The 87,606-nt window shown below is 67.2% G+C and carries 85 protein-coding genes and 2 pseudogenes (1 of these 87 cut by a window edge); 49 read left to right on the top strand and 38 right to left on the bottom strand.

What is annotated here, in order from left to right; translation table 11 throughout:
• Window positions 1-129 carry the 3' portion of an ABC transporter ATP-binding protein gene (locus tag TY25_RS41840; RefSeq protein WP_236639141.1) on the top strand. It extends 1,365 nt beyond the left edge of the window, so 129 of the gene's 1,494 nt are visible here — the last part of the coding sequence; its start codon lies off the left edge, out of view; the stop codon is at window positions 127-129.
• An 872-nt stretch (window positions 130-1,001) separates the two neighbouring features.
• Here the strand turns inward: TY25_RS41840 and TY25_RS23800 are convergent.
• Window positions 1,002-1,610, bottom strand: a complete 609-nt coding sequence (locus TY25_RS23800) for an MspA family porin (protein ID WP_226887390.1) — start codon at window positions 1,608-1,610, stop codon at window positions 1,002-1,004.
• Between the two features lie 727 nt (window positions 1,611-2,337).
• Here TY25_RS23800 and TY25_RS23805 point away from each other — a divergent pair.
• From TY25_RS23805 to TY25_RS41850, 6 genes and pseudogenes are all read left to right on the top strand, one after another.
• On the top strand, window positions 2,338-3,009 hold the full coding sequence (locus TY25_RS23805) for an O-methyltransferase (protein ID WP_042259356.1): 672 nt from the start codon (window positions 2,338-2,340) through the stop codon (window positions 3,007-3,009).
• A 134-nt stretch (window positions 3,010-3,143) separates the two neighbouring features.
• Window positions 3,144-3,677: a GNAT family N-acetyltransferase gene (locus TY25_RS23810; RefSeq protein WP_106386988.1), complete on the top strand. Its 534-nt coding sequence runs from the start codon at window positions 3,144-3,146 to the stop codon at window positions 3,675-3,677.
• 26 nt (window positions 3,678-3,703) lie between these two features.
• On the top strand, window positions 3,704-3,937 hold the full coding sequence (locus tag TY25_RS23815; RefSeq protein WP_042259358.1) for a hypothetical protein: 234 nt from the start codon (window positions 3,704-3,706) through the stop codon (window positions 3,935-3,937).
• A 179-nt stretch (window positions 3,938-4,116) separates the two neighbouring features.
• The gene (locus TY25_RS23820; RefSeq protein WP_169744355.1) at window positions 4,117-5,022 is read left to right on the top strand and encodes an alpha/beta hydrolase; all 906 of its coding nucleotides are present in this window, start codon (window positions 4,117-4,119) and stop codon (window positions 5,020-5,022) included.
• Window positions 5,023-5,153: 131 nt separating this feature from the next.
• A pseudogene (locus TY25_RS44210) lies at window positions 5,154-5,381 on the top strand (NIPSNAP family protein); the annotation flags it as partial.
• Window positions 5,382-5,466: 85 nt separating this feature from the next.
• Window positions 5,467-5,871 (top strand): hypothetical protein, encoded by a 405-nt coding sequence (locus TY25_RS41850; RefSeq protein ID WP_042259482.1) that lies wholly within the window; start codon window positions 5,467-5,469, stop codon window positions 5,869-5,871.
• Between the two features lie 67 nt (window positions 5,872-5,938).
• On the opposite strand, the gene TY25_RS23830 is transcribed toward TY25_RS41850, so the two are convergent.
• Window positions 5,939-6,562 (bottom strand): TetR/AcrR family transcriptional regulator, encoded by a 624-nt coding sequence (locus TY25_RS23830; protein WP_042259362.1) that lies wholly within the window; start codon window positions 6,560-6,562, stop codon window positions 5,939-5,941.
• Between the two features lie 198 nt (window positions 6,563-6,760).
• Between TY25_RS23830 and TY25_RS23835 the strand changes: the two genes are divergently transcribed.
• A complete protein-coding gene (locus TY25_RS23835) occupies window positions 6,761-7,975 on the top strand; it encodes a cytochrome P450 (protein ID WP_088606889.1) in 1,215 nt (404 codons plus the stop codon).
• An 8-nt stretch (window positions 7,976-7,983) separates the two neighbouring features.
• Here the strand turns inward: TY25_RS23835 and TY25_RS23840 are convergent, their stop codons facing one another.
• From TY25_RS23840 to TY25_RS23850, 3 genes are read right to left on the bottom strand one after another with little or no spacing between them, the layout of a single operon-like run.
• Window positions 7,984-9,303, bottom strand: coding sequence for an FAD-dependent oxidoreductase (locus TY25_RS23840; protein WP_088606890.1), 1,320 nt, complete (start codon window positions 9,301-9,303; stop codon window positions 7,984-7,986).
• A 14-nt stretch (window positions 9,304-9,317) separates the two neighbouring features.
• Window positions 9,318-10,220, bottom strand: coding sequence for a spirocyclase AveC family protein (locus TY25_RS23845; RefSeq protein WP_162184222.1), 903 nt, complete (start codon window positions 10,218-10,220; stop codon window positions 9,318-9,320).
• 38 nt (window positions 10,221-10,258) lie between these two features.
• On the bottom strand, window positions 10,259-15,490 hold the full coding sequence (locus TY25_RS23850; RefSeq protein WP_162184223.1) for a type I polyketide synthase: 5,232 nt from the start codon (window positions 15,488-15,490) through the stop codon (window positions 10,259-10,261).
• A gap of 787 nt (window positions 15,491-16,277) precedes the next feature.
• Between TY25_RS23850 and TY25_RS23855 the strand changes: the two genes are divergently transcribed.
• The 3 genes from TY25_RS23855 to TY25_RS23865 all read left to right on the top strand — a co-directional run bounded on the left by TY25_RS23855 (window position 16,278) and on the right by TY25_RS23865 (window position 20,589).
• On the top strand, window positions 16,278-16,925 hold the full coding sequence (locus TY25_RS23855; protein WP_042259369.1) for a hypothetical protein: 648 nt from the start codon (window positions 16,278-16,280) through the stop codon (window positions 16,923-16,925).
• 309 nt (window positions 16,926-17,234) lie between these two features.
• Window positions 17,235-18,329 (top strand): matrixin family metalloprotease, encoded by a 1,095-nt coding sequence (locus tag TY25_RS23860; RefSeq protein ID WP_146154001.1) that lies wholly within the window; start codon window positions 17,235-17,237, stop codon window positions 18,327-18,329.
• A gap of 412 nt (window positions 18,330-18,741) precedes the next feature.
• Window positions 18,742-20,589, top strand: a complete 1,848-nt coding sequence (locus TY25_RS23865) for an FAD/NAD(P)-binding protein (RefSeq protein WP_042259485.1) — start codon at window positions 18,742-18,744, stop codon at window positions 20,587-20,589.
• Window positions 20,590-20,614: 25 nt separating this feature from the next.
• On the opposite strand, the gene TY25_RS23870 is transcribed toward TY25_RS23865, so the two are convergent.
• Together TY25_RS23870 and TY25_RS23875 are read right to left on the bottom strand one after the other, a co-directional pair.
• Window positions 20,615-22,954: a thiamine pyrophosphate-binding protein gene (locus TY25_RS23870; RefSeq protein ID WP_226887391.1), complete on the bottom strand. Its 2,340-nt coding sequence runs from the start codon at window positions 22,952-22,954 to the stop codon at window positions 20,615-20,617.
• Between the two features lie 207 nt (window positions 22,955-23,161).
• A complete protein-coding gene (locus tag TY25_RS23875; protein WP_042259372.1) occupies window positions 23,162-23,803 on the bottom strand; it encodes a nitroreductase family protein in 642 nt (213 codons plus the stop codon).
• Between the two features lie 69 nt (window positions 23,804-23,872).
• Here TY25_RS23875 and TY25_RS23880 point away from each other — a divergent pair, with 69 nt between their 5' ends.
• The gene (locus tag TY25_RS23880; RefSeq protein ID WP_042259374.1) at window positions 23,873-24,250 is read left to right on the top strand and encodes a winged helix-turn-helix transcriptional regulator; all 378 of its coding nucleotides are present in this window, start codon (window positions 23,873-23,875) and stop codon (window positions 24,248-24,250) included.
• Window positions 24,251-24,276: 26 nt separating this feature from the next.
• On the opposite strand, the gene TY25_RS23885 is transcribed toward TY25_RS23880, so the two are convergent.
• Window positions 24,277-24,618 (bottom strand): MerR family transcriptional regulator, encoded by a 342-nt coding sequence (locus TY25_RS23885; RefSeq protein WP_042259376.1) that lies wholly within the window; start codon window positions 24,616-24,618, stop codon window positions 24,277-24,279.
• Between the two features lie 165 nt (window positions 24,619-24,783).
• Between TY25_RS23885 and TY25_RS23890 the strand changes: the two genes are divergently transcribed.
• Window positions 24,784-25,539, top strand: coding sequence for an NADPH-dependent F420 reductase (locus TY25_RS23890; protein ID WP_063602751.1), 756 nt, complete (start codon window positions 24,784-24,786; stop codon window positions 25,537-25,539).
• Window positions 25,540-25,602: 63 nt separating this feature from the next.
• On the opposite strand, the gene TY25_RS23895 is transcribed toward TY25_RS23890, so the two are convergent.
• The 5 genes from TY25_RS23895 to TY25_RS23910 form a co-directional block, all read right to left on the bottom strand.
• Window positions 25,603-26,307: a methyltransferase family protein gene (locus tag TY25_RS23895; protein WP_226887491.1), complete on the bottom strand. Its 705-nt coding sequence runs from the start codon at window positions 26,305-26,307 to the stop codon at window positions 25,603-25,605.
• Between the two features lie 185 nt (window positions 26,308-26,492).
• Entirely contained in the window at window positions 26,493-26,840 is a 348-nt protein-coding gene (locus TY25_RS23900) for a hypothetical protein (RefSeq protein ID WP_042259379.1), read from the bottom strand.
• Window positions 26,841-27,019: 179 nt separating this feature from the next.
• A complete protein-coding gene (locus tag TY25_RS42840) occupies window positions 27,020-27,463 on the bottom strand; it encodes a hypothetical protein (protein ID WP_146154003.1) in 444 nt (147 codons plus the stop codon).
• 46 nt (window positions 27,464-27,509) lie between these two features.
• Window positions 27,510-28,262 carry an HD domain-containing protein gene (locus TY25_RS23905; RefSeq protein ID WP_042259381.1) on the bottom strand — a complete coding sequence of 251 codons (753 nt, stop codon included), beginning with the start codon at window positions 28,260-28,262 and terminating at the stop codon, window positions 27,510-27,512.
• A 45-nt stretch (window positions 28,263-28,307) separates the two neighbouring features.
• Entirely contained in the window at window positions 28,308-29,039 is a 732-nt protein-coding gene (locus tag TY25_RS23910) for an HD domain-containing protein (protein ID WP_081869060.1), read from the bottom strand.
• A 212-nt stretch (window positions 29,040-29,251) separates the two neighbouring features.
• Between TY25_RS23910 and TY25_RS23915 the strand changes: the two genes are divergently transcribed.
• Window positions 29,252-30,523, top strand: a complete 1,272-nt coding sequence (locus tag TY25_RS23915) for a lipase family protein (protein WP_162184224.1) — start codon at window positions 29,252-29,254, stop codon at window positions 30,521-30,523.
• A 125-nt stretch (window positions 30,524-30,648) separates the two neighbouring features.
• The gene (locus TY25_RS23920) at window positions 30,649-31,797 is read left to right on the top strand and encodes an MAB_1171c family putative transporter (RefSeq protein ID WP_146154004.1); all 1,149 of its coding nucleotides are present in this window, start codon (window positions 30,649-30,651) and stop codon (window positions 31,795-31,797) included.
• Between the two features lie 8 nt (window positions 31,798-31,805).
• Here the strand turns inward: TY25_RS23920 and TY25_RS23925 are convergent, their stop codons facing one another.
• Window positions 31,806-33,071 carry a serine hydrolase domain-containing protein gene (locus TY25_RS23925; protein ID WP_226887392.1) on the bottom strand — a complete coding sequence of 422 codons (1,266 nt, stop codon included), beginning with the start codon at window positions 33,069-33,071 and terminating at the stop codon, window positions 31,806-31,808.
• A gap of 203 nt (window positions 33,072-33,274) precedes the next feature.
• Here TY25_RS23925 and TY25_RS23930 point away from each other — a divergent pair, with 203 nt between their 5' ends.
• The gene (locus TY25_RS23930; protein ID WP_042259387.1) at window positions 33,275-34,159 is read left to right on the top strand and encodes a class I SAM-dependent methyltransferase; all 885 of its coding nucleotides are present in this window, start codon (window positions 33,275-33,277) and stop codon (window positions 34,157-34,159) included.
• 19 nt (window positions 34,160-34,178) lie between these two features.
• On the opposite strand, the gene TY25_RS23935 is transcribed toward TY25_RS23930, so the two are convergent.
• Entirely contained in the window at window positions 34,179-35,096 is a 918-nt protein-coding gene (locus tag TY25_RS23935; protein WP_042259496.1) for an NADP-dependent oxidoreductase, read from the bottom strand.
• Between the two features lie 155 nt (window positions 35,097-35,251).
• On the opposite strand from TY25_RS23935, the gene TY25_RS23940 reads away from it, so the two are divergent.
• Genes TY25_RS23940 through TY25_RS23950 form a run of 3 tightly spaced genes read left to right on the top strand, consistent with a single transcriptional unit; the run spans window position 35,252 to window position 36,536 of the window.
• Window positions 35,252-35,596: an ArsR/SmtB family transcription factor gene (locus TY25_RS23940; protein ID WP_042259389.1), complete on the top strand. Its 345-nt coding sequence runs from the start codon at window positions 35,252-35,254 to the stop codon at window positions 35,594-35,596.
• A complete protein-coding gene (locus TY25_RS23945) occupies window positions 35,596-36,096 on the top strand; it encodes an SRPBCC family protein (RefSeq protein ID WP_042259391.1) in 501 nt (166 codons plus the stop codon). Before TY25_RS23940 ends, TY25_RS23945 begins: the two co-directional genes overlap by 1 nt.
• On the top strand, window positions 36,096-36,536 hold the full coding sequence (locus TY25_RS23950; protein WP_042259394.1) for a dihydrofolate reductase family protein: 441 nt from the start codon (window positions 36,096-36,098) through the stop codon (window positions 36,534-36,536). Before TY25_RS23945 ends, TY25_RS23950 begins: the two co-directional genes overlap by 1 nt.
• Window positions 36,537-36,561: 25 nt before the next feature.
• Here the strand turns inward: TY25_RS23950 and TY25_RS23955 are convergent, their stop codons facing one another.
• A complete protein-coding gene (locus TY25_RS23955) occupies window positions 36,562-37,974 on the bottom strand; it encodes a cytochrome P450 (RefSeq protein ID WP_226887393.1) in 1,413 nt (470 codons plus the stop codon).
• Between the two features lie 173 nt (window positions 37,975-38,147).
• Here TY25_RS23955 and TY25_RS23960 point away from each other — a divergent pair, with 173 nt between their 5' ends.
• From TY25_RS23960 to TY25_RS24005, 10 genes and pseudogenes are all read left to right on the top strand, one after another.
• Entirely contained in the window at window positions 38,148-38,714 is a 567-nt protein-coding gene (locus tag TY25_RS23960; protein ID WP_042259396.1) for a DUF6790 family protein, read from the top strand.
• A gap of 224 nt (window positions 38,715-38,938) precedes the next feature.
• Window positions 38,939-39,544: a PadR family transcriptional regulator gene (locus TY25_RS40725; RefSeq protein ID WP_081869061.1), complete on the top strand. Its 606-nt coding sequence runs from the start codon at window positions 38,939-38,941 to the stop codon at window positions 39,542-39,544.
• The gene (locus tag TY25_RS23970) at window positions 39,544-41,316 is read left to right on the top strand and encodes a sulfatase family protein (RefSeq protein WP_042259398.1); all 1,773 of its coding nucleotides are present in this window, start codon (window positions 39,544-39,546) and stop codon (window positions 41,314-41,316) included. Before TY25_RS40725 ends, TY25_RS23970 begins: the two co-directional genes overlap by 1 nt.
• Before the next feature lie 33 nt (window positions 41,317-41,349).
• A complete protein-coding gene (locus TY25_RS41860) occupies window positions 41,350-42,669 on the top strand; it encodes an MFS transporter (protein WP_052383157.1) in 1,320 nt (439 codons plus the stop codon).
• Window positions 42,666-43,553, top strand: a pseudogene (locus TY25_RS23980) (formylglycine-generating enzyme family protein); the annotation flags it as partial. The gene TY25_RS41860 and the pseudogene TY25_RS23980, both read left to right, overlap by 4 nt.
• 71 nt (window positions 43,554-43,624) lie before the next feature.
• On the top strand, window positions 43,625-44,047 hold the full coding sequence (locus TY25_RS23985) for a MarR family winged helix-turn-helix transcriptional regulator (protein ID WP_042259400.1): 423 nt from the start codon (window positions 43,625-43,627) through the stop codon (window positions 44,045-44,047).
• Between the two features lie 204 nt (window positions 44,048-44,251).
• Window positions 44,252-44,899, top strand: a complete 648-nt coding sequence (locus TY25_RS41865) for a TMEM175 family protein (protein WP_042259402.1) — start codon at window positions 44,252-44,254, stop codon at window positions 44,897-44,899.
• A gap of 2 nt (window positions 44,900-44,901) precedes the next feature.
• A complete protein-coding gene (locus tag TY25_RS23995) occupies window positions 44,902-45,318 on the top strand; it encodes a MarR family winged helix-turn-helix transcriptional regulator (protein WP_042259506.1) in 417 nt (138 codons plus the stop codon).
• A 92-nt stretch (window positions 45,319-45,410) separates the two neighbouring features.
• Window positions 45,411-45,686, top strand: coding sequence for a GlsB/YeaQ/YmgE family stress response membrane protein (locus tag TY25_RS24000; RefSeq protein WP_042259404.1), 276 nt, complete (start codon window positions 45,411-45,413; stop codon window positions 45,684-45,686).
• A 112-nt stretch (window positions 45,687-45,798) separates the two neighbouring features.
• On the top strand, window positions 45,799-46,500 hold the full coding sequence (locus TY25_RS24005; protein WP_042259406.1) for a DUF899 domain-containing protein: 702 nt from the start codon (window positions 45,799-45,801) through the stop codon (window positions 46,498-46,500).
• Here TY25_RS24005 and TY25_RS24010 read toward each other — a convergent pair.
• The 4 genes from TY25_RS24010 to aztB form a co-directional block, all read right to left on the bottom strand.
• Window positions 46,429-47,475, bottom strand: a complete 1,047-nt coding sequence (locus TY25_RS24010; protein WP_042259408.1) for an erythromycin esterase family protein — start codon at window positions 47,473-47,475, stop codon at window positions 46,429-46,431. The genes TY25_RS24005 and TY25_RS24010 overlap by 72 nt on opposite strands.
• A gap of 116 nt (window positions 47,476-47,591) precedes the next feature.
• Window positions 47,592-48,758, bottom strand: coding sequence for a zinc metallochaperone AztD (aztD, locus tag TY25_RS24015; protein ID WP_042259411.1), 1,167 nt, complete (start codon window positions 48,756-48,758; stop codon window positions 47,592-47,594).
• Window positions 48,759-48,785: 27 nt separating this feature from the next.
• Entirely contained in the window at window positions 48,786-49,673 is an 888-nt protein-coding gene (gene aztC / locus TY25_RS24020; protein WP_226887395.1) for a zinc ABC transporter substrate-binding protein AztC, read from the bottom strand.
• Between the two features lie 32 nt (window positions 49,674-49,705).
• On the bottom strand, window positions 49,706-51,691 hold the full coding sequence (gene aztB / locus TY25_RS24025) for a zinc ABC transporter permease AztB (RefSeq protein WP_042259414.1): 1,986 nt from the start codon (window positions 51,689-51,691) through the stop codon (window positions 49,706-49,708).
• A gap of 47 nt (window positions 51,692-51,738) precedes the next feature.
• Between aztB and aztA the strand changes: the two genes are divergently transcribed.
• Window positions 51,739-52,404, top strand: a complete 666-nt coding sequence (gene aztA, locus TY25_RS24030) for a zinc ABC transporter ATP-binding protein AztA (RefSeq protein ID WP_042259416.1) — start codon at window positions 51,739-51,741, stop codon at window positions 52,402-52,404.
• 77 nt (window positions 52,405-52,481) lie between these two features.
• Here the strand turns inward: aztA and TY25_RS24035 are convergent, their stop codons facing one another.
• Window positions 52,482-52,763: a hypothetical protein gene (locus tag TY25_RS24035; protein WP_042259417.1), complete on the bottom strand. Its 282-nt coding sequence runs from the start codon at window positions 52,761-52,763 to the stop codon at window positions 52,482-52,484.
• A gap of 127 nt (window positions 52,764-52,890) precedes the next feature.
• On the opposite strand from TY25_RS24035, the gene TY25_RS24040 reads away from it, so the two are divergent.
• The 3 genes from TY25_RS24040 (at window position 52,891) to TY25_RS24050 (ending at window position 55,016) form a co-directional block, all read left to right on the top strand.
• Entirely contained in the window at window positions 52,891-53,403 is a 513-nt protein-coding gene (locus TY25_RS24040) for a CAP domain-containing protein (RefSeq protein ID WP_146154005.1), read from the top strand.
• A gap of 150 nt (window positions 53,404-53,553) precedes the next feature.
• Window positions 53,554-53,847, top strand: coding sequence for a hypothetical protein (locus TY25_RS24045; protein ID WP_042259419.1), 294 nt, complete (start codon window positions 53,554-53,556; stop codon window positions 53,845-53,847).
• Entirely contained in the window at window positions 53,844-55,016 is a 1,173-nt protein-coding gene (locus TY25_RS24050; RefSeq protein WP_042259421.1) for a JmjC domain-containing protein, read from the top strand. Before TY25_RS24045 ends, TY25_RS24050 begins: the two co-directional genes overlap by 4 nt.
• A gap of 54 nt (window positions 55,017-55,070) precedes the next feature.
• Here the strand turns inward: TY25_RS24050 and TY25_RS24055 are convergent, their stop codons facing one another.
• From TY25_RS24055 to TY25_RS24070, 4 genes are read right to left on the bottom strand one after another with little or no spacing between them, the layout of a single operon-like run.
• Entirely contained in the window at window positions 55,071-56,393 is a 1,323-nt protein-coding gene (locus TY25_RS24055) for a UDP-glucose dehydrogenase family protein (RefSeq protein WP_081869062.1), read from the bottom strand.
• 35 nt (window positions 56,394-56,428) lie between these two features.
• Window positions 56,429-57,610 carry a hypothetical protein gene (locus TY25_RS24060; RefSeq protein WP_042259427.1) on the bottom strand — a complete coding sequence of 394 codons (1,182 nt, stop codon included), beginning with the start codon at window positions 57,608-57,610 and terminating at the stop codon, window positions 56,429-56,431.
• A gap of 32 nt (window positions 57,611-57,642) precedes the next feature.
• On the bottom strand, window positions 57,643-58,662 hold the full coding sequence (locus TY25_RS24065) for a Gfo/Idh/MocA family oxidoreductase (RefSeq protein ID WP_042259428.1): 1,020 nt from the start codon (window positions 58,660-58,662) through the stop codon (window positions 57,643-57,645).
• A 1-nt stretch (window position 58,663) separates the two neighbouring features.
• Window positions 58,664-60,082, bottom strand: a complete 1,419-nt coding sequence (locus TY25_RS24070; RefSeq protein ID WP_081869063.1) for an FAD-dependent oxidoreductase — start codon at window positions 60,080-60,082, stop codon at window positions 58,664-58,666.
• A gap of 554 nt (window positions 60,083-60,636) precedes the next feature.
• Here TY25_RS24070 and TY25_RS24075 point away from each other — a divergent pair.
• Complete coding sequence (locus TY25_RS24075) at window positions 60,637-61,653, top strand: RICIN domain-containing protein (protein WP_226887396.1); 1,017 nt, start codon at window positions 60,637-60,639, stop codon at window positions 61,651-61,653.
• A gap of 186 nt (window positions 61,654-61,839) precedes the next feature.
• Here the strand turns inward: TY25_RS24075 and TY25_RS24085 are convergent, their stop codons facing one another.
• Together TY25_RS24085 and TY25_RS24090 are read right to left on the bottom strand one after the other, a co-directional pair.
• A complete protein-coding gene (locus TY25_RS24085; protein WP_052383159.1) occupies window positions 61,840-62,574 on the bottom strand; it encodes an HD domain-containing protein in 735 nt (244 codons plus the stop codon).
• 81 nt (window positions 62,575-62,655) lie between these two features.
• Window positions 62,656-63,597, bottom strand: coding sequence for a GlxA family transcriptional regulator (locus tag TY25_RS24090; RefSeq protein WP_042259518.1), 942 nt, complete (start codon window positions 63,595-63,597; stop codon window positions 62,656-62,658).
• Between the two features lie 103 nt (window positions 63,598-63,700).
• Between TY25_RS24090 and TY25_RS24095 the strand changes: the two genes are divergently transcribed.
• The 3 genes from TY25_RS24095 to TY25_RS24105 all read left to right on the top strand — a co-directional run bounded on the left by TY25_RS24095 (window position 63,701) and on the right by TY25_RS24105 (window position 67,264).
• A complete protein-coding gene (locus TY25_RS24095; protein WP_042259431.1) occupies window positions 63,701-64,849 on the top strand; it encodes a threonine synthase in 1,149 nt (382 codons plus the stop codon).
• Window positions 64,850-64,927: 78 nt separating this feature from the next.
• Complete coding sequence (locus tag TY25_RS24100; RefSeq protein WP_042259433.1) at window positions 64,928-65,701, top strand: cyclase family protein; 774 nt, start codon at window positions 64,928-64,930, stop codon at window positions 65,699-65,701.
• A gap of 81 nt (window positions 65,702-65,782) precedes the next feature.
• Window positions 65,783-67,264, top strand: a complete 1,482-nt coding sequence (locus TY25_RS24105) for a phospholipase D-like domain-containing protein (protein WP_042259436.1) — start codon at window positions 65,783-65,785, stop codon at window positions 67,262-67,264.
• A gap of 6 nt (window positions 67,265-67,270) precedes the next feature.
• Here TY25_RS24105 and TY25_RS24110 read toward each other — a convergent pair whose 3' ends face one another.
• Window positions 67,271-68,353, bottom strand: coding sequence for a sensor histidine kinase (locus TY25_RS24110; RefSeq protein ID WP_042259520.1), 1,083 nt, complete (start codon window positions 68,351-68,353; stop codon window positions 67,271-67,273).
• Window positions 68,354-68,363: 10 nt separating this feature from the next.
• Window positions 68,364-69,047, bottom strand: a complete 684-nt coding sequence (locus TY25_RS24115) for a response regulator transcription factor (RefSeq protein WP_042259437.1) — start codon at window positions 69,045-69,047, stop codon at window positions 68,364-68,366.
• An 89-nt stretch (window positions 69,048-69,136) separates the two neighbouring features.
• On the opposite strand from TY25_RS24115, the gene TY25_RS24120 reads away from it, so the two are divergent.
• A complete protein-coding gene (locus tag TY25_RS24120; protein ID WP_042259438.1) occupies window positions 69,137-69,736 on the top strand; it encodes a M15 family metallopeptidase in 600 nt (199 codons plus the stop codon).
• Between the two features lie 134 nt (window positions 69,737-69,870).
• On the opposite strand, the gene TY25_RS24125 is transcribed toward TY25_RS24120, so the two are convergent.
• A complete protein-coding gene (locus TY25_RS24125; protein WP_042259439.1) occupies window positions 69,871-70,605 on the bottom strand; it encodes a zinc-binding dehydrogenase in 735 nt (244 codons plus the stop codon).
• 132 nt (window positions 70,606-70,737) lie between these two features.
• Window positions 70,738-71,184 carry a MarR family winged helix-turn-helix transcriptional regulator gene (locus TY25_RS24130; protein ID WP_042259440.1) on the bottom strand — a complete coding sequence of 149 codons (447 nt, stop codon included), beginning with the start codon at window positions 71,182-71,184 and terminating at the stop codon, window positions 70,738-70,740.
• Between the two features lie 70 nt (window positions 71,185-71,254).
• Here TY25_RS24130 and TY25_RS24135 point away from each other — a divergent pair, with 70 nt between their 5' ends.
• From TY25_RS24135 to TY25_RS24145, 3 genes are all read left to right on the top strand, one after another.
• Window positions 71,255-71,629, top strand: coding sequence for a cupin domain-containing protein (locus tag TY25_RS24135; RefSeq protein WP_042259522.1), 375 nt, complete (start codon window positions 71,255-71,257; stop codon window positions 71,627-71,629).
• Between the two features lie 32 nt (window positions 71,630-71,661).
• Complete coding sequence (locus TY25_RS24140; protein ID WP_042259441.1) at window positions 71,662-72,036, top strand: cupin domain-containing protein; 375 nt, start codon at window positions 71,662-71,664, stop codon at window positions 72,034-72,036.
• A 303-nt stretch (window positions 72,037-72,339) separates the two neighbouring features.
• Window positions 72,340-73,092 (top strand): SDR family oxidoreductase, encoded by a 753-nt coding sequence (locus TY25_RS24145; protein WP_042259442.1) that lies wholly within the window; start codon window positions 72,340-72,342, stop codon window positions 73,090-73,092.
• Between the two features lie 46 nt (window positions 73,093-73,138).
• On the opposite strand, the gene TY25_RS24150 is transcribed toward TY25_RS24145, so the two are convergent.
• On the bottom strand, window positions 73,139-74,050 hold the full coding sequence (locus tag TY25_RS24150; protein ID WP_042259525.1) for a LysR family transcriptional regulator: 912 nt from the start codon (window positions 74,048-74,050) through the stop codon (window positions 73,139-73,141).
• 75 nt (window positions 74,051-74,125) lie between these two features.
• Here TY25_RS24150 and TY25_RS24155 point away from each other — a divergent pair, with 75 nt between their 5' ends.
• The 3 genes from TY25_RS24155 to TY25_RS24165 all read left to right on the top strand — a co-directional run bounded on the left by TY25_RS24155 (window position 74,126) and on the right by TY25_RS24165 (window position 76,707).
• Window positions 74,126-74,554 carry a DoxX family protein gene (locus TY25_RS24155; protein WP_042259443.1) on the top strand — a complete coding sequence of 143 codons (429 nt, stop codon included), beginning with the start codon at window positions 74,126-74,128 and terminating at the stop codon, window positions 74,552-74,554.
• Window positions 74,555-74,626: 72 nt separating this feature from the next.
• Window positions 74,627-75,202 carry a TetR/AcrR family transcriptional regulator gene (locus tag TY25_RS24160; RefSeq protein ID WP_042259444.1) on the top strand — a complete coding sequence of 192 codons (576 nt, stop codon included), beginning with the start codon at window positions 74,627-74,629 and terminating at the stop codon, window positions 75,200-75,202.
• A complete protein-coding gene (locus tag TY25_RS24165) occupies window positions 75,199-76,707 on the top strand; it encodes an FAD-dependent monooxygenase (RefSeq protein ID WP_088606894.1) in 1,509 nt (502 codons plus the stop codon). Before TY25_RS24160 ends, TY25_RS24165 begins: the two co-directional genes overlap by 4 nt.
• Before the next feature lie 13 nt (window positions 76,708-76,720).
• Here the strand turns inward: TY25_RS24165 and TY25_RS24170 are convergent, their stop codons facing one another.
• The 3 genes from TY25_RS24170 to TY25_RS24180 form a co-directional block, all read right to left on the bottom strand.
• Window positions 76,721-77,530: a SigB/SigF/SigG family RNA polymerase sigma factor gene (locus TY25_RS24170; protein ID WP_042259529.1), complete on the bottom strand. Its 810-nt coding sequence runs from the start codon at window positions 77,528-77,530 to the stop codon at window positions 76,721-76,723.
• A 179-nt stretch (window positions 77,531-77,709) separates the two neighbouring features.
• Entirely contained in the window at window positions 77,710-77,979 is a 270-nt protein-coding gene (locus tag TY25_RS24175) for a glutaredoxin family protein (RefSeq protein WP_042259531.1), read from the bottom strand.
• A gap of 18 nt (window positions 77,980-77,997) precedes the next feature.
• A complete protein-coding gene (locus TY25_RS24180; RefSeq protein WP_042259445.1) occupies window positions 77,998-78,621 on the bottom strand; it encodes a maleylpyruvate isomerase family mycothiol-dependent enzyme in 624 nt (207 codons plus the stop codon).
• 195 nt (window positions 78,622-78,816) lie between these two features.
• Here TY25_RS24180 and TY25_RS24185 point away from each other — a divergent pair, with 195 nt between their 5' ends.
• Window positions 78,817-79,536: a TetR/AcrR family transcriptional regulator gene (locus TY25_RS24185; RefSeq protein ID WP_042259446.1), complete on the top strand. Its 720-nt coding sequence runs from the start codon at window positions 78,817-78,819 to the stop codon at window positions 79,534-79,536.
• Between the two features lie 43 nt (window positions 79,537-79,579).
• Here TY25_RS24185 and TY25_RS24190 read toward each other — a convergent pair whose 3' ends face one another.
• Together TY25_RS24190 and TY25_RS24195 are read right to left on the bottom strand one after the other, a co-directional pair.
• Window positions 79,580-80,104 (bottom strand): hypothetical protein, encoded by a 525-nt coding sequence (locus TY25_RS24190; RefSeq protein ID WP_042259447.1) that lies wholly within the window; start codon window positions 80,102-80,104, stop codon window positions 79,580-79,582.
• Between the two features lie 126 nt (window positions 80,105-80,230).
• Entirely contained in the window at window positions 80,231-80,905 is a 675-nt protein-coding gene (locus tag TY25_RS24195) for a TetR/AcrR family transcriptional regulator (RefSeq protein ID WP_042259448.1), read from the bottom strand.
• Between the two features lie 157 nt (window positions 80,906-81,062).
• On the opposite strand from TY25_RS24195, the gene TY25_RS24200 reads away from it, so the two are divergent.
• Entirely contained in the window at window positions 81,063-82,208 is a 1,146-nt protein-coding gene (locus tag TY25_RS24200) for an acyl-CoA dehydrogenase family protein (protein WP_042259449.1), read from the top strand.
• Window positions 82,209-82,236: 28 nt separating this feature from the next.
• Here TY25_RS24200 and TY25_RS24205 read toward each other — a convergent pair whose 3' ends face one another.
• Complete coding sequence (locus tag TY25_RS24205; RefSeq protein WP_226887397.1) at window positions 82,237-83,901, bottom strand: hypothetical protein; 1,665 nt, start codon at window positions 83,899-83,901, stop codon at window positions 82,237-82,239.
• A gap of 563 nt (window positions 83,902-84,464) precedes the next feature.
• On the opposite strand from TY25_RS24205, the gene TY25_RS24210 reads away from it, so the two are divergent.
• The 3 genes from TY25_RS24210 to TY25_RS24220 form a co-directional block, all read left to right on the top strand.
• On the top strand, window positions 84,465-85,559 hold the full coding sequence (locus tag TY25_RS24210) for a glycosyltransferase (protein ID WP_042259451.1): 1,095 nt from the start codon (window positions 84,465-84,467) through the stop codon (window positions 85,557-85,559).
• A complete protein-coding gene (locus TY25_RS24215) occupies window positions 85,556-86,671 on the top strand; it encodes a glycosyltransferase (RefSeq protein WP_042259453.1) in 1,116 nt (371 codons plus the stop codon). The genes TY25_RS24210 and TY25_RS24215 overlap by 4 nt, the downstream gene beginning before the upstream one ends.
• Window positions 86,668-87,606, top strand: a 939-nt coding sequence (locus TY25_RS24220) for a glycosyltransferase (RefSeq protein ID WP_042259455.1), incomplete at its 3' end; no start/stop codon positions are given. The genes TY25_RS24215 and TY25_RS24220, both read left to right, overlap by 4 nt.

The following is an 87,606-nucleotide window of genomic DNA, read 5'->3' on the forward strand; positions in this document are numbered from 1 at the left end:
TGCCCGGGCGTAGTGCCGTCATGCCCGATGTTCCGCTGTTTCCGGGCAGGGTGTCGTCGAGTCCGCCCTGTACGATGGTCGCGATCTGGGCGCCGGAGAGGTCGGCTGTGCGGCGTATGCCGAAGGTGACGAAGTTGAGGCCGGGTTTTTGTCCAGGGGCGAGTTTCTGGTTCTCGGCGATGGTCTGCGGTGTTCCCGCTCGAAACCCGACGGCCACAACGGTCCAGTTGCCGGGGTCGGGGGGGATCGGCACCAGTGTTTGTGAGGGTCCGTTACTGACGTCGACCACCCACACGTCACCGACGTGGTCGTTGAACACCGATTGCGGGTAGGCGATCTTGGTCAACGCAGTCTGCAAGGTCTGGCCACGAAGATCGTCCTTGGTGACTTTGAAGATGACTTGGCTGCGCTCGACGCTGACCTGGGCTGGTGGCGCGGGTTTGAGCCAGTAGTAACCCAGCCCCACAGCGGCGAGCACGAGGACGCCTGTGAGCGCTGCCAGGATGTAGCGGCGGCGCCGCGGCGCGGTGCCGGTTTGCGTGGTGGGCGACCGAGTCATAGCGGACGCTCCTGGGCTCGATGATGTTCGACGTGGACCGCACCTGGGATGCCTGGCATTCAGTTTCCTCCGGCCGGGTGCGGGATGTTCGGCGCGGGGGTGGCGGGCAGGATCTGCGGTGGTGCTCCGCGGAACCCGTCCGGTGCGCCGGTGGGGCCGGTGCGGTGGGGGGTTGTGCGGGTTCGGGGACATCCAGACACGGCCGGCCCGGGTGCATCTGCTGCCACTGCTCACACGGAATATAGGGTCCCGCCGACGCCGGCGGGGCGCCAGGCTCGATGGCAGCGAGCACGGCCATGCTCGCGCTCAGCGCCCCGGTGGCGACCAAGGCGGCACCGGTGGCACGCCATTGTTCTCCACCGGTCCCGCTGGATGGCGTCGGTTCGACCGATGGAACGCTCACGCTCTTGAACGGGTCCAGTGGGTGTCGGGTTTGCGCGGCTCACAGGTATACCGGATCGCCGTAGACGGTGACGGTGTTGTCCGCGGTGGGGGTGGAGATCCGCGCGGTCGCGAACGAGCGCAAGCTCACCGGGCCCATGCAGGCGTCGACCTTGATCTCGACTCCTTCAGCGGTGATCGACGCGCGTGGCCCGGCCAAGGGTTTGGTCCCGAAGTCGATGGTCGCGATCGAGCCGGGCTTGATGGTGGTGGAGATGTTCGGTGACACCGACGCGCTCGCTCCGAGGCTGACGCTGGGCGGGTAGCTGATATTCAGCGACGCGTTCGGCCCGACCGAGAATCCCATGCCCAGGGTCAGGCCCGTGGAGACATCGACTTGGCAGCCGATCTGATACCCCAACCCCAGCGAACCGGCCGAAATCGGCGCCGACCCGCCACCGCTGACTTCGGCGACGGCTTTGAGACTGACGAATCCCTCGCGGGTGAACATCGTCGCGGCCAGATTCGGAACCCGATCCAGATTCTCACCGGTCTTGGTCACCGCGAGGATCCACCCGTCATCGGTGACCGTCTCGCGGTTTTTGTCGACTATCGGGTCCGCGCTCACCGCGCCCGCACCCCATATCCCGGCCAGCAACACCGCACCCACAGTGACAGCACTGGACGCTGTCAGTAAGGTTCTCCCCACAACCTTCCCCTCCCACAGTCATAGCAAACTTTCAGCTATCTACGCGAGTAGCTTGACACGCCACCCCCATGGCGAACAGTCTTTTATGACCGCAGTCATATCGCGAACAGGCAAGCGATACAGATCACATGCGCGACCCATGCGGCCGAAACCAGCCGGGGCTCTTGACGATTCACGGTGCGCGCAACCGCGAACAGGCTCCGGATCTGGGCTACCGTGCCCGAACCGTTACCAAGACGCCGCCCCACGCATCGACGTTGTAGGGTGCCCGGCGTCCAAGTGGAGCGGAAATGCGCGGGTTCGCGAATTTCCGAATGGCGTACCACGTAAAACCCAACGTGTCGCGGGCTGGATAGCGCCCCGCGAAGTGGGTCCGGCAGGCGGTGGGTGTTCAGTCGCGGTCGTTTCCGAACACCCACCGGACTATGGCGGCTTACGCCTGAAGTACCGCGACGAAGCGGCTCGTGTACTCACCCCGTGCGCGTCCGATCCGGGTTGCAGCCGTCTGAATCCGAGTCCCGCGACGAAAGCGTTCCTCGCAATCGTTGATGGACAGCGACCGAGCCCGTGATCTCCAGTCGGTCTTGCCCGGCTGCAGGTCGTCCGTCGCTTCGAGCACGGCTCTTCGGATAAGGGCGAGCGCATTCAAATATAGACACAACGCAACGTTGCGTCTACTCTAGCGGGTATGACCAACACCTTGCAGAGCGAATCAGTACTGACCGTGCTCGATCGCTTGTTCGCCGCAGCCGCCGTCGAGGACGAAGACCCGTCCCGTTGGCCTGCGGGCCGTTCCTACGCCGACGCCTCCGCGCAGGAACGCGCGGACGTACTCGAAGAAGTCCTCATGCCGATCTCCGCGCACGGCGGCACCCTGCTCTACACGCTGGTCCGGGCCGCCCGCCCGGCGACGATCGTCGAGTTCGGCACCTCGTTCGGGATCTCGACCATCTACCTGGCCGCCGCCGTCACCGACAACGGCGTCGGCCACGTGCTGAGCACCGAGCTCAGCCAGTCGAAGGTCGTTGCGGCGCAAGCGAACCTCGCCGAGGCCGGGGTGGCGGACGCGGTGACGATCCTGCCCGGTGACGCGCTGATTACTCTGGCCGAAGTCCCTGGGCCGATCGGCCTCGTACTGCTCGACGGCTGGAAAGACCTGTGCCTGCCCGTCCTTCGGCTTTTGGAGGACCGCCTCGCACCCGGTGCCGTCGTGGTCGCCGATGACACCACCATGGCTTCCATGGGCGACTATCTGAACCACGTTCGGGATCCGGCCAACGGCTACGTCTCGGTCGACTACCCCGTGGCGGATGGCATGGAGATCAGCTGCCGCACGGGGCAAACTCATTCTGGGCGTTGAAGACTCGCCTGGTAGCGACCATGGGTCGTCCGGCGCGCGGATATGGTCCGTCGGATGACTCCAGGAACCACCCCGCGAAGGACCGCTCGAAGTCACCCACATCGTCCATCCGCACCACCGACTAGGAACCACTCATGGCCGCACAGTCGCCGAACCGGACAGATCTGCCCCGCGATGCCCTGTCGAACGTCTTCCCCGACTCCACACTGTCCCTCTTCACTGCAGATGATCTCGCCGAACTCGTTGTCCTGCAACGATGCTGCTGGGTCCCGGAAGCAGCGCTCAACAACATGCTCGACCTCCCCCCACTGCACGAAACCCACGACGAGGTACTGGCGTGGGCGACCACATCGACGACTCTGATCGTGCGGCAACGCGGACGTCTCGTCGCCGCGGTGCGCGGCCAGGTCGAAGGCAGCGACTGGCACGTCGGCCGACTCATGGTCGCTCCCGACCTGACCGGTCGCGGGGCCGGTTCCCACCTGCTGCGCCTGATCGAAAGTCTCGCTCCCCCGCACATCGAACAATTCATCCTGTTCACCGGCGCTCGCAGCGAACGCAACATCCGCATGTATCAGAACGCGGGCTACCGCCTCCTCCCCACACCGGATCCCCTCCCGTCCAACCACATCAGCGGTGCCGTTCACATGGTGAAACCCCGGCTGTGAGGCACCGGGCCGGACCGTAGGCGGCGGTGGACAACAAGCATGTGCCGAACGCGGCGATATTGGCGACGGCCGGGGCCTTACTGTTCGCCAAGAAGGACTTCAACCGCGCGATGGCATCACGGATCTATTCGATCGTGTGCGGCGGCAGCAGGGTAGCCGTGCTCGATCGAGATTTCTTCACCGGCAGCCCCGCGACATCGCGACCGCCACCCCACTGCGTTCGAGTACGCGTTCCCGATCCGATCTTCCCCCACCTGTGAATTGGCGACTTGGCAAGGTGCACAGTTAGCCTGGGCGACAGGCCGATTCGGGTCCCCCGCCGGTCGGGTCGCGGGCGGGAAGGTTGAAAGGTATGCGCATAGTGGTGTTTTCGGTGGGTCGGGGGAAGGTGCCGGGTTGGCGCCGACGGGCCGGCGTTGTTTTGGCTGCGGCTGTACTCATGTCGGGGATCGGTGCGACGGCGACGGCCGCCCCGGTGCACGGACCGGTGCTGCGTGCACCTGCAGGCGGCTATCAAGAGCTGGTCGTGCCGTCCAGCATGGGCCCTATCAAGGTGCAGGTGCAGTGGGCGGCGCGGGGCGGCAGCTCCGCGCTGTATTTCCTCGACGGCTTACGCGCACCGGCCGATCACAGCCAGTGGACCTCCGACACCGACGCCCTGCGCCAATTCGCCGGTGACAACGTCACACTGGTGTTCCCGGTCGGCGGCCACTCGAGCTTCTACACCGACTGGTACCGGCCGAGCAGCACCAACGGCCAGCCGACCACCTACCGCTGGGAGACCTTCCTCACCAGAGAACTGCCCGCTTTCCTTGCGGGCTACGGTGTTTCACGAACCAACAATGCGATCGTCGGTGCCTCCATGGGCGGCAACGCCGCGCTCACCCTGGCCGGCCACCACCGCGACCAATTCAAATTCGCCGGCTCTTTCTCCGGTTTCGTGCACCCCACCTTCCCGCTGTGGAACGAGGCGATGCGCGCCGCCATGCTCGACGAGGGTCGCTTCAACGTGGACGACATGTGGGGCCCCGCAGGCACTCCCGCTTGGTTCCGCAACGATGCGACGGTCCAGGCCGAACTACTGCGCGGCCTCCCGATCTACGTCTCCACCGGCAACGGCCTGCCCGGTCCGCTGGACGCCCCCAACGCCATCACCAACACCATCAACGGCATCGCCCTCGAAGCCATGACCGTCGCCGCGACCCGAATCTTCCGAGACCGCTTGGCAACTCTGAACATTCCGGCCCGCATCGACATCACGGACGGCACCCACACCTGGCCCTACTGGCAACAATCCCTGGCCGCCGCCCGCCCCGCCATCCTCGACGCATTGAACGCGCACTAGATCGGTCGAGTCGCCCAGCACGGATGGACAACTCGACACGAACGCTACCGAGGCTGGATGCTGATCCACGCTAGACGCGCTCGAGTTCCCGGCGGCGGTCAACGCGTTGTGCCGCGCAGACTGCTGCGTTCGAACGATTCGGCAAGCGGTGGATGGAGTTGGTCGAGCGCCACGGTGGCACCCATCACGGCTACTTCCTTCCGGCCGAGGGCGCGAGCGATAAAGCCCTTGCGCTGTCCAGCTTCTCCAGCCTCGCGGCATACGAAGAGTACCGCGCGCATTTCGGCGTAGACCCCGATTTCATCGACGCGGATCGCATCAGGGATGAGAGCGGCTGCGTGCTTCGCTACGAGCGGACCTATATGCGCCCGCTGCTACCTGAAAACACGGATGCCCGGATCGGACACGGTCGCGCTGTCACTGGCTTGCACGTACCGTGCTCGGGTGACCCAAGACCACACCGGCTCGCCACGAGTGGTGGCGACCGATGCCGACCGGACTGTCGAGAACCCGTCGCGGACCCAGCTGCACGACATCCTGGCGGACATGAGCTTCAACGCGCCGTTCGTGATCGTCGATCGGCTCGGCGGACCCGAACCCGGCGACTACTACATCCAGGTCCACCTCGATGAAGACGTGGATCCCGCCGACGGTCACAGCTACATAATCGAATTCCGTGACGGCGGCCCCGACGCACACTTCCGTGCCACGACCAGAGACGACGCACCGTGGGACAGCGTCGTCTCGCCGGCCTTCGACACCGTGGTGAAAGTAGTGCAGGACTGGGCATTTCAACGCGAGGGGTGGCGAACAGCTCTCTCGTGGGAACAGGTGCAGTTCGACTCTTGATCCAGCCCGGTCCCCCGGCCGAGCACTCGAGCAAGTCACGGTTGCCGGGCACCGTTGTCAACCACGTTCAGGTCGCGGGATGATCGCCTGAGATCCCGTGCTCGACCGCGTCGAACGCCTGGTTCAAGCGTTTACGGTGTGTCGCGGTGAGGTGGGCGAGATCGTCTCCGGCGAGCCGGCGTCGCACCGTGTCGACGGCGACTGTCCGGTACGCGGCAACGAGCAGAGCTGCCGCGAGCGCGCTGTCACCAGAGAACGCGGGGTCCTGGTCGAGTTCGGTGGTCAGCGCCGCCTCGATCTCGGACGCGAAGGCGCGCAGCCGCGCGATCAGAGCAGGCGAGGCCGTGACGGTCCGCATCATCGGTTCGATGTCTCCGGCCAGGCCCGATAGCACGTGTCGCTCTTCGCCGAGGGCGATGGCGGCGCGGCGAAGCGCTTCGACCGCGTCGATGGTGTCGCCTCGCCCGCGGATCGCGTCGCGGACGATCTCGACAACGTCGGGGAGACGGTCGAACAGCAGATCTTCCTTCCGTTCGAAATGCGAGAACACCGTCACCTTGGACACGCCCGCGGCCGCGGCGACATCGGCGATCGTGACGTTGTCGAAGCCGCGCCCCACGAACAGTTCCTGCGCGACCTCGGCGATGCGCGCTCGAGTCTTCGACCCGCCACGGTCCCCTTTATTCGGCATGCGCGTGGAACTCCCTCCTGCTACCGGGGCTTTACAGAGTAAATTTACCAGGTAAGGACCGGCCGCAGAGGGGGCGGGTCGCTCGCCGTTCTGACTCCTTGCCTAAGTAAACTTACTTGATAAGCTTACTGAGTAAGCCTTAGTTCAGCGCGGCGGCCCGGAACACCGGTGCCGGACCGCGGTTCGATGGGAGAACCCGTGACGTCGAAAACGCCACTGCACTTTGTTCACGCAGCGCGTGAGCGGTACAGCCCAAGCCCCGCTCTAGCCGAACGAGCGCACACAGCTGGGCTCACAAGAACGGACACACCCTTCGGAGTACCGGCTTGGCTGGTCGCCCGCCATGAGGACGTGCGCGCCGTACTCGGTGACGCCGCCCGGTTCAGCAGCGCGACACCTGGCCGTCGCGCGAATCCGCCCGCCGCGCAAACCGATACCGACGCTGCCGCCGAGCAGTTCGCCAGTGCGGCATCGTTTTTGGTCGGCCAGGATCCGCCCGAACACACCCGCCTGCGCCGACTGCTCACCCCTGAATTCACGATGCGCCGCATGCGCGAGCTGGCGCCTCGGGTGCGGGCCGTGGTCGGCGAGGTCCTCGACGGCATGCAGGACGCGGGCTCGCCGGTCGACCTCGTCGAGCACTTCGCGCTGCCCGTCCCCTCCCTGGTCATCTGCGAACTCCTCGGCGTCCCCTATTCCGACCGGGAGATGTTCCAACATCTGACGGCGGTGCAGCTTCGAGCCACAGCCCCGCAAGAAGAGCGGACCCAAGCCTTCCTCGCGTTGCGTTCCTATATGGGCGATCTCGTCGACCGGCATCGCAGTGCTCCCGGTGCTGATCTGATCGGCATGCTCATCCGCGAACACGATGACGACCTCAGCCACGACGAGTTGGTCGGCGTCGCCCTCGTCCTGCTCATCGCGGGGCATGAGACGACCGCCAACACCCTCGGCGCGGGCACCGCCCTGCTTCTCGAACACCCTGAACAGCTCGCCGCGATCCGCGACGAGCCCCACCATGTCGACGGTGCGGTCGAGGAACTGCTCCGCTTCTTCACACCGGTCCACACGGGCCTGACCCGGACCGTCACGACGGATACCGTCATCGGTGGGCAGCAGATGAAAACCGGTGACCTGGTAGTTGTTTCGCTACCCATGGCCAACCGTGACCCGCGTCTGGTCACCGCGCCGGACGACTTCGACATCACCCGCAAGCCGGTCCCGCACGTCGCATTCGGCCACGGCATCCACCACTGTGTCGGCGCTCCGCTGGCCAGGATGGAACTACGGATCGCATTCCCGGCCCTGTTGCAACGCTTCCCCGGGCTCCGGCTCGATCTCGATCCGGCGGACATCCGGTTCCGCGCCATGACAGCGGTGCACGGTATCGAAAAGCTGCCCGTCGCTTGGTGATCCAGCTTTCATCGACGGGGGCCGCGGCGATGAGTTCGCTGGCCGGCGGATCGTTCGACGGCAAGGGTCGCGGGGTGGGCCAGTAGGTTTTGCACGGCGATGAAGCGCCGGTAGAGGCCGGGGTCGTCGGGCATGCGATCGACAAGACGGCGCACTATGCGGTGCGCCAGATATGGCGGCGTCCAGTGATGCGTTGTCTGCCAGCCGATGTCGCTGTAGGCGGCCAATTGCCAGGGCACGCGGATCGCGGCGGGGATCGCGCGTTGCACGGTTCGGGCGAAGCCGCAGCGCGGCGGGCCGGCGGCGAGGACTCGTCGCAGGATGCCCGCTTGCAGGGCCGCGACGGTCATTCCGTGCCCGTAGATGGGATTGAGCGTGCACACGGCATCACCGAGGGCGATCAGTCCGTCGGGCCAGCGGGGCATCCGGTGGTAGCGACGCCAGCGGTTGTTCAGGCCGCTGTAACAGGTGATGCCGCTCAATGGCTTTGCGCCGGTGGCGATCTCGAAGAAGTGCGGGCTATGCAGGCTCTCGGCGTAAGCGCGGAATCCGGGCTCGTCGCGCGGGGCACGTTCACCGTCGGCGCCGATCAGCGTGAGCAGGATGCGGTCGTTCTCGATACAGGTGGCGACCCCGCCGCGGCGGGTGGCGGGCGCGTAGGTGAGTTCGGCCGAGAGCCGCCATGCCGGGCGATCGTCGGTGTCGCATTCGAACAGGCGGGAGGTATACGACAGCTGCGCGCACACCTGTTGCGGCGCGGGCACGGCCAGGCCGGCTTCGGTCAGCCAGTCGGTGAGCTTGGAGGCTCTGCCGGTCGCGTCGACCACCAGATCCGCGGGCCGGCGCGTGCCGTGGCCGTCGAGGATGCCCGTGACCTTTCCTTTGTGCCACAGCAGGTTTTGCGCGCGGACGCCTTCATCGAGCGTGATCGCGTCGCGGTCGAGCACCCGAGTGCGCACGACATGTTCGAGCAGTGCTCGACTGAGGGCGTGGTGGCGAACACCGGTGGTGATCGGTGGCGGCTGGCCGTGCGGGAACCGAACGCGCGCACCTTCGCCGAAATCGAAAGTGCGCGCGCCGTGCCGCACGAGTTCGTCGCTGAATCCGGGGAATAACGATTCCAGGACCGCCGCACCCCGATGGAGCAGTCCGTGCGGATGGCGAGCCTGCGGAGTGCCGCGCCGGGCGGCGGGACCGGCGGGTAACGCGTCGGGTTCGATGATGGTCACGTGCGCACCGTGCTCGCCGAGCACGTGTGCGGCGAGCAGCCCCGCGATTCCCGCGCCCAGGACGAGCACACGGTCGCCACCGAATACCGGCTGCTCCATATGAAACCCTCCCTTCAGCGCGGCCAGAGCCACGACGGGAAATCGGCAGGCATGGGATCGGGGCTGATCTTGCTGAAGCTGATCTGGGTGAGCGCCCACAGCAGAAGGGAGATGTTCGCCAGCGTGACTCCGGCCAGGAGGCGGGCCCACCCGCGGGCGCGCGGGGCAAGCTGTTCGTCGCCGCGGAAGATGACGAACCGGCTCTTGGTCACCTGGGCGTGGGTCCAGACGAGGGCGGCCAGGCTCGGCATGAACATTCCGGCGACGATCGCCCCCAGTGGGAGCTGATACCAGTGCCCGCCGAACAGGCTCGAGGTCTGATCGGCGAACGGGTAACCGTAGCCCGCGGTTCCGGCGATGAGTGCGATCTCGAACGGGATATCCACCAGCAGACCGAGCAGCAGAACGGCCGGGGTCAGCCGGGCCATGCCCCACTGCGGACGAAACCGCAAGAGCTGCTTGACCAGTCGTATTTGAATCCAATACCAGACGATCAGCGGGATGTACATCAAGCCGCCGGCGAGCACGAGAGTCTCCGACATCGCCACCGTGCGCGGTCCGTCCCAGCCCGGTATGTAGGGGCCCCACGCGGTGAGGTTCAGCGCGTACCGATTCTGCACGGCGACCGGGCCGTGAGCGTTGGCGAGGGGCGAGATCCAGAATGTTGTGGCGTATCCGGCGATCAGGGCGGTGTCGAAGGTGATCTCGCCGGCTTTCCTGCTGCTGCGCCACGCGACCACCACACAGAGCACGACCAACAGGATCGTGATGACCTGCCCGGCCCAGGTCTGCGCCGCGCGCAGCGTGGAGATCGGGTAATCGCGCGGCACCGGATGCGCGCCGCCGCCGGCGATCCACCTGGCGAACACCACGCCCTGGAATGCGACGAAGAGCGCTCCCAGCGCTGCGAAACACACAGCGGGCGTGCACCGTACGCGGTTCGTGCCGTCGTCGTTCATGGCGGGTCTCCCGCTGTCGGCGCTGACTGGTGTGGTGTGCCCGAGCCGAAGCCGAGATGGTCGAGCAGCCAGTCGGCGAGGGCGGCGGCACTGGGTTTGACCCAGATCACGCCGGTTTTCATCTCGGTGTGCAGGGCGCGCCGCAGGCGCTGCTGGAGCTGGATGGCACCGAGGGAGTCGAGACCGAGCAGGACCATGCTGGTGTGCGGTCCGATGTGGTGGGTGGTGGCGCCGAGCAAGCTGCGCACGGTGTCGATGATGAACGATTCCAGGATGGTTCGGCGCTGTTGTGGACTGTCGGCGGCGAGGAGCCGAGCCCGGATGTCGGTGTCCTCGCTCTCGCTGTCGGTACCGTCGAGGAGCGCGGTGAGCAGGGTGGCCGATCTGACTGCCGAATAGGGCTCGGTCCATCGGTCGATGTCCAGCGGAGAGTACGCGACCTGGCGGAAACCGCCGGTGAGGATCCGTTCGAGGGCATCGATGCCGTCGGCGGGACTGATGGTCAGGAACCCGCGCTCGGCCAGATGTTGTCCGCGACCGACTCGGCCCCACGGTCCCCAGTTGATGCCGGTGGCAGGCAGACCCATGGCATTGCGCTGGGCGACAAGTCCGTCCAGGAAGGCGTTGGCCGCGGCGTAAGCCGCTTGCCCTGGGGACCCGATCAGTGCGGCGACCGAGGAATAGACCACGAACAGATCCAGCTCGATTGCTTCCGTGGCCTTGTGCAGTGCCCACGCCCCCGCGGCTTTGCCACGCCAGACGCGGTCGAGCAGCGGTTCGTCGAGAGTGGCGATCGTGGCATCCGCCACGACTCCGGCGCAGTGGAATACGCCGCGAAGCGGACACCCGTCGCCATCGGCCACAGCTCGCGCGGCCACGGCGGGGTCACCGATATCACCTTGAACGAGAACGATGTTCGTACCCGCGGCGCGCAATGACCGCAGTCGAGAATCGATTTCGGGCGAGGGCGCGCCACGGCTGCTGACAGTGATCCGAGTGGCACCTTGCCGGGCAAGCCATTCGACAGTGAGCAGGCCCAAACCGCCGAGCCCACCGGTGACGAGATAGCCCGAGCCGGGTCGGATCAACGGCAGCGCGCGTGTCACGGCGGCGGCGGTGGGTGCGCCCGAACGGATCTGCGCGACATGGCGCTGCGGCAGGAGCGAAACTTCGGTCACCGGCTGTCGGTCATCGAGGAGCTCGGCGACAACCGCTTCGTATTCGTCGGTGAATTCCACTACACCGGCACGCAATTCGGGATGTTCATAGGTCACCGCACGCAGCAGGCCGCGGATCGAGGCCGTGGCGAGCGGCGCGTGATCGGCACGGCTGAGGACCCACAGCCGAGGCGGCGGCTCGCATCGAGCGAGCTGCCGGACGACCGTCGCGGTGTCGGACACCACCGCACGGATCGCGTCGGCGAGATCGTCACCCGGGTGCTCGACGCCCAGGGCCACAACGACTCCCGTGCACGCGGACAGGGTGCCGGGGTCGGCGAGAAAGGTCTGGCGGGAGAGCTGCCGGCAACCCGCGGTCTGCTTGTCCAGTTCCCGTGCCAGTTCCTGCGCCCATCCACTGTCCGAGGTCGTGAGTACGGTCCAGGTGCCGGCGGCGGCGCGGGGACGATCAACGGGTGCCGGGCTGACGATCCATTCCACGTGGGACAAACGGGTCGTGAAACGTTCGCTCGGCCGGGTGATGTTGGCGACGCACAGACCGTCGATCTCGGCGACCACGGTTCCGTCGGCGCAAGCCAGTCGCGCGGAGGCGGTACAGCCCACTTCGTCGGCCTCGGACAGACGGACCGTGACGACACGCGTGTGAGCAGTGGGCCCGTACACCCGGACCGCGCCGAAGCCTGCGACGACGACCGGGCCCGGGACGAGGGCGTAGTGGGCCAACCACGCGGACACCGCGATCTGCACCACCTGGTCGGCGAGGGCCGGATGCAGCGCCATCGTCCACGCCGAGATCTGCGCGGACTCATGGGTGTGCAGGTGACCGACGGCCGAGTCCTCGTCAGGGTGCACCTGGATACGGTCGATCGCAGTGAACGCGGGTCCGTGGACGACGTCGTGGCAGTCTCGGAAGGTGCGATGCAAACTGTCGACCGCGCTGTCCCGGAAGCCATTCGGTAGGCGTTCGGCGGGACTCAGCGGTGTGGGACAGTGTTTGTCGGGTAGCGCTGTCACAGTGCCATGCGCGTGCACCGTGACACCGTCGGCGCTGGTGGACACGATCTCGACGCGTGCGCTGCCACCGTGGCGGGTCAGGGTCGTGGTCACCAACGGCTCCGTGTCCAGCAGCAGCGGGCTCGCGATGGTGACGTCGCGGGCACCGACCCGGTCGCTGCCGTAGACGCGGGCCGCCGCGGCCAGCATCATCTCGACCATGCCGGTGCCTGGCAGTACCGGCACGTCGGCGACGGAATGATCGGCCAGCCAGGGCAGCAATCGCGGGCCGATCGGAGTCTGCCACCGGTGCTGGTCGGGGCGATCGGGCTCTTGGACGTGTCCGCCGAGCAGCGGATGCTGGGTAGCGCCGGGCAGCCGGGCGCCGACGAGCCGGTATGCGGGCTCTCCGCCGCCATGGCGAGTGCGCTGCCAGTCGGTGACCGGCACGTCGACCAGATCCCCCGCGCCATAGTGCGCGGCGAAGTCGATGCCGTCGTGGCCTGCGGTATGAAGAGTCGCCAAATGTGTCAGGAACGCCTCCTGGTCGTCGCTGCCCTGCCGCAGGCTGCCGACGGCCACCACGTCCCGGATGCCCTCATGCGCCGCGGTGTCCAGAATCGGACGCACCGCCAGCGGATGCGCGCTGCACTCCAGGAACAGTCGATGGCCGTGCGCCAGCGCCGCCGAGACCGCGGTATGGAAGCGAACGGTGTCGCGCTGATTGCGCACCCAGTACGAGCCGTCGAGGCGTCCCGGCTGCCGTGGATCACGGGACACGGTCGAGTAGAACGGGATTCGCGGCTCCGCCGCCGGCACCTCGGCCAGCTTCCGGTGCAGTCGCGCCAGGATGGGATCGACCTGGGACGAATGCGAAGCCACCTCGACGTCGATCATCCTCGCCACCACACCGGCGGCGGCCCACCGGTCCATGAGTCCGGCGATCTGAGTCGCGTCTCCCGAGACCACGGTGCTGCCCGGCGAGGTCAGCACACCCAGGCTCACCCCGTCCGCACCGAACTCGTCGAGCGCGGCCTGGACTCGTTCGGCGCCGCACATGACCGATGCCATCGCTCCGCCGGAGATCGTATCCAGCAGAGCGGAGCGACGGCTGATGACCTTCACCCCGTCCGCCGTGCTCAGACCGCCCGCGACCACCAGCGCGGCGACCTCCCCCAGCGACTGGCCGATGACCGCCGCCGGTACGACACCCCAGGACCGCCACACAGCCGCGAGCGCCACCTGCACGCCGAACAACGCCGGTTGAATCCGGCCCAACCCCGCCAGCCGCTGCGGGTATTCGAGAACCTCGCGCAGCGAGAATCCGGCCTCGGCTCTGATGAGCGGTTCCAGTTCGTCGACAGCGGCGGCGAACACCGGCTCGCTGCGCAACAGCCCCTGACACATGCCGGGGCGCTGCGAACCCTGGCCGGTGAACACGAAGACCGGGCCCGCGTGTCCGGGCGGCAACACCGGAGTCCCGGAAACAACGCCGTCGACGGACTGTTCGGCGGCGAACGCCCGGGCCCGAGTCGCAAGCTGCCCGAGGTCACGGGCAAGGACGACCAGCCGGTGCTCGGCATGCGAGCGCCGCTGGGCCAGCGTGTGCGCCACATCCAGCGGCGAGGCACTGTCCCCCCGCGCGGCCACCCACTCCGCGAGACGAGAAGCGTTGCCAGTCAGGGCCTTTGCCGTCGCGCCCGATACCAGATGGATCAGTGTCCCCGCATTGTGGGGCGCTGGACGCCGCTTCGCCGACGCGGGCGCGGACTCGACCACGACATGGGCGTTCGTGCCTGTCACCCCGTACGAACACACCGCCGCCAGACGACTCGCCCCGTCGACGGGCCAATCGGCGAGCGAAGCGGGCACGAAGAGCCGCGATTCCTCGTCGCGCGGAATCGACGGATTCCATTGCCGGAAACCGGCATTCGGAGCGATCTGCCCGCGACGCAGGCACTCGATCGTCTTGATCAACCCCGCGATCCCGGACACCGGCTCGGAGTGCCCGATATTGGTCTTGATCGAACCGAGGGCGCAGCGGCCACGCCCGTGCTGCCCGTAAACGGCATTGATCGAGGTGTACTCGACCGGATCCCCGACCACGGTCCCCGGCCCGTGGGCCTCCACCAGCCCGACCTCACCAGGATCGATGTGCGCCGCGGCGACCGCGCTCCGGAACAACCGCTGCTGCATCTCGGTCGACGGCGCGGTCAACCGGCTGGCCTGCCCATCGTTGTTGACCGCACTACCCCGGATGACCGCGAGCACCCGATCCCCGGCCCGCCGAGCATCCGCGAGCCGCTCGAGCACCAGCACCCCCGCTCCTTCACCGCGCACGTACCCGTCGGCCCGCGCGTCGAAGGCGTGGCAGCCACCACTGCGCGAAAGCAGCAGCGGCGCTTCGTAGTAATGAGTCTCCGGCGAGACCATCAACAGCACACCACCGGCCAGCGCGGTGTCACACTCCCCCAAGGTCAGTGCTCCGCAAGCGGTGTCGAGCGCCACCAAACCCGATGAGCAGTGCGTGCTGACCACCATCGCCGGACCCCGCAGGTCCATCGAGAACGCGATCCGCCCCGCCGCGCCAGCGGTGAAATTTCCGAACAGGTAAGCACTTTGGGGGGCATCCTGCACCGGGCACGCCTCACGGAGCAGATTGTCCGGAGCATAGGTGCCCATATAGACACCGGTACGGCTGCCCCGCAGCCGATCCACCGGAATACCCGCGTGCTCCACCGCCTGCCAGGCCACCTCCATCAGTACCCGGAACTGCGGATCGACCCATCGTTGCTCGAGCGGCGCCACCGAGAAGGCCCGCGGATCCCACGCCCAGATGTCCCCGTCGAGAAAACAACCGAAGCCGGCCCGTTCAGCAATCTCGGGATCGTGCACCGCCGCCAACGCCGCCGCGTCCCAGCGACCCGACGGCACCGGGCCCACCGTCGAACGTCCCGCGGCCACCAGCTCCCACAGACTGTCCGGATCACCCACCCGCCCCGGAAACCGGCAACCCACACCGACAATCGCGATCGGCACCTCTGCGGTCGCTGACATCAAACACCACCTCACTCGGCAACAGCGGTGAAACAGAAGCATTCGGGTACGAAATTCACTGTCCCCCAAGCGATGCCACAGGTCCACCGCAGCGATACAACCTGGCCGTAACGGACGATTTCCATCGAGATGGGGACTCGACCAGCACAAGATGTTGCCATTGCAGAATCAGGCGCGACCACACGCCAAAGCAAGGCCCGCCACGCGGCGAGGATGCGTTCCCGCGTTGTCGGCCCGGCAACGACGCCGGCAGGGCGAACCTCTCGCTAGCCGCCGAGCCGCACCGAATCTCGGCCTGCGCTATCCGAACAGACCACGCGACCGCCGCGACAACCGCATCAACCCAGCAAACATCCCACCAAGATCTTCCACTACCCGGCGTGTCGCACCGCATGTCGCGCGCGACATGCGGTCGGCACTTCCACAGTCGGACTTCGACTTCCAAAGCCGGCACGCTGACGGCAGCTGGACCGCCAAGGGCTCGCGGCGCACAGGTGCGCGAATAGTCGACGCCCCTTGACCGTGCAGGGCACCGCTGACACCCCGGCCGGCATCGTGGACATGCTGCGCGCCAAGGACCGGGTCGTTTCGACCTCGAACACCGCGGCGAAGTCAGCATTTTCATCGAGCCGGAGGTTGTCCTGATCGGTCGACGCCACTATCTGCACGCTCGACGAACACAACCCACCGCGATGCCGTTCGATGACAATTGAAGGGGAACTCTCAGCAGACTTCAGCGCGTGCTAACAATGGTTCTTTTCGGCGATATAGACCGTAATATGCCGCTATGAGCACCTATGACGACGTGACGTCCTTCGATACCGGTGGGCTGATACTCGACAGTCCCGAGCCGAACGAGGAACCATTCGATCGGCTGGCACTGGTGCCGCCGCATACCGAGCTCGCGCACGAACACGAGCCTCCTGGCGCGGCAGCGGAATTGGATGCGGCGGTCAGCACCTTCGTCGAGGCGAATCGGCGGCTGGTGCAATTGGTGCACGCGGCCAAGCGGCAGGGCCTCGGCAGCAACGATATCGTGCGCCGTACCTCGCTCGCGTGGCCGGCGGAGGTCACGCTGGACATTCTGGCCAAGTCCGAGAAGGTCGCACGAGCCGCGAAAGTGTTGCGGGCCGCTGGAGTTTCGGTCGCGGACACCAGTACCGACGGCGACGGCGACACGGTCGTGTCGCTGCACAGTTCGTGGTCCAGGCGGCTGGTGTGCCTGCACGTCCACCGGCCCACGATCAGCCAGGAGTCGACACGCTGGTCCGCCCTCACCGTCGTCGGCGCACTCCATACGGCAGGCTACCGGCTACTCGTGCATCCCCACTCCCCGCTGACCCCCTCCTCCGCGGTGGAGTACTTCGCCGATCCGGCCGCGATCCTGGTCATCGAGGAACCGAGCGGCACCGCCTCCTACCCCACCTACACGTGAGACGTAGCTCGAATCAACTGCCGCACAACGAAACTCGCCGTCCACCGGGGCTCGGCATCGAGCAGTGAGCCGACCCGATCCGACGCCGACCAGCACCGAAAGATAAACCCCGGCTTCGGTGCTACCGAAAGAGCTTTAGCAGCAGGCGAATTCAGTTTACTTCCGGCTTACATCGCTTACCATTCCGTGATATTCAACGTATAGTCGAACGCGCCAGGCCCGGCGATGCCGCATATCAATTTCTGTCATCGGCCGCGAATTCCGAGCCGGCCTTCTGTTCAGTTGTCCTTCACCGGAGGTCTCCACCGCATGTCGAATGCTGCCCATCGCGTCACCTACCGCGGCAGACATCGAGTCCCGAAGTCACCCACGCGCGGCACACCCCAAATTTTCGCCACAGTGCTGGCCGGCGCCCTGCTCGCGCCGGTCGCGCTGAGTTTGACGACGACCACGGCCACCGTCGCCCAGGCCGCCCGCCTCGGCTTCAAAGCACCGATCCAGGGTTACGACAAGGACGGCCGGGCGATCATTCATTACAACAACAAGATCCACGATCCCAATATCGAGAATGCCGTCGAACATCTGAACTCCACACCCGGACTCAACATTGTTTTCAAACCGGGCACCGGGCGGGGCGCCATCGACATCAGCCGCGGGCAGCTCGGCCAGGGTGTCGCCGGGCTCGGCGGCATGGATGCCGGTGGCCCGTTCGTCAAAATCTCCTCCGATATCAACAATATGAACTCCGGTGACCGGACCGAGGTAGCCGGGCATGAATTGCTGCATTCCATCGGTCTCGATCACGACGACAGCGGCTGCAGCATCATGGCCAGTGTCGTCAACCGTTGCAAGGACGGGGCGACTCCGCTGCAGAAGAAGGAGATCAACGAGCTCAACAGCATGTACAAGCGGGGAAAGCCGGGCGATTCGTCGGATCAGGACACCGGGGACTATTCGTCAGACCAGCAAGGTGAGGGGTCGGATCGGCCGGGCGACACGACTGCCGGAGATGATCGGTTCGGCGACGACAGCGCTGATCCGTTCGGCGACCTCACCGGCAGTGATCCCTTCGCTGATTTCCCCGGCAGCGATCCTTTCGGCGATCCATCGGGAAGCGACACCGGAGGTGACCCCTTCGGCGACATTTTCGACGGCGACACCGGTAGCGACCCGTTCGGCGATTTCATGGACGCCGATACCGGGGGCGATCCTTTCGGTGACCTCTTCGGTGGCGATACCGGAGGCGACCCGTTCGGCGACCTCTTCAGCGGCGGTGGCGATGGATTCGATTGGTTCACCGGTGCAGACGACCCGTTCGGCGGCGGCCGGGATATCTTCAGCAGCGGCGGCTTCGGCGACCTCGCCGGCGTGGGAGGCGGTTTCGACGAAGGTGGCTGGTTCTAGCCGGCCACAGCACTCCGCTGACGACGGAAGTCGTTGTGGCACAGGACTGCTGTCCCGGGACGTGACAACCGTTGTCATGCGTTCGGCCGATACCGCTCAGTGTTCGTGTCGAACAGAATGAGGCTATTGCAGGGTCAAGATCATCGACGATGAGGAATACTTCGCGCATGATGTTTGCGCTGGCGACAGTTGCGGATGTTTCCGAGCCCGGCCCGGCAGGGGTGCCCGCAGCGCACGCCGAGGTCATGCCGCCCCATGCGGTGAGTTCCTCAGCGGCACTAGAGTTCTCGGGTCGGCTACGCTCGGCGCTGCTCGACGCCGCAGGTCAGCTCGACGCGCAAACGACCAGTGGCGAGCAGTGGCGCCGGGCGCTGGGGGATGCCGTCCGCGGGTGGAAACTCTCGCCGTCATCGTGCGGGTAGTAGCTGATCAGGCGGGATCCCCACGAAGGTCCCGGCGAATCGTCGTAGTCGGCGCAGGTCTGGCGGGCACCGCCACAGCGATCCGGCTTCTACGGTTCGCCACCGAGCCTGTCGAAATCGTCCTGCTCGAACGCCAGAAGGAACACAGATACGCGGGAGTGGCGTATCACGCGGCGGGAAATCCGTGGAACCATATCTTCAACATCCAAGCGGGCCGGATGTCGGCTTTCCGGGAGGATGTCGACGACTTCTTGAATTGGGCCAACGGCGAAGCCGATCGATCGGCATGGCCGCCGGAGTGGCGCGAAGTCACCTTCTTCGAATCAGATCCGGCACCGCGCCGAATCTACGCGGATTACCTCGGTCAACGGCTGGCCGAAGCCGCGGCGGAAGCTGATGACGGCGTCGTCCTGCTCGAGGCAGACGGTGAAATGGTCGACCTGACACCGTCGGCCGACGGCATTTCCGTCGTGATCGAAAATCTGTCCTGGTCGGGCGGCCCCGGTCTCGAATCGACGACCGTAGACGCGGACCACATCATCCTCGCGACGGGACCTGAACTGCGCCAGCCACGCTACGCACAGGCTGTGCTCGACCACCCGTCCTACATTCGGCGGCCCTACACCGGCGAGGCAGTGGAGCAAATCAGGACACTACCGCCGCGTGCTGTCGTCGCCATCATCGGAACACTGCTCAGCGCTTACGATTTCGCTGCGCTGCTGCTACGGCAAGGGCACACCGGCGCGATATACATGATTTCGCCGTCGAGCCTGACGCCGGGAACCTACCCGGCCGACCACCGGCATGGCGTACTGGCCGTCCCGCCACCCATTATCGACGTCGAGCAGGAACGTGCGGTTCTCGCCGGCCAACTCGAAGCCGAGTGGGTCAGGGCCTGCCTTTTCGTCGCCGAGCAGCATCCCGAAGTGCACGCGGCCGTGATTTCGGAGCGAGTCGCGAAAGCCTGGGAAGCATATCTGCCCGACATATTCCAGCACATCTGCGCCGAAGACCTGCAGTTCCTCTTGGAAAAGTACGGCAGCCGGCTCGCCACGCTACGGGTCAGTGCGATGTCGTACACCACCGCCGTCGTGGATGCCGCGCTCCGCGTGAGCGGGCAGGTCCAGGTCGTGGCCGGTCGCGTCGCGGACTTACAGCCGCTCGAGCAAGATCGTTTGTTGCTGACACTCTCCGGCGACGGACCGCACCGAACCTTGGCGGCAGACCTGGTCATCTCCAATTTCGGCCGGGAGTTCGACTATGCCGCGGTGACCTCTCGGCTGTGGCAATGTCTCCTCGACAACGGGCTGGCCATTCCGCACCGGAAGACCCGAAGAGGCGTGGAGGTAGACAGATTCGGCGCTTTACTCACGGCTGATGGCCGTAAGTCCGGAGCGATCTCCGCGGTGGGGGCTCCCCGGGAAGGCGACGAAATTGTTCGGCACGGACGGCTCGGGGCCTTCAGTTTCAATCTGGCCACCATCAAGAACCATTCCGTGTCGGTGGCCGCGGATGTGCTGCGCAAACTCGAATCGAGGTACGCGAGCCTGCCCGACTCCGCGTCGACTCCACCGCTGGAAAGCGCCTGGGCCGAACTGGTTTCGTTGGAGGTGCAGCGCTTGGCGGCGCGCCGGCGGCAGACCCGCGCCGAATATCAGGCCCAGTTGGAGACGAAACTTCGCGCGGCCTCGGGACAATCCGATATCGGCGCCTGGCTGGCGGCGATCAATCGAGCTGCCGTCGACTGCCTGACCGACCTCTCCGTGACGCCGAGGGAACTGCGCGCGCAGCTCATGCTCGACCTGCGATCGCCAACCTCTGATCGGACCCCGCAGTGACAATCACCGACCATTTGCCCGATCGTCAACCTGCCGCGCCGAGAACGTCGAGAGCGGCGGCGACAATACTGTCGGCGTCCAACCCGTGGTACCGGTACACCTCCTCGAGCGAGCCGACCTGTCCGTAACGCGTCACCCCGAGATCGATGTGATGCACCCGGTTGATCCCGGACAGGAAAGACATGGTGTGCGGGTGGCCGTCCAGCACGGTCACCATCGGCGTGGCCCGGCTGGGCGGGAACAACTGATCCAAGATCCAGCTGTCACCGTGGCCGCGACCTTGCCTGGCCTGCAATGCCTCGAAGATCAGACCCGGACTGGTGACGCACACGACGTCGGCGACGACCCCGCCCGATTCGAGCCGGTCGGCCGCGGCGACCGCCTCGGTCACCACGGCGCCCATCGCGACGATCGTGACGACCGCACCCTCGCGCCGACGCAGCGGATATCCGCCTGCCACAACCTGTTTGCGACGGCGCTCCCGCGCGGCAGGGTCGGCGGGCACCTCGGCGAGGCGTTGTTCGACCGGGCGGGTCGACAGCCGCAGATACGCCGAGGTCCCGTCCGGTCGCCCGAGCCGGGCGATACTGGCCAGCAGCGTCCATTCCACATCGAGGGCGAACGCGGGTTCGTAACAGATGAGTCCCGGGGTCTCGATACCGATCGAGGGCGTCGTAATCGATTGGTGGGCACCACCTTCGGCGGCGAGCGTGACACCCGACGGCGTCCCGATCAGGATCGACTGCCCGCCGGCGTAGATGCCGTAGGTCCAGGGTTCGAGGGCACGTTCGACGAACGGGTCGTAGAGCACACCGATCGGGAACAGGGGTTGGCCCCATCGGCTCCAGGTCGCGCCGAGTTCGCCGATCAGTCCGACCAGATTCGTTTCGGCGATACCGAGTTCCATGTGCCGGCCGGTGGGCTGCTCACGCCAGCGCACGAGCGTTTCGGCGTCGTCGGCGAACCAGTCGTGCCGTTCGGCGCTCGACCACACGCCGACCTTGTTGATCCAGCCCGCCAGATTGGTGGTCGAGCTGACGTCGGGACTCACGGTGATCACCCGCCGGGCCATCTCCGGCGCCGCCCGGCTCAGATCCAGCAGGGTACGCCCCAGCGCCGCCTGCGTGGTCGCGATACTTTTCGGTGTGTGGCCGAAATCCTTTGGCACCTCGGGCACTTCGACCATGTGCAGCGGTTCGCGACGCAACCGCAGCGCGGTATCCGCGCACAACCGCCCGGCGGCGCTGTCGTCCTCCAGCCGCGCCCACGGGTGTTGCGGATCGCAGCCGAGTTCGGCGGCGAGCGACTCGTACTCGGCCACCGACAGCAGCGACGAATGGTTCTGCGGATGTCCCTGTGTCGGCAGCCCGTAGCCTTTGATGGTGTAGGCGATGATCACCGTCGGGCGGGTGTCATCGATCTGCGCATAGGCCTCGATCAAGGCCTGCATATCGTGCCCGCCCAAATTGCGGATCGCCGCCAGCAGTGTCGAATCATCCAGGCCGGCAATCAATTCCGCCAATTGCGCGTGGTCGGGCCCGCTGCCCGGCAGTCTGCGCCGTAATTCGTCGGCGTCGCAGCGCAGCAGTCGCTGGTACTCGGGGTTGGGCATGTCGAGGATCCGGGTACGCAGCGCCGCGCCGCCCGGCCGAGCGAACAACGACTCCAGCAGGCGCCCGAACTTCACCGTGAGCACCTGCCAACCCGCGGCGGCGAACATCGCCTCCAGCCGACCGGCCGCGATATTGGGCACCACCCGGTCCAGGGACTGACGGTTCAGATCGACGATCCACACGATCTCACCGAGATCGGCGTTGCCGGGATCGACCACCGCCTCCCACACCGCGCCCTCGTCCAGCTCCGCATCACCGACCAGCGAATATTGCCGGCCGGTACCGGTTCCGGCGCCCAGCGCGTCGTTGAGATAGCGTCGCGCGATCGCACCCCAGATCGGCGCGGTCGCCCCGATCCCGACCGATCCGGTCGAATAGTCAACCGGGTCAGGGTCCTTGGACCGGCTGGGATAGGACTGCAGACCACCGAATTGACGCAGGGTGGTCAAGTACGACTCGTCCAACTCCCCCAGCAGATAATTGATGGCGTGCAGCACCGGCGAGGCGTGCGGTTTGACCGAAACCCGGTCACCGGAGCGCAAGGCGGTGAACCACAGCGAGGTCATGATGGTGGTCATCGACGCGCAGGACGCCTGATGACCGCCCACCTTCAACCCCGACGGATTCGGCCGCACCCGGTTGGCGTGATGAATCATCGAAACCGCCAGCCACAGCGTGCGATGCTCGATCTCCGACAAGGCGTCCAACCCGTCGGCGCCGCGCTGGTATTTCGGCTCGGTGACCTCGGTCATCGGCATCTCCTCGACTGACATCCGGGTGTTCGGGTGGGTCCGTGCCTAGTTCGGTGCCGAGCGCACGCGGTTCGCGATGACCGCATCGTCGGTCGCGCCGTACATCTCGTCGATCGTTTTGATCTTGCCATTCGCGGTCCGCTCGCCGCACGCTACCGACGACGGACAAGTAGATGCGCTTGCCCGCAGCCGGTTGCGCCGTTCCTCTCAGCGCCCATAGCGCTCGGTGAAGACGGTCCGATCGCGATCTCGGCGGCCGGGATGCGGCGGCTTCGCGTCGCTGTAGCCGACGGCTACCAGAACCGCGATGGCCAAATCGGTACGCGCGCCGATTCCGATGGCCTCCTTGACGAGTTGGGGATCCCAGCCGTTCATCGGCGCCGAGGCGAGACCGTAGCTGGTGGCGGCGAGCATGAGGTTCGCAGCGGCGAGCATCGCGTTCTTGACCGCGTTCTCCCGGAGTAGGCCGCTCGCCTCGAGTGCATGGAACTCACTGCGCCCGGCGAACAGCGCGGTGAACTCGGCGTTCCACGCGCCGTTGCGGACGGCCAGCTCCGAGATATCGGCGTTGCTGTGCCGCCAGGCTTCCGGGTCGGCGACGAAGACCAGCACAGCCGGCGCTTCCAAGGGCTGCGGCTGGCCGAACGCGGCCTTCGACAGCGCCTGACGTCCGGCTTCGCTGGTGACGACCACGATCGAACGGTCCTGCATGTTCCATGCGCTCGGTGCCTGCAATGTCAGGTCCAGCAATTCATCGAGCAGTTCGGGCGCCACCGGGTCGGGGCGGAAATGGCGGTTCGTGCGCCGTGCGCGGATGGCGTCGGGCACCGAAAGTGTCTGTAGCTCCATGAATCTTACTATCGGAGAGTTACCGTCGATTAGGAAGAAGGCACTTGAAGGTGCGTTACACTCCGCTATGTGCGTACGTACATCGAAGGCACCGACCTGCCCGCCGACATCTACTCGGCCAAGTGTCCGACCCGTCAGGTGCTCGACCACATCGCCGGTAAGTGGACGGTGCTCATCGTCGACGCCCTCGCGGAAGGCACGATGCGCTACACCGATCTGCACAAGCGGATCGATGGCATCTCGCAAAAGATGTTGACGCAGACGCTCCGACAGTTGGAGGTCGACGGATTCCTCACCCGCACAGTGCATCCCACCGTGCCGCCGCGGGTCGAGTACACGCTCACCGAGTTGGGGCAGAGCCTGCGCGTACCCATTGCGGCGCTGCGGATCTGGATCGAAACCAACATCAACCACATCGAGCAGGCGCGCCGTACTGCCGCAGGCTGATTCGTTGCGGTGCATCCCTTGCGCGTTCAGGACGCGCGGCAGGTGTCACTTTCGTCGATCTTCGCCGGAACCGTCGCGGCCACGATGGCGTCCAGGACAGCCCGCGCAGCCAGCAGATCGGCGACCTGCTTGTCGATGCGCTCCTGCTCACGGTGGAGGTCCGGGAGCAATTCGGGACACCCGGGCGCCAAAGCGCGGCCGTTGCCGACCATGCAGGGCAACAAGGCGGCGATGGTCTGGGTATTGAGACCGGCCGAGAGCAGCCTGCGAATGTTGCGCACCGTGTCGACATCGTCCTCGGCATACTCACGATATCCACTGGGGCGCCGCATAGGCCGTAACAAGCCCTGCTCCTCGTAGTAGCGCAAGAGGTGAGACTATAGCGTACGGCGTTATGCCACCACAGCACGCAATCACGCGTTGACGACACTCGGCGCGAGTCTCGTCGACGGGCCGGTACGGGAGCTGGGGCGATGGATTCACGAGAACGGGGACGTGTTGCTCGCGGCCCAGGAGCGCAACGGGAGCGAGATATGAAGACCATCGGCGTAATCGGCATTGGCATGATCGGCGGCACGCTGGCACGGCTACTCGCGGCGAACGGGTACGAGGTCGTTGTCGCCAATTCCGGGGACCCGGCGACCCTGGCCGAGGAGTTCGCCGAACTGCCGGGCATCGAGCCGGTTTGGGCCCGGACGGCGGCCACCGACACCGACCTGACCATTGTGAGTGTCCCCTATGCGGCGATCCCACGCCTGGGCCGCACCATCTTCGCCGACACGACCGGCCCCGCGGTGCTCGACACGGGCAACTATTTCCCGCAACGCGACGTCGCCCTGCCCGGCTTCGACACCGACACCGTCGACAGCGTCTGGGTGGCACACCAGCTCGGCCGGCCGGTCTACAAGGCGTTCAACACCATTCACGCATTCCTGCTCGAACAGGCGGGCCGCCCCGCCGGCGCCGCCGACCGCATCGCCCTGCCCGTCGCGGGCCCTGCGGACACCGAGAAGCAGCAGGTGCTCGACCTGGTGAACGCCGTGGGATTCGACCCCGTCGACGCCGGCGAACTCGAAACCTCATGGCGGCAACACATGGACACTCCGGTCTTCCTGGCCGAACTAGACCCCGCCGGCGTTCGCGCCGCTCTCGATCGAGCCGAGCCGCAACGCCCCGACTTCATCATCGACCCCGCCCGCATCGCCGCCCAACACGACCTCGCCCGCCGCTGGCACCCCTCCGAACGATTGCGAGCCGGAATGATGCGCGCCTACGGCATCGGCATGTGAACTTGGCGGTGTCACCTGGTCCACCTCGACTGCAGCCGTTGACTCGACACGATCCGGCACGGCTCACCAAACGTGCGGGACCAGACGGTATTCGACCCGGCGGGCGAACTCGGCGTATTCGTCGGGGAATGTCTGCCGCAGGAGTTTCTCTTCGTAGCGGATCCGCACCAAGAACAATGGCAGTATGACTGCGAAGACGACCATGCCCCACCAGGATCCGAGGGCGACGGGCATCGCGGCCTGGTAGAGGAGGGTCCCGGCGTGCATGGGGTGGCGGACGGCAAGGTGAGGTCCGGTCGAATCCATCCGCGGGTCGCGCGCGGCTTCGGTGGTCTCGGACTTGCCGCCGGACCAGCGAAGGGCCATTTGCCTTACCCCGTAGGTGATCAGCAGCCCCGCAACGACGAGGAGGTCGGCGGCGAGGCTGATCCAGAACGGGACCGATGACCAGTCGAACCGATGGTCGAGGCCGGGGACGACGAGCAGCGCGACAAAGCCCAGTGACACAAGGGATTCGGCGATCCGCTGACTCGTCCGGGATTCGACCTGCGGCCTACCCGCTTTTCGCGGTTGCCGCGGTCCCGGCGCACGCCGCCGGGCGGAATACAAGATCGCAGCGCTGTAACTGCCGAACATCGCCGCCAGCATGACCCAGGCCTGCCAGTAGTAGATCGTCCAGGCCGAGAGGAAAACGACCGCTCCCGTAATGGCTACCGTCGCCGCCACGCTGAAAAGATATGTCACATAAATTCTGACCATTGCCTGCATCCCCACCGCCGGTCCTGCGAGACCCATCGAGTTTACCGCTCGACATACGGCCTGTCAGCGCAAGCGGGCGCAAACAATCTGCCCCACAACGCTATTCGACCGCATTCTCAGCCAGCTCGATCTCCGAGGGTGTGCGGATCGACGAAATGCAGTGAGCCGTGGCCTAGAACGGTAGGCGCAGTTGCTCAGGTCCGCGATCGTCTTATGACGGCGATCTTGCGCAGGATGTAGGTTTCCAGGCGCGCGATGGGTTGGCCGGTGCTGCCGTAGGCGATTCCTGCCCAGATCATGTCTCGTGGTTGCTCGCGGCTGGCTTGTTCTTGGCAGCGTTCGAGCATCGGGCATCTGCTGTGGCAAGCCGACAGTGCCGCACGCCATTTCTCGGCCACCGCCTGCATTCGCCGGAAGTCCTTGGTCGGAATCTCGAGATCCCAGTCCCCGGGCCGCGCCGCACACGGGGGCGTGTCCGCCGATGCCGCGGCGGCACCCGCGATCGGCTTGATTGCCGCCGCCGGCGTTGGGAGACCGCGCATTTGGTCTCGAATGAGCTCTGTGTGCGAAGTGTGTGCCATGAGTAGTCCTCCCGCTACGTGATCACAAACGGCCCTGTCGGCCGCAGATAGACACCGCCCGACACGCACCGGCGTCTCCGCGGTCGCCTTTCGGCTCGCGTGGACGAGGCAGGGCGGCCGGAAAACGGCCGGTATCGGCGCTACCGGGGCGCTGAATCAACGCCGGTCAGCATCCCGACGACTCGGATCGACGACCGACGGAAGCTCATCAACTGCCCGCCAGCCGCGGCCGCGCTGTTCGCCTGTCGCACAGGACCATTCCGGAAATCCGTGGCAGTCTGGGCGGCAAAGTGCGTCGCCACCGGGCTCGGTACGGCCGGCTGATGGTGGTGAGCTGCTGCTGTGGCAGGGTGCTCCTTTAGTCGGCGCTGCGCGTCGGCACGTTGTTGTTCCAGGCCGGGGCCTTGGGTTGCTGCGGTCTTCTCGTCGGCGGCGCGTTGCTCCGGTGAGTAGTCGCCGTCAGCCGGATCGGCCGCCGAAAGTTGTTGCGGTGCCGGCAAAGCGGCCGAGGCGGCGGTGGTCGACAGCGACAATGTCGCGAGCGCTACGGCCGTGAGTACTGAGAATTCGATGCGAACGTGCATGGCCCACCCCCGTGGTGTAGCTGAAAGCTTCCGGTCGTCGCGGACATCACTCCGCGAAAGGCGCGTTTGTCACGCCCATTTCGAAACCCATCTGGCGCATCAGGGCGGTGCGTCCGTCCGGAACGGCCTCGGATTCCAGGCGCACTGCTTCGATCACCCGCCGTTTGAAATCGAGGCGAGGGTGTTGCGCCACCACCATATCCACCCATCGGCGATTCATTTCTTCCACGCGGGTCCCGCCGAGGTCGGTCTCGCAACCGGCCGAAACGACACCGGCCAGATCCGACAGATCCTTCTCCACACCGAAGGTGATGTGCCCGGAGATCCCGTTGCGCACGAGGACCACCTTGTCCCGGGAGACGCCGAGGCCGGTGAGGAAGCGTTCGGCGTCTTCGGCGCCGCGAACCGCGAAACATCGTCCGGGAACGGGATGTTCGAACTCGATGTCATGGAGAATGGCTGTGGTGAAGTGTAACTCTTCATCGAGCGGCACCCCGTCGAGCTTCGCCAATGCCTTACCGAAGTAATAGACCCGATAGGAGTGCTCCAGCACCCACGGGGTCAGTCTCCGCCGAGCCTCCCCTTCAGCCTCTTTGGCGAGGGCGGTATCCGGAATGCGCATACCGATCTCGTCCAGCGCGGCCGAACCTTGTACGCCGAGAAATGACAGCGCATGGCTGCTGAACGCCCCCGGCACCAATGTGGCAGCGGCGAGCAAGAGCTTGCCCATCTGCCGCCGGTCGAGCTTGCCGCCGGTGCCACTGGCCCAGCTCCAATCGAACCCGTCCTGTGCACCCATGGTCGAACCTCGATTCCTTGTCGGCCGACACGTCGATTCGACGCGTCAGTTCCCCCACCGTCCGGCGCTCGCGGCACGTTCGGTCCAGCTGAGATGATCGGGCGCCTGCAGGCGTTCTGTCGTCATGACCGCGGCCGGGGAGAACGGGGGCGCTGTGGCCGGCCATGCTGTTGCCTGCTCGATCACCGCGTTCGCCAGTGCCGTCGCCATCGAATAGCGCGGATAGGCTTCGTGGATTGCCGCACCCTGGTCGTCGGTGATGAATTCCGAGGACGGGCCGAACAGGAATCCCGCCGGCGGTCCGAAATCGAGGTTGATTCCGGACCGAGTGAGATAGCACAACGTGTTTCGCTGTTCGGCGATATGGGCCGAGGTGTGCAGCGCAATGGCTTCCCACACGGCGTCCACGTCGGCAGCGGGCACGGTCAAGTCGGTCAGGAATTTCGCAGCCATGTTCGCGCCGTCGACCTCGAAGCGCAAATCGCGGCCTGCGGCCGAACCGAGACCTAGATCGTGCAGTACGCACGCGAGGAACAGCAGTTCAGGGTCATAGTCCGAACCGGGCGTCGCCTCGACATGGTCCGCGAACAGTCTCGCGAACAGAAAGCTGCGGATACTGTGGTTGGCGATCGCCGGCGATTCCTCACGCAGCACGAGCTCGAGACTTCGCCGGGCCGGCATCGTATCCGGAAGCGCCAACAGTGTCGCCTGAACGTTCACGGCAAACTCCTCTTCTCGACCCGATGAATCTCTCTCCCCAGCTTGGTTGAAACACATCCCGCCCGGTGTCTCACTAGAGACACTACGCCTTCCGTGTCTCATCGGCAATGTGACCCATACGGCTCGACCACGACCGGCCTCAACGCTTGCCCTCGAGACACCCCCGAGCTAGTGTCTTATTGAGACACTAAGCATGCTATGTCTCAGTATCTGCATTTCGGTCGGTTCCAGCTCCGCGAGGCCGATGTATTCGAACAATGGAGGTCGAAATGTCCAGTGAGGCGCAACGACGCGTCCGCAGGTTCGGTGTGGCCGCAGTGGCCGTCATGATGACGCTGTCCGGACCGATGATTGTTTCATCGGGTCCGGCGGGCGCGGCGCCACCCGTGCCGCAGGTGGATGAGTTCTACCAGCCGCCAGACGATTTCGCGTCCGCGGCACCGGGCACGATTCTGCGATCCCGGCCGATCCAGTCGGTGGTGCCGTTGCCGGCGCAGGCTTGGCAACTCCTCTATCGCACCACCGACGTGTTCGAACAGCCGGATGTCACCGTCACCACGGTTTTCCTGCCCGATAACGTTCGGCCGGACCGGCCGTTGGTGTCGCAGCAAATGTTCGAGGATGCCTCCGGTCCACTATGTGTCCCGTCCTACGGGTTACAGACCGGTGCCCAGACTTCGATGGAAACCACGGGCCAATTGACGGATCTGCAGACTCTGCTGCAACACGGCTGGGTGGTGTCAGTACCCGACTTCGGCGGACGATCCGGCCATTTCCCGGTTGCCAAGGAGCCCGGTTACATGGTGCTGGACGGCATTCGCGCGGCCAAGCAGTTCGCACCACTGGGTCTCGACTCCGAAACCCGCATCGGACTCTACGGGTATTCGGGCGGCGGGTTCGCGACGGGCTGGACAGCCGAGCTGCAACCCAGTTACGCACCCGAGCTCAATCTGACCGGTGCCGCGTACGGCGGACCCGGACCGGATATCAACGCGGCATTGTTCGCCACGAACGGCGGACCGTTCTCGGCCATAGTCGGTAGCGGCCTGTCCTCCTATTACGCCACCTATCCCGAGGTCAAAGCGGCGATGCAGCCGCACCTGACACCCGAGGGCGTAGCCGTGATGGAACAGATCCAGACGCAATGTCTATCTGTCACTCTGGTCCAGCAGTTCCTGTCCGACTGGAACCGGTACTTCGACATCCCGCTCGACCAGGTCCTGGCATTACCGCCGCTCGCGGAAGCCATCAACGAGGCCAGGCTGGGAACCCACGCGGCCACTGCGCCGCTCTATGTCTTTCAAGCGGTGCGGGACGAAGTGATTCCGGTAGGTTCGACCGACCGGATGGTCGAAGATCTCTGTGCTCGCGGGGCCCGGGTCACCTATATCCGTGAGGAATTCGCCGAGCACATGAGCACAATTCTATCGGCCGCTTCTGCCGCGTTCGCCTGGCTGCGGGAACGCCTCGACACCGATACCCCGGTGCCTGCCGGATGCAGCACAACTACCGTGCCGTCCCAATTCTTCGCCCCGAAGTAGCCGTCGGATAGTGCGCCGGGCACGGCCGTGGGAACGGCGCGGGCCCGGTGTTGGGGTAGTGGGGTGCTGGGCGGCGCTGGGTAGGATGCACCGCGCAAGAAGTGGTCGGGCATCAGGGAGCGTCGTTGGTATCACCGGTTTCCGATGTCGTTGCGTGGACGGTGATCGGCTACACGGCCCTGATCGGGGTCGGCAGGTTGCTTTTCACGAGCAAGACGATCTTCGATCAGTTGGCCAATCGGATGCTGCTGTGGTTTCTGATCGGGTTGGTGCTGTATCGGTGCACTCCGGCGCCGAGCGTCAGCAGTGTGCCGAACCAGCTCGCGCTGGGTTGCATCGCGATGATCGTCATGTACCTCTACGGTCTCGTCCGGCTGTGGGAAGCGGGTGCGGAATCGGACGCGGCCTGGCGGCGCCAGCGAATCTATTGTGCGGTCGCGGTGCTTTCGACTGCAATGACAATGCTCGCCGGCCCGTTCGCGGGCAGGGCTGGGCGGCTGGTCGAGCACAACCTGAATTGGGGCGGCCTCGTTTTCTGGACCGCGAACAGTGTGCCCCTGGTGGCGTCCATGCTGGCGTTCACCCATTTGGTCATCAACGAACTACGCACCGCCAACCGCCGGCCGCTGGTGCGGGGGCTGTGCGTACTGATGCTGCTGTCCATCGTGCCGTTCTATGCGGATGTCGTAGTGGTCACGGGCGAAGTGTGCTGGGGATGGCGGCCGCCCTACCCGCATATCGTTCGGGTGGAACTCGCCTTCACCAGCATCGGCTTGTTCGCCACCACGCTCGTCGCGGGCCCCGTCGTCGGGCATTTGATGGAGCTCGCCGGGCTGGATCGGGACGGACGAGTCTGCCGCCGGTTACGACCGCTGTGGCGTGACGTCACCGCGGCCGTGCCGGAGATCGTGATGTCGCCCGTCGACGGGCCGCGCCGGCGCGACACCACCGCCCGTCTGCTACGGATGACCGTCGAGATCCGTGACGCACTCCTGCATCTGGGCCCCTATCTGTCCGTCGCACCTTCCTCCGCCGAATCCGCCACGACCCTGCCCGACTCCGAGGCAAAGCTGCGTGACTACGCGTGCCGTCTGGCGGACGCAGCGCGGTCCAAGCGATCGGGAACGCTGCCGCCAAGAACCGGCGTTGTGCCGCAACCGTTCCCGACCGCACAAGACTTCGACACCGAACTCCGGCAGCTATTGGACCTGGCCCGGGTATGGCCCGCAGAGCATCCCGTATCCACTCCTGGCAGGTACGGTACGTTTCCGTAGGTCCTCGTTCATCCGAGGCAGGTTCGGACGGCTTGGGCCAGGTTGGTGGCGCGGGGATCGTCGGGCCGGAAGTTCCACAGGTTCGGAATGTAGGCGAAGCCGACACCGGCGTCGGGGTCGGCGAAACCGATCGAACCACCGGAACCGGGGTGACCGAACGAGGACGGTCCGAGCATCGGCAGTGGCGGACAGGCGCGCCAGAAACCCAGGGACATATAGAAGCTGCGGTCGGCCGGGACGTCCAATCCGGTTGGCAGCCCGTGCATCCGGGTCTTCTCGGTCTGGACTTCGATCGCGTTCGCGACCGTGGCCGAGTCGAGCAGGCGCATGCCGTCGACTTCGCTGACCGTGGCGGCGTACATCCGCGCGATGGAGCGTGCGTCCGCGATCATGTTGGCGGCCGGGAACTCTGCCGCGCGCCATGCCCGCGTGGTGTAGTACGCGGTCGTCGGGTCGGCCATATTGTCCAGCGCGCCGCCGAGCGAACCGGCGCGGAGCGAGACCGCGTCGGGGCCGAATCCGGCGTTCATCCAGGCGGTCACCGTATCCGCGTCCAGCCCAGTGCTTTTGATCATCCCCGCGGTCAGTTCTGCCACACTGAAGGGGTCTGCGTAATCGATCCGCGCGACACGGTGCTCGTGTTCCTCGGGCAGCCCGATCCAGGCACTCAGCCCCAGCGGAGCGGCGACCTCGTCGGCGAAGAACGTGCCGAGCGATTTGCCGGAGATCCGCCGCACCACCTCGCCGACCAGGTGGCCGTAGGTGACCGCGTGATAGAGGTGCTCGGTGCCCGGCTCCCACAGCGGCGGTTGCGCCTCGAGCGCGCGAATGACCGGATCCCAGGCGCACGCCTGCTCGAAGGTGAGCGGCCCGTCGACGACCGGCAGGCCGGCCTGATGAGACAACAACCAGCGCACCGGAATTCGGTCTTTACCGTGCGCGCCGAACTCCGGCCAGTACTGGACCACCGGCGCGTCGAGATCGAGCTGACCACGCTGCGCCAGCAGGTGGGCGCAGATCGCGGTGGCACCTTTCGTCGTGGAGGCAACCCGCACGACGGTGTCCGCACCCCACGGCTGCTCGGCCGAACCGTCGTCGGGACCGCCCACTTCGCGACCGGCGACCCCGTCCCACAGGTCGACGACGCGGCGGCCGTCCACGTACACACAGCATGCCGCGCCGCGCTCGCCGAAGTTCTCGAAGTTCGCGCGGAACGCGTCGGCGACCTTCCCCCATCCTTCCTCGACACCGTTCTGGTTCATTGCCCTTGTCATTGCTGTAATCCTTTTTCCGAGTGAGACTTCGAATCGAGGCCACCGGCTGGTGCTCGGCGAAGGCGGTTGGTCACCCGACAACTATCAGCGCCTGGCCTGACATCGTCCTGACACCGAGCTGATACGAGCTATGCGGGGCAAAGCAAGACCCGGTGTGGCCGAGTTCATGGTGCTTCCGGCGGATTCATGAGTAGGTTCCGAATATGGAGAACGAGGGACCGAGCCGGACCGCGCTCGCGACTGCTTACGCGCGCGCCTATCACCAAATCGCTGACCAGCCCCGGATTCTCACGGATCCCTTGGCGGTGCGGCTGCTGGGTGTCGGGGTGGATGAGCTGACGGACGCGGGGCGGCCCGCGCAGGCTCGCTCCGATAGTGACGACGGGCTGGGTGTGCTGCGGCTCGGTGTCAGCGATCGGCCGCGGCGGCTGTTCTTCGCCGCTCGTTCCCGATTCGCCGAGGACCGGGTGGCCGAAGCCGTCGCGGCGGGCCTGCGACAGGTCGTGATTCTCGGCGCGGGGTTGGATACGTTCGCCTACCGCAACCCGTACCCCGGGCTGCGGGTATTCGAGGTCGACCATCCCGCTACCCAGGCGTGGAAACGGCAACTGCTCGCCGCGGCCGGTATCGGACTGCCCGAATTGTCGGCTTTCGTACCGGTCGACTTCGAAACCGACCTGCTGGCAACCGAATTGGCGAGTGCTGGATTCAACCGGTCCGAGCCGGCGGTGTTCGTGTGGCTCGGCGTCGTCTTCTATCTGACGCCCGACGCCGCCACAGCCACCCTGGAATACATTGCCGGTCAAGCAGCGCCGGTCCAGGTGGTCTTCGACTACCTGGCGGACACCGGCGCGAATCGTGCCGAGTTGCTGGCACGCGCAGAGCGGGCGTCAGCTGTCGGCGAACCTTGGTTCAGCTACTTCACTCCGGACGACATCGCAGCACGATTGCGCGCACTCGGGCTGACGGACGTCGCAGACCACGCGGCCGCGGATCTCATCGCCGGCTACCTCGGTGGGTCCGCGGAGTTCGAGGACGATCCCCAGGCACTGCGGCCGGTCCGCATACTGCGGGCGAGCCGCCCGTAACGCGCTGGGCGCGAAAAGCTCAGGGCCGCACGCGAATGACGGTTTTGCCTTTGCGCCGTGTGGTCGGGTTCAGCGCGGGGATCGCGTCATCGAGTGCCGCGACGGTGCCGATGTGTGTGCGCAGCCGCCCGTCCCGCACCCGGTCGACGATCTCTACCAGCTGCCCCGGTACGGACTCGACGACGAAGTCGACCGCGAGTCCGTCGACCGGGCGGTGTTCGGCTGGGCCGACCACGGACACCAGCGTCCCCGCGGGACGAATGATGCTCGCCGAGCGCCTTTGCACATCACCACCGATCACATCGAAGACCAGATCGACCCCGCCGACGTCTTCGAGATTCTCGCCGTCGAGATCGAGGAACTCGTTCGCGCCGAAGTCGAGCGCCGCTTGGCGGTCCGCCGCCCGTCCGGTACCGATGACGTAGGCGCCGAACTCCCGGGCGAGCTGGGTGACCACCGATCCGACCGCGCCGGCCGCGCCATGTGCGAGGACGGTCTGGCCGGCCCGCAGACGACCGTGCTGGAACAGGCCCTGCCAGGCGGTCAGCCCGGAGATCGGCAGGGCGGCACCCACCGTGAAGTCGACGTTGCCCGGCAGCGGCGCCAGGTTGCGTGCCTCGACGGCCGTGTACTCGGCCAGGGTGCCGTCGCGGTGCCAGTCGGTGATCCCGAAAACCCGCTGGCCCAACGAGAGTCCCGTCGTGCCGTAACCGAGGGCGGTGACCACTCCGGCGAGCTCGTGGCCGATGATCGCGTCGGCTCGATCGCGACCGGCACGATCGACCCACGTCGAGGGCCATTCCCACTCGGCAGGCACGAAGCCGGACGCATGGACTTCGACGACGACATCGTTGATCGCCGGTGCGGGCTCGGGCCGCTCGGCCACCGTGATCCCGGCAGCTTCCGCGGTCTGATCGGTCGCGATGATCGCTTTCATCTCCACCTCCGAATAGCTCGTGCTCGAGGGCTGTACGTGGAGCAGCGCGAGCCCGGCGGCCCGCTACTCGGTAGTCAACCACCGGCACCGCCCAGGAACCATCCCGGGGTTGCCACCGCCTTGACGTATGCCCATATCGGAATATAATTGCGGTCATGGCACGAGCAGCTACGACGTCGGACGTCTTCAACGCCATCGCCGAGCCGCAGCGCCGGGACATCCTGGTGCTGTTGCGGGCGGGCGAGCGGCCGGTGAGTGAGCTGGCGCAGGAGCTGGGGATCACCCAGCCGGGGGCGTCCAAGCACCTGCGGGTGCTCCGGGAGGTCGGGCTGGTGCGGGACCGCAAGGCGGGCAAGCAACGCCTGTACGGGTTGAACGCCCGCGGGCTGCGGCCGGTGCACGAATGGACCGGCGGTTTCGAGCGGTTCTGGAACGAAAGCTTCGACCGGCTGGACGAGTACGTGCAGGACCTGAAGCAAGAACGGCAAAAGGAGAATTGATGAGCGAAACGAGCGGAACAACACCGTCGGCGACCGCCGAACGCGAGGTCGTGATCAGCCGGATCATCGACGCCCCAAGAGAGTTGGTGTTCGAAGCGTTCACCGCGGTCCGGCATCTGTCGCGGTGGTGGGGGCCGGAGGGGTTCTCCACCACCACGCGGGCGTTCGAGTTCCGCGTAGGCGGAGCCTGGGATTTCGTGATGCACGGGCCGGACGGGACGGACTACCAGGAGTGGATCGCCTGGACCGAGATCACCCCGCCATCGCGGATCGCGATGCTGCACGGTGCGTCCCGCGACGACCCGAACGCCTTCGAATCGGTCCTCACGTTCGCCCCGGACGGCGCGGCGACCCGGATCGAGATGCGAACGGTATTCCCCACCAAGCAGTTACGCGATGAGGCGGTCGAGAAGTACCACGCGATCGAGGGCGGCCGGCAAACCCTCGACGGGCTCGCGGCCTACGTCACCGAACTCGTCGCAGCAGGAATGCAGAGCTGATGGCCGGAAAGGTCTTCTTCAGCGTGTCCATGTCGCTGGACGGGTTCATCGCGCCCGAGTCCCCCGAGGAATTGATGGGCCGGCAGTGGCAGGAACTGCACCAGTGGATGTTTCCGTTGCGGTTCACCCGGGAGAACCTGAAGCTCGGCGAAGGCGGCGAGGGGGGCCGAGACAACGAGGGTATCGAGACCGCGCTCGACCAGGCCCGCGCGGCCGCGGGCGACCGGGACGTCCGGCTCGCGGGCGGCGGCGCGACGATCCTGGAGTACGTGAACGCCGGACTGATCGACGGGTTCACCGTGGCGATCTCACCGGTACTGTTCGGCTCCGGAATCCGCCTGTTCGAGGGCGTCGACGCGAGCCGCGTAGCCCTGGAGCAGATCCGCGCGGAGCCGACGCAGCGGGTGACCCACCTGACCTACGCGGTCCGAGGGCGGTAACCGGGCTCGCCCCAACCCAGCACGCTCACGCTGTACTGCTGGTTCGGGTGGTCTGGGGTGCGCGGGCGGTGACTTGCATCCGCAGTTGCCGAGGTTGGGGCACTACGGCCAGGGTGGGGCTGGTGTCGGTACCGGGGACGGTGTGCAGCTGCCATCGAGCGGCGATGGTCGCCAGCGCGAGGGTGGCTTCGGCCAGGGCGAAGGTGTCGCCGATGCATTTGCGGGCGCCGGCGGCGAACGGCAGCATCGCGTCACGCGCGGGTGGCGTGCCGCGGTCGGGGGCGAAGCGGTCCGGATCGAAACGTTCGGGGTCGGGGTACAGGTCGGCCCGATGCTGGATCAGGTACGAGCTGTAGATGACGGTGGTGCCGGCGACCAGCGAGTGCCCGCCGAGTTCGGTGTCCTCGGTCACCGTCCGAGTCTGCAGCCAGCCCGGTGGATGCAGGCGCAGGACCTCATCGATCACCTGGCCGGTGAATTGCAGGCTCGGCAGGTCCGCACTGACCGCGGGGCGGCCGGCCAGCACGGTGTCGACCTCGGCATACACGCGGGCGGCGAACTCGGGGTGCCGGTCGAGCAGGATCAGCGCCCACGCCAAGGTCGCGGCACTGGTGTCGGTGCCCGCGAAGAAGAACGTGAGCACCTGATCGACGATCTCGCCCTCGGTCAGTTGCCCGCCGCCCTGACTGTCTTGGGCAAATACCAAGGCCGAGAACAGATCTCCGCGATCGTCGCCGGCGGCGCGGCGCGCGGCCACCAGTTCCCCGAGGATGGCCCGCGCCTCGGCCGCCGCGTCGATACAGGCCCGGTTGCCCACGATCGGCCACCGGCGCATCCATTCCGGCACGATCGCGTGCCGCATGGCACCGGCGAAAACGGCTTCGACGTCATGGAGTAGCCGTTCTTGAGTCACCTCCGAGATCGCCTGATCGAACAGGGTCGCCGCGATCACGCGGGCGGCGAAGGTGTGCAGTTCGGCTTTCACATCGACGACCTGTCCGTCCGGCCAGGAGTCGACCAGTTCGGCGATCTTCTGAGCCATCACGGGCGTGTACCCGGTGAGGCGCTTCGCATGGAACGCTGGTTGCAGCAGGCGGCGTTGCCGTCGATGTTTCGCGTGCGGGCACGTCGCCAGGCCCTCCCCGACCAGCTCGCGCCCGCTGTCGAACAGCGGCCCCCCCTTGTCGAAGATGCGGTCCTGACGCAGCACCTGCCTGGTCAGTTCGAGATCGCAGATCACCACCGCCGTCATCGGTCCCAGCCCGATCCCGACCAGGTCGCCGTGCGCGGGCAGAGAAGCCATGAAGCCCAACGGATCTCGCATCAACGGCACCAGATGCCCCAGCACCGGCAGTCGGCCCGGCGCCACCGCGATCGGCGCGGCCGCGCGCTGTCTCGCAGAGCTTTCGACCGTGGCGACAGGCGCTCGGCCCGTCACCCGGCGAATCGTCTTTACCATCCACCGATTCGGTGACCGCTCGTCCATGACCGACTCCCTACCGCAAGACCACCCACCATTGTCGGCAATGCCGAACGCCACCACTACCACCCGACGGGGTGGATTCCCGGCAAGTCTTGCGCGGTTAATATTAACTATGCAAGACTCTAGGCATGAGCACATCGACTTACCTCACACAGACCGCCTTCCCCCTGATCTGGCCGCTCATCGCGGTCGTCGGCGCTGCCGTCCGGACTCGGCACAGCACTTCCCGGCAGGCCACGCTGGAGACCTGGCAGCGGTGGTGGGCCGTCGCAGCCCTGGGCGTCGGCAGCTTGTGGATGACGGTCGCGTTCCTGACCATCCCGGAACAGATGGCGTCGGCCATCGGCTTCACCGCCTCGCCGTTCCAGTTCGAAATCGCCTTCGCCAACCTCGGACTCGCCGTGATGGGCTTCCGCGCCGCCTCGCCCTCGGCCACTGCCCGCGAACGCATCACCGTCGGCCTCGGTGCCGGAATGTTCTTGTGGGGCGCGCTGATCGGACACGTCTACCAGTGGTTCGCGCACGGCGACCACGCTCCGGGCAACACCGGCGGCGTCCTGGTCTGCGACCTGCTCTTCCCGGGGGTGCTGATCGTCCTCGCCTGGTACTCGCAGCGACTTGCCGCCAGCCAAACCGCAACCGCCACAGGCCCATCGAGCAACTCCACACAGGAGGTCGGCAGCCTGCGGGCTTGAACAGCCCGGTCGTGATCAGCGGCGGAATCGGTGCCATCGGCATTCGAGCCGCCGCAGACGCGTAGCTACCGCAGGACAAGGTCGCCGAGACACGCCGCGAGTTCGACATTTCGCCGACACGCCCGAAATCGCCTTCACACCAACGCCTTCCGGTAGCGCACCCGCCGACGGCGCTATATGCTTTTGCACCTAGGTGCAAAAGCACCTAAGTCAGAGAGGGCGCGATGAAGCTCGAATTTCCGCTCCTGGGGCTGGTGGCAGCCCGGGCCATGAGTGGCTACGACATCAAGCGGTGGTGCGAGGTGGAAGGCAAGTTCGTCGGCCTGGACCGCCATGGCAGCCAGATCTACCGCGAACTGAACCGGATGCAGGCCGAAGGCTCGGTCGAGTCGCGGACCGATCCTCGCGACGGCGGACCGGACGCGAAGATCTACACCGTCACCGACGCCGGGATGCAACGGTTGCGGCACTGGGTGCGGTCCTCGTACGTGCCGCCGCGCCGATTCCAGGATCCGGAGTTCGCATTCCGGCTCCGCGTGGGCATGATGCTGCGCGAACCCGGCATTCTCGACCTCGTGCGCGAAGAACTGGCCGCGCGACGGGAACAGGTGCGGCTCAACCGAAACCGCCCGTACGACACCGAAACCGACGCCGACCGCGCCGAAATCGATGCCGAGGCACTCGATTTCATCGCCCATCAGATCCGGCACCAGGGCGAGCGGCAGATCGATGAGTGGATCGCGTGGCTCGAACAGTTGCAGGACCTGATGCAAGCCCGCGCCGACGCCGCGGCGACCGAGCGCTCCGGCCGGTCGAAGGCGAGCAGCTGATGCGCGCGGTCCTGATGTTGTTCGACAGTCTCAACCGCCGGCTCCTACCGCCCTACGGCGCAGACTGGGTACACGCCCCGAACTTCACCCGGCTGGCCGCGCACACCGTGCGGTTCGACCACTGCTACGGCGGCTCGATGCCGTGCATGCCCGCCCGCCGGGAAATGCACACCGGACGCCACAATTTCCTGCATCGATCCTGGGGCCCGCTGGAGCCCTTCGACGATTCCGTGCCCGAAATGCTTTCCGCCGCAGAGATATACCCGCACCTCGTGACCGACCATCCGCACTACTGGGAGGACGGCGGCGCGACCTACCACACCCGGTTCCGCACCTTCGAGTTCTTCCGCGGGCAAGAGGGCGACGCGTGGAAGGGCCAGGTCGCCGATCCACCGCAACCGCAGAGCCCGCGCCGGGTCCGCCACCAGCTGTGGCGCCAGGATCTGGTGAACCGGCAGTACCTGACCGAAGCCGCCGACCACCCACAGATCCGGACCGTGCACGCCGGCCTCGAGTTCCTCCGCGCCAATCACACCGAAGACGCGTGGTTCCTGCAGATCGAGTGCTTCGACCCGCACGAGCCGTACTTCTCCCACCGCGAACACCAGCGCCACTACCCTGCCCTGAACACCCCTGGCGATGCCCCGGCGTGGCCCGATTACAAACGGGCGACCGAAGATCCGGAAACCGTGCAGCGCGCGCGGGCGGAGTACGCGGCGCTGCTGACCATGTGCGACGCGTCGCTGGGCCGGGTCCTCGACCTCTTCGACGAGCTGAACCTGTGGGACGACACGCTGCTGATCGTGTGCACCGACCACGGGTTCCTGCTCGGTGAGCACGGCTGGTGGGGCAAGAACGTGCAGCCCTGGTACGACGAGAACATCCATACGCCGCTGTTCGTCTGGGATCCGGTGGCCCGTACGCAGGCGGGCACCTGCCCGGAACTGGTCCAGACGATCGACTTCGGTCCCACACTGCTGGACTTCTTCGGCCTAGAGCCGACCCCGGACATGCGCGGGCGGTCCCTGCTGCCGCTGCTGCGCGAACCGGTACCGGGCACCCATCGCGCCGGCGCGCTGTTCGGCATCTTCGGCGGACACGTCAACGTCACCGACGGGCGGTATGTGTACCTGCGCGCCCCGGCCGCACCGGGCAACGCGCCGCTTTTCGAGCACACCCTGATGCCAACGCACATGGCATCCCGTTTCACCCCGGCGGAATTGGCGAACGCACAGCTCGTCGACCCGCTCCCGTTCACCAAGAATGTCCCGGTGCTGCGGATGCCCGGCTTCGCCGTCGGCGATCCGTTCACCTTCGGTACGGCCCTGTTCGACCTGGAAAACGATCCGCACCAAGAGAATCCGCTGATCGATGACGAGCTCGAATTGCGCATGGTCACGCTCCTGCTGGAACTCATGCGGGCGAACGACGCGCCGGACTCCCAGTTCACCCGGCTCGGCCTGCCACTCGACGGGCCCGCCGATTCCCGGCATCTACTGGCCCGTGCGCAATTGCAGGCCTATCTGGAAGCCGTTGCCCCGCTACCGGTCCCGGCGGACTTTCCGACCGGACGCCCGGGCGTGAACACACCGATCACCGATCTGCTCGCCGCCGCGAGCACCCGCGCGATCGTCGAGGCCGCGCTCGGCCCGGCGGTCGCCGACATCGCCGCGCAGACCGGCTCGGCCACCCTGCTCGACCTGGCCGACTTCAGCCCGATGCTGACCAGGCGAATTCTCTTTCAGCTCGATCGGGCACTGGCCGCCGGCTGACCGGCCTTCGCTCCACTCCACAAGAGGCACACCATGACACACACCGTCGTTCCGGCGACCCCGGCACGTCCCGCTACGCACGTCCCGCACCGCTGGCGCAAACTCGCCCTGGTCGTCGCACCGCTCTGGGCCGACAACAACGAGTCCAGTGTGCTCAGCACCCTCGCTCCGGTCATCGTCACCGCGGTCGCCGCCCCCGCGGCGGCGGTCGGCTATCTGACCTCGATCGGGAAGTTCATCAGCGTCGTCTGCGGACCGCTGTGGGCGTGGGTGGCCCGCCGGACGAACCGCAAGATCGCCTTCGCGATCGCCTCCGGTCTGGCTGGAATCGCCACTGCCGCAACCGGACTCGCACAGAATTATGCGCAGCTGATCGTGCTGTACGGACTGTCGGCGGTATTCATCGCCGCCGCACTGCCGATTGCCAGCGAGATCACCGCCGACCTGTTCGACGACGAATCCCGCGGTCGCGCCAATGGTTACACCTGGGGCGTGATCTCGCTGCTCGGCTCGCTGCTCGGGCCGCTGATCGGGCAGTTGTCGCGGGTGCCCGAAGGCTGGCGCTACGGGTTCTTCGTCTGGGGCGCCATCACCGTGCTGACCGCCGTGCTGCTGGCCGTGTTCTTCACCGACCCAGCCGTGGGCGCGAGCGAAACCACCGCGCCACCCACCGACGACAACCAGATCACCTGGGCCAAAGTACGTTTGATGCTGCGGATTCCGACGTTCGTGCTCATGCTGATCCAACGGCTGATCTCGGGTCACCTGTTGATCGCGAGCTTCGGCATCGTCTTCCTCGTACACACCTACGGCTTCACCACCGCGGTCGCTTCGATCGTCACCCTCCCCTTCGGCATCGGCTATCTGTTCGGCACCTTCGGCGGCAGTCTGGCCATCGACTTCCTGCAGAACCGGCTGCCCCGGACCGGACGCATCATCGTCCTGCAGTTCGCCCAGCTCGGTTTCGGGGTCGTCGCCCTGGTCGGCACCCAGCACGACTGGGGCGGCATCGAGATCTTCGCCGGCTTCTGGGCCGTCCTGGGTTTCCTGCAGGGTCTCAACCCGGGGGTGAACCGGCCCATCGTGGCCGCGGTCGTGCCGCCCGAAATGCGCGGCGCCGCTTTCGCATTGCTGCTGTCGGTGTTCGAAGCCCTGGCCTACGCGCTGTTCAACCTCGCCGCCGGACTGCTCACCGACGTGATCGGCCTGCGCGGGGTAATGCTGTGGATCCCAGGCATTCTCATGCTCGTCAACGCCGCGTTCTGCACCCTGCTCTATCGCACCTATCCGCGTGACGTCGAACGGCAACGCGCCCTGCTGGCCGAACGGGCCCGGACCACGGCGGCCGGATGAGCCCCGCACGGCACCCGATCGAACAGGCCCACCTGCCCGGCGGGATCTTCGAGATGGGCGATCGGCACCACGACGGATTCCACGCCGACGGGGAGACGCCCGTGCACACGGTGGAACTCGCACCGTTCACGATCGACACGACCACCGTCACCAACGCCGCGTTCACGGCGTTCGTGGAGGAGACCGGATACATCAGTGCGGCAGAAATATTCGGCTCCTCCCCCGTGTTCCACCTCGTCGTGGCCGCCGACCCGGAGGATCTCCTCGGGAGTGACCCACGGGCACCGTGGTGGATCGATGTGCGGGGCGCCGATTGGCGACATCCGGAAGGGCGGCATTCGAGCATCGCGGACCGGGCCGAGCACCCGGTCGTGCAGGTGTCCTGGTTCGACGCCGTCGCCTACTGCGAGTGGGCCGGACGACGTCTCCCGACCGAGGCGGAGTGGGAATTCGCCGCACGCGGCGGCCTCACCGGGGCGCGCTATCCGTGGGGCGACGAAGCGCCGGGAGCCGGCGGGGAGTGGCGCGCGAATATCTGGCAAGGCAGGTTCCCGATCGACAACACGCAGGAGGACGGTTATCTGACGACCGCGCCGGTGCACTCGTACCGGCCCAACGGGTACGGGCTGTGGCAGATGGTAGGAAACGTCTGGGAGTGGTGCTCGGATCGGTTCTCCCCCAACACCTATGGGCACGATGCCGGAACGCGGCACGCGCGCGATCCGCAAGGCGCGCCCGCCGGACAGTCACGGGTACTGCGCGGCGGTTCGTACCTCTGCCACGACAGCTACTGTTCCAGATACCGCAATGCCGCCCGCTCCTCGAACGCCCCCGATGCCACCATGGGCAACGCGGGCTTTCGCACCGCAGGCGGGAGGCGAGCGCGCACGGCGAATGAACGCCCGAGAATTGTGACGTTAATATTAACCAGTAAAGATACTGGTAAACTCGCACCATGGACGATGGACTCGGCGATCTACTGCATCGCGTGGTGTTCCTGCTCGGCGAAGCCACGCGACGGCGGGTGGACAGTTCCGGCGGGTTGAGCTACAGCCAGATGCGGCTGCTCGGCACCCTCGAAGAGAACGAGCCGATGACCCAGCACCAACTGGCACAAGCGCTTTCGGTGTCCGACCCCGCGATCAGCCGGGCCCTGCGCCCGCTCGAGGCAGCCGGGCTGATCCGGATCATCCCCGACCCGGAACACGGACGACGACGACTGGTCAGCACCACCGAAGCGGGCCGCGACGCCTTCCACACGAGCGGTAAACCGCTCTACGACGAACTGCGCAACGGCCTGCTCGCGGCGGGCTTTCCCTATGAGCGCTATCTGCGCGACACGATCCGGCTGGCCGAAATCCTCGAGCGCGACCGTTAGCTTCCGGCGGCCGGCCGGGCGCGACACGTGACCGATGTCGGGCGGCGCGTCCTTTGCGCGCAGCTGCCGAACGCCAGGTCACCCGATTCGGTCGAAGCGACGAACGCCGCCGGCAGGTCGGCGATCCAAGTATTGCATTGTTAATATTAACCATGCAAGACTTGGACGCAGGCACGTAGGAGACCGGAATCGAAGGGCAGGAATATGGAGAAGCAGAGGGGCGCGGGTGTGCTCGAGCCGCAGTGGCCGCCGCATCGGATCGGCGCCTTCGTCGACGCCGTACTCGCCATCGCGATCACCCTCCTGGTGATCGAGCTGGAGCGGCCGAAGCACGATGATGTGGTCGATACCGCCGCGCTGGCCGCATTCCTCTGGCACGAGCGGTCCTCGTTCGTGGCGCTGCTGGTGGCGTTCTTCCTGCTGTGGTCGGTGTGGCGGCGGCACCATGTGCTGATCTATCAGGTGGCACGCGTGGATCGGTACACGCTGGCCGCGCACGCGCCGATGCTGCTGTTCGCGACGCTGCTGCCGTTCGTCACCGCGGTGTTCGGCGGCGCTTTGGGCAACCCGCTGGCCGTCTGCATGTTCGCGGGCGTGGCCGCGGCACTGTTCGCCAGCGAGGCGGTGGTCAAGGAGATCGCGGCCCGCAAAGCCGTTCTGGCCGAGCAGATCACCGCCGACGACCTCCGCGTGAACGCGAACGGGTCATACGCTGTGGCAACAATTTTCGCCGTCACCGCCGCGCTGGCCTGGCTCACCGCCGACGTGTGGGTGGTGTGGCTTTTCGCGCCGCTCGCCGCCACCTTCGGTGGCCGCGTCATCAGCCGGGTGCGCGGCCTGACCCGGTCGTGAACATGGACGACGGACTCGCAGACCTGCTGCACCGCGTCGCCTCCTTGGTCGACAAGGCGACACGACGGCGCATGGACGACTATGGGTTGAGTCACCGCCAGCTGCGGCTGCTCACGACGTTGCGGGACATCGAGCCGGTGACCCAGCATCGGCTCGCGCAAGCGCTGGCGGTGTCCGATCCCGCGATCAGCCGGGCGCTGCGCCCGCTGGCAGCGGCCGGGCTCGTGCGGGTCGCCATCGACCCCGCGCACAAACGACGACGCCTGGTCAGCACTACCGAAGCGGGCCGCGACAACGTCCACGCCACCCGCAACCCCTGTACCGCCGAACTGGACCCCGATTTTCCCTTCGAGAGCTATCTGCACGACACCGCCGCGCTGGCCGAATTCCTCGAACCGGCCCGTCGGCAAACCGACTGAAGATCGGTGGTTGACGACGAACATGCGGGGTATGTCCGACGACGAACGCGGCCCGCGCACCGGGGCCGCTGGACACGAAAGGGATGTTCGCAATGCTCGGACTCGGCATCATCGGTTGGATCATCATCGGCGGACTGGCGGGCTGGATCGCCAGCAAATTCATGAAAACCGACGCACAGCAGGGCATCCTGCTGAACATCGTGGTCGGCATCGTCGGTGGCCTGCTCGGCGGCTTCCTGCTCAAGCTGCTCGGGGTCGACGTCGAGGGCGGCGGCCTGTGGTTCAGCTTCTTCACCTGCCTCGGCGGCGCGGTGATCTTGCTGTTCCTGGTCGGGCTCGTCACCGGCCGCCGCGGCGCTATGCGCTGAGCACGCCGCAACACACACCGAGGGCAGCCACTTCATGTGCGCTGCCCTCGGCGCGTCCGGCATCCTATGCCTCAGAGCGATGAATTTCACAGCCGTCTCCGGTCTACACATCATGACTGAAAAGACCGCCACCGCCTTGCCTCCCGTCGTCGACCGGCAGACCTGGCAGGCCGCGCTCGATGACCTGCGAGCGCGGGAGAAGGCTGCCACTCGTGAACTCGACGCCATCGCCGCGCAGCGCCGCCGCCTACCGATGGTCGAACTCCCGGACTACACGCTGATCGGCCCGGACGGCCCGATCCGGCTGGTCGACGTGTTCGACGGGCGCTCCCAGCTGATCGTCTACCACCACATGTGGTCCGACGGCGCGGAATGGCAGTGCGGCGGCTGCACCGGGCTCACCTCGCAGTACGTCCGCCTGGATCTGCTGGACAACTACGACGCGCGCTTTGTCGTCGTCACCAACGGACCCATCGCAGAAGCGCTGGCTTACCGGGAGAAGGTCGGTAACCGGATGGACTGGTACTCCTCCTCGGAGAGCTCGTTCGGCGCCGACGTGGACGCACCGCCCGGCGGGGGCTTCGGGGTGAACGTCTTCCTGCGCGACGGCGACAAGGTCTTCCGCACCTGGCACACCAACGGCCGCGGCACCGAACAGCTCAGCTACACCTTCGCCCTGGTCGACATCCTGCCGTGGGGACGCCAGGAAGAATGGCAGGATTCCCCGGACGGCTGGCCCCAGTCACCCACCTACTCCAAGTGGCTCGACTCCCCCGACGTCGCCCGGCTCTACGGACCGAACCGAGACGCCTAGCGCGGCAACGCGGGATCGATCTGCTGGCAGTGGACGATCAGGTCGAACCACTGGATCGGGCTGCCACCGTCGACGAAGGAGCCGGTAAGCGACCTTGTCTCCGGTGAATTCGCGCCACCACCTGAGGTTTTCGGCCGCGCGGGCGTCCCGGTACACGAGCCCGTCGGCCGCCGGCAGACTGTAGTGCTCGTAGAACGAGACGATTTGCCGCGCGTGCTGCAGCGCCAATTCATGGGCCGCGTCCCCCGATTGGTGCGGTACGGCAGCGATGATGTGATGTACGCGACGAGCGTGCTCGAGATAGGGCGTTTTGTCCGGCACACCCTGATACCAGCCGATGTGGGCGTACACGTCGGTGGTGCTCGGCCGGATCGCTTGCAGGTGAACTCGGAGCTCGGCGAGCCGCTCCGGATCGGCAGCGGCAAGATAGGTCTCGACGCCGTCATAGGCCGCCGGCCCCGTCGCGAAGTACTCGACGCCGGTGAACCGCACCTTGTCGACGCGTCCGGTATTGAAATCACGCAACCACCGCAACAGGTATGCCACCTCCTGCGTCTGCCACTGGCCGCCCAGCTGACTCATGATCGTGTCCAGATCACCGTGGCCCGTGCGGAGGTATTCGTCGACCTGCAGTCCCGTGGTCCACTGCTCTTCGAAGGCGAGCGAACGGAATCCGAGCTGTTCGACCAGCACGCGCACCGTGCGGTGTTTGAGCCTGAGCTCCTGTGCCGCACCATGTATCGACTCCCCCAACCCCACTATCTGCGCGTCGCCGATCGACCGGCGCAGGTACCCCAGATCGTCACCGGGGCCCGCGGGATCCACGTGGTCGAGCGGGACCGCGTGCCGTCCGAGCCAACCGACGACGGACTGAGCTGGATCCGCGGCCGACGTAGGCGTTCCCGCCAGCACCAGAGTGCCGAGGACGAGGGCGAACAGCACCCACCGCCGGCGGCCGCGTTCGTGTCGATGCATCGCTTCTCGTTTCGCTGTGCATCCACGATCGCGGCCGCGGGCCGAATGCGCGTCACCCCGAAAGCGATTGTTCTCCTACGCCGCTCGACGTATCCGCACGCGGTGAGCTGTCGTTATCAGTGGCCGACGACGCCGCTCAGTTCATTCGGGGCGGCGGGCAACGTCACGGTGGCCGCCACCGCGCCGGTGGCGAGATCGACCCGATGGACCTGTTTGGTCGCGGGGTCCGACACGTAGGCCATGCCGTTGCGGGCGAACAGGGCGGGACGCGCCTCCTGCCACTTCAGCGGTTCCTGCCAGGGCGAAAGCACCGGGATCGACCGGGTGACGGTGCCCGCTACGGGATCGATGACGTGCAAGCGGCCGTCGGTGCCCAGAACCAGCGCCTCGCCGAGGGGTCCGCGAGCCAGGGACCGGAAGGTGTAGCTGGTGCCGAGGTCGACCAGCCGCAATGTGCCCGATACCGTATCGATGAGCGAAACCTGTTGCGGCCGCTCCAGTTCGGCGTCCTTGTCCTGTTTGTAGTCGGCGAGCACGATCGGCGAGAGATCGCTGCCCGCGGCATTGCCGATCCGGCCGTACGGGGTGGGGCCGGCGACCTTGGTGAAAGCGCCGTTGCGGAACACGAGAGCGCCTGTCTGGCAACCGATCACGACCGCCTCATCCTTGGCGGCCGCCTCACCGTGCACACCGGGGCAGTCCTCGTTGCGGGCGATTTCCTTGCGCTGCTTGTCCAATGCCACGGCACCGACCCGCTTCTCCTCGGTACCGAGGGTGACGATCAGATCCTTGTTCGCCAGTTCCACCGCCACCCCGTGATGCGGCGCGGCGGCGCGGTACCCCTCGGTGGCCGGCTTGCCGTCGCCGAGCGCGGCGGGGTCGAAGGTGGTGACCTCGCCGCTGCCGTCGGCGAACAGCACGGTGCGGCCCGCGTGCCGCACGACGTGTCCCGGCTTGGCTGCGGGGAACTCGGTCCCGGTGAACTCGGCGGTCACCGCGTCGAACACCCGGAATCCGTCCTTGACCGACACCAGCAGATGCCGGTTGTTCCCGGCCGGGTTGAGCCGGTTGAATCCCTCCAGGCGCGCCTCGCCGGTCTTCGCCAGCGTTGTCGCGTCCAGGACGTAAATGCCGCCATCGTAGGTGACCGCGATCGGCTCTGCGCCCGGAGCGGGCGCCGCGGTGTCCTTCGAATCATCTGTGCCGCAACCACTTACCGCGACGAGTGCGGCGACGATACCGGACAGGGCGACCGGCTTGGCGGTGCGTGACCATATATGCATTGCTACTCCGTGTTTCTCGTGAAAAGGTCAGGCTGTCGGCGCGGCGAGGCCGCGTACGATGGCCGCGGTGTTGGCGCGGGTCATCTCCAGGAAAGTGCCGGCGCCGCCGCCGGGTTCGGTCAGTGACTCGGTGTGCAGCGCGATGACCTGCACGTGCACACCGGCGTGCTCGGCGAGCACGCGGGCCAGCTTGTCCGGCTGCGACGAGTCGGCGAAGATCGCGCCGACGCCGGCGGTGCGGATGGCATCGGCCAGTGCGCTGAGATCCGCGGAACTCGGCGAGGCGAGGGTGGTCCCGGAGGGGATCACCGCGCCGACCACCTGGAAGCCGAAACGCTGTGCGAGATAACCGAAGACGTGATGGTTGGTGACCAGCTTGCGCCGTTCGGCTGGCAGGCCGGCGAACTGTTCGGTGACCCACTGATCGAGCTGGTCGAGTTCGGCGAGATAGCGATCGGTGTTCGCGCGGATCGCCGCCGCGTCCACCCCGCCGACGTGCGCGAGGACCGCCGCCGAAATCGCCGACACCGCCGCGCGCACCCGCTTGGGGTCGGTCCAGAAGTGCGGGTCGGGTCGGCCCGCGGATTCGTCGGAGGTGTAGCTGATCGGGTCGACGTGCTCGCCGACGGCCAGCGCCGGGACACCGGCGCTCTGTGCCGCCGCCACATGCCGCGCGACCCCTTCCTCGAGGCCGAGGCCGTTGTGCACGACCAGCGCGGCGCGATCCAGCTTCGCGGCCTGCTGCGCCGAGACCGCGAACGAGTGCGGGTCGGCATTCGGCGGCATCAGCACGGTCACTTCGGCGGCGTCTCCGGTAACGGCCCGGGCGAGGTCTCCCAAGATGTTGGTGGTTACCACGATCCCGGTACGGTCACCGCCGCCCCCGGCGCATGCGGCGACCAGCGGAAGGGCCATCGACAACGTAATGATAAGGCGTATAGAGGTTTTCATTCGCCTGTCGCCACCATGTGAGCCGGAGCCAGGCCGACGCCGAAAGTGCGGGCCAGGCGCAGATTGTCGTTGTAGGCGATCTCGAAGACCTGCCGCCGGGCCGCGTCGTTGAGGTAGGCCCGGTTGGTGTCGACCAGGATCACCGGGGCGGGGGCGTCCGGCGCAAGCGGCTCGAGCAACGCGACCCGGTTCGTCTCCCTGCCGGTTTCGGCATCGATACCGTGCAGCACACCGTCCGGGGTCAGCGCCAGGATCGCCGCGCCCTCCCCCGCCGTGTTCACGGCGACGACCGGGCCGATCGGTGCCAGCGTCCATCGCCGCTTGCGCACGTCGAGCAGCCAGAGACCCTGTTGTCCAGCGGGTGCCGTGAGCGTCGCGCTACCCGGACGATGGGTGAACACCGTGGCCCGCTCGGCGGCGTCCTGAGGGTAGCGGATCTTCTCGCCGACGAACTTGCCGTCTTGCCGCGACACGACGAGAGCACCGTCCGCACAACCGAATACGACGCCGCGGCGGGTCACCGACTGCCCGCGCGAGTCCGGGCACGGTTCGGCGATCGCACCGACCGCGGCGTTGTCGCGCGTGCGCACCTGCACCCCGGCGTCCGTGACGACCAGCAGGTGCTCGGCGTAGGGCAGCGCGGCGCCATCGGCGATCCGGACCCGCTCTACGATCGAGCCTTGATCGAGTGCGGCGCGGTCCAGCACCAACGTCGCACCACCGTCGAGCTGCAGCGCGGTCACCGCGGGGTCGCTGTGCGCGGCACTCACCCGCCCGTCGATCGTACCGACGTCGCGGATCGGAGCGCGGTAGTAGTGCACGTGGTCCCCGTGGTCGACCAGCCAACTGCCACCGTCCACGATGCGCGTCGAATTCGCCGCGCTCACATAGCCGTAGCGTCCGTCACCGGCGATAGCGCGCACGCCCTCGGCCTTACCCGCATCCACCACTTTCTCGGTGGTGAGATCAAGGACCTGAATCGCACCCGTGCTCCGGTCGGCGAGGACCAGCCGCGACTGCGGCTCGGCCGTCTCCTCGGCGCCGGCCACGTAACCGTGCGGCGTCTCGACCGCGGCCGGCGACTCCGTGGCCGTTCCGCACCCGGCGAGCGGGAGCACGGCCAACGCGCTCGCGGTCGCCGCGGCAGTGCGAACCCCTTTGCCACGCAACCGGTCACGCATCGACGCCGCCAGTGCGGACAGGAAGAACAGCCCCACCGCCACCGCGGCGATGGTGGCCCCGCCCGCCGTGCCCGCATGCCAGGAGATCAGCAGTCCCGTCACCGTGGCGAGGCCGCCGAGCACCGCGGCGAGCGCCATCACGGTCGGAATCCGGTCGGCCCAGTAGGTCGCGGCCGCCGGGGGCGCGATGAGCAGCCCGAAAACCAGCAAGGTGCCGACGATGTGGAACGACGCCACGATGGCCAGCGTCACCAAGCCCACCAATGTCACGTGTGCGAGCCGCGGCCGCAATCCGAGGGTGTGCGCGGTGCGCGCATCGAACGTCGACGCGACGAACGCGCGATGACCGAGCACGGCGAGCAGGCCCGCGAGCAGCAACGCCACCACGAGATACACCAGATCCGCTGTGCGCACGGCGAATACGTCGCCGAACAGGAAACCGGTCAGATCCGCCGCGAACGACCGCGACCGCGACACGATGACCACGCCCGCCGCGAGCATGCCGACGAACAGCAACCCGATGCCGGTATCCGCCGACAGCCGCCGATTACGGCCCAGCGCCGAGACGCCCAAAGCCATTGCGAGACAACTGATCGCCGCGCCGATCAGCAGATTGCCACCGACCAGCGACGCCACCGCGACCCCGGGCAGCATGCCGTGTGCCATCGCATCCCCCAGAAAGGCCATGCCGCGCACGACGACCCACGTGCCGGCCAGGGCGCAGATACCCGAGACGAGCAGGCCGCTCCAGAGCGCCCGTTGCACAAAAGCCACCTCGAACGGGGCGAACAGCCAATCCATGGGACATACAGTAGAATGAAAATGATTGTCATTACAAGTGAGGTGTGATGTCCCCTACCCCCGACCCCGTCGCGATCCGGCTGTCCGGGCTGTTCGCGGGCTACCGCGGCCGGGCCGTCCTGCACGACGTGACCGCCGAAATCCCCCGGGGCAAGGTCAGCGCCCTCGTCGGGCCGAACGGTTCCGGGAAGTCGACCCTGCTCGCGGTGCTCGCCGGGGTGCTCGCACCGACCGCGGGGACGGTCTCGCACACCTACCGGCACCGGCCCGCGTTCGTGGTGCAGCACACCAGCGTGCCGCCGACGCTGCCGATCACGGTGCGCCAGACGGTGGCCATGGGACGGTGGGCGCATCGCGGTCCGTGGCGGCGGTTGACCCGCGCCGATCGCGACCTCGTCGACACCTGCCTCGGCCGTCTCGACCTCACCGAACTGGCAGCCCGCAGACTGGACGACCTTTCCGGGGGTCAACGGCAGCGCGTGCTGCTCGCCCGCGCGCTCGCGCAGGAAGCCGAGGTGCTGCTGCTCGACGAGCCGGCCGCCGGCTTGGATTCGGCTACCCAGCAAGAGATCTCACGCATCCTGCGCGAGATCAGCGCCGACGGGGTGACCGTGCTGCAGGCCACCCACGACGCCGCGGAAGCCGCCCGTGCGGACCATCGCCTGCACCTGCGCGCAGGCGTCCTGGTGACCGAGGAGGCGCACACCCGATGAGCGCGACCACGCCTTCGCGGCCTCGCGCCAAGCGGCGCAGCGGGCTACGACGGCGGCGCCGGTAATCGCGGAACGGGTCAGCCGGTGGGCAACTCTCCCTGCGCCGTCAGAGCGGACAATACGGCCGGACGGACGTAGTCGCGGAGCGTGGCCAGTGCGCCCATACCCTCGAAATGTGCTGCAGCGACGGCGAAGTCGTCATCCAGCACGACTCCGGCCGCGTGCAGTTCCGCGGACAACAGTCCGAGGGTGCCGCTGATGGCGGGAGCAGGACGCCACGTGTCGTCGTCCCGGTCGGGCGGGGTGACACGGTATTCGATCTCCAGCCAAAGCCGCCGAGTACTCCTCTTCCCGCACACTCACCGGCGCAGCGTATCCGACACCTCCGGGCAACCGCTCGGGCGCAGCCGGTGCGGCACCACCCATCGCCGATTCGAGTAGTGCTCTACTCGCGTGACCTGCGACTATCCGGCGAATGATCGGGATATGAAGTATCGAATCATTACCGCGCTGGGGCTGGCCGCAGCCTCCAGCGTTGTGCTCACCGCTTGCCCGGGCACCTCAAGCGTGCCGGGCACGAACCTGCTCGATCTGATCAATCAGAAGCGGGCGGCGCACAGCTGCAACCCGGTGTCGGGTGACGACCAGCTGCGCGTCGCGGCCGAACGTCACGCTGTCGATATCCGGGAGCATCCGGACCATTACGGTCCGCCCGGCACCGACCCGCCGTTGAACGATATCCACACCGGCACCGACAATTCCGACGGCGGCGCACGCATCGCCGCGGCAGGATACGCACCGTTGATCCGCTGGGGCGAAATCATCTACTGGGCGGGCGGGCCGCCCGGGAACACCCCGCAGGCCACCATCGACTGGTGGATGCAGAGCGACGGCCATCGAGCGCAGATCGAAACCTGCGAATACACCCACGCCGGTATCGGACTGCTCTACCCCGGCGGCACCAAATGGATCGCGGTGGTGAACTTCGCCTCCCACTAGCGCCCCTCGAGCACACCATACCGACGCCGCAGTGTAGCGCGGCGCCGTTCCCGAGCACCCGGGAAACTTTCCCGAATCTTCCCGAATTACCTTGACACACTCAGGAAGTCGCGGCCGATAGCCTGCCCATAGCCGAGGAAAGGGAAGCTCATGGCCGTGATGGACAATCCGGAAGTCCCGCCCGCGATCCACGTGCGCGTGGAGCAGGAAGCGGAACGGAACTACTCGGCTCGCCCGATCGGCGAGGTGTCGGTGACGATATCCGCCGGGCTCGCCGACGATTTCCTCAACCGTCCCGCGGGACTGGTCAGCAGCGGTCCCGGGGCGGACGACGACGTGCCGGACGCGGTCGCCGACGCGGACTCGATCGCGTCCGCGGGGCTGGTCGACGAATTCGTCAACCGCCCGGCAGAACTCGTCAACGTGGCGCGGGACGAGGCATGACCGCCGCCCCGGCCGGGTTCGGCTTCGCCGACTGGTTCGCGCCGCTCACGCTGCCGGAGTTCAATCGCGACGTGCTCGGCCGCCGGACCCTGGTGACCCCGCCACGTCCCGAACTGGCCGAGCGGCTCAGCCAGGCACTCGATATTCGAACCGCCCAGGACCTTTTCGACAAGCGGGTCCGGCAGGTCTCGGCGTGGTTCCCGCGCCTCGACGGCGCGATCAGCTCGGCGATCATCCAGCCCGACACCGCCAAACGCTTCTACGACGCCGGAACGACCCTGTTCTATCAGGAGGTCGCCGAGTTCGACCCGTTCGCCCGCGAGGCGGCGGCCGCGTTCGGCGTCTCCGCCAAATCGGCGAAATGCCAACTGTTCTGCAACCGTCCCGGCGCGGTGACCGCCGTGCATTTCGATCCGATCGACGTGGTCACGGTGCAGCTGAGCGGCCGCAAGACGTGGCGCGTCGCACCGAACTCGTTCGCACCGGCGCCGTTGGAAGGCTGGTCGACGAAGGAGTCGGTGCCGCCGGTGCTGCGCCTCTACGCCGACGGACCGCGCCCCACCGCCATTCCCGACGACGCGACCGAGTTCGTCCTCGAACCCGGTGCGGTACTGCATGTTCCGCGCGGCTACTGGCACGAGACCGCCTCCGATCAGGATTCGATCTCCCTGCACATTCTCCTTATCCCACCGCTGCGTCTCGATTTCCTGCTCGCCGCGTTGCGCAACGAGCTGCTGCGCGACCCGTACTGGCGTGAATCGGCTTATGACTGCAGCGGATTCGACTGGCTGCACCCCGCGCGAGACGCCTTCGCGACCGCGGTCGGCCGGATCGATATCGCGGATCTCACCCGGGCCCCGCTGCCCGACCACCCCGTACAGCTCGGCACGACTTTTGTGCGGGCCGGTCAATCGTGCCTGAGTATCGAGTCGGCGGACGCGACGAGCGCGCGAATAGCCTTGACCGCCTTCGGCTTCAGCGAGACGACCACTTCGACGACCAGCGTCGACCGGCGACTGCTGCCGCCCTGCCGCTGGCTGAACACTCTCGAGACCGGCACCAGGGTCGACGTCGCCGACCTCGTCGCCGCCTTCCCCGAACTCGCCAAACCCGACGCCTGCGACCTGCTCGCCCTCTTCGAGCGAACGAGACTTCTCCGGCGATGCTGAAACGGCCGCACCACCGAGCACGGCCCGGAACCTGAGCTCCGGGCCGTGTTCGGGTCAGCCGGCCAGCCCCAGATCGGTCAGCTTCGGACCGGCTCGGCCGACTCGGTCACAGGACAGGCCAGCCAGGTGCAGGGCGATGGGGTCCAGGTGATTTCGGGCGTCGATCACCGCACGACCGCTGAGCAGGCCCGCCATCCGCTTCCAGTCCAGGTCGCGGAATTCGGGCCACTCGGTGAGCAGCATGATCGCCGCCGAGCCGTGTGCCACGTGGTAGGCGGTGTCCATGACCCGCAGGCGATCCGGCATGGCGGGCACCGCGGCGTGGACGCTGGGATCGTAGGCACGCACGTCCGCGCCTTCGGCGAGCAGCCGCTGCGCGATCGCCAGCGCCGGCGAGTCCCGCAGGTCGTCGGTGCCGGCCTTGAACGTCAAGCCCAGCAAGCCGATTCGTACCCCGGCCAAGTTGCCGCCGACCGCTTGGCGCACCTTGTCCACCACCAGGTCGCGCTGTCTGGCGTTGGTGTCGATGGCCGCCCGCAGCAGCGGGAAGTCGCAGCCGGCCGTTTCCGCCGAACGCAACAGCGCGTGTGTGTCCTTGGGCAGACATGATCCGCCCCACCCTGGCCCGGGACGGAGGAACTCCTTGCCGATTCGCTGGTCATATCCCATGCCCGCGGTCACGTCGCTGATATCCGCGCCGAGACACTCGCACAACTCCGCGATGGCGTTCACGTAGGACAGCCGAGTGGCCAGATAGCAGTTGGCCGCGTACTTGATCAGTTCCGCGCTCGCCGCCCCGGTCAGCAGCACGGGCGCGTCGAGCGGGCCGTACAGCGCGGCGACCCGTTCGGCCGCTGCGGGATCGTTCGAGCCGACCACGATCCGGTCGGGGCTCAGGAAGTCCCGGATCGCGGACCCTTCCCGCAGGAACTCCGGGTTGGAGACGACCGCGATGTCGTCTCGGCCGATCACCCCGCCCAGGCGCACCGCGGTGCCGACTGGCACGGTCGATTTGTTCACGACGACGCAGCCGGGCCGCAGCAGGTCGCGCACCTCCGCGATGACGAACTCCAACGTCCGCAGGTCCGCCGCGCCGTCGGCGCCCATCGGGGTCGGGACGCACAGGATGACGAACTCGGCCGCGGCCACCGCCGCGCTCGCGCCGAGCACGAAACTCAGTCGCCCCGAGGCCAATCCGTCCACGACGAGTTCACACATCCCCGGCTCCGCGATGGTCGACGCACCGCCGGACAGGGTTTCGATCTTCGCCGGGTCGACATCGGCGCACACCACGCGATGGCCCAGCGAGGCCAAGCACACCGCCGTCGTCAGTCCGACGTAGCCGGCACCGACGACCGCGATATCAGTTTTGCACACAGCATTCATCTCCTTGATCGTGCGAACGGGCGATATCAGAGCGGGATCGCCCGAATGCCCTTGAACGGAGCGTCTTTTCCGAGATAGTCGACGGTCTCGAACAAGCCGACCGCATCCATCGGGAAGCGGGCACCCGCCTCGGCGGCGAATATGCAGGGCTGGATCGTCTTCCGTTCCGAAGCGCCGGAGCCGCCGCTCTTGCGAATGTGCTTGTGCGTGTGGATCAGAATCGGCATGAATCCGCCGCCGAGGAACGAACCGCTCTGCAGGATCGCGCCACCGACGCAGTCGATCACCAAACCCTTGCCGAGGATGGCATCGCGGCCCTGGTAGTAGTAGGACGGCGTGGCGAGCGTGCCGTGCTCGACGTGGAAGACGCCGGCGGAGAGCCCGATGATCGAACGGCCGCTGATCCGCAGCACGGACTTGTAGAAGTCGACCAGGATCGGTCGCACCTGCGCGTCCGGCAGCTTGAATTCGGGACACAGCAACACGATTCGCATGAGTTCCGCGAGCGTGATCCCGGCGCCGTCCGGGCCGGGGAACTCCTGATCCCACGGCACCAGGTAGTCCGACGGCGCGATCATGCTCGTTCCGGCGTCCTCGACGATCAGCCGCTCCGCGTCGGTGCTCGGGGGCGCGACCGGTGTGCCCTGGGCGAGAATGCGCCCGGCGAGCAGGTACCTGCTCTCCAGCGTTTTCGCGGTGCTGGCGGTGATCAGCAGATCGATCCGCTCCGCCGCGGTCTCCGGGATATCGAAGAGGTGATCGATGCCGTCGGTGGGCACGTTGATCTTCGCTTCGAGGCTGCGCGCGGGCAGCGGCTGATAGGAGGCCACCACCTCCTCTAGCGCACCGGCGTACTCCCCCGGGCCGAGCCGCCGCAGTTCCTCCGCCGCGAGTGCGCGGTAGTCGTAGGGAATCGCGGTCGAGGTGGACAGCACGACCCCGGCCACCAAGGCGCGGTGCCGGTCGTCGTCCAGCGATTCCGCGGCCAGTTCCAGCGAGAGGTACGCCGATCGTTCGCCCGGCTGGTGGACCCAGCTCACGACGAACGGGTTCTCGAAGCGGCACACCTGCGAAAACAGGTGGTACGCGGCGTCTTCGGACTTGATCCAGGTGGCGACCCGGGTCCGGGCCGATTCCGCGTCGGTGACTTCGGCCAGCATGTCGGGGGCCACGCGCAGGAGCTTCGAAACTTCCTCGATGGTGTGCATTTCGGTGCCTCTTTCCGATCGTGCGATATTTCTCAGATATTGATGGAGCGGCTGGCCAGACCCGCCATGAACCGATGCTCCGGAAGTCGCATCGGCGGCACGGGTTCGGTAGTGCCGCAGAGTAGATCCAGCTGAATGAGCAATGCCTCCTTGAAATGGTTTCCGGAGATCGTGAATTGCTGCCGCACCGCGGCATCACGGACATAGACGGCGTGCTGGTTCTTGTAATCGAGGGCCACGCCGTAATGCGGCTCGAACACCAGCGTCACGTGCCTGCCGGACGCGAGTTCCACATCGGCGAAGCGGTACCGCATCTCGGCGCCGTAGGGGATCACCGAATGCCGCAGGCAATCCCGCGCGAGATCGCCGGGGAAGGCGAACCCCGCCAGCTCGGCGAACCCGATATCGCCGCGGGACGAGGCGTAGAGCTCGATCTCCGGTAGTTCCATTGCCATGGTGCGCACCCGCATTTCGGGCGTGATCGACAGCGGAGTCGTGCGCAGATAGGTCCGATACCGCTCGCGCGGCAGGATCGACCGCAGAATGCTCAGCATGTGGAAGAACTCGTAACCGGCCTCGCCGTAACGGGTATCTACGAATCTGCCGTTCGCGACGTCGAGTTCCCGGTTCTTGGTGAACTCGATCGTTATTTTCCTGAGCGGATCCGTTCGGCCGCATTGCCGCACCGATTCGGCGAATTGCCGCACCGCCGCGCTGTAGGCGTAGACATCGTTGACGACGATCCGTGCCTGCGGATGGTGGCGGAGCAGCCGCGCGAGTTCGGGTAACTCGGCGGGATAGCACGCCGGCTTCTCGAGCAGGATGCGCGCATCCGGACGAGCCCGCAGCAGCTCGGCGACCACGGGCAGATGCGTGGCCGTCGGCGTCGCGACGACCCAGGCCGCCACCTGCGCCGGGTCGGGTACCAGTGCGATTCGCGGGAAATCCGCACCCGGTCGCCGATCGACGGTGACCACCTCGTGGCCGGCCTCTTCGAAGTACATGGCGTGCCGCGCGCCGATCATGCCGCGGCCGATGACAACGATGCGCATGTCAGACCGCCCCGGCACGCCGTGCGTATTCGGCCGCGTGCGTGCCCGCCGCTCGGCCGAGCACCGCGCCTGCCATCAATCCGGTGCCCGCCGGATACCCCTGATCGTAGAGTCCTCCGACGATCACACCCGCGGCATAGAGTCCGTCGATCGGCTCGCCGCCGCCGCGCACCTCGGCGTGCTCGGTCACCGAGAGTCCGCCGTAGGTGAACGTCAGCCCGGCGACCACCGGAGCGAAAAGGTACGGCGGCGTGTCGATATGGGTGACCGCGTGCTTGTCGCCGTTCAGCCGCGCCACCTCGGCACACAATTGGCCGGCATCAATGCCGAGCTGACGAGCACCGTCCTCGAGGGAGGGGGCGATGATCGACGCCGGATCGCTGAAATAGCTGTCGGGCAGGCCCCCGGCGTTGATCACTTTGCTGTCGAAGATCTGGAACGCGATCTTGCCGGGCTGTTCCATGATCTTCTGCCCGAGCGTGACGTAGGCGAGATTGCTGTACTCGGCGCATTCGTCGAAGAATCGGCGGCCGGACCGGTTGACGACGATGCCGCGGGGAAAGGCGTACCGGGTCAGCTCGTGCGATCTGGACATCTGGCCGGGCAACATATAGCTGGGCAATCCGGTCCCCTGCGGGGTGGTGTGGCACTTTCGCCAGTTGCCCGCCGTATCCGCGCCCAGTGCGATGGCCGCCGCCAAGGGCAGCCCGTCGTTGAACGGCACGCCGCGTAATTTCACCTCGCGCCAGGGACTGCCCAGGTGGTGCCCGCGCATCTGCGCGTTGCCTTCGAATCCGCCGGACGCGAGGATCAGTGCGTCGCAGACGAGCGGGAATGCCGATCCCGACCCCAGCACCCGGTACTTTCCGCCGGCCGCCGGCTCGATGCCGGTTACCGGATGCTCGTAATAGACGACGCCGCCGAGGCGTTCGTACTGATCGAAGTTGCGGTCCTGCAGGCCCTGCCCGCCGCCGTCGAACACCACCGGCACGTCGCCGGGCAACGGATTCTTTCGCGGCACCCACCGCTGGCCGAGGCCGTGCATCCAGGTGATCGCGCTGTTCGAGCGATGGATGATCGACTCGATGAGCGCGGCGTCGACCTGGCTGCCGGAGACCCGGAGCCAGTCGTCGAGGTAGTCGTCCTCGGTGTACTCCCGCCGTCCCGCGAGCAACGTATCGACGCGGCGGTCGTCCGGTTCGTCGAGCAACGCGGCAATGTAAGACCGCTCGTGCCAAGGGAACCGCACGCTTTTCGTCAAGGCGCTGTTGCCACCGCGCAGGTCCTTCGGCGCGGCTTCGAGGACGACCACGGACTCCGCGCCGGCTTGCCGCGCCGCGATTCCCGCGCACAGACCCGCATGGCCGGCGCCGACGACAACGACCTGCCATTCGTGATGAATACTTGCTCGGGCATTCATGCAGAACCCTCCTATGTCGAATCCCCCTGGGCAGCAGGCTGCCGACGATGAATACGAATCCCCCGTGTGGGTAAACCCCGTCCGACAGCACGGTGCGTGTCCGGTCCGTGATCGCAAACTGGTCGTTCTAGTCTTGCCTCGACTGTGTAGTCCGCCAAGGGTTTTCGCTGTTCAGGCCGCGTTCGGGACACACAGGACCCGTTCGCGAACACACTCGAACGGGTACCGATCGCCCCGGCCGCGGCGGCTGCCAGCGGTGACGCGCCGCACCGGCACAGCGATCCGCGGACTGTGCGAAGCAGTGCGCGAACGAGCGTTCAACCGGCGCTGCACATTCCCCACACATCAGGTGCGCAAGGCGCGCGCCACCCGGCGCCACGTTCGCCGGAGCCGGGAAGCGACCCGGAAGAACAAGCCGTGCAGCGCATTTGCGACAGCGCCCGGAGCGACTACATGGGAGTTCGCCGCAATCCGTTGCGCTCCAACCGGTTCGACCCCTTAGGGGGTGTTCATCTGGGGGATACCGTTTCGCAACTTCTGCCATGCTGGAAGCTATGGAGCGAGCGGAGGAGGGTGGGGCCGCCCCATCGCCTGGTGACCTACCCGAGCCGGGCGGGGCCGGTTCTCCTGTCGAATTCATCGCCGTGCTGCGGCTGCTGAAAACGTGGTCCGGGCTGGCTTACCGGCAGTTGGAGGGGAAAGCCGCGGCCTCCGGTGACGTGTTGCCGTCCAGCACGATCGCGACCACACTCGGGCGCGACACCCTGCCCAGGGAGCGATTCGTCAGCGCGTTCACCCGCGCCTGCGGCCTCGACGACACCCAGGTGCAGAAGTGGCTCGAGGTGCGCCGGTCCCTCGCCATGCGTGATCAGGCGCCGGTCCGGACCGTCGTCGAGAGGGTGCCCGCCGACGAGCCGGAACCAGCGGTCGAGACGACGAAACCGGCACGGCGAAAACGTCTTTCGCGCTGGCTACAGCCGGTCGGCTTTGCCGTCGCCGCGGCGATCGGCATCGTGGGGACGCTGGCCGTGCAGGGCTGGGTGCTGCACACCCACGACGAAACGCTGCCGACGGCGAGCCGGCCGCTGCCCGGGTTGGCGCTCGCGGACGTGGGCAGCTGGGTGCGTATCCAACCGGCCCGCACGCCGGAACTGTGCCTGTCCGAAGGACGCGACCGCACCCAGCGCTACCCCACCGCCATCGCGGCCCAGCGCGTCTGCACGCCGGCGTCACCGCGGGTCTACCTCGATCCGATCGACGAGGGCACGGTCCAGATCCAATGGCACCACTCGAAATACGGCATCGGCTGCCTCACCGTCCTGGCCGGCGGGCCGGGCGACAACTTGCTCGAACCCAGGGACGACTGCGCCGACGACAATCCCGCCCAGCAGTTCCGCATCGAGCCGACGGGCCCGGCCTCGGCCGCCCGCTTCCGCATCCGCACCACCGCCACGAACCACTGCCTGGCCCTGCGCGATCAAGACACCACCGACGGCGCCGAAATAGTCCAGGGCCGCTGCTCCGGCGCCCGCGACCAAGAATTCCTGATCCACCTCATCCCACCCGCGTGAACCAAGCGAGCGCGGGTCAGTTCTCGACGGTTCGGTTGCCGAGGAGGCGGCCCCGCAGTTCCGTGGACCATTGCACGTATTCGACGGTTGCGCCGTCCACATGGCGTAGATATACGAACCGGCCGGTTTTCTCCTTACCGCTCCGGCGCACCGGCCCGCCACATCCTGACCCGGATCCTCCGGCGATCAGTCGCCCCACTCGCTCATCGACATGAAATCGTCCCAGGTCGGCCGCGGGATGTCCGGGCGGCGCAGCCGCAGGAGCTCCCCGGCCAGGCTGCCCGGCGGCGCCTTCTGCGGATTCGCGACACCCTGGGCGCAGATCGCGTCGGTGAGCACACGGGTACCGCCGAGTCGCGGGTACGCCGCATGCACCAGGTCGGCGTAACCGGGCGGCAGAGCGGCGGGCGAACCGCCGACATCCAACCCGATGCCGTCCACCGCGATCCAGGTCTCCGCCGGCCTGCGCCTGCGGTAGACGGGCGAGGCGCTGAACCCGACGGTATGCGCGGCGATGGCGTCCCAGATCACGTCCGCTCGGGCGTCGCTCATGCCGTGCTGTTCCAGGAACCACACCGCGTCGTCCGCGCCGTCGATCTCGAATCGCTGGTCCCCTCCGGCGTTTTCGGCGAGCCCCAGGTCGTGCAGCGCACAGATCAGATACATCGCCTCCTCGTCGTAGTCCTCCCCCGGTCGCAACCCCTCCGCGTGTGCCATGGCTCGGCCGAACAGGAACCCACGCACACTGTGGTTGCGCAACGCCGGGGAGAGGACTCGATCGATCAGCGCGGTCGCCTCGCCCGCCAGTGGCGTCGAGGGCAGAGTCAGCGAATACGGCTGCGCCGCAGCGGTTGCGGCCAGTGCGAGCGCGGCGGTGCCCGCGACACCGGCGGTGAGCGCGGTACGGCGTGATATGGACATGACAGAACTCCTCGGGGGTGCGGGGCACATCTGTGCGCCGATAACGTGGCGCACAGCGACATTCGGCGTGAACGAAGCCGTTCAGGGCATGGCGCGGAATCGTCCTCGGTACTCGCTCGGCGCGGTGCCGAGTTCCTCGGCGAAGGTGCGGCGCATGGTCTCCTCCGACCCGAATCCGCTACGCCGGGCGACGGTGGCGATCGGCTCATCGGTCGATTCGAGTAACGAGCGGGCGGTGTCGAGCCGTACCTGTTTGACGTATTGCGCCGGGGTGACGCCTATTTCCTGCCGGAAGAGCCTGCCCAGGTGCCGCTCGCTCAGCGCGGCGCGACGCGCCAACGTGGCGAGTCCGTGTTCGGCGGAAGGGTTTTCGACAACGGCATGCATGACCTCGCGCAGGGCGGCGGTACGCGGGAGCCCGAGGCTGGAGCGCATGCTGAACTGCGCCTGGCCGCCAGGGCGGCGGAGATAGACCACCAGGTGTTTGGCGAGCGCGCGCGCCCGCTCGACACCGTGGTCCTCTTCCACCAGCGCCAAGGCGAGGTCGATACCGGCCGTGACTCCCGCCGAGGTGAGGACCCGCCCGTCGCGGACGTAGATGGCGTCGGGATCGACCCGCACCCGCGGAAACCGTTGCGCCAGTTGCGCACAGGCCAGCCAGTGGGTCGTCGCACGGCGTCCGTCGAGCAATCCCGCGGCGGCGAGCACCAGGGCTCCGGTACACACCGAGGCGACTCGGCGGGCGCCGCGCGCGGCGTCGCGCACCGCGTCGGCGAGCACGGGCCCGGTGCCGTCCTCCGGCGCGTAACCGGGTACCAGCAGCGTGTCGATCCGGTCGGCGAATTCGCCGAGGGCACCCGAAACCGAGAGCGGCACACCGACATCGCTGCACACGTCGCGGCCGTCGGGTGAGGCGAACCGGACGTCGTGCCCGGCCCAGTGCAGCACCTGAACGGGGCCCGCGACATCCAGCAGCAGCACGCCGTCCGTCACCGCCACCACCACATCGGCTTTCGAGGTCATGGTTTCAGTCTCGAACAGCGTCACGATGTCCACAAGGACACGTACCCCACAGATCCGGACACCTACGCGGCGAACCGGGTCTGCCGAGCGCTAGAAAGGACAGGTGAATCCTTCTGCCGAACCGTTCCTCTACGACCGTTCGGGTCGCCGCTACGAGATCTCGAGCCCGCGCTGGCGCGGTGACGACGGCACTCCCCTGGCCGTCAGCCCCATGCCGGGTATCGCCCCTGAGCAGATCGTGACGGCTGAGCGCTCGCTGTGGCGGTATCAGGCGGTGATCCCGGTTCCGGCGCGGCATCGGATCAGCCTCGGGGAGGGTGCGACGCCGATGGTGCCGCTCGACTGGGAGGGCCGGCGGGTGCACTTCAAACTCGAATGGTTCAATCCCACTTCGAGTTTCAAGGACCGGGGAGTCGCGGTGATGATGTCGCATCTGGCCGGTCAGGGCGTCACGAAAGTCCTCGAGGACAGTTCCGGCAACGGCGGTTCCGCAGTCGCCGCCTACTGCGCGGTCGCCGGACTCGACGCCAAGATCCTCGTGCCCGAGCTGACCTCGGCCGCGAAGATACTGCAGGCCAAGGCCTATGGCGCCGAGATCGAACTCGTGGCGGGCACCCGCGACGAGGTGGCGGCCGCGGCGATCCGCCAGTCCGCGCAGCGCACCTACGCCAGCCACAACTGGCATCCGTTCTTCCTGCAGGGCACCAAGACCGTCGCCTACGAGATGTGGGAGGACCTCGGGTTCCGCGCACCGGACAATGTCGTGCTCGTCGCCGGCGCCGGCAGCAACGTGCTCGGCTGCGATATCGCGTTCGGCGAATTGCTCGCGGCGGGGCGGATCGCACGCCTGCCGCGACTGCTGATCGGCCAGCCCGAACACTGGGCCACCATCGCCGACACCTGCAACGGTCTCGACCCGGCCGACCGTGGACCGCGCGAACCCACGATCGCCGAGGGCGCCGCCATCGCCGACCCGGTCCGGTTGCCCGAGGCAGTCGCGGCGATCCGCCGGTCCGGCGGCGCCGCCCACGCCGTTCCCGATTCGGCGATCCGGGCCGCGGTGCGCAAGCTCGCGGCACGTGGGCTCTACGCCGAACCCACCAGCTGCGTCGCCGTCGCCGCGCTGGATCACTTTCTCGCCGCAGGCCTCATCGCCGCCGACGAGACCACCGTCGTCGTGCTCACCGGCTCCGGGCTCAAATCATCGGAGCAGATGGCCCGCGTCTTCGACCGGTCACCGGCGGTCGAGTGATGTGCCGATACCCGGCTGATCCTCCGGACTGGCGGCAGAATGTCCCCTGGGGCCGGTTCTAGACGAGGAGGGCCGATCGTGCGCCGATTGGTGGACATCTCTGTGCCGTTGCAGGCGGGTATCGCCTCGGACCCACCCGGGCATCTGCCCGAGATCGACTACTACACCCATGCGGATACGGCCGCGGACATGCTCAGCTTCTTTCCCGGCGCGACCCGGGCCGACCTACCCGACGGCGAGGGCTGGGCCATCGAACGGGTCCGCATCAGCACGCACAACGGCACGCATCTCGATGCGCCGTACCACTATTCGGCCACCATGGACGGCTGCGCACGCGCCATCACCATCGACGAGGTGCCGCTGGACTGGTGCCTGCAACCCGCGGTGAAACTGGACTTCCGGCATTTCGCGGACGGCTACGTCGTGACCGCCGACGATGTCGCCGCCGAATTGCGCCGCATCGGCCACCACCTGCGCCCGCTCGACATCGTCGTCGTCAACACCTCCGCCGGAACCCGCTACGGCAGTGCCGATTACGTCTCTTCGGGCTGCGGGATGGGCCGCGACGCCACCCTCTATCTGCTGAACCAGGGCGTGCGCCTCACCGGCACCGACGCCTGGAGCTGGGATGCCCCGTTCGTGCACACCGCCGCCCGCTACGCCCGCGACCACGATCCCGCCGTCATCTGGGAGGGCCACCGCGCCGGCCGCACCATCGGCTACTGCCACTTGGAGAAGCTGCACAACCTGGAATCTTTGCCGCCCAACGGCTTCCAGATCTCCTGCTTCCCCGTCAAGATCCACGCCGCCTCCGCAGGCTGGACCCGAGCCGTAGCCATCTTCGACGACTGACGGAGCGGGAGCTTCCGCTCAGCCGTCGGGCAGTAATGTGAAACGTCCATCTTGCACGGCCGGACGGAGAAGCGACTACCCATGGGCGACGAGCGTCAAATCCTCACCCCCGGCGAAACCTGCTGGCAGATCGCGCGTGCCGACCGGCTGGCGTGCATCGTCGACGCGGCCGACTATTTCCGGCACGCCAAGTCCGCGATGTTGCAGGCCCGCAAGCGCATCGTGCTGATCGGCTGGGACTTCGACACCCGGATCAAGTTCGAGCCGCGCGAGCAGACCCTCGAGGGACCGAACCGGCTGGGCAAGTTCCTGTCCTGGCTGCCGAAACAGCGGCCGGATCTCGATATCTACCTGCTGAAATGGAATGTCGGCGCGTTCGCGGCGATCGGGCGCGGCATGACGCCGATCTTCGTCGTCAACTGGCTGACCGATCGCCGGTTGCATCTGGAGATGGACGGGGCGCACCCGATCGGCTCGGCCCATCATCAGAAGATCGTGGTGATCGACGACGCGCTCGCGTTCTGCGGCGGCATCGATATGACCGTCGATCGCTGGGACACCAGCGACCACCAGGACGACAACCACTACCGCACCGAGCCGAACGGCCACCGCTACGGACCGTGGCACGACGCGACCACCGCCGTCGACGGCGACGCGGCCAAGGCGATCGGCGATCTGGCCCGAGCTCGCTGGAAGGCGGCGACGGGCGTGCAACTGGCCCCCGTCGACGAGATCGCCGGGCAGACACCGTGGCCGGACGGACTCGAGCCGACCATGCGCTCGGTGGACGTGGGCGTCGCGCGGACGCTGCCCGAACTCGCCGACCGCGCCGAGGTGCGCGAGATCGAGGCGCTGTATCTGGCGGCGATCGCGGGCGCGACCCGCTCGCTGTACATCGAAAGCCAGTACCTCGCGTCGCGCACCCTGGCCGAGGCGCTCGCCGCGCGGCTGCGCGAGCCGGGCGGTCCGGAGATCGTGCTGGTGCTGCCGCGGCACGCGGACGGCTGGCTCGAACAGCAGACCATGGACGGGGCGCGCCGCCGCCTACTGCACCTGTTGTGGGCAGCCGACACCGAAAACCGGTTGGGCGTCTACTACCCGGTGACCGCGGCCGGTGCGCCGATCTACGTGCACGCCAAGGTGCTCGTGATGGACGACCGGCTGCTGCGCGTGGGCTCGTCGAACCTCAACAACCGGTCCATGGGCTTCGACACCGAATGCGATCTGGCGGTCGAGGTCACCCCCGGCACCGCGGACGGCCCGGCGCTGCGGGAAACCATCCTCGGGATCCGGCGCCAGCTGATCTGCGAACATCTCGACGCCGAGCCCGCGAAGTTCGACGCCGCCCTCGCCGAGACCTCGTCCCTGCTGCGCACCGTCGAGACGCTACGCGGCTCCGGCCGCACCCTGGTGCGGTTCGAACCGGAAACCGTGGCGAACGAAGACAGTCCGCTCGCCGAGAACGAGTTGATGGATCCCGAGCGCACCCCACCGAGCCTGTGGGACACCCCGGTGCTCAGCCGCAGCCTGCGCAGATTGAAGGCGGGCGCGGTGCGCTGGTAAGCACCGCTAGACGCCGCGGTGCCCGTCGGGGCCGGTGACAGGGAGCCGCACCGTCACGATCAGCCCGCCGTCGAGACGTGGTGTGAGGGTGAGGGTTCCGTGGTGGGCCTGGGTGATGCTGTGGACGATGGCCAGGCCGAGCCCGACACCGGAGTGATGCGTGCGCACGCGTTGGGTGCCGCGTTGAAAAGGCTCGGTCAGCGTGGAAACCATGTGCGGGCTGAGCTTTTCACCCGTGTTCTCGACGGCGAGCACCACCGCGCCGGGCTGCGCGTACGTGGTGATCCATGCGACGCCGTGGTCGGGCAGGTTGTGCACGATGGCGTTGTGCACGAGGTTCGTCGTCAGCTGCAGCAGCAGCGCGTGCGATCCGAGGACGGGGGTCACCTCGCCCGAGGTCTCCAGCGTGACACCGTGCTGTTCGGCAAGGGCGAGCAGCGTTTCGGCGGCTTCCTCGGCGAGCAGCGACAGATCGACGTGTTCGCGCGTGAACGACCGTCGGTCCGCGCGGCTGAGCAGCAGCAGGGCTTCGGTGAGGTCGATGGCTCGGGCGTTGACGGTGTGCAGGCGATCGACCAGTTCGCCGGTGTCGCGGCCGCGGTCGGTGCGGGCCACGTCGAGCAGCGTCTGCGTGATCGCGAGCGGGGTGCGTAGTTCGTGTGAGGCGTTCGCGGCGAACCGCTGCTGTTCGGCGACGTGCGCTTCCAGCCGGGCCAGCATCGTGTCGAAAGCGTCAGCGAGTTCCCGGAATTCGTCCTGGCGGCCCGGCAGCCGGATCCGGTGCGACAGCGACGCGTCGGCGGCCAGCCGCACGGCATCGGTGATGCGGGTCAAGGGGGCGAGCATCCGTCCGGCGAGCAGCCAACCGCCCGCGAGGCCGAACACCAGCAGAAAGCCGAGCACGGCGACCACGAACGGCGCGAAGGCACGGACGAGGACCGACCGGTTGATCCAGAAGCTGCCGTCGGTGTCGATCCAGCCGGCGGGCATGAAATACAAGTAGAAGATCAGCAGGGCCGTGAGCAGCAGCACGCCGGTGAGCATGAGGAAACCGGCGTAGCTGAGGGTGAGTTTGAGACGAACGCTCAAACCCGGCTCTCTACCCACGCTCCCCGCCCTCCGCGCCCGGGCCGATGCGATAGCCGACGCCGGGCACCGTCGCGATGAGCCACGGCTCGCCGAGGCGTTTACGCAGCGCCGAGACGGTGATGCGGACGGCGTTGGTGAACGGGTCGGCGTTCTCGTCCCAGGCCCGTTCCAGCAGTTCTTCGGCGCTGACGACCCCGCCTTCGGCGGCGACCAGCACCTCGAGCACCGCGAACTGTTTCCTGGTCAGCGCGACGTAGTGGCCGTCACGGTAGACCTCTCGCCGGAACGGGTCCAACCGCAGCCCCGCGATCTCCCGCACGGGCGGCCTGCTGTGCGCGCGCCGCCGGTCCAAGGCGCGCAGCCGCAGCACGAGCTCCTGGAGCGCGAACGGCTTGGTCAGGTAGTCGTCGGCGCCGAGGCCGAATCCGCTCGCCTTGTCGTCGAGCCGGTCCGCGGCGGTAAGCATCAGGATGGGCATACCGGTGCCCGATGCGACGATGCGTTTCGCGATCTCGTCCCCCGAGGGACCCGGGATGTCCCGGTCGAGCACGGCGATGTCGTAAGCGTTGATGCTCAGCAACTCCAGCGCGGTGTCACCGTCGCCGGCGATATCGGCGGCGATCGCCGCCAAGCGCAGGCCGTCGCGGATGGCTTCGGCCAAATAGGGTTCGTCCTCGACGATCAATACACGCATAGACTCTCGATTCTGCCAACCGGGACATATCGCGGGCATATCGAAAACCACATACGCGCCGGCAACACCGCGCTGCCTTCACTGAAGGCATGAAACACCATCGATCAGCCCGGCGGACCCGATCGCGGGTTCTCGTCGCGCTCCTGCTCGTCGGCGCGCCCATCGCGGGCGTCGCCGTATACCACTCGCTGGCGCCGTTGACCTTCTCGGCCGCTCGGTCCCTCGGTGACCACTACGGCCCGCACCGGTCGGCGCCCTCGCCCGGCGCGACGGTCTTCGACGACCGAGCGCCATCGGTCGCCAATCTCGACCCCGATCTGCTCGATGCCCTGCGCCGGGCTGCCGGCGACGCCGCGGCGGACGGCATCGAGTTCGTCGTCAACAGCGGCTGGCGCTCGGCGCAGGACCAGCAGCAGCTGCTCCGGGAAGCGGTCTCGAAATACGGCTCCGCGCAGGAAGCCGCCCGCTGGGTGGCCACTCCCGACACGTCCGCGCACGTCTCGGGCGACGCGGTGGACATCGGGCCCACCGACAGCGCGGCGTGGCTGGCGCGGCACGGCGCCGCCTACGGGCTGTGCCAGATCTACGACAACGAACCCTGGCACTACGAACTGCGCCCCGACGCCGTCGAATACGGTTGTCCGGCAACGTATGCCGACCCCACCGAGGACCCGCGGATGCAGCGCTGATCGGCTTTTGGCACCGCATGCACGATTCCGATCTGCACCGTGTACGCACCGAGCGACTTCGGCTTGCGCTGCGGCGGATTGCCGGGGTGCGCCGCGGGCAACGGTGAAGAGTGACCTGTAGCTGCCGGACAGGTTCACAGCACTACGACAGAGCGCAGCACCTCCTCGTTGCGCAGTTTCTGGAACGCCGCTTCCACCTGGTCGAGCGGGATGGTCTCGGTGACGAAGGCGTCCAGATCGAGGTGGCCCTGCCGATACAGGGCGACCAGGAAGGGGAAGTCGCGGGAGGGTAGGCAGTTGCCGTACCAGACGGATTTGAGTGCTCCACCGCCGACCCGCAGGTCGAGCAGCGGGATGTCGAGCACGATATCGGGTGTGGGCACACCGAGCAGTACGACTGTTCCCGCGGTATCGCGGCTGTAGAACGCCTGTTTCCAGGTGTCGAGCCGTCCGATCGCGTCGATCACCACGTCCGCGCCGTGGCCGCCGGTGAGTTCGCGGATGCGGGCCACCGGTTCGGCGGTGCGTGCGTCGACGGTGTGGGTGGCCCCGAATTTCCGTGCCCAGCCGAGCCTGCGCCGGTCGGTATCGACCGCGATGATCTGTTCGGCCCCGGCGATGCGGGCCCCGGCGACCGCGGCGCTGCCGACCCCGGCACAACCGATGACCGCTACGGTGTCACCCCGATCGACCGCCCCGGTCCACAGCGCGGCACCCACGTCCCGGTAATTCGCATCGGTATGGCACACCCCGCAAGCCTGAACCCGGACCACCGCCTCACCGGGTCCAGGGTCCGGAATCACGATCTCGGCCACCTCGACCGCGGCCCCCACCGACCTCGCGACCACGCCGAGAACGGTCTGCACCATGACACTGCCTCCTCCGACTGAGCCGAGTTCTCGCAGTTCACCGCCAGTGACGCTCTCGACGGAAGCTACCGTGCCACGGCACGCCGGGCGCGCAACGCGGCGGGTTTCGACTTTGGCGTGCCGCGAGTCCGTTCAGAGGGGGCGGAAAGCGTGATCGGCGTCGGGGTCCGTGGCGGCGGTGATGATTTCGGTGAGCACGGCCCGGACGGTGGCGATGTGTTCCGGGCCGACCCGGGCGGCCAGTCGGCGCTCGTAGTCGGCGTGGAACTCGCGCACCTTGCCCAGGATGTCGCGGCCGCGCTCGGACAGGTGCAGGGTCTTGGCGCGTTTGTCCGCCGGGTCCGGTCGGCGCTCGACGTACCCGTGCCGGACCATCTCATCGACCACCTTCGCCGCGCCCTGCGCGGTGATACCCAGCTGCCCTGCCAATTGGCTTGCGGTGAGCGGGCTTTCGGCCAGGGCGCGGAGCACGTAACCGTAGGAGGCACCGGTCAGGTGGTAGCCGAATGTGGCGAGATGGGCGTGCAACTCCCGCACGAACCCTTGATAGGCCTGTCCGAGCATGATCCCGAAATCCATCCTTGACGCTCCCGCCGCCGATATGTTCAACTCTAGTTGAACACCTTAGTTGAAGATCCGGAGCTACACCATGCCAGTCATCGAATCCGCCGCCGCACCCACCTTCGAAGCCCCCTTCATGACCGCCGTCGGCTTGGCCGCGCCGAGCCGGGGATCCACCGAGAACAGCGTGTGGCGCTTCGTCCTGCAGCCGGGCAATCCCGGCCACGCCCACAGTGTGTCGCGCGAAGAGATCTTCGTCGCGCTGTCCGGACAGGCCAGCGTCACGATCGACGGTGCGACGCGCGAACTCCACGCGGGCGACGCGTTGATCGTCCCGGCGCACACCGTATTCAGCATCTCGGTCCCCGGCAACGAACCGTTCGAGGCCGTCGCGATCCTGCCTGTCGGCGCGTACGCGCAAGCACCCGGCGGCGCTCCGATCAGCCCGCCGTGGGCCCAATAGTCCAATCCAGCAAAATATTTCACAGGAGCGATATGCCTATCATCACCGCCGCCGAAGCCCCGCGCTTCGAGAACGAGCACGCGAGCTTCATCGGCCTGGCCGCGCCCAGCCGCGGTGCCACCGAGAACTGCGCCTGGCGGCTCACCCTCAAACCGGGTACGGCCGCCCCGCCGCACGCCCTCGACCGCGAGGAGATCTTCGTTGCCGTTTCCGGCTCGATGAACGTCACCATCGACGGTGAAACGCACACCGTCGCAGCCGGAGACGCCCTCATCGTGCCCGCACACCAGCAGTTCGCCATGGCCAACCCGCACGCCGAACCATTCGAAGCCGTCGTGGTGCTTCCGGTCGGCGGGCAGGGACTCATCCCCGGGCAACCGCCGATCACCGCCCCCTGGGCACGCTGATCGACAGCGCCGCAAGCATTTCCGTGCCGACGCTCGAGAATGCAGTGTCTGACGCGGGCTGCGGCCGTAAGAGGTGCGGTATTCGCCCGCGAATCGGCCCGGATCCACGTCGGTGATGTGAAGCTCACTGAAACACACGCCCACTGCATCTCTTCGATGCTGTCGAAAAGCGGCTCGGCACCTCGGTACTCACGCACAAATGATGCTTGTGGGCCTACCAAAAATGCCTGTTTTCCCGTTGCGCGTATTCGCCATAGCGTTGCTGGGGTCGACTGACGAGTACGAGCAGATCGGAGCTCCAACGTGGTACAGAGTTTGCAGGGCAAGTCCGCTGTGGTCGCGGCGGGCGCGAAGAATCTGGGTGGACTGATCAGCCGCACGCTGGGCCGGCGTGGTGTCGATGTGGTCGTGCACTACAACAGCGACAGCACCGAGCCGGACGCCGACAAGACCGTCGCCGCGATCGAGGCCGCGGGCGCCAAGGCCGTGAAGTTCCAGGCGGACCTGACGGTTCCGACGAATGTGGAGCGGCTTTTCGAGGTTGCCGTCGACGCATTCGGCGGCGTGGATATCGCGGTGAACACGGTCGGAAAGGTGTTGCGGAAACCGATCATCGAGACGACCGAGCAGGAATACGATTCGATGTTCGCGATCAACGCGAAATCGGCCTACTTCTTTCTCAAGGAGGCGGGCAAGCGTCTCAACGACAACGGCCGCGTCGTCACCGTGGTCACCTCGCTGCTCGCGGCGTTCACCGACGGTTACTCCACCTACGCGGGTGGTAAAGCGCCGGTCGAGCACTTCACCCGGGCGGCGGCGAAGGAGTTCGCGCCGCGCCTGATCTCGGTGAACACCGTCGCGCCCGGCCCGATGGACACCCCGTTCTTCTACGGGCAGGAAACGCCGGAGCGCGTGGAGTTCCACAAGTCGCAGGCGCTCGGCAATAGCCTGACCAAGATCGAGGACATCGCCCCGCTGGTGGAATTCCTGGTCGGCGACGGCTGGTGGATCACCGGACAGACCATTCTCGCCAACGGCGGATACACCACTCGCTGAGGCGAGAGCACTCCGACGACCGACCGGCTGCCCGACGGGTGGCCGGTCAGTCCTCGGCGGACCGTGCGCCGAGCAGCAGGTCACGCACGTCGGAGGTGGTGTGCGGCAACCACAGCGCCTGGGTCGCCGCCACCGGCCCCGCTTTCAGTTCGATCACCTGCACGCGGCCACCGAGGGCGGGCCCGGCGGGCGCGGTGACGATGGCGACGTGCTCGGTGTCGACCACCGCCGTCACGGGGGGCGTGCCTTGGATGTGGTTGACGACGAACCGCGGCTCGAAACCGGCTCGGCGGCAGGTGCTGAGGATGAAATCGGTGTAGTACGACGCGCCCGGCGGCGCCCAGATGACGATCTGCTCATCCTCGAGGTCGTGCACCGTGACCGCGGCCCGGTCGGCCAGCCGGTGCGTCCGGGCGACCGCCACGCGAACCTGGTGGTATGCGATCACCGCGGCCGCCAGATCGGGCGGATTCGCTACCGCCCGCCGCAGGGCGACGTCGATCGTCCCCTCGTGCAGGGCCTGGGCCAGCGCGTCGGGGTACATCTGGCGCACGGTGACCGAGACGTCCGGGCGGCCGGTCCGCACCGGTGCCAGCAGGTCGTACACCTCCTCGGCGGTGATCGCCGGGGTGTGCCCGACCACGAAGGTCGGCGGCGCGGCGATCCCCGCCTCGTGCGTGCGGCGATACAGCGCGTCCGACGCCGCCAGCAGCGCCCGCGCCCCGTCGCGCAACACCCGGCCCGCGTCGGTGAGCACCAGTTGCCTGCCGCTTCGATCGAACAGCTCGACCCGCAGTTGCTTCTCCAGCTGCCGCACGGAGCTGCTCAACGCCTGCTGGGTGAGGTGCAGCTCCGCCGCCGCCGCAGTGAAACCGGCCAGCTCCGCGACGGCCAGGAACTGGTGCAGCCGATGCAGATCCAGCACCCTGCCGCTGGACCCTAGCTCGACCGAAACCATGCGATCCATCGTAAGCCGAGCTCTAGCGGGGCTCGGCCGATGATGCTGGAAGTTCGCGGTCGGTACCTTCGAAGCATGGAACTCGGGCGTTTCGGCGATGCATGGCGGTTGGTGACCCGCATCAGCGTCGGGCTGATGTTCGCGAACAGCGGTTGGGGAAAGATCGCCGCTCCGGACCGGTTTCGGGCCGATTTCGAGGCGTGGTCGGTGCCGTTCCCGAGCCTGGCCGCGCCCGCCACGGCTTGGGCCGAACTGATTCTCGGGGTGCTCTTGATCGCCGGGTTGCTGACCAGGGTGGCCGCCGCCGGACTGGCCCTGACGATGGTCGGCGCGCTCTGGTTCTCGGTGGCGCCCGCCGTCGCCGCGAAGGCGACGACGACCTTCGGCTTTCTCGGCAACTTCTTCTACGCCTCGGAGTGGCTGTTGATTCTGGCCCTGGCGGCGATCGTGCTGGCCGGAGCCGGTCGCCTCAGTGTGGACGCCGCACTGAGGCGTCGCCAGTAAAACACGAGTGCACGTTCGAATCGAGCGATAATCCCCTTGAAGTGTACGAAACAGTATCGTACGCTTCGCGACATGATCAGAGGGCAGCAACGAGTCGATGCGATCCTGGCGGCGACGCTGGATCTGGTCGCCGAACAGGGCTATCCGGCCCTGACCATGGACGCGGTGGCGGCGCGGGCCAATGCCAGTAAGGCCACCATCTATCGCCGCTGGCGCAGCAAGGCCGAACTGGTCAAGGCGGCACTGGACGCCTACGACGCCGACCACAATGCCGCCATCCCGGTTACCGGTACGTTGCGCGGGGATCTGCTGGCTGTGCTGGAAGCGTTGTGTACCAAGGCTTCCGAGCGCTACACGACGATGATCGGCGGGCTGGTCGCCGCCATGCAGTTCGACGCGGACCTGGCCGCCGCGCTGCGCGAGCACATCGACGACGAGGAACTCTCGCCCTTCCACGACGCACTACGGCGCGCGATGGACCGCGGCGACCTGCCCGGGGACACCGATGTCGATCTGATCCACGACGTCGCCGAGGCGATGATGCTGCGCCAGACCCAACTCGGGTCCGGGTTCGACGACGCGTTCATCACCCGCCTCGTCGACGATGTCCTGCTGGTTCTACTCCGGCACGAAGGAGTAACCCGGTGACGGTATTGATCGTCGGAGCAGGCCCGACCGGACTCACCCTGGCGTGCGATCTCGCGCGCCGTCAGGTGCCGTTCCGCCTCGTAGACAAAGCGGCGGGCGTGTTTCCCGGCTCGCGCGCGAAGGGTTTGCAGCAGCGCACGCTCGAGGTCTGCGCCGACCTCGGCGTGCTCGACGCCGTACTCGCCGGTGGTGCACCCTTCCCCGAGTTCCGCCTGTACCGGGGACAGGAGGTGCTGTGGGAACGGTCCATCTCCGAAATGCTCGGTACGCCAGAGCTTTCGGCCTCGGTCACCGTGCCGTTCCCGGAGCCCTGGCTGATTCCGCAGTGGCGGACCGAGGAGATTCTGCACCGCCGCTTGGTCGAACTGGGCGGGCAGGTCGAGTGGAATACCGAAGTCCTCGATGTCGACCAGAATGCCGACAGCGTCGTCGCGCACACGGCGAACGGCCCGATCGAGGCCGCCTATCTGGTGGGCACCGACGGTGGGCACAGCACCGTCCGTAAGGCGATCGGCATCGATCTCATCGGCGACGCCGTCGAATCCGAACGCACCCTGATCGGCGACGTCCGGGTGCGCGGTCTCGACGGGCGCTACTGCCATATCCTGACCGGCGGTGGCGATGTGGGCCAACGGTTTTCGCTGTGGAACCTGCCCGGCAGCGACTATTACCAGTTCGTCGTGTCGCTACCGGCCGATGCGACCCCGGAGCTGACATTGGACGCGGTACGGCGGCTGTGCGCACAACGCTCCGGCCGCACCGATCTCGAGCTGTTCGATCTGCGCTGGATATCGTTGTACCGCTTGAACGTTCGCATGGTCGACCGTTATCGGGCCGGGCGGGTACTCCTCGCGGGCGACGCGGCGCACGTCCATTCCTCCGCCGGCGGCCAGGGACTCAACACCGGGATACAGGACGCGTACAACCTCGGCTGGAAGCTCGCGGCCGCCGTCGACGGCACCGACCCCTGGCTCCTGGAAACCTATGCGGCCGAGCGGATGCCGGTCGCCGCGAAGGTGCTGGGGCTGAGCTCGCTGCTGCATGCGCAGGACTTCCGCGGCGGCAGCACCGCACCCGCGATCCATCAGCTCGATATCTCCTACCGCGACGGCCCGCTCGCCCTCGACGACCGCGCCGCTCCCGGCACGCTCCGCGCCGGAGACCGTGCACCCGACGGCCGACTGCCCTCCGGTACAACACTTTTCGACGCCCTTCAGGGGCCGCACCACACCCTGCTCGCGTTCGACGCCGCCACCCCGAACCTCGGCGTGCCGACACTCACCCTGTCCCCGTGCGAGGGCTATGACGTCTCCCCTGGCACCTACGTCCTCGTCCGCCCCGACGGCTACATCGGCGCGATCACCGAATCCGCGGCAGTCCTCGCGCAATACCTGTGCGGTCCGGCGCCGGCGCCGACCACTACGGCGTCGAAGCCGTGCGGCGCGGCCGTACCCGAGATCGTCGGCGGGCAAGCCGCGCTGGCCGCGCACGACCTCGGCGGGTGAAATTCCGTCGCGCTCAGTCGGCCAAGGCTTCGGCGCGCAGCGCATTCAAGGTGCGCGACAGGATTCGGGAGATCTGCATCTGGGAGACCCCGCACTGCTGACCGATCTGCGCCTGGGTGAGCCCTTCGAAGAAGCGCATGTGCAGGATGCGGCGCTCCGCCTCGGGCAAGGCCGCCAGCAACGGCGCGACGGCGAGGGCGTTCTCGGTCAGTTCGTAGTTTCCGTCCTCGTCACCGAGGTTCTCGGCGAAGGCCGCAGCGCCCGTGTCACTTCCGGTGTCCGCCGCCGGATCCAGCGAATCGGTCCGGTAACAGTTGGTGGCGATCAGCGCCTGGGTGACCTCGGTCAGATCCAGGTCGAGCTCGATTGCGAGTTCCATCGCTGTCGGCGGGCGGCCGAGCCGGTGCGACAGCAGCTCGACCGCCGGCCCGATCCGCTGCTGGGTTTCCTTGACCCGGCGCGGCACCCGGACCGCCCAGGTGTGGTCACGGAAATGCCGGCGCACCTCGCCCATGATCGTGGGCACCGCAAAGGCGAGAAACGGGCTGCCCCGGGACGGATCGAAACGATCGACCGCCAGGACAACGCCCACGGACGCGATTTGATAGAGGTCGTCGTAGGTCTCGCCCCGGCCGCTGAAGCGCCGCGCGATGTGATCGGCCAGCGGCAGGCAGCGGCGCACGACGGTAGCGCGCAGCTCCGGGTAGTCGGGATCGTCCCGATCCAGGTCCGACAATTCCAGCAGGGCCGGTTCGATGTCGTCGTAACTGTCCGCGCCGCGCCGCCGGTCGGCGGTCTTTCGAGTTGCCGAGAAAGCAGCCATCACGTAGACCTCGCTTCGGTTCGTCGCATGGAACCGCAGCGACACCGTGGACTCGATGCCGAGGCGTCCGCGCTGCGCCGTACGTCAATCCTGCTCGACACGAAGCGCGGCGTCAGTGCGCCGAACGAAGCGAGCGAGCCCCCGCGGTCCACAAAACGAAGCGCCCGCGGCGCTACGGCTCAGACCGCGTGCCCGGTAGCCGCGGACAAGGCGACGAGCACCCGTTGGAAATCCGGCGCGACCAGCACCCGCTCGCCGATCAGCACGGTGGGCACCGTGCGGTTCCCGTCGGCCACCGACGAGACGTAAGCCGCTGCTGCCGTGTCGCTTTCGACATCTATCTCGGTGAAGACGACACCGACCCCGCGCAGTTGACGTTTGAGTCGCCAGCAGTACGGGCACCAGGCGGTCGTATAGACCACCACACCGGGTTGCGCAGAGTTGGGCATCGGACACACCTCCGGTCGTCAGCGCAGCCGCGCGCGCAGAGTATCGACACCGGGACCGTGCAAGTCCGCCAGCGCGACGGCACGGCCCGCGATGGCCATGAAGATGGCCTCGCCGGGACCGGTCACCGCGGGCCCGGTACCGTGCTCCCAGTCGACATCCGTTGCGGCGAAACGCAATCCCCGCATGCGCGGGCCCGGTCGCAGGAACGGGTCGGGGTGGCGCAGCAGAGTGAGCAGGCGATCGGCCGGTACAGTGCGCGGGCGCGCCAGCGGGCGGCGAATATCCTGGTGATGAATCACCAAGTCCGCCAGCACATTTCTCGGCGCGACCCGGGCGCCCAGGCCCTGACCGTGGATCGATTCGAACGCGGCCAGCAGTTCGCCGGTCGTCTTGGCTGCGCCGCGACGGATGTAGAGCTCGTTCAGCCGGTCCATCGACCCGCCGCTGCGGACGATCTCGAAGACGTACCGCAGCGGCGGGGTCGCCTCATAGAGCACATGGGCCACGACGTCACGAACCCGCCACCCGGCGCAGAGGGTCTCGGTTTCCCACTCCTGCGGCGTGAGGGTACGCAGCAGGTCTGCGACGTCCCGATACTCCTGCGCCAGCATCGCCCTGGTGCCGGTCTGCACTGCGGTCATGGCAGCTCCTGATCCACGGAAGGTCGGCTTCGACCACAAAGTAATCGCCGATCACTTTGTTACTATAATTCACAAATGGTGCGTAGCTGTCAATGGGCGCGCATCGACGTGGGCATTGTTCACAGTGTGATCAGCTTGTACGGGCAACGCTAGACTGCTCCGCAGCAGCCGCGAGACCCTCGGAAAGGACCACCGATGCCCACCACCCCCGCCGCCACGCCGGGCCGGGCCACCAGGCGGGCCGAACGTCGCGCCGAGACCATCGCCGAAATCAAATCCCTTGCCCGCCAACAGCTCGAGACCGAGGGCACCGGCGGTCTTTCGCTGCGCGGTATCGCGCGGGCGATGCGCATGTCGCCCGCGGCGATCTTCCGCTACTTCGACAACCAGTCGGCGCTGATCACCGCGCTGTGCGTGGACGCGTACGACAGCATGGCCGATGCCATCATCGCCGCGCAGCAGGACGCCGGCACGGAACCGGCGGCGCAGTGGCGCGCCTGCTGCGACGCCGCCCGGCAGTGGTCGCTGCGCAATCGGGCCGACTTCGCCCTGATCAACGGCACACCGATCCCCGGCCACCAGGCCCTGCCCGAAGAAACCGGGCCCGCCGCCAGCCGGACTGTTATCGCCCTAGGCGCCGCATACCTGTCCGCGGTCGGCTCCGGCGCCGCCGACCCCGAACGAACCGCGGTGCCCCCCTTGGCGATCGGCCCACTGATGAGCGCATTGCTGGACGGCGAGACACTGCCCGACACTCCCCTACCCGGCATCGTGTCCAACGCCTGGGCCTCGATCCTCGGCTTCATCTCCGCCGAAATTTTCGGCAGCCTCACCGCCCTGATCCCCGACACCGACACCCTGTGGGACAGTCACATCACCACCGTCATGCGCGGCATGGGCTTCGAGCAACCCTGACGCGCCGAGGATTCGTCAACCCCGAAAGCAACCGTTGAGCGAGCTACTGGGCGAGGGTTGACGGGACCGGGGTGGGGGCGGGTCCGCCGCCGGGGAAGGGTTCGGTGGTGGAGCAGGCGAGGGTGACGACGGTGTATCCGTCGCCTACGCCGAGCAGCACGTCGAGCAGGTAGCCGTCGGCCGGGCGGACCTGCGTCTCGGTAGCGCCGTTGGGGTACGGGGGTTTGCGGACGAGTTCCCAGCCGAACGATTCCCACGCGGCTTCGGCGCCCGCGTAGACCGCCGGCGAGCTGTCGCCCAGCAACCGGTACCCCAGCGAATAGTGCTCGGCGCGCGGCAAGAAGGCGCTGCCGGTACCCGTCTGCAGGACATGCCCGGGCGGCAGCGAACTGTCGGGTGCCGCCTCGAGGTAGGTGCCTTCAGGCATGGCCCGGATGGTCTGCAACAGATAGTCGAGGCAGGTATCCCGCGCTTGCTGCGCATTGACGGGTGCCGCGTGCGCAGGCGCGGCGAAGGCCAGGATCGCGAGCAGCGCCCCCGGCGCCGCCCTCGTAACGATTTTCTTCATCGGACTCACATCCTAAAATCCAGATTACCGAATGTTGCTGATCGGTAGCTTAACACCCGATCGAACGGATCGGCGCAGATTCGATGGAGCCGGAACAACTGCCGGACGCGAGCGCCCAGACCGGGATCAGCCCCCGTCGGGCAACTCCGCGTGCAGGTTCAGCTCGATGCCGAGCCCACGGAGTCGATGGTCGATCAGCAGCCACGCTTCGGTGGCGAGCTGCTCGATCAGCTCGTTCCTGCTCATGCCGCGATGCACCAGCCACCAGCGCACCGAGGCATCGATGAGACCGAGCAGGGCGACGACCAGACGGTCGGCCGCCAGTGGATCGGCACCGAACTCCGGCATGTAACGGGTTGCGGCAGCGGAGATCTCGGCGGCGAACGCACTGCCGCCGACCCGCGGCTCGTCACTGCCGTGCCGATAGTTGCGCTCCAGCAGGAACCGGTACAGGTTCGGGTGTTCATCGGCCCAGCTGATGTGCTCGGCAATCGGCGCCCGGATGATCGCGTAGGGCGAGCCCTCGATCTCGAGCGCCGCCCGGATCTGCCGCTTCAGATCCTCGTACGCACGGCGGGCCACGGCCAGATCCAGCTCTTCTTTGCTGGCGAAATGCCGGTAGACGTGGCTGCGCGCCAAACCGGCCCGATCCGCGATCTGGCCGGTCAACGCGTCGGGCCCATGCTCTTCGATGGCCGCGATGGCCGCGTCCACGATGACCCGCCGCCGCTCGTCCCGGCCCGGCGCGCGGCTGGTCGAGCGCCGAGCCTCGGCGGTGTCGGTCCAGCGTCGTTCTGCCACGAGGTCTCACGGTATCGGAATGCGCGCAGCTCGACGCGCAGGAACTCTTGCCCGCACGGCGTAGGTGGTACACACTGTACCCCGCCGGGTACATGCTGTACCCGCGAATGCTGGTTACATATATTCCAGCGTCGGCGCCCGAACCAAAGGAGACTCGATGGCCGCCTACCGGTCGAGTTGGATGAACGACGACCTCGACGCGCTGCGCGAGCTCGCCCAAGCCTTCTTCGCGAAAGAGGTCACGCCGAACATCGAGAAGTTCATCGGCCAGCACCGTGTCGACCGCGACCTGTGGACCAAGGCGGGCGAACTCGGCCTGTTGTGCCTGTCCATTCCCGAGGAATACGGCGGCGGCGGGGGCACTTTCGCGCATGAGGCGGTGCTGATCGAGGAGCAGGCCAAGGCCCTCGACACCGCGTGGGGCGCCAGCCTGCACAACGGCATCGTCGCGCACTACCTGCTCGCCTACGGCACCGAGGAGCAGAAACGACAGTGGTTGCCGAAAATGGCCACCGGCGAGGTGGTCGGCGCGATCGCGATGACCGAACCCGGCACCGGCTCGGACCTGCAGAACATCAAGACCAAAGCGGTCCGCGCGGGCGACGAGTACGTCGTCAACGGATCCAAGACCTTCATCACCAACGGCGCGCAGGCCGACCTCATCATCGTGGTGGTCAAGACCGATGCCACACAGGGCGCCGCGGGCGTCAGCCTGGTACTCGTCGAGGCCGAACGGGCCGGGTTCCGGCGCGGCCGGGTGCTCGACAAGATCGGCCAGAAAGGCCAGGACACCTCGGAGCTGTTCTTCGAGGACGTTCGGGTACCGGTGACCAACCTGCTGGGCACCGCCGAAGGCCAGGGCTTCGTCCAGCTGATGCAGCAGCTGCCGCAGGAACGCCTCATCATCGCGGTCGGCGCGGTCGCCGGCATGGAAACCGCGCTGGCGCACACGATCCGTTACACCAAGGAGCGCGAAGCGTTCGGCCGCACCATCTTCGGCTTCCAGAACACCAAGTTCAAGCTCGCCGAGGTCGCGACCGAGACCAAGATCGCGCGTGTGTTCACCGACGACTGCATCGTCAAACATATTGCGGGCGAACTCGATATCGCCACCGTCGCGATGGCCAAGTGGTGGACCACCGAGCGGGCGATGTCGGTCGCCAGCGAATGTCTGCAACTGCACGGCGGTTACGGGTACATGACCGAGTACCCGATCTCCCGCATGTGGGTGGACAACCGGGTGCAGATGATCTACGCGGGCACCAACGAGATCATGAAGGAGATCATCGCCCGGACGTTGTGAGCGACATCGCCCGCCTTGGTCCGGTCGATCAGCGTCCCGGGGTCTGCCCGGGACGCAGGGCCGGGCCGCAGGAATCGGCGGCGTGGAAGCCGGGCCACAGGGGTGGCAGTACCCGGCCCGCGTAGTCGCGGAGCTGTTGCAGTTGGTGCTCCTCGCGCACCGCGTCTTTGCGGACCCAGTCCTCGTCCGGGCGGTCCGGGTCCGGGGAGCGGTGGATCCGGTAGTAGTCGCGATCGATGCGCGGGTCGATGGTGATCTGATTGCCCATCCAGGCGCCGTGCGTGTGCACGAAGGTGGGTTTGATCTCGTCGAAGATGTAGTCGCTGAGATCGGTGTGGTCCTTGCCCGCGTAGATGTCCGCGATTCGCGCCTCGACCAGCCCGGCCATATCGATCAGCCGCAACCGCGACGTCAGCGAGCTGCCGCCCATGTCGGGGGTGAACAACGACCCCTGGTCGAGCTCGAGGATATCGGCGTAGCCGTTGAAGACCTCCCCGAAGCGCAGGACGATCCAGCACAGCGGCACATCGGAATTCGCGCGATACGAGCCGGACGCGTCGGCGAACGCGACGCCCGACGGAATCAGCGCACCGACGAGGGCGAGCACGACAAGCACCCGGCGGTACAGGTGCAGCTTCGCCAGCAGCTCGCCCGCCGAGATCGCGAAGACGACGGCTCCGAGCGCCCACACCGGGGTGGCGAAGCGGAACTGCGCCATCCAATCCGGTTCCAGCACACAGTAAGCGACCATCGCCAGGGCCAGCGGCACCAGTAGCGCGACGGCGCCGTCCCGCCACTTACCCGGCGATGCCAGGGCGAGCCCGACCACGCCGACCGCCAGGATGACGGCGGGGGCGCCGGCGTACTGCACCAGGTCGCCGATCCTGCTCAGGTCCCCCACGCTGGGCATTTCCTGGTTCTTCGCGACCGCGGTGTTCGCGACGAGCCTGCCGAACTCGCTGTAGCGCCACCCCAGGTAAGCCCCGAACGGCAGCGCGAACGCCAGCCCCGAGTAGAACGTCCCGCGCAGCGCGGCGGTCCACGTCGCGCGCCGCACCAGCAGCAGCGAAATCGCCGGATAGGCAACGAGATAGATGAGGCCGTCCGGGCGGGTCAAGGCCGCGAACGCCGCTATCGCCCCGGCGAGCACGGCCGCCCTGGGCGTCCACAACCGCTCGTCCAGCACGGCGAGGAACAGGTGCACCGCCAACGCGCACGCCGCCAACGCGAACAACGAGTTCTCCAGCCCGGAGAAACACCAGATCACGAACGAAGGGATCGCGGCCAGCAGCACCCCCGTCGCGAAGGTGACCAGCGCTGGCCAACGCGAGACCCGCCGGGCCGCGAGGTAGCAGGCGGCGAGGATGCCCGCACAGCACAGCAGCGCAACCGCTTTCGGGTACAGCACGTAGTCGGGCACGCCGAAGATGCTGCCGCGGTCGAAGAGTCCGCACCAGGACCCCACCACGAGCACGAAAAGCCAAGTGGGATTGGAGAACCCTTCGACGGGTGGCGCGCCCGGCTGCAACACCGGCCCCAGACCCGCGGCGACACTGCGGGCGTAGGCGAACGTGATGCCCGCGTCGTCGACCATCCAGCTGCCGTATTTGCTCGCCCGCCAGCCCAGTACCAGGGCACCGCCCGCGATCGCCGCCACGGCGGCCCACCACGACCGGTCCCCTCGTTGCCGCAAGCCTGCCCACCATTCGACCGAAGCTTGCAACCGCGCTCTCAACACCCCAACCAATCCGTGAACCGGCCGCCAAACTTACCCGACCGGTGCCGGCGAATCAGCACCGGTGCGGGCAAATACTCGGCTGGAGCGCTACCGGAGTCGGTCAGCGCCGCGGGCGATCATCGTGCCCGTCGTCGTCGGCGTTGTCCGCCTCGTTCCAGTTGTCGGAGGCAGCACCGTCCGGCCCCGGGTCTTGCAGCACAGTCGTCATTTCGATTCACCTCCTCCCGTCGACACGCGATGCCGGGGTCTGGGGCATTCCAACTCTGCACGCTGGACATCGCAGAGCTACCCGCGCAACCGGTCGGTAAACGAGCTGCCCGCGCCACCGCGTCCGCGCGCCGACCATCCCGGTTTGCTCGCGAAAACCCCGGGTAGATCGGCATCGACTCAGCCACATGATCGTTTGGAAAGGGGTGCAATGCCATGCAGATCGACACAGGTAGGCCGCCCGTTCACCACGATGTCGGCATCGGTGTCCAGCTCGGCTTCGAGGCGGTTCACTACGCCGGGACCTCGGCATGACCGCCGTCGCCGACGCGCGAACGCAGGCACGGAACGCGACACTGCGCGTCGCGTCGGTGCCTGCCTCGCACGTCTACGTCCGGCACCTGTCCCCGCTCGACGGGGCCGACGGGGTTGTGCGACTACCGGATCCGCGCCCGGCCGACGGCCGCACGGTGCCGGGCGGCTGGTGGCCACCGGTCATGCTCGATCCGCAGTGGATCCGGCGCAACCACCGGCGCTTCGACGTCTTCCACGTGCACTTCGGCTTCGACTCGGTACCGACCGGGGTGCTCGCCGATATCGTCGGTGAGCTACGTGAGCACGGCAAGCCGCTGGTCTACACCGCGCACGATCTGCGTAATCCACATCAGCCCGATCCGCGCTCGCATCGCGAACAGCTGGACGTGCTGATCCCGGCCGCCGACGAGATCATCACGCTCACCCCGTCGGCGGCGGCACAGATCGAACGGCACTGGGGCCGAACGCCGCACGTACTGAGCCACCCGCATGTGGTGGAACGCGAGCTGATCGAGGCGCCGCGCCGGACCGGGCCGTTCGTGCTCGGCGTGCACGCGAAAAGCCTGCGCGCCAACATGGATCCGCTGCCGATCCTCGAGGTGCTGGCCGAGACGATCGCGACGCTGCCCGATGCCCGGTTGCGCATCGACCTGCACGACGAACTGTTCGATCCCGAAAACCATTGGTACAACCCGACCGCGGGCGCGGCCCTGGTGGACTTCGGCCGCAGGCCCGGTGTGTCGGTCCGGGTACACGAGTACTTCACCGACGATCAACTGTGGCAGTATCTTTCGTCGCTGACGGTCTCGCTGCTGCCGTATCGTTTCGGCACCCATTCGGGCTGGCTGGAGGCCTGCTACGACCTGGGTACCGCAGTCATCGCGCCGAGTTGCGGCTGCTATGCCGAGCAACGCCGATGCGCGGTCTTCGGTTTCGACGAGACCCACTTCGACGCCGCGGCCCTGGACCGCGCGGTGCGCGCGGTGTACGAGGGTCACGCCGCGCGCGCGGACTGGACCGCGCGCCAGGACGAGCGTACGGCGCTGGCGGCGGCGCACCGCGGCATCTACGAGCAGGCGTTGTCCCGATGATCACGAACGAAAGTCGTTTGTCCATCGCATTACTCGCCTCCAACCGGCATCCGATCAGGCAACCGTTCGCCGGCGGGCTCGAAGCGCACGTGTGGCATCTGGCCCGCGCTCTGCAAGCGCGCGGCCACCGGGTGACGCTCTTCGCCGCCGACGGCAGTGATCGAACGGCGGCGAGCGCAGCCTTGCGGGTGCGCGCCTTCAGCCCGAGCACCGCGGCAGCCGCCGACGCCTCGATGCAGCCGCGCCAATTCCTCGCCGACCATCACGCCTACCTGACCGTGATGACCGACCTCGGCGCCATCGGGCCCACCTCGTTCGACGTGATCCACAATCACAGCCTGCACTACCTGCCGGTCGCCATGGCGCCCGCGCTGGGCGTCCCGATGCTGACCACGCTGCACACCCCGCCGACGCCCTGGCTCGAGTCGGCCCTCGACGTCAGCAAGGGCCTCGGTTCGGCCTTCGTCGCCGTCAGCAGGCACACCGCGCAGTCCTGGCGGCACGTCGTGCGCCGGGTCGGTGTCGTCGCCAACGGGATCGACCTGCGCGCGTGGCCGCAGGGGCCCGGCGGTACCGACCTGGTCTGGTTCGGGCGACTGACGCCCGAGAAGGGCGCGCATCTCGCGATCGCCGCCGCGCGGCGCGCCGGGCGGCGGCTGCACCTGGCCGGCCCGATCAGCGACGCCGGCTACTTCCACGAGACCATTGCGCCGCGACTCGACGAAAACACGGTCTACCACGGTCATCTCGATCAGACCGCGCTCGCCGGCCTGGTCGGCTCGTGCACGGCCGCGCTGATCACCCCGCTGTGGGACGAACCGTACGGCCTGGTCGTCGCGGAAGCCCTCGCCTGCGGCACCCCCGTCGTCGCGTTCGAGCGCGGCGGAATCCCGGAGATCGTGGATCCGGCGTGCGGCCGCCTCGTCGCGCCCGGTGACATCGACGCCATGGCCGCCGCGGTCGCACCGGCCGCGGCACTCTCGCGGGCCGCCGCGCGGGCCAGGGCGGTGGCGGCGTGCGGCATCACCACCATGGTCGACAACTATCTGCAGCACTACCGGCGCCTCATCGCCACCGCGACCTACTCCGAAACCCGGAAGGGGGCAGCATGATCGGCTACTACATTCATCATCACGGCGCGGGTCACCTGATCCGGGCGCGCACCATCTGCGCCGAACTCGCCACGCCCGTCACCGCTCTCACGTCGCTGCCGGTCGCGGACCCGGTGTTCGCGGACAGTGTGCAGCTGCCCCCGGACGACTCCGCTCCGGCCGTGCTCGATCCCACCGCTTCGGGTCGCCTGCACTGGGTGCCCAAAACCGATGCGGGACTGCGCGACCGGATGGCGCGGATCGCGAGCTGGATCGCCACCGAACGGCCCGCGGCCCTGGTGGTCGACGTCTCCGTCGAGGTCGCGCTGCTGGCCAGGCTGCACGGCATTCCCGTCGTCGCCATGGTGCTACCCGGCACCCGCGTCGACGCACCGCACAACCTGGTGCATGATCTGGCCGATGCCCTCCTCGCCACCTGGCCGCAGGCGCGCTACGACCCGCCCTGGTTGCGGGCGTACGCGGACAAGACCCATTACGTCGGCGGGGTCAGCCGCTTCGCGGGGCAGCCGCCGGCCGCCCGCCGCGAGATCGCGACCCGCCCGACCGTGCTCGTGCTCGCCGGGGCCGGGGGCAGCCGGTTCACCGCCGCGACCATCCGCGAGTGCGCCGCGCAGCATCCGCAATATCGCTGGCGCACAGCGGGTTTAGGTGACTGGGTGGACGATCCCTGGCCGCTGCTGTGCGACGCGGACGTCGTCGTCGCGCACGCCGGGCAGGGCGCGGTCGCCGATATCGCCGCCGCCGCCAAACCCGCCGTGCTCATCCCCGCGGACCGCCCGTTCGGCGAACAGCACGCCACCGCGACGGCGCTCGCCGATGCCGGACTCGCCGTCGTCGCCGACGCGTGGCCCGCACCGGACCGGTGGCCGGCGCTGATCGAGGCGGCCCGGCGCACGAACGCCGGACGCTGGCGGGAGTGGCGCACCGAGGGCGCG

The sequence above is a fragment of the Nocardia brasiliensis NBRC 14402 genome, assembly GCF_000308475.2.
Lineage (GTDB): Bacteria > Actinomycetota > Actinomycetes > Mycobacteriales > Mycobacteriaceae > Nocardia > Nocardia brasiliensis.

Coding starts and splice junctions, on each gene's coding strand:
- aztC (WP_226887395.1), bottom strand. CDS start 49,673: ATGGCCCTTCCGCTGGTCGCCGCATGCGCCGGGGGCGGCGGTGACCGT.
- TY25_RS23985 (WP_042259400.1), top strand. CDS start 43,625: ATGGACGATGGACTCGGCGATCTACTGCATCGCGTGGTGTTCCTGCTC.
- TY25_RS24105 (WP_042259436.1), top strand. CDS start 65,783: ATGGGCGACGAGCGTCAAATCCTCACCCCCGGCGAAACCTGCTGGCAG.
- TY25_RS24175 (WP_042259531.1), bottom strand. CDS start 77,979: ATGCCCAACTCTGCGCAACCCGGTGTGGTGGTCTATACGACCGCCTGG.
- TY25_RS24170 (WP_042259529.1), bottom strand. CDS start 77,530: ATGGCTGCTTTCTCGGCAACTCGAAAGACCGCCGACCGGCGGCGCGGC.
- TY25_RS24090 (WP_042259518.1), bottom strand. CDS start 63,597: ATGACCTCGAAAGCCGATGTGGTGGTGGCGGTGACGGACGGCGTGCTG.
- TY25_RS24200 (WP_042259449.1), top strand. CDS start 81,063: ATGGCCGCCTACCGGTCGAGTTGGATGAACGACGACCTCGACGCGCTG.
- TY25_RS23930 (WP_042259387.1), top strand. CDS start 33,275: ATGGAGAACGAGGGACCGAGCCGGACCGCGCTCGCGACTGCTTACGCG.
- TY25_RS42840 (WP_146154003.1), bottom strand. CDS start 27,463: ATGCACGTTCGCATCGAATTCTCAGTACTCACGGCCGTAGCGCTCGCG.
- TY25_RS23925 (WP_226887392.1), bottom strand. CDS start 33,071: ATGACAAGGGCAATGAACCAGAACGGTGTCGAGGAAGGATGGGGGAAG.
- TY25_RS24120 (WP_042259438.1), top strand. CDS start 69,137: ATGAAACACCATCGATCAGCCCGGCGGACCCGATCGCGGGTTCTCGTC.
- TY25_RS23945 (WP_042259391.1), top strand. CDS start 35,596: ATGAGCGAAACGAGCGGAACAACACCGTCGGCGACCGCCGAACGCGAG.
- TY25_RS24115 (WP_042259437.1), bottom strand. CDS start 69,047: ATGCGTGTATTGATCGTCGAGGACGAACCCTATTTGGCCGAAGCCATC.
- TY25_RS23950 (WP_042259394.1), top strand. CDS start 36,096: ATGGCCGGAAAGGTCTTCTTCAGCGTGTCCATGTCGCTGGACGGGTTC.
- TY25_RS24160 (WP_042259444.1), top strand. CDS start 74,627: ATGATCAGAGGGCAGCAACGAGTCGATGCGATCCTGGCGGCGACGCTG.
- TY25_RS23840 (WP_088606890.1), bottom strand. CDS start 9,303: ATGGAGCAGCCGGTATTCGGTGGCGACCGTGTGCTCGTCCTGGGCGCG.
- TY25_RS24155 (WP_042259443.1), top strand. CDS start 74,126: ATGGAACTCGGGCGTTTCGGCGATGCATGGCGGTTGGTGACCCGCATC.
- aztB (WP_042259414.1), bottom strand. CDS start 51,691: ATGGATTGGCTGTTCGCCCCGTTCGAGGTGGCTTTTGTGCAACGGGCG.
- TY25_RS23830 (WP_042259362.1), bottom strand. CDS start 6,562: ATGCCGAATAAAGGGGACCGTGGCGGGTCGAAGACTCGAGCGCGCATC.
- TY25_RS24040 (WP_146154005.1), top strand. CDS start 52,891: ATGAAGTATCGAATCATTACCGCGCTGGGGCTGGCCGCAGCCTCCAGC.
- TY25_RS23895 (WP_226887491.1), bottom strand. CDS start 26,307: ATGCAGGCAATGGTCAGAATTTATGTGACATATCTTTTCAGCGTGGCG.
- TY25_RS24085 (WP_052383159.1), bottom strand. CDS start 62,574: ATGTCCATATCACGCCGTACCGCGCTCACCGCCGGTGTCGCGGGCACC.
- TY25_RS24190 (WP_042259447.1), bottom strand. CDS start 80,104: ATGAAGAAAATCGTTACGAGGGCGGCGCCGGGGGCGCTGCTCGCGATC.
- TY25_RS23850 (WP_162184223.1), bottom strand. CDS start 15,490: ATGTCAGCGACCGCAGAGGTGCCGATCGCGATTGTCGGTGTGGGTTGC.
- TY25_RS23970 (WP_042259398.1), top strand. CDS start 39,544: ATGCGCGCGGTCCTGATGTTGTTCGACAGTCTCAACCGCCGGCTCCTA.
- TY25_RS24075 (WP_226887396.1), top strand. CDS start 60,637: ATGGAGCGAGCGGAGGAGGGTGGGGCCGCCCCATCGCCTGGTGACCTA.
- TY25_RS24210 (WP_042259451.1), top strand. CDS start 84,465: ATGACCGCCGTCGCCGACGCGCGAACGCAGGCACGGAACGCGACACTG.
- TY25_RS23940 (WP_042259389.1), top strand. CDS start 35,252: ATGGCACGAGCAGCTACGACGTCGGACGTCTTCAACGCCATCGCCGAG.
- TY25_RS23855 (WP_042259369.1), top strand. CDS start 16,278: ATGAGCACCTATGACGACGTGACGTCCTTCGATACCGGTGGGCTGATA.
- TY25_RS23995 (WP_042259506.1), top strand. CDS start 44,902: ATGGACGACGGACTCGCAGACCTGCTGCACCGCGTCGCCTCCTTGGTC.
- TY25_RS23905 (WP_042259381.1), bottom strand. CDS start 28,262: ATGGGTGCACAGGACGGGTTCGATTGGAGCTGGGCCAGTGGCACCGGC.
- TY25_RS23910 (WP_081869060.1), bottom strand. CDS start 29,039: ATGTGTTTCAACCAAGCTGGGGAGAGAGATTCATCGGGTCGAGAAGAG.
- TY25_RS24005 (WP_042259406.1), top strand. CDS start 45,799: ATGACTGAAAAGACCGCCACCGCCTTGCCTCCCGTCGTCGACCGGCAG.
- TY25_RS24050 (WP_042259421.1), top strand. CDS start 53,844: ATGACCGCCGCCCCGGCCGGGTTCGGCTTCGCCGACTGGTTCGCGCCG.
- TY25_RS24010 (WP_042259408.1), bottom strand. CDS start 47,475: ATGCATCGACACGAACGCGGCCGCCGGCGGTGGGTGCTGTTCGCCCTC.
- TY25_RS24185 (WP_042259446.1), top strand. CDS start 78,817: ATGCCCACCACCCCCGCCGCCACGCCGGGCCGGGCCACCAGGCGGGCC.
- TY25_RS24135 (WP_042259522.1), top strand. CDS start 71,255: ATGCCAGTCATCGAATCCGCCGCCGCACCCACCTTCGAAGCCCCCTTC.
- aztA (WP_042259416.1), top strand. CDS start 51,739: ATGTCCCCTACCCCCGACCCCGTCGCGATCCGGCTGTCCGGGCTGTTC.
- TY25_RS24140 (WP_042259441.1), top strand. CDS start 71,662: ATGCCTATCATCACCGCCGCCGAAGCCCCGCGCTTCGAGAACGAGCAC.
- TY25_RS24000 (WP_042259404.1), top strand. CDS start 45,411: ATGCTCGGACTCGGCATCATCGGTTGGATCATCATCGGCGGACTGGCG.
- TY25_RS40725 (WP_081869061.1), top strand. CDS start 38,939: ATGAAGCTCGAATTTCCGCTCCTGGGGCTGGTGGCAGCCCGGGCCATG.
- TY25_RS41860 (WP_052383157.1), top strand. CDS start 41,350: ATGACACACACCGTCGTTCCGGCGACCCCGGCACGTCCCGCTACGCAC.
- TY25_RS24125 (WP_042259439.1), bottom strand. CDS start 70,605: ATGGTGCAGACCGTTCTCGGCGTGGTCGCGAGGTCGGTGGGGGCCGCG.
- TY25_RS24215 (WP_042259453.1), top strand. CDS start 85,556: ATGATCACGAACGAAAGTCGTTTGTCCATCGCATTACTCGCCTCCAAC.
- TY25_RS23810 (WP_106386988.1), top strand. CDS start 3,144: ATGGCCGCACAGTCGCCGAACCGGACAGATCTGCCCCGCGATGCCCTG.
- TY25_RS41865 (WP_042259402.1), top strand. CDS start 44,252: ATGGAGAAGCAGAGGGGCGCGGGTGTGCTCGAGCCGCAGTGGCCGCCG.
- TY25_RS23915 (WP_162184224.1), top strand. CDS start 29,252: ATGTCCAGTGAGGCGCAACGACGCGTCCGCAGGTTCGGTGTGGCCGCA.
- TY25_RS24060 (WP_042259427.1), bottom strand. CDS start 57,610: ATGCACACCATCGAGGAAGTTTCGAAGCTCCTGCGCGTGGCCCCCGAC.
- TY25_RS24045 (WP_042259419.1), top strand. CDS start 53,554: ATGGCCGTGATGGACAATCCGGAAGTCCCGCCCGCGATCCACGTGCGC.
- TY25_RS24065 (WP_042259428.1), bottom strand. CDS start 58,662: ATGCGCATCGTTGTCATCGGCCGCGGCATGATCGGCGCGCGGCACGCC.
- TY25_RS23890 (WP_063602751.1), top strand. CDS start 24,784: ATGAAGACCATCGGCGTAATCGGCATTGGCATGATCGGCGGCACGCTG.
- aztD (WP_042259411.1), bottom strand. CDS start 48,758: ATGCATATATGGTCACGCACCGCCAAGCCGGTCGCCCTGTCCGGTATC.
- TY25_RS23875 (WP_042259372.1), bottom strand. CDS start 23,803: ATGGAGCTACAGACACTTTCGGTGCCCGACGCCATCCGCGCACGGCGC.
- TY25_RS23960 (WP_042259396.1), top strand. CDS start 38,148: ATGAGCACATCGACTTACCTCACACAGACCGCCTTCCCCCTGATCTGG.
- TY25_RS23870 (WP_226887391.1), bottom strand. CDS start 22,954: ATGACCGAGGTCACCGAGCCGAAATACCAGCGCGGCGCCGACGGGTTG.
- TY25_RS23900 (WP_042259379.1), bottom strand. CDS start 26,840: ATGCGCGGTCTCCCAACGCCGGCGGCGGCAATCAAGCCGATCGCGGGT.
- TY25_RS23860 (WP_146154001.1), top strand. CDS start 17,235: ATGTCGAATGCTGCCCATCGCGTCACCTACCGCGGCAGACATCGAGTC.
- TY25_RS24130 (WP_042259440.1), bottom strand. CDS start 71,184: ATGGATTTCGGGATCATGCTCGGACAGGCCTATCAAGGGTTCGTGCGG.
- TY25_RS24180 (WP_042259445.1), bottom strand. CDS start 78,621: ATGACCGCAGTGCAGACCGGCACCAGGGCGATGCTGGCGCAGGAGTAT.
- TY25_RS23805 (WP_042259356.1), top strand. CDS start 2,338: ATGACCAACACCTTGCAGAGCGAATCAGTACTGACCGTGCTCGATCGC.
- TY25_RS24150 (WP_042259525.1), bottom strand. CDS start 74,050: ATGGTTTCGGTCGAGCTAGGGTCCAGCGGCAGGGTGCTGGATCTGCAT.
- TY25_RS23935 (WP_042259496.1), bottom strand. CDS start 35,096: ATGAAAGCGATCATCGCGACCGATCAGACCGCGGAAGCTGCCGGGATC.
- TY25_RS24070 (WP_081869063.1), bottom strand. CDS start 60,082: ATGAATGCCCGAGCAAGTATTCATCACGAATGGCAGGTCGTTGTCGTC.
- TY25_RS23820 (WP_169744355.1), top strand. CDS start 4,117: ATGTCGGGGATCGGTGCGACGGCGACGGCCGCCCCGGTGCACGGACCG.